The sequence below is a fragment of the Bifidobacterium sp. SKU genome, from assembly GCF_026016405.1.
Taxonomy (GTDB): domain Bacteria; phylum Actinomycetota; class Actinomycetes; order Actinomycetales; family Bifidobacteriaceae; genus Bifidobacterium; species Bifidobacterium bifidum.
In genome coordinates this window covers 459,086-574,428 of record NZ_CP092890.1, presented here as the reverse complement: position 1 = coordinate 574,428, position 115,343 = coordinate 459,086, and the positions used below count along the sequence as shown (strand labels likewise).

80 protein-coding genes, 1 tRNA gene and 3 pseudogenes (2 of these 84 running past the window's edge) are annotated in these 115,343 nt (G+C 63.6%); 24 read left to right on the top strand and 60 right to left on the bottom strand.

Features of this window, described 5'->3' with window-relative positions; translation table 11 throughout:
• Window positions 1-14, bottom strand: the 5' portion of a protein-coding gene (locus tag MMB49_RS02450; protein ID WP_047271628.1) for an endonuclease/exonuclease/phosphatase family protein. Its footprint begins 1,102 nt before the window's first position; 14 of the gene's 1,116 nt are visible here — the first part of the coding sequence; it begins with the start codon at window positions 12-14; the stop codon falls past the left edge of the window.
• Window positions 15-228: 214 nt separating this feature from the next.
• Here MMB49_RS02450 and MMB49_RS02445 point away from each other — a divergent pair.
• Window positions 229-301 (top strand) — tRNA-Arg (locus tag MMB49_RS02445).
• 642 nt (window positions 302-943) lie between these two features.
• Here MMB49_RS02445 and MMB49_RS02440 read toward each other — a convergent pair.
• The 3 genes from MMB49_RS02440 to thiF form a co-directional block, all read right to left on the bottom strand.
• Window positions 944-1,921 (bottom strand): nucleoside hydrolase, encoded by a 978-nt coding sequence (locus MMB49_RS02440; protein WP_003821146.1) that lies wholly within the window; start codon window positions 1,919-1,921, stop codon window positions 944-946.
• A gap of 73 nt (window positions 1,922-1,994) precedes the next feature.
• Window positions 1,995-3,362 carry a DsrE/DsrF/DrsH-like family protein gene (locus tag MMB49_RS02435; RefSeq protein WP_047271626.1) on the bottom strand — a complete coding sequence of 456 codons (1,368 nt, stop codon included), beginning with the start codon at window positions 3,360-3,362 and terminating at the stop codon, window positions 1,995-1,997.
• A gap of 179 nt (window positions 3,363-3,541) precedes the next feature.
• The gene (thiF, locus tag MMB49_RS02430; RefSeq protein ID WP_003821634.1) at window positions 3,542-4,351 is read right to left on the bottom strand and encodes a thiazole biosynthesis adenylyltransferase ThiF; all 810 of its coding nucleotides are present in this window, start codon (window positions 4,349-4,351) and stop codon (window positions 3,542-3,544) included.
• A gap of 215 nt (window positions 4,352-4,566) precedes the next feature.
• Between thiF and MMB49_RS02425 the strand changes: the two genes are divergently transcribed.
• Entirely contained in the window at window positions 4,567-5,316 is a 750-nt protein-coding gene (locus MMB49_RS02425; protein WP_047272020.1) for a DUF4391 domain-containing protein, read from the top strand.
• 52 nt (window positions 5,317-5,368) lie between these two features.
• Here the strand turns inward: MMB49_RS02425 and MMB49_RS02420 are convergent.
• From MMB49_RS02420 to MMB49_RS02410, 3 genes and pseudogenes are all read right to left on the bottom strand, one after another.
• A pseudogene (locus MMB49_RS02420) lies at window positions 5,369-6,116 on the bottom strand (Ppx/GppA phosphatase family protein).
• A 78-nt stretch (window positions 6,117-6,194) separates the two neighbouring features.
• Window positions 6,195-7,391: an aminotransferase class I/II-fold pyridoxal phosphate-dependent enzyme gene (locus MMB49_RS02415; RefSeq protein WP_003812081.1), complete on the bottom strand. Its 1,197-nt coding sequence runs from the start codon at window positions 7,389-7,391 to the stop codon at window positions 6,195-6,197.
• 126 nt (window positions 7,392-7,517) lie between these two features.
• Entirely contained in the window at window positions 7,518-7,973 is a 456-nt protein-coding gene (locus MMB49_RS02410) for a very short patch repair endonuclease (protein WP_229028962.1), read from the bottom strand.
• A gap of 276 nt (window positions 7,974-8,249) precedes the next feature.
• Here MMB49_RS02410 and MMB49_RS02405 point away from each other — a divergent pair, with 276 nt between their 5' ends.
• A complete protein-coding gene (locus MMB49_RS02405) occupies window positions 8,250-9,671 on the top strand; it encodes a hypothetical protein (protein ID WP_022173594.1) in 1,422 nt (473 codons plus the stop codon).
• A gap of 336 nt (window positions 9,672-10,007) precedes the next feature.
• Here the strand turns inward: MMB49_RS02405 and MMB49_RS02400 are convergent, their stop codons facing one another.
• From MMB49_RS02400 to dapB, 7 genes are all read right to left on the bottom strand, one after another.
• Window positions 10,008-10,661, bottom strand: a complete 654-nt coding sequence (locus MMB49_RS02400) for a peptide deformylase (protein ID WP_003821640.1) — start codon at window positions 10,659-10,661, stop codon at window positions 10,008-10,010.
• A gap of 41 nt (window positions 10,662-10,702) precedes the next feature.
• The gene (gene glmM, locus MMB49_RS02395; RefSeq protein ID WP_047272017.1) at window positions 10,703-12,088 is read right to left on the bottom strand and encodes a phosphoglucosamine mutase; all 1,386 of its coding nucleotides are present in this window, start codon (window positions 12,086-12,088) and stop codon (window positions 10,703-10,705) included.
• A 221-nt stretch (window positions 12,089-12,309) separates the two neighbouring features.
• Window positions 12,310-14,076 (bottom strand): S8 family serine peptidase, encoded by a 1,767-nt coding sequence (locus MMB49_RS02390; protein ID WP_229940926.1) that lies wholly within the window; start codon window positions 14,074-14,076, stop codon window positions 12,310-12,312.
• Window positions 14,077-14,669: 593 nt separating this feature from the next.
• Complete coding sequence (pepN, locus tag MMB49_RS02385; protein WP_047271622.1) at window positions 14,670-17,282, bottom strand: aminopeptidase N; 2,613 nt, start codon at window positions 17,280-17,282, stop codon at window positions 14,670-14,672.
• A 165-nt stretch (window positions 17,283-17,447) separates the two neighbouring features.
• Window positions 17,448-19,289 carry a ribonuclease J gene (locus MMB49_RS02380; protein ID WP_003812067.1) on the bottom strand — a complete coding sequence of 614 codons (1,842 nt, stop codon included), beginning with the start codon at window positions 19,287-19,289 and terminating at the stop codon, window positions 17,448-17,450.
• A 173-nt stretch (window positions 19,290-19,462) separates the two neighbouring features.
• Window positions 19,463-20,368 carry a 4-hydroxy-tetrahydrodipicolinate synthase gene (dapA, locus tag MMB49_RS02375; protein ID WP_003816187.1) on the bottom strand — a complete coding sequence of 302 codons (906 nt, stop codon included), beginning with the start codon at window positions 20,366-20,368 and terminating at the stop codon, window positions 19,463-19,465.
• A gap of 148 nt (window positions 20,369-20,516) precedes the next feature.
• Entirely contained in the window at window positions 20,517-21,269 is a 753-nt protein-coding gene (dapB, locus tag MMB49_RS02370; protein WP_003816186.1) for a 4-hydroxy-tetrahydrodipicolinate reductase, read from the bottom strand.
• 239 nt (window positions 21,270-21,508) lie between these two features.
• Here dapB and MMB49_RS02365 point away from each other — a divergent pair, with 239 nt between their 5' ends.
• The 3 genes from MMB49_RS02365 (at window position 21,509) to MMB49_RS02355 (ending at window position 22,657) form a co-directional block, all read left to right on the top strand.
• On the top strand, window positions 21,509-21,844 hold the full coding sequence (locus MMB49_RS02365) for a transposase (protein WP_229940925.1): 336 nt from the start codon (window positions 21,509-21,511) through the stop codon (window positions 21,842-21,844).
• 52 nt (window positions 21,845-21,896) lie between these two features.
• On the top strand, window positions 21,897-22,076 hold the full coding sequence (locus tag MMB49_RS02360; protein WP_003812061.1) for a type II toxin-antitoxin system RelB/DinJ family antitoxin: 180 nt from the start codon (window positions 21,897-21,899) through the stop codon (window positions 22,074-22,076).
• 68 nt (window positions 22,077-22,144) lie between these two features.
• The gene (locus MMB49_RS02355) at window positions 22,145-22,657 is read left to right on the top strand and encodes a hypothetical protein (RefSeq protein ID WP_003820067.1); all 513 of its coding nucleotides are present in this window, start codon (window positions 22,145-22,147) and stop codon (window positions 22,655-22,657) included.
• Here the strand turns inward: MMB49_RS02355 and MMB49_RS02350 are convergent.
• The 4 genes from MMB49_RS02350 to MMB49_RS02335 all read right to left on the bottom strand — a co-directional run bounded on the left by MMB49_RS02350 (window position 22,596) and on the right by MMB49_RS02335 (window position 33,460).
• The gene (locus tag MMB49_RS02350) at window positions 22,596-23,978 is read right to left on the bottom strand and encodes an MFS transporter (RefSeq protein WP_047271620.1); all 1,383 of its coding nucleotides are present in this window, start codon (window positions 23,976-23,978) and stop codon (window positions 22,596-22,598) included. The genes MMB49_RS02355 and MMB49_RS02350 overlap by 62 nt on opposite strands.
• Entirely contained in the window at window positions 23,975-24,841 is an 867-nt protein-coding gene (locus MMB49_RS02345; protein ID WP_047271617.1) for a GNAT family N-acetyltransferase, read from the bottom strand. Before MMB49_RS02345 ends, MMB49_RS02350 begins: the two co-directional genes overlap by 4 nt.
• 136 nt (window positions 24,842-24,977) lie before the next feature.
• Window positions 24,978-29,180 (bottom strand): ATP-dependent DNA helicase, encoded by a 4,203-nt coding sequence (locus tag MMB49_RS02340; protein ID WP_047271616.1) that lies wholly within the window; start codon window positions 29,178-29,180, stop codon window positions 24,978-24,980.
• Entirely contained in the window at window positions 29,177-33,460 is a 4,284-nt protein-coding gene (locus MMB49_RS02335; RefSeq protein WP_047271614.1) for a PD-(D/E)XK nuclease family protein, read from the bottom strand. Before MMB49_RS02335 ends, MMB49_RS02340 begins: the two co-directional genes overlap by 4 nt.
• Before the next feature lie 241 nt (window positions 33,461-33,701).
• Here MMB49_RS02335 and MMB49_RS02330 point away from each other — a divergent pair, with 241 nt between their 5' ends.
• The 8 genes from MMB49_RS02330 (at window position 33,702) to MMB49_RS02295 (ending at window position 49,060) form a co-directional block, all read left to right on the top strand.
• Window positions 33,702-35,120 carry a serine/threonine-protein kinase gene (locus MMB49_RS02330; RefSeq protein ID WP_047271613.1) on the top strand — a complete coding sequence of 473 codons (1,419 nt, stop codon included), beginning with the start codon at window positions 33,702-33,704 and terminating at the stop codon, window positions 35,118-35,120.
• Between the two features lie 78 nt (window positions 35,121-35,198).
• Window positions 35,199-41,177, top strand: coding sequence for an Ig-like domain-containing protein (locus tag MMB49_RS02325; protein ID WP_047271611.1), 5,979 nt, complete (start codon window positions 35,199-35,201; stop codon window positions 41,175-41,177).
• 64 nt (window positions 41,178-41,241) lie between these two features.
• Entirely contained in the window at window positions 41,242-42,948 is a 1,707-nt protein-coding gene (locus MMB49_RS02320; protein ID WP_047271609.1) for an AAA family ATPase, read from the top strand.
• 10 nt (window positions 42,949-42,958) lie between these two features.
• Window positions 42,959-44,287 (top strand): DUF58 domain-containing protein, encoded by a 1,329-nt coding sequence (locus MMB49_RS02315; RefSeq protein WP_047271607.1) that lies wholly within the window; start codon window positions 42,959-42,961, stop codon window positions 44,285-44,287.
• On the top strand, window positions 44,284-46,980 hold the full coding sequence (locus MMB49_RS02310; RefSeq protein ID WP_047271605.1) for a DUF3488 and transglutaminase-like domain-containing protein: 2,697 nt from the start codon (window positions 44,284-44,286) through the stop codon (window positions 46,978-46,980). Before MMB49_RS02315 ends, MMB49_RS02310 begins: the two co-directional genes overlap by 4 nt.
• Complete coding sequence (locus MMB49_RS02305; protein WP_047271603.1) at window positions 46,977-47,870, top strand: PP2C family protein-serine/threonine phosphatase; 894 nt, start codon at window positions 46,977-46,979, stop codon at window positions 47,868-47,870. Before MMB49_RS02310 ends, MMB49_RS02305 begins: the two co-directional genes overlap by 4 nt.
• 21 nt (window positions 47,871-47,891) lie before the next feature.
• Window positions 47,892-48,500 (top strand): hypothetical protein, encoded by a 609-nt coding sequence (locus MMB49_RS02300; RefSeq protein WP_047271600.1) that lies wholly within the window; start codon window positions 47,892-47,894, stop codon window positions 48,498-48,500.
• A 14-nt stretch (window positions 48,501-48,514) separates the two neighbouring features.
• Complete coding sequence (locus MMB49_RS02295; RefSeq protein ID WP_047271597.1) at window positions 48,515-49,060, top strand: FHA domain-containing protein; 546 nt, start codon at window positions 48,515-48,517, stop codon at window positions 49,058-49,060.
• Between the two features lie 254 nt (window positions 49,061-49,314).
• On the opposite strand, the gene MMB49_RS02290 is transcribed toward MMB49_RS02295, so the two are convergent.
• The 6 genes from MMB49_RS02290 to MMB49_RS02265 all read right to left on the bottom strand — a co-directional run bounded on the left by MMB49_RS02290 (window position 49,315) and on the right by MMB49_RS02265 (window position 60,429).
• Entirely contained in the window at window positions 49,315-53,346 is a 4,032-nt protein-coding gene (locus tag MMB49_RS02290) for a DNA-directed RNA polymerase subunit beta' (protein WP_013363162.1), read from the bottom strand.
• 112 nt (window positions 53,347-53,458) lie between these two features.
• Window positions 53,459-57,022, bottom strand: a complete 3,564-nt coding sequence (locus tag MMB49_RS02285) for a DNA-directed RNA polymerase subunit beta (RefSeq protein WP_033509970.1) — start codon at window positions 57,020-57,022, stop codon at window positions 53,459-53,461.
• Window positions 57,023-57,290: 268 nt separating this feature from the next.
• A complete protein-coding gene (locus MMB49_RS02280) occupies window positions 57,291-57,947 on the bottom strand; it encodes a hypothetical protein (RefSeq protein ID WP_047271594.1) in 657 nt (218 codons plus the stop codon).
• Between the two features lie 94 nt (window positions 57,948-58,041).
• Entirely contained in the window at window positions 58,042-59,058 is a 1,017-nt protein-coding gene (locus MMB49_RS02275) for an A/G-specific adenine glycosylase (protein ID WP_003815292.1), read from the bottom strand.
• Window positions 59,059-59,089: 31 nt separating this feature from the next.
• Window positions 59,090-59,554 (bottom strand): hypothetical protein, encoded by a 465-nt coding sequence (locus tag MMB49_RS02270; protein ID WP_013363158.1) that lies wholly within the window; start codon window positions 59,552-59,554, stop codon window positions 59,090-59,092.
• A gap of 44 nt (window positions 59,555-59,598) precedes the next feature.
• A complete protein-coding gene (locus MMB49_RS02265; protein WP_047271592.1) occupies window positions 59,599-60,429 on the bottom strand; it encodes a discoidin domain-containing protein in 831 nt (276 codons plus the stop codon).
• An 84-nt stretch (window positions 60,430-60,513) separates the two neighbouring features.
• On the opposite strand from MMB49_RS02265, the gene MMB49_RS02260 reads away from it, so the two are divergent.
• Window positions 60,514-61,161 carry a tRNA (cytidine(34)-2'-O)-methyltransferase gene (locus MMB49_RS02260; RefSeq protein WP_013389580.1) on the top strand — a complete coding sequence of 216 codons (648 nt, stop codon included), beginning with the start codon at window positions 60,514-60,516 and terminating at the stop codon, window positions 61,159-61,161.
• Window positions 61,162-62,083: 922 nt separating this feature from the next.
• Here the strand turns inward: MMB49_RS02260 and MMB49_RS02255 are convergent.
• From MMB49_RS02255 to MMB49_RS02245, 3 genes are all read right to left on the bottom strand, one after another.
• Window positions 62,084-63,697 carry a glycosyltransferase family 39 protein gene (locus tag MMB49_RS02255; RefSeq protein WP_003815303.1) on the bottom strand — a complete coding sequence of 538 codons (1,614 nt, stop codon included), beginning with the start codon at window positions 63,695-63,697 and terminating at the stop codon, window positions 62,084-62,086.
• Window positions 63,698-64,069: 372 nt separating this feature from the next.
• Window positions 64,070-65,434: a PFL family protein gene (locus MMB49_RS02250; RefSeq protein WP_003815306.1), complete on the bottom strand. Its 1,365-nt coding sequence runs from the start codon at window positions 65,432-65,434 to the stop codon at window positions 64,070-64,072.
• A 19-nt stretch (window positions 65,435-65,453) separates the two neighbouring features.
• On the bottom strand, window positions 65,454-65,726 hold the full coding sequence (locus MMB49_RS02245) for an ACT domain-containing protein (protein ID WP_003812009.1): 273 nt from the start codon (window positions 65,724-65,726) through the stop codon (window positions 65,454-65,456).
• A 377-nt stretch (window positions 65,727-66,103) separates the two neighbouring features.
• On the opposite strand from MMB49_RS02245, the gene MMB49_RS02240 reads away from it, so the two are divergent.
• A complete protein-coding gene (locus tag MMB49_RS02240; RefSeq protein ID WP_003815310.1) occupies window positions 66,104-67,429 on the top strand; it encodes an MFS transporter in 1,326 nt (441 codons plus the stop codon).
• A gap of 217 nt (window positions 67,430-67,646) precedes the next feature.
• Here MMB49_RS02240 and galK read toward each other — a convergent pair whose 3' ends face one another.
• The 3 genes from galK to MMB49_RS02225 form a co-directional block, all read right to left on the bottom strand.
• Window positions 67,647-68,897, bottom strand: coding sequence for a galactokinase (gene galK, locus MMB49_RS02235; RefSeq protein WP_003812003.1), 1,251 nt, complete (start codon window positions 68,895-68,897; stop codon window positions 67,647-67,649).
• Between the two features lie 89 nt (window positions 68,898-68,986).
• Entirely contained in the window at window positions 68,987-70,237 is a 1,251-nt protein-coding gene (galT, locus tag MMB49_RS02230) for a galactose-1-phosphate uridylyltransferase (protein ID WP_013363154.1), read from the bottom strand.
• Between the two features lie 4 nt (window positions 70,238-70,241).
• Window positions 70,242-71,045 (bottom strand): DeoR/GlpR family DNA-binding transcription regulator, encoded by an 804-nt coding sequence (locus MMB49_RS02225; protein WP_003815312.1) that lies wholly within the window; start codon window positions 71,043-71,045, stop codon window positions 70,242-70,244.
• Window positions 71,046-71,247: 202 nt separating this feature from the next.
• On the opposite strand from MMB49_RS02225, the gene MMB49_RS02220 reads away from it, so the two are divergent.
• The gene (locus MMB49_RS02220; RefSeq protein ID WP_047271589.1) at window positions 71,248-72,396 is read left to right on the top strand and encodes a quinone-dependent dihydroorotate dehydrogenase; all 1,149 of its coding nucleotides are present in this window, start codon (window positions 71,248-71,250) and stop codon (window positions 72,394-72,396) included.
• Window positions 72,397-72,465: 69 nt separating this feature from the next.
• Here MMB49_RS02220 and MMB49_RS02215 read toward each other — a convergent pair whose 3' ends face one another.
• From MMB49_RS02215 to MMB49_RS02160, 12 genes are all read right to left on the bottom strand, one after another.
• Window positions 72,466-73,599 (bottom strand): NADH:flavin oxidoreductase/NADH oxidase, encoded by a 1,134-nt coding sequence (locus MMB49_RS02215; RefSeq protein WP_013363152.1) that lies wholly within the window; start codon window positions 73,597-73,599, stop codon window positions 72,466-72,468.
• Between the two features lie 287 nt (window positions 73,600-73,886).
• Window positions 73,887-76,196 carry a transglycosylase domain-containing protein gene (locus tag MMB49_RS02210; protein ID WP_052773308.1) on the bottom strand — a complete coding sequence of 770 codons (2,310 nt, stop codon included), beginning with the start codon at window positions 76,194-76,196 and terminating at the stop codon, window positions 73,887-73,889.
• Window positions 76,197-76,370: 174 nt separating this feature from the next.
• Window positions 76,371-77,090 (bottom strand): Crp/Fnr family transcriptional regulator, encoded by a 720-nt coding sequence (locus MMB49_RS02205; protein WP_003811992.1) that lies wholly within the window; start codon window positions 77,088-77,090, stop codon window positions 76,371-76,373.
• 169 nt (window positions 77,091-77,259) lie between these two features.
• Window positions 77,260-78,504 (bottom strand): biotin/lipoate A/B protein ligase family protein, encoded by a 1,245-nt coding sequence (locus tag MMB49_RS02200; protein ID WP_047271587.1) that lies wholly within the window; start codon window positions 78,502-78,504, stop codon window positions 77,260-77,262.
• Window positions 78,505-78,664: 160 nt separating this feature from the next.
• On the bottom strand, window positions 78,665-79,696 hold the full coding sequence (locus MMB49_RS02195; protein WP_047271585.1) for a 3-isopropylmalate dehydrogenase: 1,032 nt from the start codon (window positions 79,694-79,696) through the stop codon (window positions 78,665-78,667).
• A 563-nt stretch (window positions 79,697-80,259) separates the two neighbouring features.
• Window positions 80,260-82,722 carry a S9 family peptidase gene (locus MMB49_RS02190; RefSeq protein WP_047271583.1) on the bottom strand — a complete coding sequence of 821 codons (2,463 nt, stop codon included), beginning with the start codon at window positions 82,720-82,722 and terminating at the stop codon, window positions 80,260-80,262.
• A 55-nt stretch (window positions 82,723-82,777) separates the two neighbouring features.
• Window positions 82,778-84,127 (bottom strand): App1 family protein, encoded by a 1,350-nt coding sequence (locus tag MMB49_RS02185; RefSeq protein ID WP_042995855.1) that lies wholly within the window; start codon window positions 84,125-84,127, stop codon window positions 82,778-82,780.
• Between the two features lie 127 nt (window positions 84,128-84,254).
• Window positions 84,255-84,662, bottom strand: coding sequence for a glycine cleavage system protein GcvH (gcvH, locus tag MMB49_RS02180; protein ID WP_003811987.1), 408 nt, complete (start codon window positions 84,660-84,662; stop codon window positions 84,255-84,257).
• A 146-nt stretch (window positions 84,663-84,808) separates the two neighbouring features.
• Window positions 84,809-86,659 carry a L,D-transpeptidase gene (locus MMB49_RS02175; protein ID WP_047271581.1) on the bottom strand — a complete coding sequence of 617 codons (1,851 nt, stop codon included), beginning with the start codon at window positions 86,657-86,659 and terminating at the stop codon, window positions 84,809-84,811.
• Between the two features lie 77 nt (window positions 86,660-86,736).
• Window positions 86,737-87,828, bottom strand: a complete 1,092-nt coding sequence (gene nudC / locus MMB49_RS02170) for an NAD(+) diphosphatase (RefSeq protein ID WP_013363145.1) — start codon at window positions 87,826-87,828, stop codon at window positions 86,737-86,739.
• 113 nt (window positions 87,829-87,941) lie between these two features.
• Window positions 87,942-88,796: an alpha/beta fold hydrolase gene (locus tag MMB49_RS02165; RefSeq protein ID WP_047271579.1), complete on the bottom strand. Its 855-nt coding sequence runs from the start codon at window positions 88,794-88,796 to the stop codon at window positions 87,942-87,944.
• A 145-nt stretch (window positions 88,797-88,941) separates the two neighbouring features.
• Window positions 88,942-89,568, bottom strand: coding sequence for an NUDIX hydrolase family protein (locus MMB49_RS02160; protein ID WP_042995968.1), 627 nt, complete (start codon window positions 89,566-89,568; stop codon window positions 88,942-88,944).
• Window positions 89,569-89,765: 197 nt separating this feature from the next.
• On the opposite strand from MMB49_RS02160, the gene trxA reads away from it, so the two are divergent.
• Window positions 89,766-90,128 (top strand): thioredoxin, encoded by a 363-nt coding sequence (gene trxA / locus MMB49_RS02155; protein WP_003821172.1) that lies wholly within the window; start codon window positions 89,766-89,768, stop codon window positions 90,126-90,128.
• A 233-nt stretch (window positions 90,129-90,361) separates the two neighbouring features.
• Entirely contained in the window at window positions 90,362-91,357 is a 996-nt protein-coding gene (locus MMB49_RS02150; protein WP_047271576.1) for a G5 domain-containing protein, read from the top strand.
• Window positions 91,358-91,710: 353 nt separating this feature from the next.
• Here MMB49_RS02150 and MMB49_RS02145 read toward each other — a convergent pair whose 3' ends face one another.
• The gene (locus MMB49_RS02145; protein ID WP_229940924.1) at window positions 91,711-93,285 is read right to left on the bottom strand and encodes a hypothetical protein; all 1,575 of its coding nucleotides are present in this window, start codon (window positions 93,283-93,285) and stop codon (window positions 91,711-91,713) included.
• Window positions 93,286-93,613: 328 nt separating this feature from the next.
• On the opposite strand from MMB49_RS02145, the gene MMB49_RS02140 reads away from it, so the two are divergent.
• From MMB49_RS02140 to MMB49_RS02125, 4 genes and pseudogenes are all read left to right on the top strand, one after another.
• Window positions 93,614-93,901, top strand: coding sequence for a transposase (locus MMB49_RS02140; protein WP_047271572.1), 288 nt, complete (start codon window positions 93,614-93,616; stop codon window positions 93,899-93,901).
• Between the two features lie 2 nt (window positions 93,902-93,903).
• Complete coding sequence (locus tag MMB49_RS02135; protein WP_198647530.1) at window positions 93,904-94,737, top strand: IS3 family transposase; 834 nt, start codon at window positions 93,904-93,906, stop codon at window positions 94,735-94,737.
• A gap of 29 nt (window positions 94,738-94,766) precedes the next feature.
• Window positions 94,767-95,510, top strand: a pseudogene (locus MMB49_RS02130) (sugar transferase); the annotation flags it as partial.
• 329 nt (window positions 95,511-95,839) lie between these two features.
• Window positions 95,840-97,507: an MDR family MFS transporter gene (locus MMB49_RS02125; protein ID WP_013363119.1), complete on the top strand. Its 1,668-nt coding sequence runs from the start codon at window positions 95,840-95,842 to the stop codon at window positions 97,505-97,507.
• A gap of 328 nt (window positions 97,508-97,835) precedes the next feature.
• Here MMB49_RS02125 and MMB49_RS02120 read toward each other — a convergent pair whose 3' ends face one another.
• The 10 genes from MMB49_RS02120 to pdxS all read right to left on the bottom strand — a co-directional run bounded on the left by MMB49_RS02120 (window position 97,836) and on the right by pdxS (window position 107,440).
• Window positions 97,836-99,140, bottom strand: coding sequence for an Nramp family divalent metal transporter (locus MMB49_RS02120; protein ID WP_047271568.1), 1,305 nt, complete (start codon window positions 99,138-99,140; stop codon window positions 97,836-97,838).
• A 155-nt stretch (window positions 99,141-99,295) separates the two neighbouring features.
• Window positions 99,296-99,973, bottom strand: a complete 678-nt coding sequence (locus MMB49_RS02115) for an HNH endonuclease family protein (RefSeq protein ID WP_017143242.1) — start codon at window positions 99,971-99,973, stop codon at window positions 99,296-99,298.
• 177 nt (window positions 99,974-100,150) lie between these two features.
• On the bottom strand, window positions 100,151-101,035 hold the full coding sequence (locus MMB49_RS02110; RefSeq protein ID WP_003815359.1) for an aldo/keto reductase: 885 nt from the start codon (window positions 101,033-101,035) through the stop codon (window positions 100,151-100,153).
• 178 nt (window positions 101,036-101,213) lie between these two features.
• Window positions 101,214-101,474 carry a hypothetical protein gene (locus tag MMB49_RS02105; protein ID WP_047271566.1) on the bottom strand — a complete coding sequence of 87 codons (261 nt, stop codon included), beginning with the start codon at window positions 101,472-101,474 and terminating at the stop codon, window positions 101,214-101,216.
• A gap of 41 nt (window positions 101,475-101,515) precedes the next feature.
• A complete protein-coding gene (locus tag MMB49_RS02100; RefSeq protein WP_003811963.1) occupies window positions 101,516-101,722 on the bottom strand; it encodes an immunoglobulin-like domain-containing protein in 207 nt (68 codons plus the stop codon).
• A gap of 564 nt (window positions 101,723-102,286) precedes the next feature.
• Window positions 102,287-103,399, bottom strand: a complete 1,113-nt coding sequence (locus tag MMB49_RS02095) for a LacI family DNA-binding transcriptional regulator (protein ID WP_082247859.1) — start codon at window positions 103,397-103,399, stop codon at window positions 102,287-102,289.
• 59 nt (window positions 103,400-103,458) lie between these two features.
• Window positions 103,459-104,982: a family 43 glycosylhydrolase gene (locus MMB49_RS02090; protein WP_229940923.1), complete on the bottom strand. Its 1,524-nt coding sequence runs from the start codon at window positions 104,980-104,982 to the stop codon at window positions 103,459-103,461.
• Window positions 104,983-105,001: 19 nt separating this feature from the next.
• Window positions 105,002-105,178, bottom strand: a complete 177-nt coding sequence (locus MMB49_RS02085) for a hypothetical protein (RefSeq protein ID WP_165755172.1) — start codon at window positions 105,176-105,178, stop codon at window positions 105,002-105,004.
• A 558-nt stretch (window positions 105,179-105,736) separates the two neighbouring features.
• Window positions 105,737-106,357 carry a pyridoxal 5'-phosphate synthase glutaminase subunit PdxT gene (pdxT, locus tag MMB49_RS02080; RefSeq protein ID WP_047271564.1) on the bottom strand — a complete coding sequence of 207 codons (621 nt, stop codon included), beginning with the start codon at window positions 106,355-106,357 and terminating at the stop codon, window positions 105,737-105,739.
• A 207-nt stretch (window positions 106,358-106,564) separates the two neighbouring features.
• Window positions 106,565-107,440, bottom strand: coding sequence for a pyridoxal 5'-phosphate synthase lyase subunit PdxS (gene pdxS / locus MMB49_RS02075; RefSeq protein WP_021647622.1), 876 nt, complete (start codon window positions 107,438-107,440; stop codon window positions 106,565-106,567).
• A 561-nt stretch (window positions 107,441-108,001) separates the two neighbouring features.
• On the opposite strand from pdxS, the gene MMB49_RS02070 reads away from it, so the two are divergent.
• Entirely contained in the window at window positions 108,002-109,822 is a 1,821-nt protein-coding gene (locus MMB49_RS02070; RefSeq protein ID WP_047272010.1) for an AMP-dependent synthetase/ligase, read from the top strand.
• 160 nt (window positions 109,823-109,982) lie between these two features.
• Here the strand turns inward: MMB49_RS02070 and MMB49_RS02065 are convergent.
• From MMB49_RS02065 to MMB49_RS02035, 7 genes and pseudogenes are all read right to left on the bottom strand, one after another.
• A pseudogene (locus MMB49_RS02065) lies at window positions 109,983-110,263 on the bottom strand (IS3 family transposase); the annotation flags it as partial.
• A 172-nt stretch (window positions 110,264-110,435) separates the two neighbouring features.
• The gene (locus MMB49_RS02060; RefSeq protein WP_022173851.1) at window positions 110,436-111,515 is read right to left on the bottom strand and encodes a LacI family DNA-binding transcriptional regulator; all 1,080 of its coding nucleotides are present in this window, start codon (window positions 111,513-111,515) and stop codon (window positions 110,436-110,438) included.
• A 313-nt stretch (window positions 111,516-111,828) separates the two neighbouring features.
• Window positions 111,829-112,530 carry a ribonuclease HII gene (locus MMB49_RS02055; RefSeq protein ID WP_003815347.1) on the bottom strand — a complete coding sequence of 234 codons (702 nt, stop codon included), beginning with the start codon at window positions 112,528-112,530 and terminating at the stop codon, window positions 111,829-111,831.
• Window positions 112,531-112,548: 18 nt separating this feature from the next.
• On the bottom strand, window positions 112,549-113,364 hold the full coding sequence (gene lepB / locus MMB49_RS02050; RefSeq protein ID WP_047271562.1) for a signal peptidase I: 816 nt from the start codon (window positions 113,362-113,364) through the stop codon (window positions 112,549-112,551).
• A gap of 120 nt (window positions 113,365-113,484) precedes the next feature.
• The gene (gene rplS, locus MMB49_RS02045; RefSeq protein ID WP_003811942.1) at window positions 113,485-113,862 is read right to left on the bottom strand and encodes a 50S ribosomal protein L19; all 378 of its coding nucleotides are present in this window, start codon (window positions 113,860-113,862) and stop codon (window positions 113,485-113,487) included.
• Window positions 113,863-114,336: 474 nt separating this feature from the next.
• A complete protein-coding gene (locus MMB49_RS02040) occupies window positions 114,337-115,029 on the bottom strand; it encodes an L-ribulose-5-phosphate 4-epimerase (protein ID WP_003811940.1) in 693 nt (230 codons plus the stop codon).
• A gap of 91 nt (window positions 115,030-115,120) precedes the next feature.
• On the bottom strand, window positions 115,121-115,343 hold the 3' portion of the coding sequence (locus tag MMB49_RS02035) for an L-ribulose-5-phosphate 3-epimerase (protein ID WP_047271560.1). Its footprint extends 668 nt past the window's final position; only the last 223 of its 891 coding nucleotides appear in the window; its start codon lies beyond the right edge, outside the window; it ends in the stop codon at window positions 115,121-115,123.

The following is a 115,343-nucleotide window of genomic DNA, read 5'->3' as shown; positions in this document are numbered from 1 at the left end:
CGCGCGTTTGCCATTCGCCACTCCCCTGTCGTCCGTCAACCGGTACGCAACGACATGTATTCTTCCAGCCGTCGCGCATACAAGCTCATACGATAACGCCCCGGAACCGCGGACGCCATCGTTCCCGAGAATCATTCCCCATTCCGGCACGTATGCGCGGCGGCCTGCGGGCTTCACACTGCGCACGATACGCGCATATCCGCCCGACATGTATAATGGTCATTCGTTGCCCCGGTAGCTCAGGGGATAGAGCACCGCTCTCCTAAAGCGGGTGTCGTGCGTTCGAATCGCATCCGGGGCACCCATTCGACTGGAAGACCCGAGCAGAACGAGCGGAACCGTGCCCGCTGATATCAACGGGCACGGTTTACCGAATCATTCGGTCATCCTTGAATAACTATCGAGTCTATCGCCCGGATCCCAATCCCCGCGCATCCATACCATACGAGATATTTCGGGAATATACCGTCACTGTGCGAGGGTACCGTCACTGTGTGAGGGTACCGTCACTCTGTGTGTGCACGCGCACAGTGTCGGTTGTTGAAATCCCTTATTTTCCAATGGTTTTAAAGGGTGCCGTCACTCTGCGAGTTTTGAGAGCGCCATTTTTCGACATCGTCGTCACAGACCTTCCAGCGACGCCCGATAGCATGCGTGCAGAACAGTGACCGACCGGCATCATGCATGACATCCCCGTGCGCGTCACCTCCAGCACCGCCGCCGACAGGACGGGCCAAGGCGGCATGAGGAGGGCGGATTCTAGTGGTGGTTGCAACACCTGGTGTTTTTGGTGTTGCAACCACCACTAGAATCCGCCCGGCTCGGCTCCGCCGCCATCCCGCGAAAGTCCCATCACGACCAATGTACATGGGACTTTCGCGGGAAGAGGGCAGGGAATGGTCAAGCGCCGCGCGGCGATCAGCAGCCGCCCGTCTCGCGGTGATCAGTGGGAGGCCAGCGCCGTGATCCGGTCAAGGAACTGGCTCTTGAATCGCGCGATGTCGACGCGCACGGCCACCTGCGTGGTCTTGTGCGAGTCGGTGAGCCGGTCGTGAGCGCGGTCGCCGATGGTCCTGCCGCGATACGCGCCCTCCAAGTCGACCTGCAGGTTCATGCCCAGCGTGGTGACCAGCGTCGGGTCGAGCGCCGCGGCCACGGCAAGCGGATCGTGCATGCCGCACCCCTCCAGCTCGGGCTGCGTCGCCGAATACGCGTCGATGTAGAAATCCGTCATGCCCGCCAGGAAATCACCCGCCGCGGTGCCCAGCCGCCGCCATCGCTCGATGTCGCGCCGCGTGAGCACCGCCTGATGCGTGACGTCAAGGCCGATCATCGTGGTTTCCACGCCGCTGCGCAGGATGGCGTCGGCGGCCTCCGGGTCCTGCATGATGTTCGCTTCAGCGCCGGGTGTCACATTGCCCGGCACGGTCAGCGCACCGCCCATGAACGTGATGGAACCGACGAGCTCGCCGATGCGCGGCTCACGACGGCAGACTTCGGCGATCGTGGTCATCGCGCCGGTGGGCACGATGACCAAGTCCTTGCCGTACGTGTGCGCCGCGTCGATGATGAAATCCGCCGCGGCCGTCGTTTCCGGCGAGCGCCGCGAATCGGGGATCGTCATGTCGCCGATGCCGTTGTCGCCGTGGATGCGCCGCGTTCCTGCCGACGGCGAATAGCGGAAGTTTTCCGGTGCGGTCGACGGGCGGTCGAGACCGGGATACACCGACACTTCGGGATGCCCAAGCAGGTCGGTGACGGCGAGCGCGTTGCGCATGCCGGTCTCGACGGTGACGTTGCCATAGGTGCCGGTGATGCCGATCAGCCGGACGTCATCGGCCTGTTCGCTTGCGAGCGCATACGCGATTGCCAGTGTGTCGTCGATGCCGGTATCCAAATCGAGAATGAGTTTGCGTGTCATGCGGGTCTCCTTTGCCTTCCGTATTCTACGCCGCACACCTATGGCGACTGTCAACCGGACTCGCCGCGTCCCGTCAGACGAACAGGCTCATGTCGCTGGTCTCGCCGGAGCCGAGGAACGTTGAGACACCGCCGAGCTCCACCCCGTCGATGAGCTCCTCCTGATGGATGCCCATGATGTCCATCGACATCTGGCATGCGACCAGTCGCACGCCGTGATCGGTCGCCTGCTTCATCAGCGATTCGAGTGATTCCACGTTCTTGGATTTCATGATCCAGCGGATCATCTTCGCGCCGATGCCGCCCATGTTCATGCGCGAGAGGCCGAGCTTGCGCGTGCCGCGCGGCATCATCATGCCGAACATGCGCTCGATGAGCGTCTTCCTGACACGCACGCGCTTGGGCTTGCGCAGAATGTTGAGCCCCCAGAACGTGAAGAAGATCGTGACCTTGCGGCCCATCGCGGCGGCGCCGTTCGCCATGATGAACACGGCGATGGTCTTGTCGAGGTCACCGCTGAACACGACGAAGGTCTTGTCATGGCGGACGTCGCCGCCATCCGGGTTGAAGCCGGTCTGCTGCGGTGCGGCGGCGGGAGTCTCGGCCGATACCGCCCGACCGGCCGGCGACGACGGGCATGCGGCGGCCGGAGCGCCGGGGGCCGGCATGTGCGCGGTCTTGTCGATGACGACATGAATCACGCCGTTTTCGTCGCGTTCGAGCGAGACGAGACGGTTGCCGGTGCGTTCGCACCACACCGCGATGTCTGACAGGAAGGCGTCTTCGGTCGCCTCGGCGGTCAGTCGGGTTCCGATCGGCAGCGGGCGCAGCGTGTCGGCGATCTTCACGATCGGACCGGGGCACTTGAGCCCTTTGGCGTCGACGAATACCGCGTGAGGCTGCGCGCCGTCCGTATCTCCATTGCTGCCGTGCGAGACGGCCGAGTCGGCAGCCCCCGTCGACTTGCTTTCATGCTCAGGGCCGCGCAGGGATATCTGCTGCGCCGCGGCCGGGATGGAGAGCGTCGCGGCGCTTCCCTTCGTCTGCTTTTCGGGCCGGGCATCACCATCGTCGACGTCGTTCTCCCGCTGTTGCGGCAGAGAGGCGAGATACTCCCGATACGCCTGGAATCCGCCGTCAAGGTTGATGGCGTCATAGCCGCGATCGGCAAGGATCTCGGTGACCTGCTCGCTCCAATCCCCCACCCGGCAGAACACGACGACCGGCTTGTCGTTCGGCACCTGGCTCAGCCTCGTGCCGATCTGGTTGAACGGGATATTGATCGCGCCATCAAGGCCATGGACCAACACCTCGTCGGGCTCGCGCAGGTCCAGCAGCGTCACCGTGGATTTGTCGAGCTCAGCGAATCGTGCCGGCGTGATGCGCTTGATGGCATCGCCGTCGTCGTCCGCCAGCGGTGAATCGATGTGCTTGTCCGTCATGTCAGATGCTCCCCTCATATGTTCGTGGCTTATGCCAGCGCCTGCGCGCGCCTTGCGCCTTTGGCCGCCGCAGGCGCACGGTATCCGTTCATGAGCCTATGCCAGATGTCTGGCTCCCGTTGCAGCGTGGTGATAGACGCCGGTGATGGCGCGTTATTAAACGGCGGAATCGCCGTCATTCACACGCCGCACGCCGGCTGGATGTATCGCGCCGGATCCAGCGTGGTTATGGTCGGATGCTCGCCGCACACCGGGCAATCGGGTTCGCGCTCCGGCAACGGCACGGCGCGGCACGTCATCGCCAGCGCGTCGAACGTCATCAGCCGGGCGGTCAGCGGCTTGCCGACGCCGAGTATCAGCTTCACCGCCTCCACCGCTTGCATGCTGCCGATCACTCCGACCACTGCGCCGAGCACGCCGGCCTCCTTGCAGCTGGGCACCTCGCCGGCCGCGGGCATATCGCGGAAAATGCAGCGGTAGCAGGGGCCTCGCCCGGGCACATACGTCATGAGCTGGCCCTCGAACCGCAGCGCGCCACCATATATATACGGCTTCCCGGCAAGAACGCAGGCGTCGTTGATGAGGAATTTCGTCGAGAAATTGTCCGCGGCGTCGACGATGACATCGTAGCCGGCAATCAGCTCGGCGATATTGCCGGCAGATACGCGTATGTGATACGGCTTCACCGTCACGTCTGGGTTGATGGAGGTGACGGTTTCGGCCGCCGATTCGACCTTCGGCATGCCGACGTTGCCGGTGCCGTGAATGATCTGACGTTGCAGGTTCGACAGGTCCACCACATCATCATCGACGATGCCGATCGTGCCGACGCCGGCGGCCGCCAGATACATCGCGGCCGGCGATCCCAGACCGCCCGCGCCGATGACCAGCACTCGCGCGGCGAGCAGCTTCTTCTGTCCGCGTACGCCGATCTCCTTCAGAATCAGATGCCGCGAATATCTCTCCAGCTGGTCATCCGTGAAAGCCATGTCCTTCTCCCCTGTCAGCGTCACCCGTCCGCGACGTCGCCCGACTCGTCGATGTATGCACAGCATAGCGTAACGGAGGAACGGTATTTCGCGCAGGGAGCACACGGCCGGCCGTTTTGTGACGATCATCCCCGGCGGGCGCCCGGATGGGGTTAGGATTGGAGCAATGCGCACAGGCGGGCCTGCCGCCGGAGGCGAACACAAGGAGGCCGATGATGACTGCTGCACACCTGACCGTCGCACACTGCGGCGAGGTATCCGCCCTGACGCTGGGACTGCCGGCCTCGGCGGCGATTCCCGAGCAGAAGGGCACGCTGCCGAAGGGATTGTTCGTGGCGAAGGCGCCGGTATCGTCCAAACTCAAGCAGCGACTGGTCAACGACATCGCCTCGATCACGATGCTCGCGCTGCTGCGGCCCGCGAACACGGCGATGGGCGCCGGCAGCGGCAAGATGCCCGAGGTGCTGGTGATTGGCCTGCGCGTGAACACGCCCGGCATCCCCGTCGAGGTGATCGATCTGATCGCCGGACAGCGTAAATCCGGCATCGTGTTCGTCTGCGTGCACGAAGGCGAGTTCGAAGGCGCGGTACGCGAGGAGTGTGCGCTGGCCGTGCGCCGCAACGTGCCGGTCCGTGCCGGTCATGTGCCGATCACGAAAGTGTTCTCCGGCGAATGGAGGCCGGCCGGCGAGGTCACGCTGGAACTACCGGAGGGGAACGCCGACGGCGGCGCGAAGACGATGGACGACCTGTGGGATTCGCTGTGCGCGCAGGCGATTCTCGATTCCGCGGACGGAGCCAATCTGGACGCGCGAATCGCCCGCCGGGACCAGATCGTCACGCTGAAAGCCACCGAAGAGAAGCTGTCGCGTGATCATCAGCGTGCCAAGAACCCCGCCCAGCGCAACGAGATTTACGCCAAACTGCATAAGATTCGCACGCAGCTGGCACAATTGGAGCAGTAGATGCCCCGTCACCGGCGCGGCATCTAGACGCTGCGCGCAGAAACCGCAACGATCAGAAACCCAGCCGCGTGCGGCCGAACTGATCGAGCCAGCGCAGAATCGCGCCCTCGCGTAACGCCCACGGGCAGATCTCGACCTCATGCACGTTCAGGGACCTCATGATCTCGTCGGCCACGATGCCGCCGCCGACGATCTGCATCGTGCGCTCCGGCGTGATGCCCGGCAACGCCACGCGCTGCTCCGGCTCAATGGCCGCAAGCCGGGGAATCCAGTCCTCCAGCTGCTCGCGCGTCATGATCCACGTGTCCTCGCGCCCGGACTGGCGCAGCACCGCGCCCGCCAGACGTGCCAATGAGCGGAACGTCTTTGACGTGCCCACGGCATGCGCCGGATGCTTGGATTTGGGGAACGCGTCGGGCGGCGAGGAACGTCAAGCGGGCCTCGTCCGTTCCCGACAGCACGGTCACGCTCTGGCCGATGCGCTCTTCAATCTTGCGCAGGATCTTGTTGCTGTTGGGAGCCTCCTTGATGGCCGACGTGGCCATCGCGAGCAATTGCGTGATGTCGTATTCCTCGGCAAGTTCCATGCACTGATCCACGGCGGTCAGAATCGCCTCGATGCCGGACTTCTTGATCGACCCGTCATCCTTGACATACTGCATCAGCCGCACCGTGGATTTGGTGCTGGCCTCGGGATCGGGTCGCGCGCCGGGCGCAGCGTCGACGATCAGCATATGAATCGTGTTGGAGCCGATGTCAAACACGCCCAATCGAGTGACGCGCGAACGCAAATTCACCATAGCATCTCACTGTATCACCGGCGCGGCCGCAGCATGAGCGCGGTGTTCCACCCAAGGCCGGCCGCGGTTATCGGAGAATCATCGCAGCGAGGCGACGAACTTTCCGAGCCGGGACAGCCCCTCCGTCAACGCCTCGCGCGACGCCGCGTAGGACAGCCGCACATGCGTGTCCGCGGTCGCCGGGCCGAAATCCCGTCCCGGAGTCAGCGCCACATGCGCCTCTTCCAGCGCACGCTCGCAGAACGTCCACGCGTCCAAACCGGTTCCCGCGACGCTGAAATACGCGTAGAACGCGCCGTTCGGAACCACTTCGAGCGGCAGGCCGATGCGCTCCAGACCACTTACGACGATGCGGCGGCGGGCGAGCAGCTCCTGTCTGCGTTCCTCGCACACCGCCAACGATTCGGGCGTGAAGCAGGCGAGCGCAGCATGCTGGGTGGGCGTGTGCGCGCATAGATAATAGTTGGTCGCCAGATCGTCGACCGCCTCGATCGTGTATTCGGGCACCACCGCCCAGCCGAGACGCCAGCCGGTCATGCCGAAGAACTTGGAGAAGCTGTTGCAGATGATCGCGTCCGGGTCGGCGAGCAGCGCGGACCTGACCTCGCTGCCGTCGGGCTCCCGGTCGGCGAGGTCGAGGTATGTCTCGTCGATGATGCGCCACGCGCCGCGGAATCGCGCCAGATCGCACACGCCTTTGAGCACGTCGAAGTCGATGGTCGTGCCGGTGGGGTTGGACGGCGACGTGACCATCACCGCCTTGGTGCGCTCGCTCCACGCGCGGTCGACCAGTTCGGCGTTGAGATGGAAGCGGGTGGCCGCGCTGGTCGGCACGTCCACCACCACGCCTTCGAAGGAGCGGATCAGTTCGCGGTTGCACGGGTAGGACGGGTCGGCGACGATCACCTCGTCGCCGGGGTCGACGGTGAGCGCGGTGGCCAGCAACAGTGCGGCAGACCCGCCTGCGGTGATGACGATGCGTCGGGGGTCGATGTCGACATGATGGCGTTCATGGTAGAAGTCGGCGATGGCGCGTCGCAGCTCGGGCAGGCCCAGCGCAGCGGTGTACGGCAGCGCGCGGCCATCATATTGCTCTCGCATCGCGTCGCGCACGGCGGGCGGCGCTCCGAAATCCGGCTCCCCCAGACTCAGCTTGATGACGCTGATGCTGCGGGCGATCATCTCGTCGGCCCTCTCGCCGAACACCATTGCCCGGAACGGCTGCGCCTCGCGTGCGCGTCGTGACATCGTCGGCTGTTTCGTCTCGCTCATCATGCATCACCCTTTGCCGTCCATTCGGTACTGCCACCGATTGTAATTGCCTACCACCCTCCCGGCAAAGTCCCGTTTCACCGGGCGTTCACGGGACTATGGCCGGATGTGGAGCCGGTAATCGGGGAATTATACGATGGAACCGCCTGCATTGACGGGACCGGCCGCATTGGCGAGGCCAGCAAGCTCATTGGACGCCATGGAACAAGACGCGGTGATCTCGGTGTAGAGCCGTTCCAGACGCGCCTCGCGCACGGGCTTGGCGAGCTCGCACTCCCAGACGACGATGACATGCCATCCGGCGGATTCGAGCGCGGCGTGCTGCGCGATGTCGCGGTCATGGTTGCGGGTCAGTTTCGCGGTCCAGAATTCCACGTTGGATTTGGGAATGGAATACTTGGAACATCCCTGATGCGCATGCCAGAAGCATCCGTTGATGAACACGATCGTATGCCATTTGGGCAGAACCACGTCGGGATGGCCGGGATAGCGCCTGTCGTTTTTGCGGAACCGAAGCCCCCGCGAGAACAGGTACCGGCGCACGAGTACTTCGATGCGGGTGTCCTTCCCGCGGATATGCGACATCGTGTAGCTGCGCGTGCCCCGCTCATACCGTTCGCCGGGCTTGGCCGTCGCGCCCGATTTGCCGGATCCACCGGTCTTCCTCGTGGCTTTTCCCTCGGCCTTGTCCGCAGCCGTCATCTCATCGCCGGCGCCTTTCGCCGCCTGCCGTCGCTCGTCATGGTTTACGCTTTGTTCGCTCACGGTCTCCATTATCCGCCATTGCCGACGTCGGAGCGTCAATCGCGATAGACTACACGTACGCTTGCAACCACGGAGCGGAACCAGGGAGGCAGAATCATGGATGGCTCAACCACCTCGATCAGCGTGGATCCGCGGCAACAGCTCGACGACGTCGTGGATTTCGTCAATGACAGCTGGCTGGCATCAACGGATTTCGACGGCCCTACGTTCCTGTGGAACCATATGATCTCCGACGCGTCCGCCCAGGACGACGACAACCGCAACAATGTGCCCGTCGCCGCTCCCAACGAGGTCGCCGACGTGATCGGGTTGACGATGCAATGGTACTTCGACTCCATCTCATCCACCGTGCCGACCGCCGAACGCACCGAGGACGGCGTGTCCATGCCGCGCAACGACATGCCCACGTTCCGCATCGATTCGCAGGCGTTGTCGGGAGTGGATGCCGTGGTCGGCAACGCGCTGATGAGCACGCGCTGGGTCGATGCCACCACGAATCTGGCGAAGTCGGTCGAGATGACCGCGCGATTCGTGGGCAACGCGGCGGACCGGGACGGCGAGGGCTTCGACTATCTCAAGGAGCTCATCCAGAACGTGCGCGTGTACATGGATTCCGTGGCGCGCAACGCCGACCCGCAGGACGGGGAGAAGGCGCTGCGACTGATCACGCGGGTGGCCTGCAACGAGGATTTCCAGCTGAACGCGACGCAGATGGTGGAGCTGCTGTCGTGCGGCCTGTCGTTCGCGCAATGGGACGATACGCGCATGTTCGCCTATGATGCGCTGAACAGCGCCCTTGACACGATGGATCGTTTCGCCAAGGAGGCGAAAATCGACGAGGACGGGCGATGCGACGGCGAAACGGCACACGACGATGGCGTCATCGCCGCCGAGGCCGCGACCGGCTCGACGGCCGACGCTTCGGAACTCATCAAGCGCACGGTGGCGCTGTCGGCGCACCAGCAGTTCGAGGAATCGATCATGTTCCTGCGCCATGATCTGATGCGCGTGAGCGGTGATGCGGCCGACGCCGACCGCTTCTTGGTGAGCCACCACGAATCGGAAGCCATGGCGGATGCCTACGCGGCGCGCCTTATCGCGGCGGAGCGCTGGGATGAGCTCATCGGCTTCATCGACATGGTGGAGCGCGACCGGCCGAACCAGTACACGGTGATGTTCCCGGAGGATCTGGTTGCGTATGAGTGGGAATCCCTGCGCGAGGCCGCATTCGAGGCGCTGGGACGTTGGGACGAGCTCAGGGCGATGTACCGCGAGCGCATCGTCGAGGCGTACGACCCCTCCGACCTGCACACCATCGCCCAGCTGCGCGCGATCAGCGGCCGGGATTGGGCCGGGCAGGTGCGGAGCATCGTCACGGCGTACGATGACGGATCCGGACGCTACGCCCGCAATCCGATTTACGAGCGGCTGCTCGTCAACGAGCGGCTGAGTGCCGAGGCAGAACGCTACTGCCGCACGTTCCCCGACGCCCGCGCCGATCTCGCGGCGGTATTGTGACGCGCTCGTCCGCCGCGATGGATCGCCGAGCCTAAAGCACGTATACGGTTCGTGTGCAATCGGCTCGTGGGGGGGTCTTCGCGTTCGCCGGCTGGACAACTCCCGCATTATCGACTTTTGCGGCAGTTGTCCAGCCGGCAGCGATGACCCACACCGACACGATTCAGCAAAAACGGCTTAACTGCAACGTTTTTCCGCAATTATTCTGCGAAATAATAGCGTTTTGCGCGTGTGGCGTCCTGATTTCGCGGGACAACACGCGCAAATATCGATAATGCGGAAGTTGTACAGCAGTTAGCCGTAACCAGCCGCGACCAGAGTCGGCCCAGCCCCGGCCTACAGCTCGAAGCCGAGTTCCTCGGCGGCGTCGGTCGGCACGGGGTCGTCGCACCAGAAATCCTCAAGGTTCTCGTAGGTGGTCAGACTGCGAATCTCGGCCTTGTCGATGTACAGTTCGCCGCTCAGATGGTCGGTCTCATGCTGGAAAATGCGCGCCGGCCAACCGTGCAGACGCTCCTCATGCTGCTTGCCGTTCTCGTCGGTCCAGCGTGCGGTGATGTCGAGCCAGCGCCTACGCACGGCCTGATATCCGTCGAAGCTCAGGCAGCCTTCGTAGAAGCTGCGGGTCGCGTCGCCGATCGGCTCATAACTGGGGTTGATGATGACGTGGAACGGGAATTCGGCGATTTCGCGCGGATCGTCCTCGTCGTCGCGCACGTGGTCCTCGACCACCGCGAGCGCGAGCCCCAGGCCGATCTGTGTGGCGGCCAGGCCGACTCCCGGCGCTTCCAGCATCGTCGTGTGCATCGTGTCGATGAGCTTGTTCAGCGTACCCTTGCTCAGCTGGCCGGAGTATTGCACAGTCTGCTGGCGCAGCACCGGTTCGCCGGCCTGCACAATCGGCAGGATTCGCTCCTTGCCGCCGGTTTTGAGGAGCTGCTCGACCTCACGGTTGAGTTCGAGGTCGACTTTCGTGTTTTTTCCGAACATACGAGTGATTCCTTGGTATTGCGGTATTGCCGTTATTCGTTCTACAGCGCGAGCTCGTCGGCCACGACTTTGGCGAGCCGGTCGCACACCTCGTCGGCCTGCTGCTGCGTGGCGGCTTCGGCCATCACGCGTACGAGCGGTTCGGTGCCGGACGGACGCAGCAGCACGCGACCAGTGTCGCCGAGCAGCTTCGACTCCTTGTCGACGGCGGCCTGCACCGCCGCGTTGGTGGTGGCGGCCATCTTGTCGACGTTCGGCACGTTGACGAGCTGCTGCGGCAGCTGCGGGAAGTCCGCGGCGAGCTGCTTGAGGCTCTTGCCGGACTTGACGACCTCGTTGCACAGGGTGAGCGCGGTCAGGGTGCCGTCGCCGGTGGTGGCGAACTCGCGGTTGATGACGTGGCCGGACTGCTCGCCGCCGAGCGTGTAGCCGCCGCGGAGCATCTCCTCCAGCACGTAGCGGTCGCCGACCGCGGTCTGCACGGTCTTGATACCCATGTCCTTGAGGGCGAGCTTGAGTCCGAGGTTGCTCATCACGGTGACGACGAGCGTGTTGTCGGCGAGCTTGCCGGCCTCCTTCTTGGCGCGGGCCAGGATGCCCATGATCTGATCGCCGTTGACCATGTTGCCGTCCTCATCCACGGCGAGGCATCGGTCGGCGTCGCCGTCGAACGCGACGCCCATCACCGCGTCGGTGGCCTTGACCATGGCCTGCAGCTGCTCGGGGTGCGTGGAACCGGCGTTCTTGTTGATGTTGTATCCATCCGGGGAGGCGTTGATGACCAGCACTTCCGCGCCGGCGCGGCGCAGCGCCTCCGGAGCGACCACCGATGTGGCGCCGTTCGCGCAGTCCGCCACGATCTTCAGGCCGCGCAACGGCTTGGGCTGGGTCTTGTCCGGGTTGAGCGGGGCGATGGTCGACACCAGATGGTCGATGTACAGGTTCGTGGCGGTCACCGTCTCATGCGAGACGCGGCCGATGCCCGCGCCGGTCGGACGGTCCCAGTCCTGACCGAGCACGGCCTCGATGTCGTCTTCCTTGCTGTCGGGCAGCTTGAAACCGCCGCGCGCGAAGAACTTGATGCCGTTGTCGGGCATGGGGTTGTGCGACGCGGAGATCACCGCGCCCATCTCGACGTTGAGCACGGAGGTCAGGAACGCGACGCCCGGCGTGGGGATGATGCCCGCGTCGATCACGTCGAAGCCGCCAGCAGACATGCCGGCGCACAGCGCGGACGCCAGAAAATCACCGGACACGCGCGTATCACGGCCGATCAGCGCACGACGGCGGCCCTCCGGCAGGCCTTCCCTGACGGCACTGTTGCCCAGCACGCGCACGGCGGCATCCCCCAGATCAAGCGCCAGACGCGCGGTCAAATCCCTGTTCGCCAATCCACGAACGCCATCGGTTCCAAACAATCTCGGCATAATCTGCGATTCCTTTGCTTCGACGGCTTCCGCCGTCTCTTCGACATACCGAGCACCATCGTAACCGGCCGGCGGAGCGATTGCACCCATATCCATGAATACTGCCCAAATCACGCGCAATTGCCAGTTTCGGAGAAAGGCATGTGAGAGAATACAAGCAGATTCGCGAGTCATTTGCCAATGAGAGAAGGGGCCGATTGGGGCTTTCTCTGCTGTGGTCATTACCCTGAATGCCGTCCATGTCCGCCGGAGTTTCCATTGCCACCATGGTTGTCAGGGGCTGGGACTCCGGAAGCCGGTTCAGTCGGCGGGTATGGTTGCGGCGGAGCGAATCCTTGCCGGGGGACCTGCTGAGGATATGGCTGCTGCGGCTGGCTAGGTGGCTGTTCCGGCACCCGGTTCGGGGCAGGCGGAGCCTGACCCCCACTCCCCTGTGATCCACCAGGATATGGGCGGGATGGCACGGGTCCGTTGGGGTATGATCGAACACTGCCATATGCCACACCGGATACGGGAATCCGCGCGCGCGTCCTACGCCGCCGAGACACCACCAGGGCGATTATCACGCCCGCGGCTATAGCGGCCACGCCTGCGCCGATCACGCCCCACAGCCACACCGGCATGCCGGACGAAGCGCTCTGCGACGGGTCTCCTTCGGGCTTGGCCTGCCCGTTCGGTGTCGTGGTGTTATTGTTCGAACCATCGGCGGTGTTCGTCGCGGAGTATTGCATGCAGTCGGAGCCGCCATCGGAACGGCACTGCTCCACCTTCTTCCACGCCGCCTGCTGACGCTCGTACTCCCGCCCGATGAGCCCGGCCTCACACGGGACATTATCCGCTGCGGTGCCAACGCCGTCCGGGTTCGTCTTGCAATCCTGCGTGTACCAGTCCTTCAGATCCGGGTATTGGGCGGCCGCCTTCATCTGGTACTCCAGAATCGGGTTCACATCCTTGTACTGGGTCGGGTCGACCGTCAGCAGCGCATTCAGGTCCACCTCGCCGAACCCCCGCTTGCGTTCCGGGTCAATGACCGGCTTGCCCTTGCCGCTCTTCGTGTTGCGTATCAAAGACTGGATGATCTGGTTGCCCGTCGCGTCGGGCCACTTCTGCATGGCCAGCGCCAGGTACGACGACAACACCGCGGCCGCGGTCGACGTGCCGCCATTGCCCGCGATATTGTAGACATTCGAAAGAGGATTGACCGGGTCTAATACGTTCATGCCATAGGACAGCACCGCCACATTGCCGTCCATGACATCCGAGGTGGAAGCCAGGTTCCCGGACTCGTCCACGCTGTTCACCATCACCACACCGGGGAAGGTCTCCATGCTGCGCGGGTCGCCGGTCAGATCATCCAAGCCGGGATTCATGTCATTCGCACGTCCTCCGACCATGACGACCCCATGACGCAGGGCATCCACATACCCGGCATAATCCGCGCTGACGAGATCACCTCCCTGGGAACGGTTGAGGATGCGAGCGTCCCAGTCCACCGCCGTCTTGACATCTGCACCACTGTCGCTTGTCGCATCACCCGCGAGTTTCTGATCGCAAGGTGTCACAACAGGCCCCGCATTAACCGCCCCATCCGTAATATGCAACACGTCCGCTTTGGGCGCCGCCCCCATGATTCCGGGCCACTTCGAAGTGTAGTTGATTCCATCACCCACGATCCATGCCAGCATGTCGGTGCCGCGCGAGGAGTAGTAGTCGCCTTCACCGGACTTGATCGTCGCGGTCAACGGCTTGCCGTCCACCTTGCACTCGACCGTCTTGTCATCCACGTTATGGAATCGTCCCAGCTTGTATGTGATCGAGGCATGCTTCAACGCGGGATAATCCTCCACCGCCTGCGAATCCAGCACCGCCACCTTCACACCGGAACCATCAATGCCCTGCTTCCACGCGGCAGCCACCACATCGTTCGCCACCGGCCAACGCCCGTCATCCGCCGCGAACGCGCCGGGCGTCCACGCGCAAGGCAACACACACGCCAGCGCGAACGCGCACCCGGCCTTCACCCTCGACTAACGAGAAACCATGAACCTGCCCTTCCCGGCTCACGCCGTCTTTGGATGATATCGCCGAGGAGTTTCATGATGAACCCCCTACAATCCGAAAGTGTACTCTCATGAAGCTTTCAGCAATACCCCTTTCCCGTAACATTTCGGTATACGGGCAGTGAACGGCGCAGTCGCAGGGGCGCGGCATGTGACGGCACGGTACATCACGCTGGACAACGTCCGCGATTACGCATTATGCAGGAGTTGTACGACGGCAGATATTTAGGCGCGATAAGAGAATGGCTTGAAATCAACGATTTCGCGGCTCAAGTCACTGTACAACACGTATATTTTGCCCGTTTGCGGGAGTTGTACAGCGCCGTAGGTGCACAACATCTGCGTTTCGCTGATATGCGGGAGTTGTACAACGAATCACGGCAACACGGCGATACGGCAACACGACGACTCTGCCGCACCGCCGGTACATACTCATGCACGCGAAACGCCCTTCGCGCGAACGGCGGCCTTGCAGGCGCACGTTACGCGAAGGGCGTTTCGTATGGGTCGGTCGCGCCGTCTTACAGCGCGGCGTTGAAGTCGCGCACCTTGAGCGTGCGCTGCGAGGATTCCACATTGCCGCGCACGATGCGCTTCAGGGCGTTGTCGGCATCCTCATGGTCGGTGAGCCACCGATGGCCGAGTTCGACCAGCGTGGCCGGGTCGGCGTAGTACGGGTACAGGCCCTCAAGCAGCGCCTCGGCCATGTGGAAGCTCTTGTTCTTCCACACCCAGTCGACCACGTCGTAGTACTTGGCGGCGTACGGCTCGGCCAGGTCGGGGCGCGGCGTGGCGCCGAACCCGCGGGCCACGGCCTCCAGCTGCATGTTGGTCAGGTCGGCGTTGTTGAGCGCCTCGTTCCAGGCCCATTCCTTCGCGGCGGCGTCGCCACGCACCGCGTGGGCGCCGAGCGCGAACTCGCGGTTCTCGGTGGTGTCGCGCTTGGCGAGCTGCGCGTCGATGCCGGCCTGGTCGATCAGCTTCACCGAGGAGAGCGCGTTGATGATCGTCCACGTGAAGTTGTTGTCGATCTCCAGTCCGGCCACGATCAGCGAGCCGTCGAAGAGGCCCTGCGCGTGCTCGGCGAACTCGGCGTCGCCCTCCTCGCCGTAGCCGAGGTACGCCGTGACGAGCTGGAACTGCTGGTCGGATCCGCCGGGAGCGGCGATGACGAGCTTCCACAGCTCCTTGGCGATGTGCTTGACCACGTCCGCGCGGCGATCCGGCGCGGTGTAGTGCCACGCGGTGGTGCTCATGCAGCTCAGCGCGTAACGGAACGTGGTGGACTCGGTCTCGGTGGCGAGCAGCGCCAGCGTCGTGTCGATGAACTTCTCGGCGGCGAGATCGCCGTCACGGGTCATGTCCCACAGCGACAGCCACACGACCGCGCGGGCGAGCGCATCATCGAAACGCTGCAGGTTCGCCAGGGCGAACGAGAGCGAATCGGCGTCGAAACGCAGCTTCGTGTATGTCAGATCATCGTCGTTCACCAGGATGAACGCGGGGCGCTTCTTGCCGGCCGCGGCGGCGACCACGGTGGATTCGCCGTCCACGTCAAGCTCGAAGCGGTCGGTGCGCACGATCTTGCCGGTGGCCGGATCCTCGTCGTAGAAGCCGACCGCGAGGCGATGCGGGCGCAACACCGGGTGCTCGGCGGGGGCGGTCTGGTTGAGCGTGAGCGAGGCGATGGTGCCGTCCGCGTTCTCCTCGACCTCGGTGGCGATCGTGTTGATGCCGGACTCCTCCAGCCACTTGGCGCTCCACGCCTTGAGATCGCGGCCGGACGCCTTCTCCAGCTCGTGCAGCAGGTCGGCGAGCGTGGCGTTGGAGTATGCGTACTTGTTGAGGTACTGGTTGATGCCCTGGAAGAACTTCTCGCGGCCGACGTAGTACACGAGCTGCTTGAGCACGGAGGCGCCCTTCGCATAGGTGATGCCGTCGAAGTTGACGTACGTGTCGTTGAGGTCGTTGATCGGGGCGACGATCGGGTGCGTGGTGCTCAGCTGGTCCTGGTTCAGCGCCCAGCTCTTCTCGCCGGAGCAGAACGTGGCCCAGGCGTCATGCCATTCGGTGGCCTCGGCGGTGGCGAGCGTGGAGGTGAACTCGGCGAAGGACTCGTTGAGCCACAGGTCGTTCCACCATTTCATCGTCACGTAGTCGCCGAACCACATGTGGGCGAGCTCGTGCAGCACGGTCACCACGCGGCGCTCGGCGAGCGCGTCGGTGACCTTCGACTCGAACACGTACTGGTCGCGGATCGTGACCATGCCGATGTTCTCCATCGCGCCCGCGTTGTACTCGGGCACGTAGATCTGGTCGAACTTGGCGTACGGGTAGGGCACGCCCCACGTCTTGGCGTAGAACGCGAAGCCCTTCTTAGTGATGTCGAACAGGTAGTCGACGTCCTTGGCGAACGCGGGGGCGAGCGCCTGGCGGCAGTACTGGGCCATAGGCACGGTGCGGCCGTCCTCGTTGAGGTAGGTGGTGTGCCATTCGGCGTACGGACCGGCGCAGATGGCGGTCAGGTACGAGCTCATGATAGGCGTGGTCTCGAACGTCCAGCTGCGGGCGGATTCGGGCTCGTGGTCGCCGAGCACCCCGTCTGCGGTGATGACGTCGTCGACGTCCTCCTTGGACTTGACCGGCATGTTCGACGTGACGATCCACGACTTCGGCGCGAGCACGGTGAAGTCGAACGTGGCCTTCAGGTCGGGCTGGTCGAACACCGCGTACACGCGGCGCGCGTCCGGCACCTCGAACTGGGAGTACAGGTAGATGTTGCCGTCGGACGGGTCCACGCTGCGGTGCAGGCCCTCGCCGGTGTTGGAGTACACGCAGTCGGCCTTGACGGTGACCTCGTTGCGGCGGCGCAGGCCGGTGAGCGCGATGCGGTTGTCCTCGAACACCTGCGCGGGGTCGAGCGCCTCGTCGTTCAGGATGATCTCGGTCACGTTGTCGGCGATCAGGTCGAGGAACGTCTCGCTGCCCGGCTCGGCGCCGAAGCAGATCGTCGTGGTCGAGCCGAACGTGCGCGCGTCCCGGGTCAGATCAAGCTGGACATGGTAGCTGATGGGGGCGGAGACGATGGACTTGCGTTCCTCGGCTTCCACGCGGGTAAGGTTTGCACCTGGCATATTTTCTAACTCCTTCTGATATGTCTTCCCGAAAGAAGCCGGAACCGTCGCGACAGAAAAAGGAACAAGGAACCGTTCACGCGATTCCCTACTTCTCGCTGAGACGTTGACGTTCAGGCTTGCTTCTGGACGTATGCCGGCGTCACTTGCGTGAGCCGAAGCGGTTTACTTGCTGGGTTCTTCGATGATGTCCTGGGCGATGTCGGCGACGACCGGAACGATCATCGGCTTGCGGTGCAGCTGTCGGGCGATCCATCCGCCGAGCGTGCGGCGCATGATCTGCTGCAGTCTGTGCGTGTCCTTCGTCCCCTGCATCATCGCGTCCTGCAGCTGCTCGACGATCTGATGGCGGATCTTGTCGAACTCGCTTTCGTCTTCGGCAACCGCGTTGAGGAAGATCTTCGGGCCGGTGACGACTTCGGAGGCCTCGGTATCGACCACGACGAAGCTGGACACGAAGCCTTCGGTGCCGAGGATGCGGCGCTTCTCAAGCTCCTCGTCGGTGATCTCGCCGACCGAATCGCCGTCCACGTACACGTAGCCGCACGGCACGGAGCCGACGACCGCGGCCTGACCGTGGTACAGGTCGACGACGTCGCCATCCTCCGCCAGCACCACGTTCTTCGGATCGACGCCGGTCTTGACGGCGATCAGGCCGTTGGCGACCAAGTGGCGGTTCTCGCCGTGGATGGGCATCGCGCACTTGGGCTTGACGATGTTGTACATGTACAGCAGCTCGCCCTCGTTGCAGTGACCGGACACGTGCACGGCCGCGTTGTCGCGGTTGACGACGCGCGCGCCGAGCTGCACGAGCTTGTTGATGACCTTGTACACGCCGTGCTCGTTGCCTGGAATCAGGGAGCTGGCGAGTATCACCGTGTCGAACTCGTTGATGGTGATGTCGCGGTGGTTGCCGTCGGCGATGCGTCCGAGGGCGGCCATCGGCTCACCCTGCGAACCGGTGCACATGAAGACGAGCTTGTCGTCCTGCACGTCGTGCGCCTTCTTGAGGTCGATGACGGTGCCTTCGGGGATGTGCAGGTAGCCGAGGTCGGCGGCGATGGACATGTTGCGCACCATCGAGCGGCCGACGAAGACGACCTTGCGCCCGTACTTGTGGGCGACGTCGACGACCTGCTGGACGCGGTGCACGTGCGAGGAGAAGCTGGCGACGATGATCTTGCGGCTCGCCTGCGCGAACGCCTGGTCGAGCGCGGGTCCGATGGAGGTCTCCGGCTTGACGAAGCCTGGCACCTCGGCGTTGGTGGAGTCCATCATCAGCAGATCCACGCCCTGCTCGCCGATCTTGCCGAATTCCACCAGATCGGTGATCTTGTGGTCGAGCGGCAGCTGGTCGAGCTTGATGTCGCCGGTGTCAATCAGGGAGCCGGCGGGCGTCTTGACGTACACGGCGAGCGCGTCGGGGATCGAGTGGGTGACGGTGACGAATTCGAGATTGAACGGGCCGACCTTGAGCTTGTCGCGTCCCTTGACCTCCACCATGGTGGGATGCTGGTTGTGCTCCTGGCATTTCGCCTCAACGAAGGCGAGGGTCAGCTTGGAGCCGATCAGCGGGATGTCCGGGCGCAGCTTGAGCAGGTAGGGCACGCCGCCGATATGGTCCTCATGGCCATGAGTGAGCACGAGCGCGTCGACCTTGTCGAGACGGTTCTTGATGTAGCTGAAATCAGGAAGAATCAGGTCGACGCCCGGCTGCTCCTCTTCGGGGAAGAGCACGCCGCAGTCGATGAGCAGCAGGTGACCGTTGTATTCGATTACGTTCATGTTGCGGCCGATTTCGCCCAGACCGCCGAGCGGCGTGATGCGCATCGAACCTTTGCGGTACTTCGGCGGGGCGATCAGGACATCGTCCTGCTGGGGAGCGGTGGCCTGGCCCTTGAACGAGCCGGCGTTGCTGGTGTTGCGATTCGCGGATCCGCGGCGGCGCGACGCGCCACCAGAACGGGACCTGCGTGAATTGTTCTTCTTTTGTTGTTCTTGTGCCATTCTCTATTGGTTTTCTGTTTCTTTGTTTCCGTCTGTGTCACGGAAACGACGTTATCTGCAACCGCTCGCCCGTGTCCGCCGAGGCCGTTCGTATCCGCGACCGGGACGGCCGTTCCCGGAGTCGGACGATGCCGTAATCCGGGTGCATCCCGAGCGAGGCCGGTGTGGCCCGGTCAGAGCAGTCCCGCTGCTTTCATGCCCTCTTCGGCCTTGGCCAGTTGATCGGCGTCCGGGCCGATGTTCGGCAGGCGCATGGCCGTGGAGGAAAGATAGCCCTTGATTCTCAGCGAGGCCTTGGCCATGACGGCCTGGTAGCCGTCGCCGTTGAGCGCGTGGACGAGCGGGGCGAGCTGGTTGGCGAGGCGCTGCGCCTGATGGATGTCGCCGCGGTCGAACGCCTCGACCAGCTGGCGCATCGGCGAGGAGGCGACGTGCGCGATCACCGAGATGATGCCCACGGCGCCGATCGACAGGAACGGCAGGAACAGGCCATCATCACCCGAATACCAGGCGAGGCCGGTGCGCTGCTGCTTTTCGACGGCGGCGGCGAGGTCGCCGGTCGCGTCCTTGACGGCTTTGACATGCTCAAGCTCGGCAAGACGGTCATATGTTTCGACGCGGACTTTCAGTCCGGTACGGCCGGGCACGTCATATACGATGATCGGCCTCTCGGCCACGGAATCGACGGCCTTGTAATGGCCGACCACGCCGTCCTGGCTGGGGCGCGAGTAGTACGGCATAACCACGAGCACCGCGTCGGCTCCCGCCTCCTGCGTCTGCTCGACCATGCGCACGGTGTGCGCGGTATCGTTCGATCCGGCACCGGAGATCACCGGGACATCCACGACCTCCTTGACGGCCCTCACCAGCTCGACCTTCTCCTCCATGTGGGTCACGGGGGATTCGCCGGTCGTGCCGTTCACCACCAATCCGTCGGCGCCGTCGGCGACCAATTGCTTCGCCAGAGACTGCGCGGCCTCGAAATCAACCGTCCCATCTGCTTTCATGGGGGTGACCATTGCGGGGAGGATGCGTCCGAACGGAGCCGGGTTGAGAAGATGCATAGTACCGTCACTCATATCTCTTTACCGTACTTGGCAGCAAGGACGCATCGCCGTCACCCGTACATAATATGAACGCGTCCCGGACCTCCTTCATCCCACCAAAGTCCCATCCAGACCCCACCAAACGGGATTATCGCCGGATGGGGGATGCCAGGCCAACGCTTTACAGGTCGAGGAACTTGTCGAGGCCGACGGTCAGGCCGGCATGACCGCCGTCGGCGACCTTGCGCACGGCGAGCAGCACGCCAGGCATGAAGCTGATGCGGTCGAAGCTGTCGGCGCGGATGGTCAGCTGCTCGCCCGCATTGCCGAGCAATACCTCCTCATGCGCGTTGAGCCCGCGCAGACGCACGGCATGCACGTGCACGCCGTCGACGACCTGCCCGCGAGAGCCGCCATCCGTCTCGGTGGCGTCCGGCATGGCGCCGAGGCCGGCCGCCTTGCGCGCATCCGCGATGGCGCGGGCAGTGTGGATAGCGGTTCCGGAGGGCGCATCCACCTTGGTGGGATGATGCAGCTCGATGACCTCTGCGGACTCGAAGTACGGCGCGGCGACCTTGGCGAAATAATCGGCCAGCACGGCGGAAATCGCGAAGTTGGGCGCGATGAACACGGCCTGATCGCCACGGGGAGCCTCGGCGAGCGCCGCCGTGACCTTGGCGAGTCTCTCATCGGTCCAGCCGGTGGTGCCGACCACCACGTCGACCCCCCGCTTCACAAGCGCGAGCACATTGTCGAGCGAAACGGACGGCACGGTGAACTCCACCACGACATCGGTGTTCTCCGGCGTGATCCGCATCAGGTCATCACCCGCGTCGAGTGCGAAGGCGAGCTGCATGTCCTGCGCACCGTTCACCGCATCCACCACATGAGATCCCATGCGCCCTTTGGCGCCGACCACTGAAACCCTGACCATCACACGACCTTTCCGAGCGAAACCGTCCGTAACTTTTCCAAAATTCCCTACCAATATATAGGCATGCCGGCCCATGGTCCGGCCACCTGTCCGTAAGCTGGGTCACATCCCGGCTCCGACCGGTTCGGCGCACCGTTCCACAACGCACTGATACGGCTTCATAAATTTTGGCTCTGTTAGACCAAGGTTGACTTTTTGCCTTGCAGTGTGGTTACTGGGTAGCTACAATGATGGTAGGTATGAGAACGGGCAAGGTGGCGCGTATAGCCGATAGGGTCAGGAAGGAACTTGGCGAACTGACGCCACAGGAGCGCGATCTCGCCATCAACCGCGTGAACACGCTGCATGCGCGATTGGAGGCTTTCATGTTCGGCTTCCACGGCGTGTCAACGAAATACCTGCAAGCCTACCTGGACTGGTTCCAATGGCTCGTCGCGTTCACCGACGGATTCGGCGAAACCGACGATGATGGGCTGCTCGCCCGCCAGCTCGGCAAAGGCCTGTATCGCATCCGCCGCCGTGACTGCCAGCGCATGACGCTACCGTACATGGATTATTGGCGGAAAGCCGCATGACACCGTGCATACGATGTACAGTCGGAACAACCGACAAGCATAGGAGGCGCATATGGCGAGCATACCCACCACGACCATGAGGATAGACCCGCAGCTCAAGGAGGAATCCAGCCGCGTGCTCGAAGACCTCGGGCTCACCCTCTCCGGCGCGGTCACGATCTTCCTGAAGGCCGTCGTCAGGGAACAGGGACTCCCGTTCGAGGTCAAGAAGGAAACGTCGAATGGCAGATAAGGTCATCCGCATCAAAGACCTCCGTCCTCAAGACGTGCGCGGATTCCGAGGTGACACCGTGAGTGCAGATGGGCTCGTGGTCGGAGGACAACTGGGACCGTATCATGGCCGACTACCAGTCGCGCCACGAACAGGCCATCGAGCAGCGCGACGAGGTGCTGTTCAAGGGACATGACCTGTTCAAGCTCCCCCAGCGCGAACTGCGCACGATACGTCCGCAGATGCAGTACATCTTCCAAGACCCGTACAGTGCGCTGAACCCGCAAATGACCATCGGGCGGTCCATCGGCGAGCCGTTGCTCGAACACCGGCTTGCCACGAAGGCGGACGTGAACGACAGGGTCGCGCAGATACTGGAGATCTGCGCAGGAGCGCGGGCGAGGGTGACGGCGTCGGCTCAGGTGCTCAGACCGGCGCGAGCCTGTACGAGCGCAGGCCGTATGCCAAGGCGATTGTTGACGGCACGGCGACGCGCTTCTGCGTCATCGCGTTCCACGGCGGGTACATGGCTGACGGACGTCAGCGCCGTTTTCGGGCGAGGAACCAGCCGAGCAGGGCGAGCGGCACCGCGCACAGGGTGACGATCCACGGAATCATCATGCTCATGTGCGGACTGGATGCGTCCAGCACGGCACCGGCGATGGTCGACCCGAACGAGGTGCCGACCGAGCCTGCGGTGGTCACCCACGACAGTCCTTCGGTGAGCGAGCGCGCGGGCACGATGTCCTTGACGATCAGGTTGCCGGTAGCGAACAGCGGGGAGACGCACAGGCCGGTCAGGATCTCCATGGCGCCGAGGATCAGGAAATTGCCCATCACCATGCGGAACACCACATAGCCGACGGTGAGCAGCGTCAGGAACATGACCATATGCCGCCAGTGCGAGCCTTTCATCTCCCGGGAACCGAAGATGACCGCCCCGATGCAGGAGCCGACCGCGAACATGGCGAGCTGCAGGCCGAGGAACCGCTCCGCGCCGGCGGCCTTCATCGTGGCCGTCATGGACACGTCGAATGCGGTGAAGCTCATGTTGAACACCACGAACACGACCAGCAGTGGCAGAATGCCCCGATACGTCAGTACATTGCGCGGCTTGGCGGAATAGGGCCGGTGCAGACGACGCAGCCGGAAACCGTTGTCTTCGGGGGAGGGCGTCGGTGCGGCATGGTCTCCGGCCGTCTGGAGTGCGGGAGCCGGCTGACCGGTGACGGCGTTCGACTGCGCGTCCGGTATTTCGGCGGCGACGACGTCAATCGGCTCCAACACGGGCGGGACGGTGTTCTTCAGCGAGAAGAACACCGCTCCCCCGATGCCGCAGGCCAGCGTGGGCACGAACAACTGCGACACCGGGTGCACCGAGGTGGCGAGGAACGCCGCCAGAATCGGGCCGAAGATGAATACGATCTCATCGATGGCCGCTTCCAGCGCGTACGCGGTGTTGAGCAGCGACTCGTGTTGCGAACCGCGCAGCGCATACGCCCAGCGGGTGCGCACGAGGGCGCCGAACGAGAACTGGGTCAGCCCCATGCATATGGCCAGCGCGAACAGCACCGGGATGGGCACTCGGGCGAGCGCCGCCAGTGCGAACGCAAGCATCGCCACTATCTGCACGCCAAGCGCCACCGGTCCGACGCGCCGCTGCCCGAACCGGTCGAACAGGCGCGCGTAGAACGGCGTGACCGCGGCGACGGCGAGGATGTACATGGCGCTCATCGACCCGGCGACCGTCCAGTTGTCGTACATGTGGTTGAGCGCGAGCACGATGCCCAGCGACATCATCGAGATCGGCAATCGGGCCACCGCTCCGGAGATGCAGAACGCCTTGGCGCCGGGAATGCGGAACAGTTGCGCGTACGGCGACTGCGATGCGGCGGATCGGCTCTGCTGTTGAGCCCCGCTCATCGAGTGTTCTCCGGGGTTCCGGCGTAGATGAAGATGTCGTCCATGTCTGTGCCATCCTCGGGATGGTCCGCCGCGTATCGGGCGGCGATGCAGTTCAGCCCCTTGTGGTCGTAGAAGCTCACGTCGCAACTGGAGTCGGTGTGCAGGTAGAACCGGGCGACCTGGCAATTCGCGAAATAGTCCATCGCCTGCCGCCAGAGCGAACCGCCGACGCCGTGTCCGCGAGCGCTTTTCGCGACGAGGAACAGCTCGATCTCGCCGCGCGCGACGTCGTTGATGTCGATTTCGCGTTCCATGCGCAGTTCCATCTCATGCCATTGCTCGGTCTCGGACAGGGTTTTCGCGCCGAGCGTCGACCGGTTCAGTTCGCCGTTGATCGCGGCGAGTTCCTGCTTGGCTTGCGGGAAGGCCAATGGCTCGCCGGCGACGCGCGACAGTGTGACGCCCATGAAGCGGCCGTCGAGTTCGGCGATGATGGCGCGGGTGGTCGGTTCGAGGTAGTGCAGCACGAAGTGCCGGGATATCTGCATGGACACCGGCGTGCCGGCGGCCGCGCTGCACTGACCCCATGTGCGGTCGAACTCCCGGACGATGTCGTCCAGATCATTCCAACGCATGGGCCGGTAGGTCACCGATTGCGATGGTTTCATCTCCTCGGCGGGCACTGTTGCCGTTGCCGGCGTAGATGCGATTGTGACGCCCGGCACCTCCTCCGGCGTGACGTCAGGCACGACGTCAGACATGACGCCACGCTGTGGGTCCGTCCCGATCGGCGTGCTCTCCGGGAGGGCGCTCTCGTCATCGGCGGATGGCGTGGCATTGGTGATGGTGGCATTCATGACGGTGTTGTCGTGCGCAACCATGGTTCTGCTCCTTTGTGGTTGTTGCGTCCGGCACGTGTGCCCGCCCACACGGTGCGCCAAGGGTCGCGGCATCCCTCCCGGCATGACGGCTGCGGCGCGTTCCATCCGCAGCGTGTGCCGCCCCCTTGGCGGTCACCTAGTCATTGTCGGATCCTTCGGGAATGCCGGAGCTCAACTCGGCTAGGATCTCTTGTTCGGTTTTCGCGCGGGCGTGCAGCTCGCGCGCGCCTTCATCAGGCTCACTCAGATAGTAGAGGGTGGCGTCGATTCTGTCCAGCGGCACGTGCTCGATGTACGACAGCAGCAGCCGATACCAGTCGAGCTGCACGAGCTTGTGTTCGATGTCCTGCGGCTTGCGTGGCTTGCGCCCGGTCTTCCAGTCGACGATGGTGTATTGCTTCGTCGGATCGTTCGCGTCCAGTCCGCCGTGGAACACCGCATCGAGTTTGCCGTTGACGATGACGTCACCGAGCTGGGGAATCGACACGACGATCTGGCGTTCCGCCCACGCCGGGCGACGCTCCGACCACGTCGATTCGGCGAGTCGACGCTGCCATACGGTGAGCTGTCGTTCCTTCGCCGTCAGTGTGTCGGATTTCATTTCCAGTTCGGACAGATCGTGCAGCAGGGATTCGCGGGTCACCGGCTCGCGGCAGGTGCCGGCCGTACCGGTTTCGATGCTGCTGGAATCGTATGCGCCGATGCCGTCTGCATCTATTGATTGGCCGTCGCCGTAGGCGTTGATGAATTGTTCCGCCCATGCGTGGAACAGGGTGCCCGCCTCAGCGGCGGGGGATGCGACGCGCGGGATAGGCCGGATCAGGCCACGCCAATAGCCGCGTTCCTCGCGCTGGGTCATATGCCCCGCTCTCGCCTGCAACGCGGTGACGTTCTGCCGTCCGTGCTCCAGCAGGTGCTCCGCCTGACGGCGGACATAGCGGTCGATCTCGCGCTCGCCTCGGCCGAAGGACCATGGCATCAGATCGGGGTCTTCAACGAGCATTCGGGCGCGTGCCAGCAGGGAGTCCGGATCGTCGGTCACAAGCCCGGAATCGCCGGACATCCCGCCGGTGAGTTTCGACAGGGTTTCCTCGGACAACTTGGCCGGCCATGTCGGGCCGCCGCCCTGTTCGCGTTCCTCCAATGGGGCGTTCCATGCCTCTTCGACGACATCCCGCTCATATTCGGTGGCGTGGTCGCCGACGAAGAACCCCTGCGGCCTGTCCACACCCAGCTGGTCCAGCGATGGGTGCGCAGACGCACCTGATGCCGCACCGGCCACCGCCAAGTCAGGGCTACTGTCGGCAATGGCATCCGCATTTTCGGAGTATCCCGCGCTCCCGCTCTTGCACGCGGATACCAGACCGCTCTCATGGCATAGCGAGTCCTGCATCTCCGTCCAGAATACCGACGGCTTCGAGGCGCTCGGTCTTTTGCCGGGACGGTTCAGGTACTGGCTCGGGTCTCGATCCAGAATCGAATACTGGCTGTAGGTGAGCAGCGCGTCTTTCTTGGCCCGTGTCAGCGCCACATATGCGAGTCGCCGTTCGTCAGCCAGCAGACGTCGGCCATATTCCTCTTCCTGGGTGAGATACCAGCTGGACGGGTCGGCGACATCCATATCGTCTCCGATGTCCTTGCTGCGCAGGTCTCCGTAGAACTCGTCGTCGATGACTTCGACATCGTCCAGGGCACGCAGCGTTTCGACCGGGGCGTCATCTGGATTCGCGTCGTGCGGGAAACGTGGCAGGATACCGGCGTCGACGCGCACGGGCGCAGGTACCGCGGCCGGGTCGTCCGCCCATGAACGAACCGTCGCCTTGTATTCCGGGGGAGTCCACGATTCGCCGGCACCGCCGCCGGGATGCTCCGCGTCCAGCTCGACATGCAAACCGCCCTGATTGCTGGGGAACACTCCTGATTGCATGGACACCACGGCGACGGCGTCCCATTCCAATCCCTTGGCCTGATGGATGGTCATCAGCACCACGTCCGCAGGAGTGTCGGGCACCGCCGCGGTATCCTCCTCTATCTGGCCAAGCGAGTCAACCCATGACATGAATCCACGCAAAGTCGGATTCACGCCTTCGACGATTTCCTGCGTATAGGTGTCGACCAGTGCGGCGACCGACTGCAGAGGCGAACGCGCCTGCGTGGGGTTCACCGGCTGGGAGGGGTTTTTGACCGCCTGGGCGACGATTGTGTCGATGTCGAGGCTCAAGGCCCGCACCGCGGCGTCAATCACTTCCTTCAGCGGGTGATTAGTCACGGCATGCACGCGCTGCAGTACTTCGCCCGCCTGTATGATACGGTGTGATGTCGTCTCGTCGAATCCGCCGCGACGCGACAGCAGCGACGGCAGGTCATCCCGCATCATCATGTCGATGAGGAACACTGCATGCGGCACTCGATCCCGGTATTGCTTAACGATGGCCTTCACCTGCGGGTCGGCGAACGTCGCGATGTCGGAGCCGCCATCCGCTTCCGAAACGAGACCGGAATCAATGGACGTGGAGACTGTTGCCTCATCATGACCATCATCGGCACGAGCGCCATCGGAACCTGAACCTATGATGCCGGATTCGACCAGTGCACGGTAGCGGCATTGGCTGTCGAGATCTTCGGCCATGCCGGCGAGGCGGGTGAGCGATTCGGATCCCAAACCGAATCGCGGCGTAGCCAGCAGCCTCATCAACGACGCTGAATCGGTGTGGTCGGCGGCCGCATGCAGCAATGCGATCAGATCCTGGACCTCCGGCCTCTCCAGCAGCGCGGAGTAGCCGACGACCAACGTCGTCAGGCCCGCCCGTTCGAGTTCTTGGGCGAATTGCGCCATGTGCGTCTTGCTTCGGAACAGCACCGCCACATGCGGGGTATCGGAGGCGGCCGTGGCGGCGGCGTCCTTCCGGTACCGTGCGATGGCCTGTTTGGCGAAGCGTGCCACGGCATCGGCTTCCTGGCCGAAGGTGGCAAATCCCAGCACGCCGATCGTACCTTCCGCGGCGTTGTCCATCGCGGACAGGTTCGCGACGTCCACTTCGCGCATCAGGGAGCTGCCGGCCCGCCGTGGCGGTATGCGCAGCGGCTCGGTGAGGTTGTTGGCGGCTCTGAGCACGACGCAGGTGTTGCGTCGCGTGACGCTGAGCGGGTATGGTTTCGCGTCGGCGGGCATGCCGAAGTCCTTTTGGAACATGCGGAACGCTCCGGGACTGGCACCACGCCACGCATAGATCGACTGGAACGGGTCTCCCACCGCGTTCACCGCGGATCGCGACAGCCCGACGCCATCCTTGGACCACCCTCCGGCGCTGCGCGCCGCCTCCCGCCAGCGGGAGGAAGACCTATCAGCATCGGCATCAGACTGGGGGTGGAACAGGGTGGCGAGGAGCATCGCCTGCGTGGTGGAGGTGTCCTGGTATTCGTCAAGCAGCACGTGCGTGTAACGGCGACGGTACCGCTCCCCGATGGAGGGGAATCGCGCGACGAGCTGGTAGGCGGCAATGGTGAAATCGCTGAATTCCGCCATGTTCTGAACCCGCTTTTCCCGCTCGTATTCCTCGACGAGCGTCAGCAGCGTCTCCCGACGCCGGGTCACGTCGCGCAGCTGTGCACACTTGTACACGCATATGTCACGAAGTTGCGCCCGGTATTCCTCCTGTTTGGCCGCGAAGGTCTCCTCCGTGTCCTTCTTGTTTTTTGTCGGAACCTTGGCCTTCGGCGCTTCGTCAGGAACCGGCGTATCGCCAATGGCGATATCGAGTTGCGCGAGGAATGCCTGGTCCCAAGCCCGCACACGGCCGATGGCCTCGTCCATCGTTGTTGTGCTGCCACCGATCATGGCGTTGCCTATGGCATGCGACAACCCCAGTACCCCATTCACCACGGTCTTGAACGCCCCGAGATCCTGCTCGAAGAGGATGTCCATGTGACGGCCGACCACGGTGGTCGCCAGCTGTATGGCACCGGCCTGGCTGAGCGGCTGCGTGTTCTGGTCGAAGCCGACAAGCAGGCCGTATTGCCGCACGATGGTCTGGAAGAACGCATCGTACGTCGACACCTCCGGCTTGAGGAACGCCCGGTTCGCAAAGCGCTCGTCTCCCCCGTCCGCCAGCACGGCGGCGGACACGCGCGACAGCAGTTCCGACGCGGCCTTGCGCGTGAATGTGAGGCCGAGGATGCGCTCGGCCGGCACGCCCTGTGCGATGAGGTTGATGATGCGGCGGGTCATCGTATAGGTCTTGCCGCTGCCCGCTCCGGCCACGACGAGCACGTCATCGCCGGTGGGCGCGTTGACGACTTTTGCCTGCTCGGGGCTGTCGGTAAATCGTGGTGCGTTCATGACTGCCTCGTTTCGAAGACGGTGTTGATTTCGCCGGCGCATGCCGGGCATGCCGCTTTCATGCGGCAATACTGGAGATGATCCGGTTTCGGCCTTGCCTGTATATGGGTCGACCGACTCGCCGCGGCGGCGTAGAACACTCTCGCGATCATGGAGAGCGACCATACGGCCTGCGTGCCGCGCATGCCGAGGAACTGTCGCCATGCCGCTGCGCTTACACCGGTCGGAGGCTCTTCAATCAAATCGGGAGCATCCGAAAGCTTATCGAGGGTCTTGTAGCGGTTCCGCGGCATGAACGATGACGTGTTCAGACTGCCATCGGCGAACAGCGCCGGCTGGTACATTCCCTCCTGCGCGTTGCTGGTTCCGGACGTCGCTGGTGCATCCTTCTGTGCGACATGGAACAGACCACTTTGCGCGATGTCCGGCATGACTTGCAGCGCTTCGGCTCCGCGCGGCCCGTTTTCCGGGAATGCGAGTCCCAGTTGGTAGCAGACCAGCTGAAGATCGTTGAATATGGCCTTGGTCGAAGGCACCTTCCCGGTCTTGTAGTCGATCAGGCGAACGTGACGCTTCCCGTCGGGCATGATTCTGGTCTCCATACGGTCGATGCGCCCGGACAGACGCACGGTCAGCCGGTCGTTCATGGCTTCGGGCCACCCGCCAACCAGCGATCCCATGATGGCGGCGAGTTCATCGCGGCCGATCGGGTCGACGCCGTCCATCGCGTTATAGGCGGCAAGAATGTCGTCCAAGCCGAATACCGCAATGAACGAACGCTCGCATTGTGCGCTTTCCAATGTACCGATCTGGAAGTTCTTGACGTTGTTTACCGGGTATTCGTCGGTGTTGGACATGACGAAGTAGCTGGCGATGTGGCCCAGTACGTCATGCGCGGTATTGTCCTTGCGCGTCGCGTTGTATTGATCGGCCGGGTTGGTGTTGGCCGTCGGATCGTCGCGCAGCTCCTCATAGATGGCGATCATACGGTCCCGTACCGTGCTGACGCGTTCCGGAATCGGCAGGTCATCGCGCCAGTCCGCCGCGTCCAGGCCCTCGTTGCTGGCGGTTTCGGCGACGGCGTGGATCAGCGAGCCGAACGAGGTCGCCACACTGCCGGCGCGCGGACCAGTGAACCGGTTTTCCATCATCCAACAGACGGGACATCCCCAGATGCTGTCCACGGCGGATGGCGACAATGTTGCGATCCGCGGCACCGATGATTGGCCGGTTCCCTCCGCGGCCTTGTCCGGTTCCGGAGCCGCCGCCCGCGATCCCACCGTGCGGGAGCCGGAAGACGCATCCTCGACCTCGTCGAGGAACGGCCAACGCGTGATGTCAGCGGCTTCGACGCCATTGCTTGCCAGCAGTCGCAGCGCATCCACGGCATCTTGAGATTCCTTGGAACCTCGTGGGTGTACGGCGAGCGCCACGCGGGCGGCGGCGACCAGGCCGCGAGGATCGGCGTCCAGACCTTGGAGCCGTCCGGCTTCACCGACCTGGGTATATTCCCGTCCTTCGGCCGACGCATGCCGTTCGCGGTTGAATCGTTCCGGCATGTATCCGTACAGGAAGTCAGACGGGGTCAGATCGTCGTTGTACACCGCACTTGCCGTGACCTGCTCCGATGCGCGGGTCAGCGCGACCAGCAGGCTTTTCTGCTCCGCATACAGCACGGATTCCAGTTTGTTGTCGCCATGCTCTCCGGAATCATCGGACAGCCCTCCATACAGCATGACATCAGCCAGATCCTCACCACCGAACATCGTGTTTCGGGCTGCCAGGTTCGGCCATATGCCTTGCTGGATGGCCGGAATCCACACCAACGGCCAGTGTCTCCCCGAGGAGCCCGCCGGCGTGGTCAGCGTCACGGCCTCGTCGATGGGGGCCACTTTGGCCAGGGAATCCGCTTCGATGCGCATCGCCCTCACCTGCGCGAAGAATTCGGGCAGATCCCGGCTTGCGGCCGAGCCGGATGCATAGTCGAACAGCCGCATGGCCGTATCCAGACGGTCGTTGGCGGCACGTCCGGCATCCGTGTTGTTCAGGGCCTCGCGCTGCCAACGGGAGGCGACGTCGCACGCGTTCCAAGCCACGGACAACGCATACTGTGGTTCCTTCGCCGGCAGTTGTCTCAGGCCTTGGGCCACCGTCCCCACCAGATTCCACAGGTGGGCAAACACGCGGGAATGCGGGTCTCCCCGCCCGCACACCTCCTGAACGGCGGCGAGCACGTCATCGGCGGTTATACCGGACGCGCCCTTCGTGCCCGCCCCGACAGCGGAACCGGCATCGTCGACAACGTCACCTGTACCGCCTAGACCGGCGACACCGCCATGCATCGCATGCGCGTCATCCGCGAATTCCAGCAACAGGTACATGGCATCGACGCCGAACTGGAGTTCGTCGCCTTGCGGTGCTTTGACATCGATGATCGTGTCGTCGGTGATGGTCTTCCGATCGCGCCCGGAGACGGCCCATTCGCGCCATTGCTCCCATCCGTGCATGAGCCTGCCCAAGGCATGCATTCGAGCGGTGTCACCAGCAATTCCAGCGTCCCCGGTCTTCCCCGCATCGTCGGCGGCACCGCCAGGCACATCGTCGGACGCATCCCCCTTGCATATGTCCTCGCACGTGACGATCTTGCCGAGTGATGCCAACGCGTTCATGGCGGCGTCCACCGGCTCCAGCCTGGCCGGGTATCCCTCATGATCCCGTCCGCCGCCGACGCTGACCAGCGGGCATCCCATCACCGTGGCAACCCGAGAGCGCACATACAGTGCGGTCTGCTGCAGATTCATGCCCAGCGCGGGCACCGTCTGGTTCCTGAGCATCGCCAATTCGAGCAGCGCGAACAATCCCTGCACGAACGGCTCGTCCTTCAACGGTCGTGTGACCGATGAATACCGTACAGGCACGCCGTCATGACGCAGCCGTTCGCCGATCGTGCGCACGGTGGCGTTGTCGTGCGCGATGACAGCCATGTCGTTCCAGTTGCGTCCTTCAAGGATGTGGGCTTGCTTGATGCGCCATACGACGTCTTCCGTCTCTTCGTCGGCCGAGCGGTACAGCGCGGTTTTCAGACTGCCATCGCCCGGCAGCGGATCGGCCTGGGGCAATGCGACAATCGGCAGGCTCGCCGGCAGCTGCGGCAATTTGCCCGGCCTCTGCGGCAGAGGAACCGTCTCGTCCTGCGTGGATCGGATGGACAGGGAGATACGGGATGCGACCAGATCGCGATACGTATAACCGTCGACGTGGTCCACCGCACGCTCCTCAACTCGGCCATTTCCGGCACCGCCAGCCGGCAGACGAACCATGCCGGCGCCAAGCTGACGACGAATCTGGTCGAACAGGTATTCCGGATATGACCCGCGGAAGGTCTGCACGGCCTCGTCCGGATTGCCGACCAGCAGCAGCCGCGTCCCCGCACCGCGCAGCGCCTTCAGGAACGTGAACCCGGCGAAGGTGAGGTCCTGACAGTCGTCGACGACCAGCAGACGCGGCAGATCGTCATCGCCGACCATCCCGACCGCCTTGGCCCCCTCGACCAGCAGACGCGACGAGTCCAACCGATACTCGCCCGGGTACATACGACTCACCGCGGTCTCGTATTCGCGGCGCAACGCGAACGCGAGACGCCACTGCACATGCAAACGCTCGACGCGCGGCGACCAATGCCTCAACGCCGACAGGGCCGTTCCTTCACGATCCTCGGAGACGCCCAGCTCATCCATGCGGGCCAACATGTCGCGCAGCTGCATGACGAAGGCGGCATTGACGCCTACGCCGGAATCCGCATCACCACCCTCGCCGTCGTTCCCGGCCACGGCATCGGCCAGCACGCCGTCCCAATCATCCCTGGCGAAGTATTCGCGCAGCAACGAGCACGTGCCGCATGGATCCCCCGCCCGCACATGAGCCACATGGACGGAGCACACCGAACGCAGCAGCGCATCCTGCTCGGCGCCGTTCAGCAACCTCGGCAGCGGCTCGCCCGACCTCGAACGCATGACGGTGATCAGCCGGAACGCGATGGCCGACAGCGTCGTGACCGGTCGCGCCTGGGAGGTCGCCCCCAGCTCGCGAATCACCTGATCGCCTATCACATCGGCGATCTGACGCCCGGATACCGTCATCATCGCTCCGGATTCGCCGAACCGTCGCAGCCCGGCCATCAAGGCATCACGGGCCAGCGTGCTCTTGCCCACGCAAGGAGCACCAACCACCAGCAGCGCCTTGCCGGATTCCCCCTCAAGCAGTGCTTCAACCGCCTTCATGGCACCTCCATTCCCGTCGCCGGCCCCGTCGTCCGTCAGACAGTTCCTCCATCATATGCCAACAATCGAAAACCGAACCATATGTTCCGTTTTTATATCAGTTTTATTCTGGACTAACTGCGTCATCGCACGGCAGCTCCTGCCTGCGGCGAGCACTCCTCAGCGCTCCCCATCAAGGGTTGTGCGTGGGAACACCTCGGAATAGAGTAAGAAGAAGAGATGTCGTAAGGGGGATAGCCAAATGCCGGCACAGCCAACACCGCCGCGGATATCCGGCTATGATTTCATCCAGCCACTCGGCACCGGCGCCACAGCCAGCGTATACCGGTACCATCAGCGCGTCCCCAGCCGCGACGTCGCCATCAAGGTCAGCAGCGCCACCCTCGACCCCCGCGCAGCCGCCCGATTCCGCAATGAGGCGAACTACATGGCGGAGCTTTCCGCGCACCCCTACATCCTTTCCATCCACGACGCCGGCGTGACCAGCACCGGACTTGGCTACATCGTGCTGGAATACGCGCCCGGCGGCTCCTATAAGGAGCTGATCCGCAAGCGACCACTCACCGCCGACCAGATGCTCGACCTGGGCATCAAACTTTGCAGCGCCCTGTTCACCGCGCACTGCAAAGGCATCCTGCACCGCGACATCAAGCCCGCGAACATTCTCATCACCCCGCAGGGACTGCCGGTGCTCGCCGATTTCGGCATCTCCACGAACGTGTATCAGGCGGGAACCCAGACCGGTTTCTCCGTGCCATGGGCCGCGCCGGAAGTGCTGACCGGACGCAGCGGCGGCACCGAAGCCGCCGACATCTACTCCTTGGCGGCGACCCTGTACGCCACACTGACCGGCCGTTCGCCGTATGAGCACGGTTATCAGGCGCATACGCAGCAGGAACTCGCGCAGGTCATCGTCAGTCGCCGCCTGCCGCCAATCGGCCGCCCTGATGTGCCCGCGGACGTCGAACGTGTACTCGCCAAGGGGCTCGACAAGAACCCGGACAACCGTTACGGCACGGCGCTGGAATTCGCCCGCGCGATGCAGCAGGTGCAACAGGCCTACTACGGCCATGCCACGCCCGTCACCGTGGAAGGCGTCCCCGAATATCCCAGCAGCATGACCGGCAAGCGCCGCGTCGCGCCCGGCCCCGCGAACGTGACGCGAATGGACGCTCCCACCGGTGCGTGGAAGAAGCCGCTGGCCATCACGGCCGTGGTCGTGGCTGCGCTGACGGCGGTCGTCCTGACGTTCGTCTTCGTCGTAATGCCGCACATGGATGACACCGCGACGCGCAACCGCACATCGGTCTCCACGCCGGGCGCCACCGGCGACTCCAACGGAACGGACGGCAATCCCGACGACATCACGGGAGCCGAAGTGGTGCCGACGCCCGAAAACCTGAACGGAACCTACGACGGCACCACCGTCACGTTCACCTGGACGAACCCGCAGCCCAAGGACGGCGACATGTACGCATGGTCGCCGGTACAGGGCAATTCTGCCACTTCCGGACCCAGTACCAGCACCAACATCGTGGCCGACCGCAAAGTCGAGCTGCATGACGTGACCGACAAACAGACCTGCATCGAAGTGAAGATCGTGCGCAGTGACAAGCAGATGTCCCAGAATCCGGCCATCGCATGCGCGGTGAGGCAATAGGAACGCACTATATGAAGGACTGCACCATGCGGCACGGCATTGCACGAGAAGCGAGCGAACGAGAGAGAAGAGGATGCCATGAGCAAGCAGCCTAACCAGCGCCAACGCGAGCGGGCGTTCCGCTCCTCCATGCGCCGCCTGGTCTCGCCTGACGCGCACCGTTGGGCGATGCCCGTCATCGCGCTCGTCATGCTGATCGGCATCATCGCCGGCGCCATCTGGGTGAGCTCCATCACCCGCCAACACGTGCATCTCGACGATGGCACCGTTTGGGTCACCTCGCTCAAGAACCGCAAGGCGGCCCGCTTCAACGTCAAGCTCAAGGAACCGGATTCGGCGGTGGCCTCGTCTGCAGCCCGTTTCGACATCGTCCAGCACGACAGCGACACGGTGCTCACCGAAGGCGCGAAGGCCACCGGCATCTCCTCCGCCACGCTGGGTACCACCGGCAGGACGGAGACCAAGGGAGACACGACCGCGGTGACCGGCGGCGGCACCATCGCCTTCCTGAACACGAAAAACGGCAACGTGTGGGTCGGCCGCAGCTCCGACCTCAACTCCGTCAACCCCGCCACCAGCGACCCGTCCATGCGGCTGGGCACCGGAGGCAAGATCGCGGTCACCCATGACGGCACCGTGTACGGATACCGGCCCTCCGACGGTACCGTGCTCACGATGCAGGATCCGACAGGCAAGGCCGTGCAGGGTAGCTCCCTCACCGAAGGGAAGACCGTATCCGCCGACGATTTCACCGTGGTGGACGGCACCGCGGTCGTCACATCCGAGGGCAGACTGTACTGGCACAAGGGCAGCGCCGACACCGGCGCCAACAGCCCGTTGACGCTGCAATACCCCGACACGGACGGCCGTCAGGAGTCCTGGGTCGCGGCCGCCGGCAAGAACGGCCTGTACCTGGTCGAACTGGGCAAGGGAGAGAAGAAAGTCAACACGCTCACCTCCGGCGGTGCCGGAGACGCAGCCAAACCGGTCTCCACCGACGGCTGCGTGTCGGCCGCGTGGGCGCAAAGCGCGAACAATTACGTGCGTGTATGCTCGCCGAACGTCAGCAACCCGGAATTTGGCTCGCTGCAATCGGTCAGCGCCACGTCGGATTTGGTGTTCCGCACCAACCACCGCCTGACCGTACTCAACGACGTGGTCGACGGCAACGTGTGGAACCCTTCGGACTCCACCAAGGTCATCAAGATACAGTGGAACACCATCCAGACCGAGCAGACCGCCCAGCAGAAGCAGAACGACCAGTCCGCCAACAACCAGCGCAACTTCAACAAGACCTGTTCCGCGCAATCCGGGCAGATCAAGGCGCAGGACGACGAGATCGGCGCCCGCGCGGGCGGACAACAGATCCTCGACGTGCTGCGCAACGACGAGCAGACAGACTGCTCCGTGCTGCAGATCACCAAAGTCGGGGCCCCGGCGGGCGGCGATATGACCGTATCGCCGGTGTACGACGGCCGGTACCTGCAGCTGGACGCCTCGGCGGCCTCGGCCGGCACGGTGACGTTCACCTATGACATCAGCGACGGGCGCGGCCAGACCTCGACGGCCAAGGTGACGGTCACGCTGACCGGCTCGTCCGCCAATCACGCTCCCAAGCAGGCCGACACGCCGCCCGAATACGACGTGGAGCAGGGTGCCACGTACACGACGAACGCACTCGGCAGTTTCCAGGATCCCGACGGCGATCCGATGACATTGGTGTCGGCGGTCCCGCAGAACAGCGACCAGGTCGTCGTCTCCACCCGCGCAGACGGGCAGCTCGTGTTCAACACCGGTTCCGCCACCTCGGGGCGAGTGGGCGTGCAGGTCACCGTCTCCGACGGGCAGAACACCGGCACCGGACTCGTGTACTTCTCCATCCGCCCGGCAAACACGCTGCCGGCGACCATCGACGCCGTGGTCAAGCAGACCACACCGAACACCGAGACCACGGTCAACCTCAAGCCGTACGTGCATGGCACATCGGCGCAGCCCGCGCAGCTGTCCACCGTGGAACCGCCCGCGAAAACCAGCGCGACCATGAACGCGGCGGACCTGTCCTTCACATTCAAGGCCACCGCCACGGGCACGTATTACGTGCCTTACACCGTCACCCAAGGCTCCATCCCGTCCACCGGCCTCGCACGTCTTGAGGTGCAGCCGGCCGCGGGCAAATCCGCCAAGCCAGTCGCGGCCAACGATGTGGCGCTGCTCGGTTCGAACAACACCGCCATCGTCGAACCGCTCGCCAACGACGTGGATCCGATGGGCGGCGTGCTGTCGGTCACGTCGGTCGACGCCGACCCGTCGCTGGGCATCAAGACCGGCCTGGTGAGCCACAAGCGCGTGTATCTGACCGCACGGCAGGTGCCGACCAAGCCCGTGGAGATCACGTACACCGTCGCCAACGCGGCCGGCTCATCCACCGGCACGATAGTGCTGCAGCCGCCGGCACTGACCGCCGGCAACTCCGCGCCCAAGGCGTCGAACGTCAACACGCAGGTGCGCACCGACGGCATCGTGTCGGTGAACGTGCTCGACCATGTCTCGCATTCCGACGGCACCACGGTGACGCTGCAGCAGAAGCTGCAGTACGACAAGGACACGTTCAAGGGACTGGTGTTCGTTTCCGGCGACACCGTGCGTTATCAGGCTTCCAAACAGACGGGCGTGTTCCCGGTGACCTACACCGTCAAGGACAATCTCGGCAACTCGGCCTCCGGCACAATCACCATCACCGTGCATCAGAAGGACGCCAAGAACAAGGCCGCCCCCACTCCGCAGGACGTCGAGGCGCAGGTGGCCTCGGGTCAGAAAGTGCGCATACCGATCACACTGACCGGCATCGACGTGGACGGCGACGACGACCAGCTGCTCGGCCTGGGCAACAAGGCCCCGCAACTGGGACGCATCACCGAAGTCGGCGCGAACTACATGATCTACGAGGCGTACGAGGACTCATCGGGCACCGACACGTTCTCCTACGCGGTGGAGGATTGGACCGGCCAGCGCGCACAGGCACAGGTCAGGGTGGGCGTGTTCCAGGGCGCGTCCGACTCCGGCGTGTACGCGCGGGACGACGAGATCACGCTGCGCCCGCACACGGCGGCCACGGTGCCGGTGACGCTCAACGACATTTCCGGGGACAACACCGATCTGACCGTTTCGAAGAAACTGGAGTCACAGGGTATCTCCGGGGCGAGCGTGAAGGACAACATGATCTCGTTCACCACGCCCGACCAGGCGGGAACGTTCTACATCATGCACACGGTCGCCGATAAGGCCGGCCTGAGCGACACCGCGACGTTGACGGTCAACGTCGACCCGAATGCGACCATCGAGCCGCCCACCGCCTATGACTACCGCGTACCATCCGCCGCGACCATCGACAAGCGGACCGTCGAGGTCGATGTCTCGCAGTGGATCGCCAACCCGTCCGGCACCGCGAACGAACTGAAGGTCGGCGTCGACCCGTCCGCCACCGACCACGCGAAGGTCAAGGGCGACGAGAAGTCGACCGTCATCTCCGTGGATCTGACCGACGAGGCCCGTTCGGTGCCGTACACGGTAACGAACACGACGTACGGCATCACCTCCACCGCGTTCATCCAAGTGCCCGCATACGGCGTGTTCCCGCCGACGCTGCGTCCGAAGGCGCCGCCGCTGAAGGTGAACTCGCGCGAGACCATCACCATCAACATCGCCGACTATGTGCGTGTGGGCGCCGGCAAGACCGCTTACGTGCAGTCCCCCGAATCGGTCAGCGCCACCAAATCGGATGGCGGCGACCTCTACGCGAACGACACGACGCTGAAATTCACCGCGCCGAAGGATTACAGCGGTCCCGCCTCGATCACGTTCACCGCGGCGGACGGCAAGGGCAACGACAAGACGCAGATCATCAACTCCGCAGTGCTGACCCTGCCGATCACGGTCATCGGCCGCGAAGTGCCACCGCCGACCTTCTCGTCGTCCACGATCGACGTGGTGGCAGGTGAGGATGCGAAGATCATCGACCTGACCGCGCTGACCCACTCCCCCGCCGGCACATACGACGATGAGAAGCAGTACACATATTCCGGCGGCAGCGAATCGGGCGGCATCACCGCGCGCGTCAGCGCCTCCGGCCAGTTGACCGTCAGCGCCCCCAAGGACGCTACCGTGGGATCGCTGGCCAGCATCCCCGTGACCATCATCTATTCGGGCGGCACGGTCAAGGCCGGCATGACCGCCCGCGTGGTGCAGTCGAACCGCCCGCTTGCCCGTATCGGCGCGAAGACGGTGAAGCTCAAGGCCGGTTCGACCGAACGGGTGGACCTGTTCTCCGACGCCTACAATCCGTTCCCGGATTCGTCGCTGACCGCCGTCAGCTGCAAGTCCGACGATTCGGCGAAGCTGACCGTGAACTGCTCTTCGAACGGCAACATCAGCATCACCGCCGGAACCGATATCGGCGCATCCTCGAACACCGTGCTCGTCACCGTGCAGGACGGCACCCGTTCGCGCGACCGACAGGTGACCGTCACCATCACCGTCTCCGTGGTGGACAAGCCCGGCGCGCCGCTGCTCTCCCCCGTCTCCGGGCAGCCGGCTGACGGTTCGGTGAACCTCTCGTGGACCGCAGGCGCGGCCAACGGCAGCCCGATCACCGACTACGAGGTCGATTGGGACGGCGGCAGCAAGTCGTGCGGCGCGGTCACCACCTGCCAGATCACCGGGCTGACCAACGGCAAGGAATACTCGTTCACCGTCAAGGCGAAGAACGAGGTCGGCTGGTCGAAGCCGTCTACCTCGGTCAAAGCCATGCCCGACAAGGTGCCCGATCCACCGAAGAAGGTCACCACCGAGGCCGGCTACCAGCGTGTGACGGTCAAGTGGGATGTTCCGGATTATGTCGGTACGAAGCCGGACAGCTACACGGTGACGCTGACCGGTTCGGGCGGCGGTTCCGTCACCAAGGAGACCTCCGGCAATTCCCTAGTGTTCCCAATCGACAACAGCGCCACCGGCGATGGCACCTCATACACCGCCACCGTCAAAGGAAAGAACCGTGCCGGCGAAGGCCAGCCCAGTGCCGCCAGCAACGCGGCGACGCCCTGGGGCGACCCGGACGCGCCGACGGTCAGCCTATCGGTAATAAAGGGCAATACATTGAAGGCCACGCTGACGCTCGGCAACATGCACAACGCGGGATGTTCCAGCGTGGAACTGAGCGGCGCAATCTCCGTGTCGGCCCCCTGCGGCACCCACACCTTCACCGATACGATCAGCCGCGATCAGTGGTATGAGGAGCTCAGTGTCAAGGCGACCGTGAACCCGCAGCAAAGCGGCGCCAAACCAGCTTCGGCTGACTCGAACAAGGTGACGCCGCAGTACAAGATACAGCCTCCGAAAAACCTGCAGGTGACGCTCAAAGGTAACGAGTGCTCCGTGTCAGTTGGCGGTAATGGCGAGCATGACGGACTCTCCATTTTCGCCAACGGTCAGGAGTACAGAGGCAACGGCGATTCAGCCGCCGCAACTTACCGCATCAACCCGTGGGAAACCTGCGGCACTGTATCAGCTACGCAGTCGTTCAAGGGGCACTCCAGCGAAGCCATCATATTTGACGGTAAGGGCCTTGTATACAAGACCCCAGCGAAGATCGAACCGCCTACGCTGGCGTGGAGCACGACAGACCGTAACCGCATCACGGTGTCCGGCGGCAGTGTGAACCTCTACGGTCAGCCGGCAACGGTCCTTGTCGCGTTCTCCACTACCAGCGGCAAGCCGACCGGTGAAAGTGATTGGAACGTCACATGGAGCACAGCTTCGAAGCAAGGGTACATCGATATCTCATCGTTCAGGATCGACACGGAAAAGCTGTATTGGTACATCAGCGTGACCGGTGCCGACTCCGCGCTGAACACCGCCGACGACATCAGGGAAGTCCAAGGAATGCGCAAACCGGCCGAGGGATCCGGAACGGTCACGGAAGGCGTAGACCCGAGCCGCATCCGACGCCGGTCGTTCGGTTCCATGCCATCCATCAGCACACTGGCCTCAAACCGACCATGATTTATCAACCATCCATCAACCGATACGACAACACCGTCCACCACACACATCAAGGAGTATCACGATGAGCGAGAGCAACGAACTCGACGACGCCACGCAACTGTCCGACAGGACGGTGTTGTCGGACAAGACCGTCCTGTCGTCCGGCAACACGGCTCAGTCCGCCGAGGCTACGACGAATGCAGCCGCACCGAGCACAGTGAAAAACAGTGTCGGGGAAAACGCAGCCGAGAAAAACGACACCGCGGAAGGCAACGCGGAAAAGAGCACAGTAGCGCAGTCCGTCTCATCAGCGAGCGGCGATGGGACTGAGGCCTCCGATGAAACGGTGTTGTCCGACGGCACCGTGATTTCCGAGACACCGCATGCCAAGGGCGGTGCCGCGGTTGGTGAGGCCGACAAGTCGAAGGGGGCACCGACCGTGGCCATTCCTACGTTGCCGAAGCGCCGCGGAGGTGCTGCTGCCGGCAAGGCAATCCGAGGCAAAAAGTCGGCACAAGCCAAGCCGTCACAAGCCAAGAGTGTACAGAACAAGTCGGCGCAGTCCCCGGTGCAGAACAAGACGAACGGCGAGGCCGTCTCGCCCGTCAGTGACACCGGCGACAACACCACGAACAACGGCCCGACCAAGACCGGCGTCGATCTCGATGCGACGCAGCTGAGCTCCATACAGCACCCGACCACCGCACCCGCGGCCAAGATTCCGAACGTCGCCTTTCCCAAAGCCAGAACCGCGAATACTCCCGTGGCGGCAGCCGCGCGCCCAGTGACCGCGAACCCGGCCGTCGCGAACACCAACCCGCAGACCCCGGCCAGCGCCGACGACATCGCCTACTTCAAGCAGGCGTTCGACGCGCTGCTCGCGAACGTCTCCACCGTCGTGGTCGGCAAGGCACATCCGATCCGTCTATGCCTGACCGCCCTGCTCGTCGGTGGCCATGTCCTGCTCGAAGACAACCCAGGCACCGGCAAGACTCAGCTGGCACGAGGCATCGCGAGCTCGATCAGCGCGTCGTTCAAGCGCATCCAGTTCACGCCCGACCTGCTGCCGTCCGACGTGGTCGGCATCACCTTCTACGACCAGAAGCACGGCGAGTTCGAGTTCCGCGAGGGCCCGGTGTTCGCGTCCATCGTGCTCGCCGACGAGATCAACCGAGCCTCGCCGAAGACCCAGTCCGCACTGCTGGAGGTCATGGAGGAACAGAAGGTCACCGTGGACGGCGTCACGCACGACGTGCCGCAGCCGTTCATCGTGATCGCCACGCAGAACCCGATCGAACAGCTCGGCACATACAAGCTGCCCGAAGCCCAGATGGACCGTTTCCTCATCAAGACGTCGGTCGGGTACCCCGGCCATCAGGTAAGCGTCGATCTCCTGCGGCAGGTCAACATCCGCGACCGCGCGCAGACCGTCTCCCCCGTGCTCGCCGGCGATGACATCCTCGCGCTGCGCGGCATCGGAGAGCGCATCCACATCGACGACAACATCCTCGAATACATCGTGCGCATCGTCGAGGCGACCCGTCATGACGAGAACATCGCCATCGGCTCGTCCATGCGAGGCGCGTTGGCGCTGACCCGCTGCGCGCGCATCTGGGCGGCCTCCGACGGGCGCGGATACGTGGTGCCGGACGATGTCAAGGATCTGGCGGTCGCCGTGCTGTCGCACCGCATCAAGCTCACCGCCGAAGCCACCTTCGCCGGTCTGACGACGGACGAGACCATCAGCCGGATGCTGGAGACCGTGCCGGTACCGTCGCTCGGCGCGTGAAAGGCGTTCCATGCGCAGGCACAACGACAGTTCATCATCCGAAGCAAGGCCGCAGAAGCCGCAGAAGCCGCGGAAACCGCGCAAGCCGAAACCACGGAACGAGCGAGGCCAACAGGCATCGGGCAAGTCGGCGCGTCACAGGCGACGGCTTAGCTCGGCACGCCTGTGGCGCCGCTGCAAGCGCGCGGTCAGGCGATTCTTCACCTCGTTCATATCCCCACTGGGCTGGACCGTGGTCGTCATCGGCATCGTATGCGCGGCCGGATTCCCGTTGGTTCGCTGGCATGAGCTGCTCGCCATCGCCGCGGTGGCGCTGATGATGATCCTCTGCGCCATCGTGCTCTCGCTTGGCAATACCGGGTTCAAGGCGTCCATCGCCGTGTCGCGCCGCCGCGTCACCGTCGGCGACGACGTCCATGTGACCGTGGACATCGACAATCCCGGGCGCACCCCCACCACGACCGCACGCGGCGACCTGCCGTTGGGCGAGGCTCACGAGCGGTTCGGCATCCCCATGCTGGCGCCGGGCCAGTCCAAGCAGACCGATATCGAGTTCACCACCGTCTCCCGCGCCGTCTTGACCGTCGGACCGTTGAACATCCGCAAGGGAGACCCGTTCGGGCTGGTGCGCCACGAGAAGGCGCTGGCCGAACGCATCACCGTCTATATCCATCCGAACATCGTGCGGCTCAACACGCTCAACGCCGGCGTCGCACGGGATCTGGAAGGCCAGCCCAGCGGTCAGATCGTCGACGACGACCTCGACTTCTACGGGCTGCGCGAATACGAGCCGGGCGACGACGTGCGCAACGTGCACTGGCTCAGCTCGGCGAAGACCGGCACGCTGATGATCCGCCAGTACGAGGCGACGCGGCGGACCGACACGAGTATGACGCTCGACGTGACCCCGCAGGATTACGTCAGTCAAGAGGAGTTCGAGATGGCCGTGAGCGTGCACGCCTCGCTGGGCGTGCAGTGCCTCAAACAGGACCGTCCGCTGCAGACGCATGCCGGCAGCGCGCATGACACGCCGAAATTCCCGATGGGGTTCCTGGACGATTGCAGCGCCATCACCCCGCGGACCGACGACAACCCGAATCTGGTGGAGAGCACGCTGCGACACTCGCCCGACAGCTCGTTCTACTTCTTCACCGTCGGCTCGCTCAAGCAGCTCGACCATATCAAGCGCATGGTGCTCGCGCTGCCGAAATCCGCCACGTGCCTCGTGCTGCAGACCTCGCCGGGCGACGTGCGCGCAATCAAGCATTTCACGGACTTCACGCTGGCCACCGTCGGCTCGCTTGACGACCTGCCGCTCATCATGGAGGTGCTCGCATGAACGATGTGATCGACAGCTCACTCGGCTCGGACTCCGCCACGTCGGCCGTGGACGCCCTGCCCGGCCAGGTCGGGCAGACCAGGCGTCCGTTCTCCGGTCTCGGCTCGACCGTGACCGGCACGGGCACCACCACCGGCTCATGGGCGGAATCCACCCATTCAGTGATCTGGCTGACACGCGGCGGCAACCGTCTGCCGCTCGCCCGCGTCGGACGCCGCTCCTGGGGCACGAACCTCATCAGCGTGGCCGTCATCGCGCTGACGTCGCTGATTGCCGCATCCAATCTTCTCGACGTGTACGGATCAGCCGCCATGTGGGCCGTCGCCGCTGTACCGGCCACCCTGCTCGGCGCCCTCATCGCCTATGCAGGGACCGCACCCGCGCTGCGCCTGTGGTGGCAGATCGTGTTCCTGATCGTTGCGCAGGGCGTCATCGGCCCGGTCATCGCGCTGAACGACACCGCCATCAGCCATGTGATTCCCTCTGTGGAAACGCTGTCACAGGGGTTCGTCAGCACCTTCGGCGCGTTCAAATACCTTATCGCCGTACCGCCGCCGACCGGTTCCGGCGATGGCAGCCTGATGGCGGCATGGACGATATGCCTATGGCTGTCATTCCTCGCCGGCGTGTTCGCCATCGGCGACAAACGGCAGCTCAGCGTGCTGAGCCTGCTGCCGATCGCCATCGAACTGGTGGTCTGCGCCCTGTTGGGCACGCAGACCGGTTTCCAGCCCATAGCCTCCGGCGTTCTCATCGGCCTCATCATGATCGTCTGGCTGTCGTGGCGATGGCAACTTCTGGAACTGGGACGCTGGATCAGCGCCACGATCATCCTGTTGCTGGCGGCCGGCCTGGGCGTGGGCGCATGCATGGGCATCGGGCAGTCACGTCTGATCCTGCGCGACTACTACGATCCGCCGCTCAGCCCGTACGATTACGCAAGCCCGCTCAGCGGCCTGCGCTCCTACGTCAAGGACCACAAGGATGACACGCTGCTCACGGTCACGAATCTGCCCGAGGGCACGCCGGTCAGGCTCGCGGTGATGGACCAGTTCGACGGCAACGTGTGGAACCTGTCCGACTCCACCGAAGCCTCGGACTCATCCGACTACCGACGCGTCGGCACCCGCATCCCCAATACGGTAGACGGCAAGAAGTTCACCGCCACGTTCACCATCGACAAGGGTCTGAGCGACAAATGGCTGCCGCTGGCAGGAGCGGCGAGCAGCGTCGACGTCACGTCAGCGGGAAAGACCGGAGGCGCCAACGGAAACGGCGGCGGCGAATCCCGATCCTCCGCCGACCACACGCTCTTCTACTACAACGAGAGCACGCAGTCGGCCATCATCCCGGCCGGGCTGTCCACCGGCATGACCTATACGGAAAGCGGCATCATCGCCCCCACACCCACCGACAAGGAGATCGCCAAGGCCAACGCGGCGGTCACCAACCAGCCGGGCACCAAGGACGTGCCTGACTCGGTGGGCAAGTTCGCCTCGTCGGTGGCGGGCGGCGAGGACACGGCCGGCGCGCAGGCGCAGGCGCTGGTCGCGCAGCTCAAGGATTCTGGTTGGTTCTCGCACGGCCTGACCGGCGACTATCCGTCGCTGCCCGGACATGGCAGCTATCGCATCAACGCGCTGCTCGCTGGATCCGCGATGGTCGGCGACAGCGAGCAGTATGCCTCCGCCATGGCGCTGATGGCCCGCGAACTCGGCCTGCCATCCCGCGTGGTCATGGGCTTCCTGCCCAAGAACGACGACGGCGACATCAGCAACGACCGCACCGAAACGGTCAACGGCACCTCGACCGTCAAATTCACCGGCAACGACATCGAAGCATGGGTGGAGATCAATCTCGAAGGCTACGGCTGGGTCGCGTTCTATCCGACGCCTAAAGAGACGAAGATACCCGACGACAACCAGAACCTCACCCCACCCAACCCGCAGACGCTGGTCCGACAGCCTCCCGTGCCGCTCACCGACCCGCTGCGCGACGAGGAGCAGGCACACGGCAAATCGGCGCTGGCCGGCGAGGATGCCACCGATGAGCCGGCGGCATCCATCTGGAGCACCATCGGACGCATCGCGGCGAAAGTCGCCATCTACGGCAGCCCGGTATGGATACCGCTGCTGATCTGTCTGCTGATCCTCGCACTCAAGACCGTCGCCCTGGCCCGCCTGCGCCGGCACGGCGACGCGCGGCAGCGCATCACCTCCGGTTGGCAGGCCGTGCACGCGCTCGCCGGGCAGAGCGGCATACCCGTCACCGGCACGCGCCGCGACCAGGCGCAGGCCATCGCACGGCAGCTCAACATCGACGGTGCCCCACTGATTGCGCTGGGACGACAAGCCGATTACGCGGCGTTCTCCGGCCAGCCGGTCACGCCCGAACAGGCAGGCGCCTACTGGCGTTCCGTACTGACGACCCGCAAGCTCATGCTCGCCTCGCAGTCCTTCATGCGCAGGCTGCGAACCCGCCTGTCATTGCGCGGAGTTTTCCATAACGTTCGTATACTGTCAAGTATTCGTACATGGCGGCACGGAGACAAGAGGAAGCCAGACGGGCGGCAACCCGCCAAACAGCGGCCCGTCAAGCGGAAATCCTCCACGCAACAGCCCGCTGGCCAGAAGCCCGCCACGCAACAACCATCCGCACAGCAACCCTCCTCACAGAAAGGCCGACAGTCATGAACGACATGCAAATTCACGTGGCAGCGGACAGCAACATCGGCCTGAGGCGACGCGCCAATCAGGATTCGTTCATCATCGACGACGGCGTGTTCCTCGTCTGTGACGGCATGGGCGGCGGCGTCGGCGGGCAACGGGCCAGCAGCGCCGCGGTGGATCGTTTCGAGACACTGGCGTCACGTTTCAGCCGGAGCCGCACGACCATCGGGCGTACGATCGACCTCGCCCAAGCCGACGTGCTCGCCATCGGCCAGGAGCTCGGTGGCGTGTCCGGCACCACGGTGACCGGACTGATCGCGCCAGGGCGAATCGAACGGGACGCGCCCGGCGATGTGGCGCTCGACATCAACCCCGACATGGACTGGTACGTCATCAATATCGGCGACTCGCGCACATATCATATGGATGCCGACAGCGACGGCCAGTGGGACGCCTCCACGCTGTGTCGCATCACGCGCGACCACTCCCGCCGTCAGGAGGCCATCGACTCCGGTGAGATGCTGCCGGAAGATGCCGTCATCATCCCGCGCAACATCATCACCCAGTGCATCGGCGACCCGGACGGCATCAACCCGGACTTCTTCGCGGTCCGACCGACCGGCAGGTTCATCATCTGCTCGGACGGCCTGCACGGCGAAGTCGATGACGCCGCCATCGCCGCCACTGCTGCGGCATGCGCGGACCCGCAGACCGCCGTCGACGAACTGATCCGCATCGCTCTGGAAGCGGGCGGTACGGATAATGTCACCGTAATTGTTCTGGACATAACGGGCGAGTATGCTGGGCAGAAGGTGTGGCATGCCAGTAGGCTCGCGCAGCAGGAGGATCTCGAAACGGTCAGTGACGAGACGCTTGACACCATACGCATCCAGAAACCGGCCAACCAAATCTGAACATCAAGGAAAGAGGTCACGATGGTTGATTATGACAAGGCCGTCGCAACAGTGCAGGATCCCAATGCCGATCCGGTCTTGCTGGCGAAAATCGCCTATGAAAACCCGGAATTCGGCGCCAATGTGGCAGTGAACCCGCGCTGCTATCCGGGATTGAAGCGTTGGCTGGCAACGTTCGGCGATGAGCGCGCGCGGCAGACGCTTGCGCAGATGGGCGTCACCGCCGAGGACGGCCCCGTGGCCGACGCGCAGCCGGCGCAGGATGTCGCCACCGACTCCGCCGCTACTTCCGCCGCTGCAGACCAGTATTCCGCAGATTCGTACAGCGCGGACCAATATTCCGCAGATTCGTATGCGGCATCGGCCGCGCAGCAGCAGCCGGCACAGGACCAGTACGCTGCGGCGCAGTACGCGGCGCAGCAGGAGCCCCAAGCCACCAATCCATACGGGTACACGGCTCAGATGGCGCTGGAGACCACAGATCAGGAGCTCATCGCCAAGATCGCGCAGTACGCGCCGGAATTGCGCCCCTGCATCGCGCGCAACCCCAGCACCTACCCGGCACTGGTCGACTGGCTCGCCCAGCTGAACGACCCCGCGGTCAACGCCGCCCTCGCCACACGTCAGTGAAAGGAGCCGCTGACATGGCAACGATTCCCTATCCCCCGGCACCCGAGCTGGGCTGGTACGCAGACGATCCGGTAGACAAGCCTGCCGCAGTCTCTTCCGCAGCGACGGAACCATCCCCCGTCTCATCCTCCACCGCCAGCCATGCGGCCAAGGGCTCGTCCGACGGCGATATCGAGGACTGGGACAGCACGGTGCTGTCGTCGTCCTTCACCGCCAAGGCGCCGCGGAAGATATACATCCTGCACAACGACGCCACCGGCCAGACCATCGTCATCGACAAGAGCACGCTGCTCGGACGCAAGCCGTCCATGGACGTGCCCGAAGGCGCCAAGGCCGAGAAGGTCGAGGATCCGACGCGTACCACATCGCGCAATCATGCCGCGATCAGCATCGATCAGAACGGCACGCTGTGGATCGAGGACTACGGTTCCCTCAACGGCACCTACATCATCCGCGACGGGCAGGAAGCGCAGGTGCTCAAGGGCAAGCCGCGCGAACTCGACGCCCCCGCCACGCTGCGTATCGGAGACCAGTTCTTCCAACTCACCGAGCGCCAGTAGCGGCATTGCACTATCCATCATGTGAAATACCATCCGGCGAGAGTCCCATCCAACGACGGAAAACGGGACTCTGACCGGATGCAATCGATTCGACGATGCGCACCCAGAATGTTTCACGGGATGTTTCACGGAGTATTTCGCGTCTATGCATTCTCCCGTAGACATTCCCGCGCTTCGCATATGACAAAGCGGGGCCCGGAACCACCGCAATGGTTCCGGGCCCCGCTTTCACAGAGCTAGGACAGAGCTAGGACTCAGACGAGATCGTTGCCGGAGTCGGCGCCGAAGTCGTTCCCACCCTGATCATCGATGAAATCGTCAGGATTGAAGTCGTCGCCGAGCTTCAGGTCACCGAAGTCGATGTTGGAGAAGTCCACATCAGACAGGTCGGCATCGGAGAAGTCGGTCTGCGAGCCGTCCATGTCCGCGCCCAGCCCGAAGTTCGGGTAGATCGTGTCGCGGATGGCCTTGTCGGGCTCCACCACGGCGTTCTGGTAGCGGGCGAGGCCAGTACCGGCCGGGATGAGCTTACCGATGATGACGTTCTCCTTGAGGCCCTTGAGGTCATCGACCTTCTGGCTCAGGGCGGCTTCGGTGAGCACGCGCGTCGTCTCCTGGAAGGAGGCAGCGGACAGCCACGAGTCGGTTGCCAGCGAGGCCTTGGTGATGCCCATGAGCTCCGGACGAGCGGCGGCCGGCTTGCCACCGTTCTTGATGGTCTCCTTGTTGGCAGCCTTGAAGCGCGCCTGGTCGACGAGCTCGCCAGGCAGCAGCGGGGTGTCACCGGAATCGATCACGGTGACGCGGCGCAGCATCTGGTGCACGATGACCTCGATGTGCTTGTCGTGGATATCCACACCCTGGGAACGGTACACGGTGTGCACTTCGTTCACGATGTTGACCTGGGCGGCACGCGGGCCGAGGATGCGCAGGATCTTCTTCGGATCGACGGAACCTTCGACCAGCTGGTCGCCGGCGGCCACGTGATCGCCGTTCTTGACCAGCATCGGCGCGCGACGGGTGTCGGTGTAGACGATCGGTTCGACGCTCGTGTCGTCCGGCGTCAGCGTGATCTGACGGCCGTGATCGGTGTTCTCCACCTTGACCACGCCGGCGAACTCGGCGATCGGCGCCTCACCCTTCGGGGTACGGGCTTCGAAAAGCTCGGTGACACGGGGAAGACCCTGGGTGATATCGGACGCGGCGGCCACACCACCGGAGTGGAAGGAACGCAGCGTCAGCTGAGTACCAGGCTCGCCGATGGACTGGGCAGCGACGATGCCAACGGCCTCGCCGACGTCCACCAGCGTGTTGGTGGCCAGCGACCAGCCGTAGCACTTGGCGCACACGCCGCGCTTGGACTCGCAGGTCAGGACGGAACGCGCCTGCACCTCTTCGACGCCGTGCGCGACCAGGTCGTTGAGCACGTCCATCGACAGGGCGTCGTCGCGCTTGTACAGCACGGTCGTGCCGTCGGCCGGGTCGATGACGTCGGCCGCAAGCAGACGGGAGTAGGGGCCACCGTCGGCGGCCTTGACGAGCGTCAGGTTGCCGTTCTCGTCGCGGTCGGCGACGCGCATGGTCAGACCGCGCTTGGTGCCGCAGTCCTCCTCGCGCACAATCACGTCCTGCGAGACGTCCACCAGACGACGGGTCAGGTAGCCAGACTCTGCGGTACGCAGTGCGGTATCGGCCAGACCCTTACGAGCGCCGTGCTCGGAGATGAAGTACTCCAGCACGGACAGTCCGCGGCGGTAGTTCGACTCGACCGGTCGCGGAATGATCTCGCCCTTCGGGTTGTTCACCAGACCACGCACGCCGGAAATCTGGTTGATCTGGGTCATGTTGCCTCGTGCACCGGACTCGACGATGATCGAGAGGTTGTTCTTCGGGTCGAAGTTCTTCTCGATGGCCTTGGAGACTTCCTCACCGCACTTGGTCCACACGTCGATGATCGCCTGGCGGCGGTCCTCTTCGGTGTAGAAACCGAGGTCGTACTGCTCGTTGATCTTGGCGACTTCCTCCTCGGACTGGGCGACCAGCTCGTTACGCTCCGGCGGCTCGACGACGTCGGAGAACGCGAAGGTCACGCCGGACCAAGGTGCGCGGGTGAAGCCGAGATCCTTGAGCGCATCCAGCGAGGCGGCCACCTGGGCGGTGGAGTACCGGGTGGAGATGTCGTCGACGATCTTGGCCAGCTTCTTCTTCTTGGCCTGCTCGTTGACGAACGGGTAGTCGACGGGCAGCGTCTCGTTGAAGAGGATGCGGCCCATGGAGGTAGCGAACAGCACGCTGCCGTCGTGGAAGCGCTCTTCCTTGACGACGTCGGGGCTGCCCGGTTCCGGATCCACGACGGTGATCTCGCGGGGCTCCCAGCCGGTCGGCAGCACGAAGTCCTTCGGCAGGCGGATCAGCACTTCGGCCTGCATGTCGATCTCGTGCAGGTCGAGCGCCATCTGCGCCTCAGCGTATGAGGAGAACACGCGGCCCTGACCCTTGGCGCCGTCCATGACGGTCGTCAGGTAGTACAGGCCGAGGATCATGTCCTGGCTAGGCATGGAAACGACGTGGCCGTCGGCGGGCTTGAGGATGTTGTCGGAAGCGAGCATCAGCGAGCGGGCCTCGGCCTGTGCCTCGGCGCTCAGCGGGAGGTGGACAGCCATCTGGTCGCCGTCGAAGTCGGCGTTGAACGCGGCGCAGGCGAGCGGCGGCAGGTGGATGGCCTTGCCTTCGACCAGGATCGGCTCGAACGCCTGGATGCCCAGACGGTGCAGCGTAGGCGCACGGTTGAGCAGCACGGGATGCTCGGATATGACCTCTTCGAGTACGCCCCACACCTCGGAGTCGCCGCGGTCGACGAGACGCTTGGCGCTCTTCATGTTCTGCGCGAAGTTCATGTCGACCAGACGCTTGATGACGAACGGCTTGAACAGCTCCAGCGCCATCGGCTTCGGCAGACCGCACTGGTGCATGCGCAGCGACGGGCCGACGACGATCACGGAACGGCCGGAGTAGTCGACTCGCTTACCCAGCAGGTTCTGACGGAAGCGGCCCTGCTTGCCCTTGAGCATGTCCGAAAGGGACTTGAGCGGGCGGTTCGAGGCGCCGGTGACGGGACGGCCGCGGCGGCCGTTGTCGAACAGGGAGTCAACGGCTTCCTGCAGCATGCGCTTCTCGTTGTTCAGCATGATCTCGGGCGCGTTGAGCTCGATCAGGCGCTTCAGACGGTTGTTGCGGTTGATCACGCGACGGTAGAGGTCGTTGAGATCGGAGGTCGCGAAGCGGCCACCGTCGAGCTGCACCATCGGGCGCAGGTCCGGCGGGATGACCGGGATGACGGTCAGCACCATGGCCTCCGGCTTGTTGCCGGTGGTCAGGAAGGCGTTGACGACCTTCAGGCGCTTGAGGGCGCGGGCCTTGCGCTGGCCGGAGCCGGAGTCGATCTCCTCGCGCAGCTGCTTGGAGGCGGCCTCCAGGTCGAAGTCCTGCAGGCGCTTCTGGATGGCTTCTGCACCCATACAACCCTCGAAGTAGTCGCCGTAGCGGTCCTGCATCTCGCGCCACAGGTCCACGTCGCCTTCCAAGTCGCCCGGCTTCAGGCTCTTGAAACGGTCGAACACGGCGTTCAGACGCTGGATCTGATCGTCGTAACGCTGGCGGATGGCGGCCATGTCGCGCTCGGCGCCGTTGCGCAGCTTGGTGCGTGCGGGGCCCCTGCCCTCGCCTTCGGCCTCAAGCTGGGCGAGATCCTCCTCGACCTTGCGGGCGCGGTTCTCGATCTCGTTGTCACGGCGCTTGGCCATGTTGCCGATCTCGGTATCGAACTCGTCCTGCAGGTCGGGCAGGTCGTTGTGGCGCTGCTCCTCATCCACGCTCGTGACCATGTAGGCCGCGAAGTAGATGACCTTCTCCAGGTCCTTCGGAGCGATGTCCAGCAGGTAGCCGAGACGGCTCGGCACGCCCTTGAAGAACCAGATGTGGGTGACGGGGGCGGCCAGCTCGATGTGGCCCATGCGCTCGCGGCGCACGCGGGACTTGGTGACCTCCACGCCGCACCGTTCGCAGATGATGCCCTTGAAGCGCACGCGCTTGTACTTGCCGCAGGCGCACTCCCAATCGCGGGTGGGTCCGAAGATCTGCTCGCCGAACAGACCGTCCTTCTCGGGCTTCAGGGTACGGTAGTTAATGGTTTCCGGCTTCTTGACCTCGCCGTGGCTCCAATTGCGGATGTCGTCGGCGGTGGCCAGGCCGATCCTCAGTTTGTCAAATGCGTTGACGTCCAGCACTCTGTATTGTCCTGTCTTTGAAATTGATGTTCAATCACGTTTCGTCCGGGTCGTCCGGCCCGCCGCGCCGCGCGTTCGCTGCGCGGCCGCGGGCCGGACGACCCGTGGGGAATCACTGGTATTCGGGTTCCGGGGCCTTCTGGTCTTCCTTGGCGGCGGCGTCGGGGCGTGCGCCGATGTTGAAGCCCAGGTCAGCGCTGGAGGAGGGATCGTCGTCCTCGTCCTTCATGTCGATGGCGACGCCTTCGGCGTTGAGCACTTCGACGTTCAGGGACAGGGACTGCATTTCCTTCAGGAGCACCTTGAACGATTCGGGGATGCCTGCCGGCGGGAGGTTCTCGCCCTTGACGATGGCACCGTAGACGCGCACGCGGCCGTCCACGTCGTCGGACTTGGTGGTCATCATCTCGTGCAGCGTGTAGGCGGCGCCGTAGGCCTCAAGGGCCCACACCTCCATCTCGCCGAAGCGCTGGCCACCGAACTGAGCCTTACCGCCCAGCGGCTGCTGGGTGATCATCGAGTACGGGCCGGTGGAACGGGCGTGGATCTTGTCGTCGACCAAGTGGTGCAGCTTCAGCATGTACATGTAGCCCACGGAAATCGGCTTCGGGAACGGTTCGCCGGTGCGGCCGTCGAACAGGCGCGCCTTGCCGTCCTCGCCGACCATCTGGTCGCCGTCGCGGTTCGGCAGGGTGGACTTGAGCAGGCCCTTGATGACGTCGGGGCGCACGCCGTCGAAGACGGGCGTGGCGACCGGCGTGTTCGGAGCGCCCTTTTCGGCGCCCTTGGGCACGTACTTCTTCCACTCGGCCTCCAGATCGGGGTCGAGGCTGATGTCCCAGCCGGAGTGCGCGATCCAGCCGAGGTGCAGTTCCAGCACCTGGCCGAGGTTCATTCGCGAAGGCACGCCCAGCGGGTTGAGCATGATGTCGACCGGGGTGCCGTCCGCCAGGAACGGCATGTCCTCCTCGGGCAGGATGCGCGAGATGCAGCCCTTGTTGCCGTGGCGGCCGGACAGCTTGTCGCCCACGGTGATCTTGCGGTGTTGCGCGATGTACACGCGGATCATCTGGTTGACGCCGTTGGGCAGCTCGTCGCCGTCCTCCTCGGCGTCCTCGCGGGTGATCTCCTTGACCGCGATGACAGTACCGGTCTCGCCGTGGGGCACGCGCAGCGACGTGTCGCGCACCTCGCGGGACTTCTCTCCGAAGATGGCGCGCAGCAGGCGCTCCTCCGGGGTCAGCTCGGTCTCGCCCTTCGGAGTGACCTTGCCGACGAGGATGTCGCCGGCCTCAACCTCGGCGCCGATGCGGATGATGCCTCGCTCGTCGAGGTTGGCCACCGCGTCCTCGCCGACGTTCGGCAGATCGCGGGTGATCTCCTCGGCGCCCAGCTTGGTCTCGCGGGCATCGATCTCGTACTCCTCGATGTGGATGGAGCTCAGGGTGTCGTCCTGCACGAGGCGCTGCGAGATGATCACGGCGTCCTCGTAGTTGTAGCCGTTCCACGGCATGAACGCGATGAGCAGGTTCTTGCCGAGGGCCAGGTCACCCTTCTGGATGGCAGGGCCGTCAGCCAGCACGGTGCCGGCCTCGACGCGCTCGCCGTCCTTGATGATCGGGCGCTGGTTGTAGCAGGTGGTCTGGTTGGAACGCTGGAACTTGGACAGCTTGTAGGAGCTGATGGTGCCGTCGTCGTTCATCACGCGGATGATGTCGGCGGACACGTAGGTGACCACGCCCGGCTTGTCGGCGATGATGACGTCACCGGAATCGTAGGCGACGCGCCATTCGGAGCCGGTGCCCACCAGCGGGCGCTCGGACTCGATCAGCGGCACGGCCTGACGCTGCATGTTGGTACCCATCAGCGCTCGGTGGCCCTCGTCGTGCTCCAGGAACGGGATCAGGGAGGAGCCGATCGAGACCATCTGACGCGGCGACACGTCCATCAGGTCGACTTCGCTGACCGGGACATCGACCGCCTCTTCCTCGTCCTTACGGGCAAGGGCCTGGCTGTTGACGAACCGACCGTTCTCGTCGATCTCCTGGTTCACCTGGGCGATGACGTGGCCGACTTCCTGATCAGCGGTCATGTGCACCACTTCATCGGTGATCTGGCCGTCGACGACCTTGCGGTACGGCGTTTCGATGAAACCGAACGGGTTCACGCGGCCGAACGTCGCCAGCGAGCCGATCAGACCGATGTTCGGGCCTTCAGGGGACTCGATCGGGCACATACGGCCGAAGTGGGAGGCGTGCACGTCTCGCACTTCCATCGATGCGCGGTCGCGCGACAGGCCGCCGGGGCCCAGGGCGGACAGACGGCGCTTGTTGGTCACGCCGGCCAGCGGGTTGTTCTGGTCCATGAACTGGGACAGCTGGGAGGTTCCGAAGAACTCCTTGATGGTCGCGTTCACGGGGCGGATGTTGATCAGGGACTGCGGGGTGATGGCCTCGGCGTCCTGCGTGGTCATGCGCTCGCGCACGACGCGCTCCATACGGCTCAGGCCGGTGCGCAGCTGGTTCTGGATCAGCTCGCCGACCTGGCGGATACGACGGTTTCCGAAGTGATCGATATCGTCCACGTCCACGTGCAGGTCGACATCCTCGCCGTTGCGCTTGCCCGGGAAGGTCTTGCCGCCGTCGTGCAGGGTGACCAGGTACTTCAGGGTGGCGATGATGTCGTCGCGGCTCAGGGAGCGGTCGTTGATCTCGTGCTCCAGGCCAAGCTTGCGGTCGATCTTGTAGCGGCCGACGCGGGCCAGGTCGTAGCGCTTGGTGTTGAAGTAGAAGGAGTCGAGCAGGTTGCGTCCGGCCTCCGGGGTGGCGGTGTCGGACGGGCGGATCTTGCGGTACAGGTCGGTCAGGGCCTCGTCCTGTGTCTCGATGGTCTCCTTCTCCAGCGCGTCGAGCACGAGCGAGTAGCCTTCGAACGCATCACGGATCTCGGGCTTGGTCATGCCGATGGCCATCAGGAAGACGATCGCGGACTGCTTGCGCTTGCGGTCGACACGCACGCCGAGCACGTCACGCTTGTCGATCTCGAACTCCAGCCATGCGCCGCGGCTCGGGATGATCTTCGCGCCGAAGATCTCCTTGCCGGTGGCGCGGTCCCGGCTGCGGTCGAAGTAGACGCCCGGGGAGCGCACGAGCTGGGAGACGATCACTCGCTCGGTGCCGCCGATGATGAAGGTGCCGTGCGGGGTCTGCAGCGGGAAGTCGCCCATGAACACGGTCTGGGACTTGATCTCGCCGGTGTCGCCGTTCTCGAATTCGGCGTTGACGTACAGCGGCGCCGAGTAGGTGTAATCCTTCTCCTTGCATTCCTGCACGGTGTGGCGGGGCTCCTCGAAGTACGGCTCGGAGAACGTCAGGCTCATGGTCTGCGCGAAGTTCTCGATCGGGGAGATCTCGTTGAAGACCTCGTCAAGGCCGGACATGTGGGGAACGGTGTCGGTGCCGTTCGCCTCGTCCTCCTCGACGCGCTTCTTCCAACGCTCGTTGCCGATCAGCCAGTCGAAGCTGTCGGTCTGCACGCCCAGCAGGTAGGGCACGGGGATGGGCTCGCGGATGGAGCCGAAATTCACACGGTCCGACGCCTTGTGCAGATCAATGTCATGCTGGTCGGCGCGTGCGATGATGGTGGTGGTATTCGTCGTAGCTTGAGTGTCAGCCAATGGACGTTCCTTATCGCTCGCTAATGTCGTTATCGATATGTTCCCGGAAACGCCGCAGATGGCCACCATATGCCGAATCGCGGGCGTTTCATCTTTGTCGACATGCCCGCTATATGACATGCACTTACGCAAATTCCAAATTTTAGCACAAATCAGCCGTCGGCGCAACATACATCACATGCGCGACACGCCGCACGCTGCGGCCGGACGCGGCAACCGCCGAGCCCGCGGCGAGCGGCCCGCTCAAGGCCGTCACCGCACCTGACCGTCACTGCACCTGGATGGTGACCGGATCGCTGACCGCCTTGTGCGCGTTCTTCAGACTCAACTGCGCGGTATATGTGCCACGGTCCACCTTCGGCAGTTTGTTCTGATCCTCCACGCACTGGTCCCCCGTGCGGGAGGCGCCCCATGTCATCTTCTGCGACGTCCTGTTCATGTCGCTGGTCTTCGCCAGCAGCTGACGGTTCGGGTCAGCGGGGCAGGAGTCCGAACTGTATATCGTCTGGTCGCCGGACGACACCGTCAGCACCACATCCGACAGATCCAGCAGGCAGCTCGACGTGCCTTCATAGCTGATGCTCGCCGTGAAGTCCAGGGAACCTCCCACCGGAACGCCTTGGGAAGCCGCCGTCAGCGACAGCTTCACATCGGACGCGCCACAATCATTGACGCCGCTGGTCTTCTTCGGCGCCGGCACCGATTCACGCGCGATCGGTGTGGGACGCAGCAGGCTCACGCCATCCGCCACGCCGCGGCCGAGACTGTACACGCAGAACACCACCAGCGAGACCGCGGCCAGCACAACGACCAGCGCGACCGCACGGCGGCGACGGTACATCGCCCGTCGTTGCGGGCTGACGACGCGCTTGCGCGGCTTTTGCCGCGAACCGGGTCGCGGCTGACGGGTGGGCTGAGTGGGCATGCCGTCCAGTCTACCTCAGGCACGCTCTCAAAACTCGCAGATAGAGGGGTTTTCGGGGATTAACCCCCTCTATCTGCGAGTTTTGAGAGCGCACTTATTGGGGTAACCGCAATGAACCATCCGGGAGCATGTCGACCAGGCCATCGTCGTCGAGGGAGGCGATGCATTTGTCGAGCTGGACGTGATCCGGCCACAGGGATTCCAGGCGTTCGCGGGCGAGGATTGGCTCAGCGCGCAGCGCGTCGAGGATGATGCCGCGCACCTGACGGTCGGTGCCTTGGAAACGCTGGCGCGGGCGGGTGCGTCGCTCTCCTAGCCCGGGGCGGCCCGCCGCGAGGAACGCGCAATGCTCACCGATCGGGCACTGGTCACACAGCGGGTTCTTGGCCGTGCACACCAGCGCGCCGAGCTCCATCACGGACTGGTTCCATATGACCGACGGGCGGGTGCTGCGCTGCGGCACCTCGCGGATTGCGGATTCGGGGGCGTTCACCGTCTCGCGGGCATTCGCGGCTTCGATGGCATCACGAACGTCCGTCTCATCATCCTGCGGAAGGACCCTGCCGGCGAGCGCCCGCTCGGCCGGACTGGCCGCTCCCCCGCGCGATTCGACTCCGAGGAATACGCGCGACAGCACCCGGCGGATGTTGGTGTCCACCACCGCGATGCGCACGCCGAAGGCGAAGCTCAGCACCGCCGAGGCGGTGTAGTCGCCGATGCCCGGCAACGCGGTCAGCTCGTCGTAGGTTTGCGGAAGCCGGCCGTGGTATTGCTCGAACACCACGCGGGCGCACTCCTGCAGCCGCAACGCCCGGCGCGGGTAGCCGAGCCGCCCCCACGCGGTGATGACCTCCGCCGTGGAGGCTCCCGCGAGCGCGGTGACGTCCGGCCACACGCGCATCCAGTCAGTCCAGTACGGCACCACCCGACTCATCTGGGTCTGCTGGCTCATCACCTCGCTCACCAGCACGCCCCAAGGCGTCGCGCGCCCGAATCGCCACGGCAGGTCGCGGGCGTTGGCCTCCCACCATGCGGACAGCAGCGCCCGCACGCGAGGCACAGCGCACTCGCCCACAGGTTCGGCCGGCGTATCGTTCCGTATCTCTGGCATCGCTCCATTGTGCACGGCGACCGCTACATCATCACGGCGCCGCGCGATTTCGCCGATTCGGTGGCACAACCTTACCTGCAACGGGTCGCTCGCTGCGGGTAAAAGCATTCGTCCGGATTCGGCAGAGTGTTTGTGGGCCCCGCAAGCGCAGGGCGAATCGGCCCTGCATCAGGGGCACGGCATGGGAACGGCTGGTCTCATACCGCGGCTGTCCGCCGTAGTAGAAGTTGTTCTTGTTCTGCCAGGCGGCGTCGCCGTTGCTCACTGCGGTCAGCCCCTCGGTCCGTGAGGCGGGGGCGATCCGGTACACGCCGCTCTCGGCGCCGTCCAGGTCGTCGAAACGCGTCACCGGCTGCCCCTCGGATTGGTACACGCGCACCCAGTCGACGAGGAAATTGCTGTCCTGCTTCGTGTCCTGCTTCGTGTAGTCGATGTCGCCGACCCAGCCGTCGCCGACCTGCGTCTCCAGAATCGGGAACATCGGTCGCGAATGCATGCCGTCGACGTCCTTGCCGGCCGACGTGGGCGTCGACGACACGCCTATGCGGGCCAGCGGATAGGTGCCCGGCTTGAGCCCTCGTGGATGCGGTAGCGGTTCTTGTATTCGAACTGCAGCCGCCGCTCGCCGGTGCTGTTGTGCACGGCGTAGTTGTCGTCCTGCTTGCCGTCGCTGATCGCCGCGATGTTGGTCGGGGCGAGGCCGTACACATACGGCAACTTGCCGAGCGCGATGTTGCGCGTCTCCTGCGCGTCCGGCAGGGTCTCGCCGTCCTTGAGCTTGGCGATGACCTCGATTTCGCGCAAGCCCACGCCGTTGCTGTATCCCTTCCATGAGGAGTTCGTGTTCTGGATGCAATGGCCCTTCTGCCAGATGCGCACGTACCGCGCGGTGACGGGCGTGGTCAGGTTGATGGTCTGCGCGGCGAGCTTGGTCGCGGCGGTTTCCTCGACGTCGGCGGTGCCGAACAGCACGTTCGCGTCGGAGAAGTCCTCGTTGGAGGACACTTCGACCTTGATGCGCTTGAACGTGTTCAGCGCGTTCTCATACCCATTGCGGTACAGGTTGATGGAGTGTATATCTCTCGGCTCGCCGAAATCATATTGCAGGTATACGTCGTCCCAGCTGGCGTATCCGTTGTTTTCCGCGCTGCCGTTCTCTTCTCCGGCGATGATTTTGGTGATGTTGCTGTCGGTCGGGCCGAATCCGGTGTCGCCGTCGCCGATCAGATGCGTGCTGTTGGTCGTGGGCAGTTTGCCGGTAAGTATGTTGCCTGTGGTGGGTTCGGCGGCCACCGCGACTGCGGCTGCAACCGAAACGGCCAACGCGCATGTGGCGGATATGGTCGTGATACGGCGGAATAATTGTCTCATGGTCTCTCCTTCGAGCAGCTGTTACGGGTATGGGCTGTTTTAAGCTCGAAGGTCGAAGACAACCGGCAGAGACAAGGCGGGATGATGAGCGAAACCAAGGGTGCGGAAGAGGCCGAGGCGAAGGTCGAGAAGATGTTCGAGTACGGCTACCGCAAGTCGAATTATGGTCCCGACGAGCTGGTGACCGACGCGCACGGCAATCCGATCAGCGTTGTGGACGCGATGCTGTCGGCCGAGAAGGCTGCCGCGACGGAGACGGTCACGCCGCATCTGTGCTATTACAGTCCGCGCATCCCCGGCAATACCGGGTCGGCGATTCGCCTGTGTGCGGTGACCGGCACCATCCTGCATCTGGTGGAGCCGCTGGGGTTCAATCTTCGCGATACCAAGCTGCGTCGTGCCGGACTTGACTATCATGACATGGCTCACGTGGTGTTGCATCCGAACTTCGACAATCTGGTCGAGTCGATGCCGAATTCGCGCATCATCGCGTTCACCGCGCATGCGACGAAACTGTATACCGAGGTCGAGTACAAGCCGACCGACATTCTGCTGTTCGGGCCGGAGCCGGGCGACATTCCCGACCCGATGGACATCATGGCCGGCCCGCACGTGGCCGAGCAGGTGCGACTGCCGATGCGCCCGAGCCTGCGCAGCCTGAACCTCACCAACTGCGCCTCCATCGCCATCTACGAAGCCTGGCGCCAACTAGGGTTCAAGGGCGGAGCGTAGGGAGGAAGCCCAGTGGGCTTCCGAGTAGCGACGCCGAGCGAACGCCGACAGGCGCGAGCGAGGAAACCATGAGCCTCGCGAGGCAAAATCACAATTGCCGGCAGTGCGCGAGCACGAAGTGCGTCACTGTGCGTGGAAGTCGTCACTGTGCGTGGACGCACACTCAGTGACGATTCCTGAAAAACATTGCAATATCAAGGGTTTGCCGGTACGTCACTGTGCGTGGGCACACGCACAGTGACGCTACCCACGCACAGTGACGCGTTGTTAGCGTATGTGTAGCCCCTTATACCTCGCAATCCATGACGATTTCCACGTCACGATGCATTTCCCGGTCGGCATGAAGCCCTCGGAGGCGTGGTTTAAACAGCGCAACCATTCCACTCACCGCTTGAATCAATATCCGATATATCTTGTCTCGATCCATGAGACAAGTCGCGGATTGCGTGCCATACCAGGGCAAAAACACCCATTTTTGCCTTGGTATGGCACAGGCGATTTCGGCATCAATTATCTACGGCATACGGTTTCGGCCATTTTCCAACAATATCGCGAAACAGCCAACTGCCACGACATGGATTCTAAGCGCTTACATCTCATTCTGTGGCACAAATTGTGCCACACTAGGCTCAAAACACCCATTTTCGCCCTGGTGTGGCACACAATCGAGGACGAGACCGCTCCATAAATCACGCCCGGCCATCTGCGAACCCCAGCCGAGCCCACGACCATGTCAGAGCCGCGCCTGGTACAGGGCAAAGTCAGCAAGGCGGCGTGACGACAACATCTACCGATGCACGTCGAAGACCCACAAGGCCCACGTCTCATGGTCATACGGCCGCACGAACACACGATAGCTATGCTCTCAAGCCCCGTACAAGCTTTAAATCACATGTTTCCAGCCCTGGGATTTCCGGTCTGATTAGTGTCGAAGATGATATTTAACAGCCACATTGTCATGTTCCATGATGATCGAATCCCTGATGAATTGATCAGAGGATATGCCACCATACATGGTTTTTCTGTTCGTCAGCAAAGTGAAACCCTCAGCACCAGTAAGATCATTGACATTACGCAGCTGTGCCCCTGAACCTCTCAAAGGCGCATAACCGCCTCGTTCGGATACATTCCCGGAATCGTAGAAACGATAATACCGGCAATCACGGTAGTAGTAGGCGGCCTCTATGTACGCGTATTCATTGACTGCCACTACAGGGTGTTCCCGCGAACACGTTACCTGAGAGCTCAGCTGTCGGGAAGCCGGGACGGATGAGGAATCATAATTGAAATTGCCGAGCGACCACAATGACGCTACTCCGGCTGTCAAAACCGCTAAGGTAATCGCATATGTTACAGCGGAGATTATCCGAACATGCAATTCGGTCATCGTTCCTTCTGCCGATGTCGTCTCGCTACGAATGGGGACGCTTTTCCTGTTCCCACGATATGCAATGCCTAGTGCGAATGTGGCGGCAAGTGCCGCATAAAAAAACATGCACAATGGAAGACTGCAGTACCGTATCGAGAAAAAGCCGGAGCCATGCATGATTAGCTCCTTGACCGACGAGTACAAGGCCATCGACATCACAGGAAAGCCAAACAGAGCATACAGCAGTGAGAGCATGCTCAACGAACGTCCCGTAAGTGAACTACGGAAATGAAACTTAGCGAGCAACACTGCAATGCCAGCCACAATGCACATCAGAATCAGCGAAACCAAAGCCGGTATGTTCTTTTCAGGCAGCCCCACCATCATGGCACTGTAAATAGACGCCATCTGTGCCATATTCAGCTGCCGGGTAACAGGAGGCAATGCCGGATGCGACATTTGGTTAATCAAAAACGGCATCCACGGAACGTACAGAATTACCGAGAACACATACACGAATACCCATCGCCATGCCCGGTAACGCTTGGGGACGTCCTCTCGTCTATCCTGACCGCCCACAGAAACCAGACTGGCTCGAGACCTGTGAACCACACGGCAGGCGAGGCATGTAAGCCAAATCACATGCGTCATCCAAATCAATGCGGTCAGATATAACGTATACATGCCCAGCGCCACGATCACGCCGTAAATTACCCACCAGCGCAAACGACTTTTCCCCGTATGTTCCTCAGGAACTGCGAATCCGTCATTTCCCGTCGTATTCGCGGCCAGCCTTGCATCCTCGTCGACTCGGATGTTCTTACCCGCGCCGGCGCTGGCTGTAGCAAACATCGGGGAATCGTCAACAGCCCGCAGCAGTGCGTATGTGCCGAACACGGAGAGCAAAGACGCAAGCGAATACATGCGCAGCTCATAACCGAAACGCAACGCGAAAACACCAACGGTTAGAACAGGCAGGCACAGCATCGTCACGCGTGTTCCGAACATGCGCCTCAGCAACAACGCCATGGCGGCAATGCATGCTCCCAAGAACAGACATCCCAACAGCCGCATGAGAGGCACATCGCCGCCGACCAAGTTCATCCACAGTTTCAGAGCCACATAATATAGAGGCGGATGCACATCCACTGCCGTAAGTGCGAGCATGTCCCTCCATGACCGACCGCATATCAGCAATGAATATCCCTCATCGAACCATATCGACTGATTCCTTCCCATGAAGAAACTGAGTACCGTGGCAAGTATTGCGGCAACAGCTACGCACACAGGAAACATCCAACGGACGCGTTCGCTCCTCGTCAGCAAACGACCTGAAGCGGCATGGATCGCACGAAAGAGCCTGACATACCGAGATGTGCTGGAATCATTTGTATCGTTCACATGTTCATTATGCCATGGTCAAAGTGACTATTCGAGATGATCACAAAAACTGTATGGCCGTCCATCATGAGTAACGAACGGCCATACAGGTGGGGCAAGGCAAAGGACCGCTGGCGCACCGAACCGCCGCGCAGCCCGTCAGTTCTTGAAGCTGTGGATTGGGGCCGGGATACGGCCGCCGCGGGTCACGAACGCCTCGCAGCTCGTCTGGTTCACCGGCATGATCGGAGCGTAGCCCATCAGACCGCCGAAGTTGGCCATCTCGCCAACGCCCTTGCCCGCCACGGGGATCACGCGCACGGCGGTGGTCTTCTGGTTTACCATGCCGATGGCGGCCTCGTCGGCGATCATGCCGGAGATCGTGGCGGCGCTGGTGTCGCCGGGGATGGCGATCATGTCAAGGCCGACCGAGCACACGCAGGTCATGGCCTCCAGCTTCTCCAGCGTCAGGCAGCCGGATGCCGCCGCGTCGATCATGTTCTTGTCCTCGGAGACGGGGATGAACGCGCCGGACAGACCGCCGACGTAGCTCGACGCCATGATGCCGCCCTTCTTGACCTGGTCGTTGAGCATTGCCAACGCCGCCGTGGTGCCGGGAGCGCCGACCTGCTCCAGGCCGATCTTCTCCAGCACTTCGCCGACCGAATCGCCGACCGCGGGCGTCGGAGCCAACGACAGGTCGATGATGCCGAACGGGATGCCGAGGCGGCGCGAGGCCTCCTGCGCCACGAGCTGGCCGACGCGCGTGATCTTGAACGCGGTGCGCTTGATTGTCTCGCACAGGAACTCGAAATCGCGGCCGACCGCCGCGTCGAGCGCGCGAGACACCACGCCGGGGCCAGACACGCCGACGTTGATGACCGCATCGCCTTCGGTCACGCCGTGGAAACCGCCCGCCATGAACGGGTTGTCGTCGGGCACGTTGCAGAAGGCGACGAACTTGACGCATCCGTAGGAGTCGTTGTCGGCGGTGCGCGCGGCGATGTCCTTGATGATGTGGCCGAGCAGTTCGACGGCGTTCATGTCGATGCCGGTCTTGGTGGAGCCGACATTGACGGACGAGCAGACGATGTCGGTCTCGCTCAGCGCCTTGGGCAGCGAGCGGATCAGCAGCTCCTCGGCGGGGGTCATGGACTTCGACACCAGTGCGGAATAGCCGCCGATCAGGTCGACGCCGACTTTCTTGGCGGCACGATCGAGCGCGTGCGCGATCTTGACGAAATCGTCCTCGCTCTTGCACGAGCTCGCGCCGACCAGCGAGATCGGGGTGACGGTGATGCGCTTGTTGACGATCGGGATGCCGTAGTCCCGCTCGATCGCCTCGCCGGTGGCGACCAGGTCCTTGGCGTAGGTAGTGATCTTGTCGTAGATGTTGTCGCACACCTTGTCGACGCTGTCCGCCGCGCAGTCAAGCAGCGAGATGCCCATCGTGATGGTGCGCACGTCAAGCTTCTCCTGCTCGATCATCTGGTTGGTCTCACGGACCTCCATGATATTCAGCATGATTCGTTCCTTTCGAGACTCAGACGCGGTGCATCTTCGTGAAGATCTCCTCGCGCTGGCAGCGGATGCGCACGCCGATCTGCTCGCCGAGCTTGTCCAGGTCCTCGACGATCACGCCGAACTCGTTGTCCGCGCCGGAGTAGTCGACGATCATCATCATGTTGAAGAAGCCGTCGATGATGGTCTGTGAGATATCCAGCACGTTGACCTTGTGATCGGACAGGTACGTGCACACGCGCGCGATGATGCCGACCGTGTCCTGGCCGACGACGGTGATGATTGCCTTGTTCATGGGACTCCCCCGCTCGAAACCGATTACTGCAAGTAGTGTCAAGTATATGGAGCGGGCGTGAAATACTGCCGAACCGTCCATTTGGGCGTGTCCGCAGGCCATCGGCCGAATCCGACGTCGGCATTGTTCACGCGGGGATCATCCAGGCGCAAACGGACAATCGTCCACAATGTGAGCAGTATTACCATCGCTTTCATAAGTCGACTACACCTTTTACATCAAGCACAGCGGTGTGTGAGCGCATCGCTGGGGCCACAAGCTCGGGCGACGACGCCCACGCACCCCGCTACCCGCGAGCATATCGACCACGCACCGCACAATCGGTCGCGGCGCCGGCTCGTATCAGAGATTGAATGAATTAGAGGGGTTAGACTTTCATGTCTGCTACTGCTACCGCGGCCGTGTCCAAGGCCGGCGCGGTGAAGAAGGACTCGGTTCCCGAGATCATCGCCGCCTCCATGGTCGGCACCGCCATCGAGTTCTACGACAACTACTGCTATTCCATCGCAGCCGCCAGCTATTTCGGCACTATTTTCTTCCCGGCCGCGTCGAAGGCCAATCCGGCGCTGGGCACGATGTACGCGTTCCTGACGTTCGCCGTCTCGTTCCTCGCCCGCCCGTTCGGCTCCATGCTGTTCGGCCACTTCGGCGACAAGATCGGCCGCAAGACCACGCTGGTCGTCGCCCTGATGACGATGGGTATCTCCACGTTCGTCGTCGGCCTGCTGCCCGGCTATGAGCAGCTGGGCGCCTTGTCCATCGTCATCCTGTGCATCTGCCGCGCCTGCCAGGGCGTGGGCCTCGCCGGCGAATGGTCCGGTGCCGCGCTGGTCGCTACCGAGAACGCCCCGGCCAACAAGCGCGCCCTGTACGGCTCCTTCCCGAACCTCGGCGCCCCGATCGGCTTCTTCTGCGCCTACGGCCTGAACCTGCTGCTCGACTCCACGCTCGGATCCACGGCCATGCAGGCCTGGGGCTGGCGTATCCCATTCCTGTGCTCCGCAGTGCTCGTCATCATCGGCCTGTACGTGCGTCTGCGCATGACCGAGACCCCGATCTTCCGCAAGGCAGTCGAGCAGGACCGCGTGGTGAAGCACCCGCTGCGCTCGCTGCTGCCGTACTGGAAGGAAGTGCTTCTCGGCACCTTCGCCATGGGCATCACATACTCGCTGTTCTACGTGCTGGGCACGTGGTCGCTGAGCTACGCCGTCAAGGTCATGAAGCCACCCTTCAGCCAGAACGAATACCTGGCCATGCAGATGGTTTCCGTGGTGTTCTTCGCGATCTTCATCTTCGTGACCTGCATCTACTCCGACAAGCTCGGCCGCAAGACCGTGCTGATCTCCACCACGCTCGCGACGCTGGTGTTCAGTCTGTTCGCCATGCAGTCCCTGCAGCACAACGTCCTGACCGTGATGCTGTTCCTATGCGTCGGCTTCGCGCTGATGGGCGGCCTGTTCGGCCCCTGCGGCGCCTACCTGCCCGAGCTGTTCCCGACTCACGTGCGTTACTCCGGCGCCGGCCTGAGCTACAACCTCGCCGCCATCCTCGGCGGTGCGTTCGCCCCGGCCATCTCCACCGCACTGGTCAAGTCGACCGGCGCCGTCGAGTCCGTCGGCTGGTACCTCGCCGTGATGTCCTTGCTCGCCCTGATCGCCCTGTTCCTGATCAAGGAAAGCAAGGACGAGGATTACGAGAAGTGATCTGAGATAGATAAAAAAGGGAGCGGCGAAATCCGCTCTCTTTTTTGGTTGTCGCAGCGAACGGTTCTCAATAAGAAAGGTGCGAGCCTCATCGCGCGCGAAACGAACAAAACAATCGGCGGAAGTCCGGAATTCCGGGCTTCCGCCGATTGTTCATATGTGCGCTTTTGTGAGGAATCCTCGCACGTTTCTTATTGAGAACCGTTCGCTGCGATAATCAGGCCTCGCGACTGGCGCTGGGCGCGGCAACCGCCGGCAGGGCGCGCGGCGCATGGAAGCCACGAGCCTCGAACTCGTCGGCGATCTTCTGCGCGACTTCCTGGCTGCGACCCTTGTCGACGAGCGCGATGATGGAGCCGCCGAAGCCGCCGCCGGTCATGCGCGCACCATAGGCGCCATTCTTGCGGGCCACATCCACCGCGACATCCAGCTCGGGCACGGTGACCTCGTAATCCGCGGCGAGCGAATCATGAGAGGCGTTGAACAGACGGCCGGCGGCCTCGATGTCACCCTGGGCGAACGCACGCACGAAGGAGCGCACGCGCTCGATCTCGGTGACGACGTGGCGCACGCGCTTCTTCATCGTCACGTCGGGCAGGGCATCCAGCGTCTCCTTGAGCGCCTGGAACTGGTCGTCGGCCTTGGAGATGCCATCGGCGGCGACGCGCAGATTGGCGACGCCGAGAATGCGGGCGGCCTCCTCGCAGGTGGCGCGACGCTGGGCGTACTGGCCGTCGTTGAGCTGGTGCGGCGCCTGGGTGTCGACCACCAGCAGCTCCAGACCGTACTTGTCGAGGTCGAAGGCCTGCTGGGAGACGTTCTCCAGCGGGGTGAGCTCCGGGCGGCAGTCGAGCAGCAGCGCGTGGCCTTCGGTGCAGCGCATCGAGGCGTTCTGGTCGAGGCCGCCGGTGGAGGCGCCGGCCATGTCGTTCTCGGACTTGATCGCGGCGTTGATCAGCGTCACGCGGCCCGCGTCGGAGGAGCCGTAGCCGAGACCATACACGTCGTCCAGGGCCAGCGCGGTCGAGCAGGTCATGGCGGCGGACGAGCTCAGGCCCGATCCCAGCGGCACGCAGGACACGAACGCGGCGTCGAAGCCCTTGACCTGCGAGAAACCGGCCTCGCGAAGGGCCCAGGCCACGCCGGTCGGGTAGGCGGACCAGCCGTCCACGCCACGGGCTTTGAGGCCGTCGAGGTCGGCCTCGGCGACCTTGTCGGGCGCCACGTCGGAGACGACGCGGACCTTGGTGTCCTCGCGCGGCTTGAGCGCGATGAACGTGCGGTGCGGCAGCGCGATCGGCAGGCACAGGCCCGCGTTGTAATCGGTGTGCTCGCCGATCAGGTTCACGCGGCCGGGAGCGGCCCACACGCCCTCGGGCGCGGTGGCATACATATCGACGAACAGCTTCGTCGCCCGTGAGACACCATCCTCGCGGGACAACGGCTCAATGAATTCAACAGCAGTCATTGGTGTTCTTTCTTCTGTGTGATGGCTATATATGCAGTGGATATTGCTAGGGGGAGCCCGGTTCGGCCAGACTCCCCCATAGAACGTCGTCAGTCGGAGATGTCGATCTGTCCAAGCTCATGGAAGCGCTTGGCGATGAGCTCCGGGGTGGTGTCGGAGATCCAGGCGGCCATGCCGGACTCGGAGCCGGCGAGGTACTTGATCTTGTTGGCGGCGCGGCGGAACGAGAAGAACTGCAGGTTCAGGCGGTAGTTCTCGCGACGCGCGTCGTGGATCGGGGCCTGATGCCAGGCGGCGATGTACGGCAGGTCCATGCCCTTGCCGTCGCCCTTGTCGAAGAACGCGTTGCCGCGCTTCAGAAGGTGCGAGTACATCGAGGCGAGGTCCCAGCGCTCCTGGTCGTTGAGCTGGTCGAGGGTGAGCACGTCGCGCACCGGAGCCACATGAACCTCAAGGGGCCAGCGGGCGGCGGCCGGCACGTAGGCGACCCAGCTGTGGTTGCGCATCACGACGCGCTCCTCGGCTTCGAGCTCGGCGTTCATGATGTCCTTGAGCAGGTTGCCGCCGGTCTTCTCGTGGTAGGCCTCGGTGTGCTGGAGTTCCTTCTCCATCTTCGGGGCGATGAACGGGTAGCAGTAGACCTGGCCGTGCGGGTGGGCGAGGGAGACGCCGATCTCGGCACCGTGGTTCTCGAACGGGAAGATCTGCTCGATGCCTTCCATCTTGGAGATCTCGGCGGTACGGAAGGCCCATGCCTCAACAACCGTGCGCAGGCGGGACACCGGCAGGTCGGCCGGCAGGCCGTCCTCGTTCGGGTCGAAGCAGATGACCTCGCAGCGGCCGGCTGCGAGCTTCTTCTCCCACAGCGGGTTGCCGTCGACGTAGGTGACGTCTTCGGAGACACCGGGCACACGCACCATCGACGGGAAACGGTTCTCGAACACGACGACGTTGTAGTCGGTGTCCGGCACCTCGCCGTCCTGGTACGGGTCGCCGGGCTTGCGCGCGGCCAGCGGGTTGCCCTTGGCGGTGGCGCCGGGGCCGGCGGTGATCGGGCGGTTCATGCGGGCGGTAGCCATCGGGATCCAGTCGCCGGTCAGCGGGTCGCGGCGCATCTGCGGGGCGGCGTACGGCACTTCGTTGCCGTCGGCGTCCAGGTGCGGGGCGAAGCGGTAGTCCAGCGGGCGCGGGTCCTTGAGCTCGCGGGTCTTGGCGCCGGAGACGTATTCCGGATCGTCGTCGAGATAGAAGAAGTCGCGTCCGTCGGCCAGCGTGGTCGGCGTGATGCGGATATGCTCCTTCGCATACTCTCCCGGGGTGTAGTTGGTGATTTCTGCCATGGTGTCACTCACTTTCTTCGGTGTGTTCGCTCTGGTGCGCCAGAACGAGTTCCTTTACCAAATCCCTTGTCTTGGCGATGGACTCGTGGTCGAGGCCATCGTCGGTGATGACCGTGTCCACCTGGTCGAACCGGGCGAACAACGATAGTGATGTACAGCTCCACTTGGTGTGGTCGGTCAGGATGACCGTACGGTCGGCGATGCCCATCATCGCCATGTCGGTGGCCGCCTCCAGCGAGTTCGGCATGAGGAAGCCACGGGGAATCGACACGGAATGGGTGCCGAGAAACACGGTGTTGACGCGCAGCGACGCGATGACCTTGTCGGCGATCGGCCCGACCAGCGAGTTCGACCGCGTGGTGACGCCGCCCGTTACGATCACCTCCACATCCTTGGATTCCAACGCCTGCACGAGCTCGGCGACCGGAATCGAGTTGGTGAGGATGGTGATGCCCGACGCCTGCTGGCTTTCCAGCAGATGCTGCGCGAACACGTAGGCCGTGGTGCCGCCTCCTATGGCGATCACATCGCCGGGGGCCACATATTGCACCGCTTCACGTGCGATGGCGTCCTTGAGACCAATGTCCATCTGCGACTTTACAGAGAACAGCGGCTCGCTGAGCAATGCGCTGGTGCTGACGGCACCGCCATGCACGCGTTTCAGCAGACCTTTGTCAGAGAGATCGGCGATGTCACGTCGAATGGTCATCGCGGAAACGCCGAGCTCCTTAGACAACGCCGTGATGCGCACTGCGCCGCGCGTACGCAGACGGCTCAGTATCAGATGTTGACGTTGTGAGGATATCATGTGAACATTATCGCACATGTTCGCGCATAAACCAAACCAATATGTGCGTTTCGTAATGTTTGACATGCGTGTTGCGCACATTACTTCCATAAAAACGAACAAAACATCACTTTTACCGCACGCTCCCCCACCCGCCGGATCCGACCGCACCCGCGCAACCGCATCGTTGCCGTTTTTTCGCGTGCGTGACACAATGGAGGGCATGGCTTATGTTTCGGAAAACTTCTGGCACGACGCGGTGAACAAAGCAACCACCGACCTGTTCACTTTCGGTTACAAGAACATCATCAAACCCAATTTCGTCTTCAACCACACCCCCGATGTGGCGCACGACCAGATGATCGAGTTCTGCAACGTCACCAAACGCATCCCGCCGCTCATGTGGCTGCTTCGCGAGATGCTCGACTACACCGACCCCGTGCTGGAGACCACAGTGATGGGCGTCGACTTCGCCAACCCGTTCGGCCTGTCCGCCGGCCTCGACAAGAACTGCGACATGCCTGTGCTCATGGACAACGTCGGCTTCGGCTTCGAGACGGTCGGCTCCACGACCTCCCGCGCCAGCGCCGGCAACCCGAAGCCGTGGTTCCACCGTCTTCCGGAATACGATTCGATGATGGTGCACGTGGGCCTTGCCAACGACGGGTCCGACAAGGTGATCGACCGCGCGGAGCAGGCGTGGACGAACGCGAAGACGATGCAGGTGTCCGTCTCCATCGCACGCACCAACGACGACAAGTGCGGCGACCTGGACGAAGGCATCGAGGACTACTGCATCTCCATGCGCCGCGCGGCCGGACGCAGCGCCATGGTCGAGGTCAACGTGTCATGCCCGAACACCCATGCCGGCGAGCCGTTCACCGCCGACCCGGACGCGCTCGACCGCCTGTTCACCGAGCTCGACAAGATCGAACGCCCGCAGCCGACGCTGGTCAAGATGCCGCTCAACAAGACGTGGCCCGAGTTCAAGGACCTGCTCGACGTGCTTGCCGGGCACAACGTGCAGGGGCTGAGCATCGCCAACCTCCAGAAGGACCGCACCGGCCTGGAGATTCCGCAGCAGTGGGAAGGCGGCCTGTCCGGCGGCCCGTGCACGGTGGCCAGCGAGGAGCGCATCGCGCAGGTCTACCGTGAATACGGCGAGCGTTTCGCCATCGCCGGCATCGGCGGCGTGTTCACCCCGCAGCAGGCATATCGCAAGATTCGCAACGGCGCCAGCCTGGTCATGTTCATCAGCGCACTGATGTACCGCGGACCGCAGCAGATCACCGTACTCAAGCGCGGCCTCGCGGCGCTCCTCAAGCGCGACGGCTTCGAACACATCAGCGATGCCGTCGGCATCGACGCCTGATCGACGCAGCCGTAGACCACCTCCAGTCATGCTACGCATGACTGGAGGTGGTCTACGTTTATCTGCCGCTCAGTCCTCAGGGAAGGCGCCGCGGATGTACTGCGGCTGGTAGGGTGCCTTGGAGACGGGCACGCCGAGCTTGGCGGCGGCGCGCAGCGGCCAGTACGGGTCACGCAGCGCGGCACGGCCGATCTCGACCGCATCGGCCTGCCCCGCACGCAGAATCTTCTCCGCCTGCTTCGGCTTGGTGATCAGGCCGACGGTGGTGGTCGGTATTGCGGCGCGTTCGCGCACCTGATCGGAGAACGGCACCTGGTAGTTGGCCTTGACCGGAATGCTCACGTCGGCGATGATGCCGCCGGTGGACACATCCATCAGGTCCACGCCGTGCTGCTTCAGCACGCACGCGGTATCGACCGTCTGATCGAGATCCCAGCCGCCCGCGGCCCAGTCCGTGGCCGAAATGCGCACCAGCAGCGGCACCGTGTCGGGAATCACCTCGCGAATCGCATCGGCGACCTCCAGCAGGAACCGCATGCGGCCGTGGATATCGCCGCCGTACTCGTCCGCGCGCTCGTTGCACAGCGGGTCAAGGAACTGCGAGATCAGATACCCATGCGCCGCATGAATCTCAATCGCCTCGAAACCGGCCCGCACCGCACGCTGCGCGGCATCCCGGAACGCCGAAACCAGACCGTGAATCTCTTCGACGCTCAACGCGCGCGGATCGGTGAGCCCACGGTACGCGATCGGGCTCGGCGCGACCGTACGCCATCCGCCGGCATCCTCGGGCACACTCTTCCCCTCGAAACCGACGCCGAAGCAGCCGGTCGACCCCTTGCGTCCGGCATGGTTGAGCTGCACGGCCGCCACCGCGCCGGCCTGCTTGATGCCGTCGACGATCCAATGCCAGGCGGCGACCTGATCGTCGTTCCACAGTCCCACATCGCGCGGCGAGATACGCCCGTCGGCCGTCACCGCGGTGGCCTCGGCGATGATCATGCCGAATCCGCCCATCGCGCGGGACACATAATGCTGGTAATGGAACGGCGTGGGCTTGCCGTCCCGCGCCACCGCCGAATACGTGTCCATCGGCGGCAGCCAGATGCGGTTGCGCATGGTAACGCCGCGCAACGTCATCGGCTGGAACAGCTGCACTCCCCCTTTGCCGCCCTTGGCCTTCTTCTTCCCCTCAGCGTTCATGGTCGTCCTTTCCTCGACAATTCGCATGGCTCCCAATCCGCGAGCCGGGAAGTCGGGATGCTTCCAAACCACGGCGAGGCAACCACCGGTCTAATCATCTCACCGCGCACAGACTCAAGCACGACTCGTGCACCGATGTTCTCCGCCTGCACAATGCGTCGGAAATCGGGCAGGGGCCGTATGAGCGTTCATGCTCATACGGCCCCTGCCTCACGCGGCGAACCGCCGCTTTCGGTGCATCGGCCCGCCGGCTCAGCTCACCGGCTCAGCTGCCGAACCACCGCCCGTCACTGCCCGCCGGTGGTCTGGCCGCCCTCGGTCTGATTGCCGCCGGTGGTCGTGTCGTTCTGCGTCTGCGTGTACTGGCCGCTGGTATCGCCCGTTCCGCCGGTTCCGCTGGTCGTCCCGTCTGTCGTGTTGGTACTCGACCTTGACGATTTCGAGGTCGAATTCGAGGTCGCCGCGTACTTGCTTGACGGCGTGCCGTAATCGACGTTGGGCGCATTGATCGCGGTGAGATACGTGTCCATGAAGTTCTTCCACGTCGGGGTCGCGATATAGGAACCGAACCATGTGCGGTGGTATACGCCGTTAATGGTCTTGTTGTCGAAGTCGCTGTTGCCGTCGGCGTTGCCCACGGCGACGAACGCGGCGATCTGCGGCACGAATCCGCCTGTCAGCATGTACGTGTTCTCGTTGGTACCGGTCTTGGCGAACGTCTTGCGGTTGTTGGCGAGCTGGGCGGTCCTCGCCTGGCCGTTGGGGCGCACGACGCCCTGGTTCATCGCGTAGGCGACGGTTTCGGCGATATCCGGGTCGACGGCCTGATGGCAGTTCGCCTTGGGCACGTCAAGCTCGGCACCGGTGGCGTCGGTGACCTTCTTGATGGCGATGGGCGTGCATTCGACTCCCTTCGCGGCGATGGTCGCGTACACGTTCGCCATGGTCAGCGGCGCGGCGGACACCGTACCACCGATGATCAGCGGGGCCTGATAGGCGCCGCCGTTCGCGGTGTCGTCCTTCAGATGCATGTTCATCTTCTGCTTGGACGCCTGATGGAAGCCCATGTCCTCGGCGGCCTGCGCGATGGGTTCGAGGCCGATGACCTTCGCCATGGCGGCCTGCGTGGTGTTGTGCGAGTTGACCAGACCGTCGAGCGGGGATTCCGCGTATCCGGGCGTGCCGCCGGAGTTCTTCACGTCCCAGGTATTGACGCCGCGGAAGCCGGGAATGTCACGGTATAGGTTCACGACGCCCGGAGCCGGCAGCACCTCGTTGATCGAGTGCCCCTTGCGCATCCAGGCCACCAGGTTGATCGGCTTCCATGTGGAGCCGACCGGGAAGCCGCTACCGCCGCCGTCTATCTGGTCCACGGCGAAGTTCATGGCGGTTCTGGCCGGATCGTTGTTCGCTTCCGGCGACGTGTCGTATATCTTGTTGATGCCGAAGCCAAGCACCTCGCCGGTGCCGGGCTTGATGGCTGCCATCATCACTTCCATCTTGCTCGCGTCGTCCGCCGGGATGGCCGCACGCGCGGCCTTCATCGCCGCAGAGTTCGCATTGACGTCCATCGTCGTGTAGATGTCGAGGCCGCCCTCATACAGCAGCTTCTTGCGCTCTTCGATGGTCTTGCCGAACTCCTTCGAGTTGAGGATCTTCTTGGTGACGTAGTCGCAGAAGAACGCCGCGTCGCCGGACGCGCTGCACCCCGCCTGCGCATCCTGCAGTTTCAGCGTGTCCTTCAGCGGCTTCGCCTTGGCCTCGTCACGCTGCTTTTGGCTGATGTACTTTTCCTGATACATCAGGTCAAGCACGATGTTGCGCTCCCTCTGGGAGGCCTTCTGGTTGCTCTCCACCGAGGGGTCGAAGGCCGCCGGGTTCTTCGTGATTGCGGCGATGGTGGCCGCCTGCACGATGTCAAGCTTGTCGGCCGTGGTGCTGAAGTATCGTCGCGCGGCCATTTCCACGCCGTAAATGCCACGGCCGAACTGCGCGATGTTGAGGTAGCCCTGCAGAATCTCCAGTTTCGAATACGTCTTCTCCATCTGCACGGCGATGAGCATTTCGCGCAGCTTACGCGCCACGGTCTCCTCGGATGCATGGTATTCGGCGATCGGATCGTTGTCCTCCTGCGCCTGCAGCAGCAGCACGTTCTTGACGTACTGCTGGGTCAGCGAGGAACCGCCCTGAGTGGCGCCCTTCTTCACGTAGGTCGCCACGAACGCACGCATCACGCCCTGGATATCCACGCCGGCATGCCGGAAGAAACGACGGTCCTCACGCGAGACCACCGCCTGGCGCATCGGCTTGGAAATCTTCTTCAATGGCACGACGATACGGTTCTGCGCATAGAACGTACCGATCTGCGTCGTACCGTCCGACGCATACAGACGCGACTGCTGCGGCAGGTCGGTCACGTTGAAATCGATGCCCTCCACCTGCAGCGACGGCACGATGGCACGCACCACGTTGTTCGATGCGAACACGGCGGGAAGGAAGAACGCGCTGGTGACGACGCCTCCGGCGAGACAGAGCAGCACATACGCGAGGAACAGCGACAACACACGTTTTGCGGTCAGGGATTTCTTCTTGGGCATGGTTGCCATTCTAGAGGGGCGTCTCTACCGGGCACGTCATCCGAACGACTGATTCCCAATCCCTCACAGGGTACTCACAAACCGGTCAGAAGACTGTAAAACGACCGGAAACAAGCCGAATCATTCTCCAACGGCCGCTGGAACGCCGGGCGTTCACCGCGCTCGGCGCAGCCGTCACCGTTGCGAGCGCCGAATCAGCATGCCCGGCTGGTAGATGATGATCGACCGGCCCTCGCGCGCGATCCACCGACGGTTCGCGAAATCCATCAGCGCCTTGTTCACCGTCTCGCGCGAAGAACCGACCAACTGGGCGAGCTCCTCCTGCGTCAGGTCATGCGGCACCTTCAGCCCGGCTTCCACCGGCTCGCCGAACCGCGCGCCGAGGTTGAGCAGTGTCTTCGCCAGGCGGGCGGGCACATCCATGAACACAAGGTCGGATATGCGCTCGTTGTTGCCGCGCATGCGATTCGCCAGCACCTGCAGCATGTCGATGGCGACGCGCGGGTGCTCGTTGAGCCACGCGAACAACGCGTCATGCTCCAGCCATGCCACGTGCGTGCCGTGGGTCATCGCCACGGCCGTGGCGGTACGGGGGCCGCCGGACGGGTCGAATACGGGAATCTCACCGAGCAGTTCGCCGTGCGCGTGGATCGACAGCAGCTGCACGCGCCTGTCCTTGGATTCGCGGATCAGCTTGACGCGGCCGCGCTCCAGCAGATACATGCGGTGGTCCCTGTCGCCCTCGCGGAAGATATAGTCGCCCTTGTCGAATACGGCCTCGTGCAGGTAAGGAATCAGCTCATTGGCCTGCTCCGGCGACACCTGTTTGAACAACGGCGTATGCAACAGCTCGTTGTCCTCTTCGGGGAACGAATTCGGCCCGATTGCCCTCATGACGCCTCCTGGTCACGTTTCCGACATGCCGGCACCTCGACACGGAGCCCCTGCGATATCGCGACGACGGCGCACCATCCACCACCGCCACCGCATCCGCATCGGCGTCCTCGCGACGGAATCCAACCCGTCGCGTCTCTGTCTTCGGTCGGTTCTGTCATATTGTAGCCTAGTTTGCACCGGGACCGTCCGGTTGCGTCAGACAGTCCGCCAGACGCGCAATCAGCCCGTCGCGGCTCAGACCGGTCTGGGCCCGCATCGGGTCCACTCGCTTCACGGCCGATTTCACGGCCTTGTCGGACATCTTCTCTCCGGAGATGTTCAGCACGCGGGTCATCTTCACGGCATCGATATCGTAGGCGAGCGTCACGTGGTGGAGTATCGAACCGGGGCCGGAGCCGATGGGCGGGAACCTGCGCTGGGCCGCGCCGCCGATCTTGCCATGGCTGGAGGCGATGTCGTTGAGACCGGAGAAGCCGACGTCGAGGCCGAGGCCACGCAGCGCGGCGATCAGCCACATGTCGCACAGACGGTACGATTCCTCGATGTCCAGGTCCGCGGCGAACCAGCGCGGCGCGTACAGCGAGTACGTGATCGTGTTGCCGGGCTCGATGAACATCGCGCCGCCGCCCGTGCAGCGCCGTACGACCGTGAAACCCTCCTTCGCGGCGACGTCTTCGTGCACTTCGTCCGGAATCGACTGGAACCGGCCGACCACCACGGCCGGGGACGCCCACTGCCAGAACCGGATAGTGGCAGGGCGCTCCCCCGCGGCCACCTCACGGGACCATTGCACGTCGACATCCATCTGTTCCTGCGGCCTGCGGGGCTTGTCCACGACGATTTTCGGCGCGAGCCGATGCCAGCGTTCGTGCCACTCGCCGGGGAATGCCGGCGGTGTGAGACCGCGGGACGCTTGAGGCGACGAGGCCGCCGGCGTAATTGTGATAGACGAGGTCGGAACAGCCGATGCGGCGGACGGCGTTGCACGCCTGCGCGCGTCATGCGCCGTCGCGGAGGCGGGCGAAGCGAGGCGCGAGGATGCCGGTCGCGCGGCGTCCCGGCCGCAAGCCGACAGCGCGCGGCGCAACGCGGTCAGTATCGTTTCCGCATTCGCGCCGGTAACGGATACATGCTCATCGCGTGCGATGCGTTCAAGATAGGAGACGGTATCCGGATCATCGGGCGGCGTATCGCACTGTGTTATATCACGCTGCGCTATATCGAGAAGCGCCGCATTCAGACGGCGCAGATACCTGTCGACCGCGGCATCGTCACCTTCAACGAAAAAATCACCGTCCACGCGACAGCCGACGACGTGGCCGTTATCCGGCGCGCACGCCACTGTCACCCCGACCAGCTTGCCGCCCGGGCGCTTGCATTCCCCACGACTTTCGATATTCACCCGATACACGTTACACGCCGAATCTGTCCGCGTGGTCGTCTCAAACCCCGTACGCGAAACCACCCCAGTCTCGCTTTGCTCGACAGCCCGCCAGCGGTGGCCTATATCTCGGTCCCGCTGGCGGGCTGTCGAGCAAAGCGAGACTGGGGTGGTTCACGCCACCGCCGCGTTACAGGCGAGCGAGAATATCCTCGCCGACCTGATCGGTGGAGCGAACGGTGGAGCCCAGCTCCTCGATATCAGCCTCGACCGCCGTGTCGATGCGGGCCGCGGCATCGTCGAAGCCAAGATGGCGCAGCAGCATCGCGGCCGACAGGATGGCCGCGATCGGATTCGCCTTGCCCTGACCGGCGATGTCGGGCGCGGAACCGTGAATCGGCTCGAACATCGACGGATACTCGTTGCTCGCGTTGATGCAGCCGGACGCGGAATAGCCGACGCCGCCAACAACGGCACCTGCCTCGTCGGTGAGGATGTCACCGAAGAGGTTGTCGGTCAGGATCACGTCGAAGCGCGACGGATCGGACACGAGGAAAATCGTGGCCGCATCGATGTGCTGGTAGTCGTGCGTGACCTCCGGGTACTCTTCGCCGACACGGTCGACGATGCGCTGCCACATGTCGCCGGCGTTGACGAGCACGTTCTTCTTGTGCACCAGCGTGATGTGCTTGCGACGCTTCATCGCCAGCTCATAGGCGTACCGCACCACGCGCTCCACGCCGTACGCGGTGTTGATGGAGACCTCGGTGGCGACCTCGGCAGGAGTGTCGCGACGAACCGCTCCGCCGGCACCGCAGTACAGGCCCTCGGTGCCCTCACGCACCACGACGAAATCGATGTCGCCGGGGTTCGCGAGCGGCGAGGTGACGCCCTTGTACAGCTTGGACGAACGCAGGTTCACGTACTGGTCGAGCGCGAAACGCAGCTTCAGCAGCAGACCACGCTCCAGGATGCCGGCCTTGATGCGCGGGTCACCGACAGCACCGAGCAGGATCGCATCGGTCTTCTTGATGCGCTCCAGCTCCTCGTCCGGCAGGATCGCGCCATCACGCAGATAACGCTCCGCACCCAGGTCGAAATTCTCGTATTCGAAATCAGCCACTCCCTCAGCGGCCTTTTCCAGCGCCTTCTGAGCCCAGGGGGTGACTTCCTTGCCAATGCCATCGCCGGGGATAACGGCGATTGTATACTTCTTTGCCATAGCCAACAGGGTATGTGGCCGTGCTCGAAAACAATGCGCCCAGTCCGTCTAGTGGACAGACGGTGGAGGCGACGTGATCTTCGCGCATGGTCTGTGCCACAGAATGCCGAAAAACGCTATTTTGACCGTGGTGTGGTACATGCCCGATATGGCCGATTCCGGGCTTCACAGCGAAATCGGCCATTTTGCAAGGATCTTTGATATTCTTCTTGTACCCCAACAGCGCATGTAACCGATTAAAACCGATTCTGTGGCAAGGTCCTGTGCCACACCACGCGAAAAAACGGTGTTTTTGACGTGGTATGGCACAGGAACCACCATTCATTCCACTATCCGGCACAGCAAAGTCCGAATGCCGGAACAACCATATGATCCCCACCCGCGGGCCCCAAAATCATATCCCCTTGCAGGCGGGGGGGGCGCGAAGCGACGGAGGGTGGTCAAGAGAACCATCCGACACAGAACCACCGAAACGCAGGACCATCCCCACCGCTACGCGGGAGCCCCCGCCAGCGGGGGCGCGATATGGAAGCCCCGCAATCAGGGACGGACGTCGGCCGCGGCTAGCGGGTCAGGCCCATGACGGAGAGGCACCAGGCGTTTTCGTAGCTGACTTCGCGCCACTGCTTGTAGCGGCCCGAGGTCCCGCCATGACCGGCCTCGACTTCGATCTTGATGATCGCATCGATGCCGGCGGCTTGCAGTCGGGACACCCACTTGAGCGGCTCGACGTACAGCACGCGCGTATCGTTCATCGACGTGGTGGCGAAGATACGCGGGAACGGCCGCAACGATTGCCTCTGCAAAGACCGCGTGGACGCCGCGCCCGCACCGGCCTCGCCGTCCGCGCCCTCCGGCGCGTTTTCGTATGGCGAATACGATTTCATGCACCGGTAGACGTCCGCGTCGTGCAGCGGATCGCCCCACTCGTCCCACTCGGTGACGGTCAGCGGCAGCGACGGATCGAGGATCGACGTCAGCGCATCCACGAACGGCACATCCGCCTCGATGCCCGCATACAGTTGCGGCGCCATGTTCGCAATCGCACCCATCAGCAGGCCGCCGGCGGAGCCGCCGTACGCCACCGTCCGACGCGCATCGGCCAACCCTGCGTCCTGCAGCGCGGCGGTCACGTCGATGAAGTCCTCGAACGTGTGCCGCTTGTTCAGGCGCCGCCCCTGCTCATACCAGGCGCGTCCCATCTCGCCGCCGCCGCGCACGTGCGGCACGGCGTACAGCACGCCGCGGTCGAGCAGGCTCAGGCGAGCGACTGAGAAGCCGGGGTCCGAACTGATCTCATAAGCACCGTACCCGGTGATGAACATCGCGCCGTCAGCGGCCGGCTCATGGCCGCGCCGCCACACCAGTGACACGGGTATGCGCTCACCGTCACGAGCGGTGACCCACACCCGACGCTCCATGTACTCGCGCGGATCGAAGTCGCCCAGCACCCGCGCCCGCTTGAGCAGCTCGTCATGCCCGGTCGCCGGATCATACTCATGCAGTTCACCCGGCCGCGTGTAGCTGGAGAACGTGTACCGCATGCGCGGCGCATCATACGAGGGGTTTCCGCCCGTTCCGATGGAGTACAGACGATGGGTGGCTCCCGGCAGCGTTCCGCCCGCGGCCTCGGCTGCACCGTCATCGGCCCGCCCGGGCACGTCCCAGTCGCCGTCCAGCGCCGGCGGCATCAGCTCGCGGAACGACCATGGACGCCCGGCGAGGAAGTCTTCGGCCGCCTGCGTCTTGGTCATCGCCGCCACGTGCGGCAACCCGTCCGTGCGGTATGCGAGCGTCACGAAATGCCGGTGGATGGCGATGCCCTCGATGGCCAGCCCGTGCGCCCCCTGCAATATCCGGGGGTTGGCGGGATTCGAGTAGGCCGTCCCGGCCGGCTTCGCGCCCGCGCCCGCCTCCATGTCGTCGCCGCGCGCGCACCCGTATGGCGAGCCGACCGCCACGCGCACGCCTTCTCCCAGCGTATACGGCGGCTGATGGGTTCGCATGTCGATCACGTCGATCTCGAAGTTCGGATCCTGAGCATTGTGGTACACCACGGCAACCGGAATATCGGCCCCGTCAGCCCCGGCACCTTCGAAGCATGCGAAGCTCACGTCATATTCCACGTCGTCCTTGCGCGCGATGAACACCGAGAACTCGCCTTCCGGCGTCGCGGTCGGCAGCATCCACACTTCGGACGAAGTTTTGGACGCGGAGCAGATCACGATGCTGTGCTCGTCGAAACTCATGCCGACCCCGACCCAGAACCGCTCGTCGTCCTCATGGAAGACGACTTCGTCCTGCTCGACCGGCGAGCCGACGCGGTGCCGGCGCACCTCGCACGGCCGCCAGGCATCATCAAGCGTCACGTAGAACACCCACCGCGCGTCCGGCGTGAAGCATGCCGCGCCGATGCCCTCAAGGCGCTCTGGCAGCTCATCGCCCGTGTCAAGATCACGAATGCGGAAGTCGTACCGCTCGTCACCTCGCGTATCGACGCCGTACAGCATCCATCGGCCGTCCTTGCTGACGGACAGGCCGCCCAGCGCGAAGAAATCATGCCCCTCGGCCTCGCGGTTCGTATCAAACACCACCTGCTCGCCCGGCAGCGAACCGGCTCCGACGGCGCTCCCGCCCTCCTCGCCGGCTCCCCCGACTTCCGGAGGCGTCCAATCGTCCTCGCCGCGCACCGGCAACCGGCACTGCACGGCGTACTGGCTGCCTTCGCGGGTACGCGCGAAATACCAGTATCCGTCCATGCGCACCGGCACCGACATGTCGGTCTCCTGCACATGCGCCTTCAACTCGTCGAACAGCGTGCCGCGCAGCCCCGCCAGCCCCGCCATGCGGGCGTCACAGTACGCGTTCTGCGCGGCCACATAGTCGCGCACCTCGGGTGACTGCTTGTCTCGCATCCATTCATACGGGTCAATCACGGCGTCCCCGTGGAACACGCGCTTCACCGGTTCACGCCGGGCGATGGGAGGTCGGCAAGCGGCGACGCCGCCGTTCGTTTCGTCTGTCATGCTCGTGATTATACGGCCCGACTTGAGACAGCGGCGAACTTCGCTCTTCGGGAAGTCACTCCGCCAGGTCCGTTCGTCCGAGTTTCTGCTTGAGGTACGGCAGCATGGTCTTCATGATGTTCGAACCAGTGGTGCCGGTGAACACCGGCACGTCGGTGACGGGCATCGGCTGCGTCGAGGTCATGCCCATCATCGACGACAGACCCGTGGCCTCACGGGGCGACAGCTGCCGTATGCCGATCGCCAGCACACGGCCGGGGTATCGCCGAGCGATGGTCGCATACGTGGTCGGGTCCTTCTGCCCGTCATCGCCGATCAGGATGAACCGCATGTCGGGGAAGTCCGCCATGAGCTGTTCGGCGAACTCCAGCTTGTGCTGCGGACCGGACGGCACGAACGTCTTCGGGCGCGGGTCGAGGTCGCGCAACAGCAGCGGTCCTTCGGGGAAGCCGTGATACGAGATGAAATGCCGGATCGATCCTTCCACGTTCCAGGGGGACGTCGACAGGTAGAAGAACGGCGCGTCGGGGAACATGTCCTGCAGTTTGGTGAACAGCACGCTCATGCCCGGCACGGAGTTGCGCTTCTTGGGGTTCAGGAACAGCAGGTTGTATGCGGCCTTCCACAATATCGGCGCCTGCGTGACCATAACGGTGTCGTCCACGTCGGAGATGATGCCGACCTTCGCGCTGGAGGGGATGGTGAACAGGCTCGCCGAGACCTCCGGCCGCCCCTTCACGCGATAGGTGACGCGGTGAACGCCGGTCTCCAGCTGATGCTCGGCCACCAGGTCGAGGTATCCGCTTTCGTCGGACACCGCGTATTCGCTGCCGAGATCTCGCACAGGATTGAATTCGTCATATCGCTCGGATTCGCCGATCTGCACGGTTTCCAGCGGCGTCCCGTCTATGCTGATACGCACCTGCACGCGGGACGCGGGAATCGCCAGCATGCCTTTGATGCCGCGCGTCAGTGTGCCGGCGTTGCTGTGCTTGGGCGCGTACACGGTGCGGCAGATCAGCCTAGAGTAGACCTCGGTGCCATAGCCGACGTACGGGTCCACGCGCGGGAACCAGTCGAGCTTGCGCGCGACGGCGGTGGACAGTCGCACCCACAATCCGAACGTGCCGGTGACGGCCCGGCGCATGCGGCGCACCAGTACCGGCTGCACCTCGATGCGCTCGTGCCGCGACGCGGCGTCGAACGTGGTGACGACCGGGCGTGCGGGAATCGGCACGGTGAGCATGTCGTCCTGCGGGGAGCCGGTCTGCCCGGACGGGTCGTGAGCCGCGTTGTCCGGATCCGATCCGTCATGTATCGGGCCGTCATGCCGCAGCCCGTCATCCCGCCCGCCGAGAGGGCGCGCTCCGCCCCGGCGTGGTGTGTTGTCGTGTGCGATGCTCATGGGTTCCGCCATCCGTTATCACGTTAGCTGTATGTCAAATATATCCGTCGGATATGTCGTCGTCATGTACCTTCGTCACCGTCGGCCATCGCCGGCTTGCGTTGTCGGTCGCCGACGGCGGTGCCGGTCACTGGGCGATCTTCGCGTAGGATTCGGCGTCGAGCAGTTCCGGCTCGTCATCGTCCAGCTCGATCTTCAGCAGCCATCCTTCGCCGTACGGGTCGTTGTTGACGACGGAGGGGTCGTCCGCGGCGTCATGGTTGACATAGCGGATGGTACCGGCGACCGGGCAGACCAGCGGTTCGACGGCCTTGGCCGATTCGAGCTCAAGGACCTCGTCGCCGGCCTCCACGCGCGTGCCCTCGTCCGGCAGGTCGATGAAGACCAGCTCGCCAAGCTGCTGCTCGGCGTACGCGGTGATGCCGACGATGGCCGGGGACACCGAATCGTCCACCCACACGTGCTCTTCCGAATACTGCAGGTGATCGGGGATGTCAAGGTTCAACGGGTTGTCGATTGCGTTCTCGTCACTCATGCCCCCAGTGTACCGCACAGCGCTTATCGATGGGGCTGACACTGAGCCGGCCGGCGAGGCCCCGAAAACGCAGCCGGCCCCGCCGATCGGGAACAATGATCGGCGGGGCCGGCATCAGCGGTATAGTCAGCGCAATCGCCTGAAAATCAGCGCACGGCGGAGGTCGGCGTGGTCCCCACGATCTGCACCATGGCGCCGATCGGCAGGAAGTCATACACCCACTTGGCGTCCTCGACGCGCATGTTGGTGCATCCGTGCGACTTCGGAGTGCCGCTGGCGATGCCCGCGGTGTTCCACGGTGCGCCGTGGAAGCCTTCGCCCTGGTTGTAGTATGTGACCCATGGCACGTTCGGCGTGACGTAGCCTTCGCCGCGCATGGTCTGCGACTGGTACTTGGTGTGCACGAAGAACGTGCCGTTGTCGGTCGGCGTGGATGGCTTGCCGGTGGAGACGATGAAGGTCTTCACCAGGGTCGAGCCCTTGTAGGCGTACACTTTCTGCTCGCTGAGATTGATGACCATGTGAGGGTCGCCGTTGGGCGACGTGTAGTCCACCTTGCGGCTTTCGGTCTTGTGGCCGGTCACCTTCACCGTGGCTGTGAGCTCCGCGCCCCTGCCGGCGTTCAGCGCGTCGAGCACCTGCGCGGCGGTCTCGTCGGTGCTTTGGACGGCCACGCCGTCGACGCCCTTCTGCGTCACGGTCAGCACGGTACCGTCGGTGTTGGTGATGTTCTTCTCGACGACCATGTCCTGGTCGAGTTTCTTGGCGAGGTTCTGCGACAGGTATGTCTTGATGGCGTCCTGATCGTATGCCAGCGTGATGGTGCCCTTCTGGATGTCGGGCTTGACCTGGATCCACTTGGCTATCTCATCGGCGGGAAGCGTGAACGTCTTGCCCTTGGAGTTGCCGATGACCAGCGACGACGTCAGTCGCTTGTTGGCGTCGTTCGCCGCGCTCGTGGCGGTTTCGACGGTGATGGGCATGGCGACGTCGGAGTACATGACGGTCAGTTTTTGTGCTTCGCCGGGCTGGGAGACCGCCTTCTTGACGGCCGCGATCACGTCCGACGGGTCGGCTTCCTTGCCCTCGTTGCCTTCCGTGACGATGAACTTCTTGGAGTTGGCGTCGTAGCTGATGTTCGAGGCGACCGCGCGATCCTGCTCCTTGACGAGCTGCTCGGTCAGGTAGGTGCTCAGCTTGTAGTTGTCGGTCGTGGCGGACAGCCGGACGTCCTGCTTGGCGAACGGGTTGATGCGGGTGAACATGTTGCCGGATTTCGCGTCCAGCAGGTTGCGCACGGTCTGCTTGACGTTGACGGTCACGCCGAGTTTGTCGAGGCCCGCCTTGACGTTGTTGCCCTCGGAATCGGTGACGGTGATGGCCGAATCGGACACGGCCTGGTTGACGATGCCGGTGAGCTCGCCTTCGGTCTTGCCCATGACGCTGACGTTGCCGAATCGGACGCCCGGGGCGACGCGGTCCTGGAAATACCAGTTCGTGCCGAAGAATGCGGCCACCAGCAGCACCAGCAGTGCGCCGATGATGCTGAACGCGATGATCATGCCGCGCTTCGGGTTCTTCGTCTTGGCCGCGGACACGCCCTTGCCCAGTGCGGCGTCATCGGCCGGGTTCATGGCGACCGCGGCGAAGGCGACGGTCGCGACGTCGTCCGCGGCGGGACGCTGCGGGGCAAAGGATGAAGTCGCAGGTGCGGCGGGCTGCGGCTCAGGAGCGGCCTCATCGTCCAGCTCGGCCAACGGGTCGAAAGCCTGAGTCTCCTGCGACTCCTGCGTCTGTGCGGAGGCCGCATCCGCCTGCCGCTTCGCCTGAGTCTCCTGGACCAGACCCGCCAGACCGGAAGGCTCAGCGTCAAACGTCGACCCGTCATGAAGGGCGGGCATGTTCAGAGGCGGGATGTTCATCTGATCATCCAGCGGGAAGACTGCCTGCGTGCGCTCATCTTCCTGATTATCGTCTCCCGTGTATTCGTTAGCCATTCCTGTTCCTCTACTTCGACTCTCTGGCTTCACTATAACACCCGGCAGACATACGAATCATTGTCGTGCGGCGCATGTCACAGTTCGCGGCCGTACCACTCCTCAATCATGTACCGGGCGATTGTGGATTTGCCGGGAGCTTCCATACGGCCCTCCGACAATTCGATGGTGTATTCGTCACGGGTCACCCAGCGCGCGGTCTCCGTCTCCTCGCCGTCCACCAGGATGTCGGTGCTCAACGCCTGCGCCTTGAACGCCATCATCAGGGACGCGGGGAACGGCCACGGCTGGGAGCCAAGGTAGCGCACCTCGCCCAGGTCGATGCCGGTCTCCTCCTTGGCCTCGCGTCGTGCCGCGTGCTCAAGGTTCTCCCCCGCCTCGACGAATCCCGCCGAAACGGAGTACAGCAGCGGATTGCGCCAGGCGCTGTTGTGCTGCAAGAGCAGCCGGTCCTGACTGTCCACGATCGCGGTGATGACAGCGGGCTCGATGCGGGGGAACAGCAGACGGTTCCCGTCGCCCGCGTTCGTGCACCGCTGCGACCATCCACCCATCGCCGCCTTGACCGGAGCCCCGCAGGAGGGGCAGAACCGCTGCCCGGCGTACCATATGCTCAGGGTCACCGCGGTCGTGGCCTGTCCGGCCTCGCGGGCGTTGGCGTGCGCGGCGAACCCGCGCAGATCCACCCAGTCGAACCGTTCCACGGCCTGTTCCAGCATGTCCAGTCTGTCAGGCGCGACCGCACCGGGAGCATTGCCGTCGGCATCAAACGCCGCGTCGGCGCCGAGCGACGGCGAAGGAATCGCCGAGGCCGCGCCGGGGGTCGACATCCGAGTGATGTCGAGCGCCACCACATGCTCGTTGCGCAGCGCGCCATACGATCCCAGGAATATCGGCACCACTTCGGGATGGACGGCCAGGGCGGAGCCCGCGTACGCGCCCGGCAGCGTGCTCAGCCTCATGTTCGCGGAGGCATAGTTGACGGCATTGCCCTGACCGCGCGGCACGGCCAGCAGGCCGCCCCGCACCAGGATGACCTTGGTGACGGGGTCGGCGAACAGCGTGTCGAACAGGTCCGGATCTCCGCGCCGGGCGACCTGATAATCGATGTCGCCCTGCGCCAGCGGCAGGAACGGCAACGTCTGGGTCAATGCCAATGGTGAAAACATCACTTCACACTCCTCATGTATCCATCGTCAATCATCGTCGCGGCAGGTCACACCGCCGGCGCCACCGGCCCCACCGCACCGCGGATGCCGTGTCCGGCCGACTGCGCCCGCGATCATTCGCGCAGATGCACGCGTCGCACCAGATCGAGCAACGCGCTCGCCACCTGATCGGGATGCTCGACCGCGCTGAAATGCCCGCAATCCTCGATGACCGTGAAACTCGGCGACGTGCCGGTCATCGCATCGGCGAGCGCCCGCATCGCCGGCCTGGGGCTGAACAGGTCCTTGTCGCCGCACAGCACCGCCGCGGGAGCAGTGACGAGCGGCAGCTGATCGCTGAGGTCAGGCCTGCCGGCGGCCATGCGCTGACGCCAACCCACGCCCTGTGGCGTCTGCTCGCCAATCCAGCGGGCGAACAGCGCCCTGCCCTCATCGGACTGCTTGAAGCTTGAATCGGACGGCGTCGCATCGGCGAAATGCATGACTGGCTTCACGGTTTGCGTCGCCTCGCATTCGCTCGCGCACGCCAGCCGGTTCGCGCGGGCCTCGGGGCCATCGGCGCCCGCTTTCGTGTCGCACAGCGCGAGTCCCGCGACCATGTCCGGATGGCGGCGCTGGATGTCCAGCACCACGTATCCGCCCATCGACAGTCCGGCCCATACGGCCTTGTCGTAGCCGGCGGCACGCACCAGATCGACATAGGCGTCGGCCATCAGGTCGAGCGCGTCCGTGAGCGCCCCGTCGACCGCCACCCGCCCGCTGTCGGCCGGCTCGGGAATCGGCCCGGCCCCGGCGCCCGGCATGTCCGGCGCCCACACCGTCACCGCCGGGTCGCCCGTCTCCCGCGCCTGCCGGGCAATCTGCTCCGCGCAGTCGTCCCACATGCGGTGGTCGACGGGGAATGCGTGCACCAGCACCAGCGGTGTCCCTTCCCCCGTCGCGTATACCGTATTGTTCAGCGTCATCATCGTTGCGCTCCTATATCGTCATCGTTTCATCGACCGGTGTCGGCCACTGTCGTCGGCCGCCGTCCACGGCCCATTCCCGCCGATCATGCCGCCGTCCGGCCGACCCGCGTCCTCTCGCGGACCGGCCGGACGGAGAGACGGCACGTCACAAATCCAGCCAGGCCAACGCCTGACGGACTATACGGTCATGTCCGTTCGTCATCTGCCGGATGAACGTCTCCATCATCTCGCCGCGCGGATCGACCCACTCGACGTCCAGTGTCTCGTCCTGCGGCTTGCAGTCACCGGCGATCGGCACCACATAGCACAGCGTTATCGCATGCTGCCGCGGATCGTAATACTCGCTTAGTCCCGGCGTCGGGAAGAACTCGGCTACGGTGAACGGCTGCAGGCTCTGCGGCAGCATCGGCAGCGCTATGTCGCCCAGATCCTTGGCGACGTTGCGCGCGATGGCCTCGCGGATGCTCTCATGGAACAGCACGCGGCCGGCGATCAGCGTGCGCTCTATGGACCCGTCGTCCGAAACGTGCAGCAAGGAGCCGATCCGGGAGACCCTGCCCAGGTCGTCAGTGCGAATCGGGACGATCTCCACATAGGCGATCGGCAGCTGCCGACGGGCACGACTGATGTCGGCCGGACCGAGCCAGCCGGGCGGATTGCCGTGACCGGACCCGCGGATGAAATCCTCGGGCGTGATGTCATCGAATTCGCCGCGCCGGCGGCCGGCATCGAAATCGCCCTCGTCAGGTACTTCGTCATTCAAAACTGGCATGGTCTTATTATCGCCCAACTCGCGTGACGACAACGTGTCGATTTCGACAAGGATTCCTGAATGCGATGTGAATCACGGAAAACGCGCGATGCGGGCGTCCGCATTCGTCCGTCGGCGTAGTTTGTTGAGTGGTGCTGGGATGCTGGGGGACGACAACGGATGGGAACATCACCATGACAACGAGGGAGGAAACGATCATGGCAACCGTTCAGCTCAATGCGCAGGACTTCGAGAAGACCATCACCGACAACAACCTGGTGTTCGTGGATTTCTGGGCCACCTGGTGCGGCCCGTGCCGCGCGTTCGGCCCCACGTTCGAGGCCGCGAGTGAGGAGAACCCCGATATCGTCTTCGGCAAGGTCGACATCGACGCGAACCAGGATCTGGCCAGCGCGGCCGGCATCCAGGCAGTGCCCACGCTGATGATCGCGAAGCAGGGCCAGATCATCTTCAAGCAGGCCGGCGCGCTGCGCGCCGAAGACCTTGACGACCTGATCGCGCAGGCGAAGGCGCTAGACGTTTCCGCCGCAGCGCAGGATTCGGCCGCTTCCGCCGAATAACCGACGATTCCCGGCGGATTCCGCGTTCGTGCGCCGGCGGCCAGGCGAAGGTGCCACGGGCGCGGGCGGAACGCGGAATCCGCCGGCTCCAAGATTTCACAAGATCGTCATAGTGGTCTAAACTTGGATTTGGTGTGTACTCCGGTGCGGCGCCCACCAGCGTCGACGCATCACCCGCCCGTCGTGATTGACGGCCGGATTCGCCGAGGATTGTCCGTCAATCAAGGAGCATAATGGCCAGCCATCGCAAAACCAATGCACCAACGCTGCTGTCGCTGAGCAAACGCCAGTGGATCCGCATCGTAGCGATCGCCGCGGCGATCGTCATGGTGGTTGCGGCCGGCATCGCCTCCCGAAACTTCTACATCGGTCGTGGCCGCGGAACCACGGTCAACGAATACTCGGCCACCGACCTCGCCGGAAGCAGCGTCTCGCGAAGCAACAACCGTGCGGATCTGCGTGGCGCCGACGCCAACACCAGCTATGTGACGGTGAAGATCAACGGCAAGTCCCGCTTCGTGCTGGGCGACAATTTCACCGACGTAAAATCCGTACTGGACGCGGGCAACATCACGTTGGAGCCGGAAGACAGCGTCACGCCGGCCCTGACCACGAAGGTGGACGAGTCCACGGTCATCTCCATCTCGCGTGCCGACACGCAGGCCGAGACCTCGGAGACCGCCATCGCGTTCAACACGGTCAAGAAGGAGACCACCAGCCTGCCGCAGGGTCAGCAGAAGGTGCAGACCGAAGGTCAGGAAGGCGTGCTGCAGACCACCAGCATGGTCACTCGCTCCGCGGGCAAGGTCGTCTCGTCCACCGTCTTCGCCAAGTACGTCAAGAAAGCCCCTGTCGACAAGGTGATCTTGGTCGGCACCGGTTCCGCCGAAGAGGCGGCCGCGAACACGCTCGGTGACACCGTCCCCTCCGGCGAGAAGCAGAAGTGGGCGCATGACTGGCTGCTGGCGAACGGTTACACCGAGGCCGACTTCACCGCCGCCAACTTCATCATCAATCATGAGTCCGGCTGGCAGACGAACGCCACGAACCCGAGCTCAGGCGCATACGGCCTGCCGCAGGCGCTCCCCGGCAACAAGATGGCATCCGCGGGTGCGGATTGGCGCACCAACTACCAGACGCAGTTCAAGTGGTTCGTGAACTACTGCAACCAGCGCTACGGCTCCATCACCGGCGCCTACGCCTACTGGAAGGCCAACAGCAACTACTGACGGCGGCGCGCTATCGTTTCTTCAACCGGCTCCTGCGGGGGCCGGTTTTTGTTGTCGCAAGACTCACCTATAAAGCCGATCGCAATGCGAGAAGGCCTGACAACTACGAATTGGCCGCAATTGCGTCGTTATGTGCACGCCGAAACGACGAGTACGCGCACATAACGACGCAAAATAACCTGCCGTTCACGGCAGAGCCGACAAGAGTGGGCAGTCTATATGAACCACCCCCAGTCGCTTCGCGACAGCCCCCGCCAGCGGGGGCATTACTCTCGCCCCCGCCATCGGGGGGGGGCTGTCGCGAAGCGACTGGGGGTGGTCAAACAGGATGGCCGACCGCCAATCACCATCTATCAGTCGTCGCTACCTTGCGGGTGGGTCGGCTGGGTCTCGTGACCCCGCGAATCACCGATCTGCGAATCCGTGCTGCCGTTCAGGTCGTCGCCATTGTCGTTCTGGTCGTCCTGTTGTTGTTGCTGTTGTTGTTGCTGGCGCTGCTGCTCCTGCTGGCGCTGCTGCTCCAGATACTTCTGCTGGGCGGTGTACTCGTTCATCGACACGGTCACCGCGTCTCCGGCGTCCTTCACATCGGCGATAGACTGCTGCATCTCGTTCAGATCGGCGTCATCCTGCTGCAGCAACGCGTTCGCCTGATCGATGGCGGACTGCAGCGTGGTCCTGGTCGAGTCATCCAGCACAACGCCCTTGCTGTCATCGTAAATCTTCTGCGCGCCGGTGACGGCCGTCTGCAGTTCATGCTTGATAAACTCGACCTTCTCCGCCTTTCCGTCGTTCACAGCCTTGGTGGCCTTGGCGACGTTCGTCTTCGCCTTGGTGCTGGCGCGCGCGATCTGCTTGTTCTTGCTGGCATTGGCGTTCAGCGTCTCGGTGCCCAACGCCACGTCGCACGAGACCGGCTCGCTGGCCGAGGACGCCTTTGTGACCGCGCTGTTCAGCGTCTCCAGGACGGTCGGATCGGACACATCGCCTTGCGGAATCTGCTGCGCAGGCTTGGCTTCGCTGAGCGCGGACTGCAATTCGGAAAACGCCTTGTCGGCCTTGGTCTTCGAGGTCTTGCACAGGCTAGCCGCCTGATCGAGCTCGTTCTGGTTCTGCATGTGGCGCCACCACAGGAATCCGCCCGTAGCGGCGAGCGCCACGACGACGACCGCGACGACGGCGATGATGATAGCGCGGCGGTGGCCATGTTGCTTTCGAGAACTGCCGTCCGCCTTGCCGCCCGGCTCTCCGCTCCCATGAGGAGGCACCGCCGCGCCCGCCTCAGGCGGCAGTGGCACGGTCTGCGGCGTCATTCCGGCTGTAGGTGGCACGCTCTGCGTGGGCGTAGGGAAAGCACTCAACGGCTGTATCACCATAGTGACGTCGTTGTTGCCTTGCGGCTCTTCCTCCTCCGGCACGGCGGGGATATCGGACACGCCCTCCAGCCCCAGCGGATCGGAGGCAGAGCCATGCACCGGCCGCACGGTGTCCTCCGGTTCAGGCAGGGGAACGTGGGGACTGGGAGCACCATACGATGGGCCGCTCCCCGATGAAGCGTCCTTGACGCCGCCCATCGAGGGGAACATCACGTCGGGGATGTCCCACGCGGGATTGTCGAGGAACTGCATGCCCTCATCATCTGCGGCCTGCTGTCCGGCAGCACCGGCCCCCTCCTGTGCCGCGGGTTCCGTCTTGCCTTCTGCCGCAGTCGGAACCGGGACGTTCCCGATGACACTCGTGGCGGCGCCGGCGGCATCAGCAGCCACGGCATCGCCCAGCGCTACGGCCTTATATTCGGCCGCATGCCGCTCGGCGCCCGGTTCAATGCCCTGCACAGCGTCACGCTCCCCTGTTTCGGGCAGTCCCGCGCCGTCGCCGGCATCGTCCCATTGCATATCACGCTCATGCGCTTCATGCTCGTTCATCATCCGCCCCCGATTCATGTCCGCTTTCCGGGATTCGCCCGGCCTTCTGTTCCCTATTATGGCCGTTTCACCGGCATATTCAACGTTCACGCCATTATATACGGTACCGTCCTGACCATGTCATGCGCCGATACGCCCAAGGTAGCATGTCATCGCCTCCACAGGCCATGAGCATCGTCACCGCGTCACCATCACAACCGCGTTGTCGCCATAGAAGGACCACAAAACGCACGGTCACTGGCGAGAGCCGCGCGACCTGCATAAACTGGATTGGCTACAATGTATTAGACAGTCCGATGAGGGACGAATGACATGAGATTGGAGGCCGACGATGGCCGGCCCGAGGCATCCCCGCCACTACGAGGAGTCGTTCAAGCGGCAGATCGTGCAGCTTTACGAGAACGGCAAGCCGGCGCGCGAGATCAAGGACGAGTACGACATCTCGCATTCCACGCTGCACCGTTGGGTCCAGGGCATCCGCAACAGCGGCTCCACGAAAGCCGCCGACAACCGCACCCCTGAGCAGAACGAGCCGGTCGAGCTGCGCAAGCGCAACGGACAGTTGGAGATGGAGGTGGACGTTTCAGAACAGGCGGCGCCGGTATTCGCACGAAGGTAGCAGTGATACGGGCCAACGCCTCCCGCTGTCCGATATCGGCGCAGTGCAGGATACCGGGCGTTCCCCGCTCCGCCTGCTACCGGATGACCGTGCATCCCGAAGCCGGGCGGGTGGACCCGATCGCCGGCGACGTGCACGCGGTCCGGCGCGACGGCCATGAGCGCTGCGGCGCCGGGAAGATCAAGGCCGCGCTGGAGCGGAGGGGCGTCACCGCCTCCGGAAGGCGCATCGTCAACATCATGAAACGGCGGGGCATGGCGGGCGCGTACGCGCGCAGAACGTCCGAACCGCACAAGACGCGGGCCGACGGGGCCGGGCTCGCGAACATCCTCGGCCGCGAGTTCGACGGCTACGGGCCGCGCGCCCACCTGGCCAGTGACCTGACGTACGTGCGCGTCGGCGGCAAGTGGGCGTACGCGTGCCCGCTCATCGACCTGGCGAACAGGGGCATCGCCGGCCACAGCGCCGACACGGGCCGCGCCGCCGACCTGGTCATGGCCGCGTTCGCCACGCTCGACTTCCCTCTGACCGGGGTGGAGGTGTTCCACACGGACCGGGGCGGCGGGTTCGACAACGCGAGGATCGACGAGCTGCTCGACGTGTTCGACATCAGAGGATCGCCGTCAGGGAAGGGCGACCCGTACGACAACGCCGTGGTCGAATCCACCGACAGGCTCCTGAAGAAGGAGCTCATATACCGGAACCACTACACCAGCCTGGAACAACTACGCTCCGACCCCGACGACTATGTGTGGTGGTCCGACAACCAAAGACTCCACTCCACCCTCGCATACCGGAGCCCGAAGGAATTCACCGAACAAGGACTCGTCCTCTAAGAAACCGTCCAACACACCGTTGCCAATCCACCCTATCGCTCGCCATGGAATCCATGGGCATCGAGCTCGCGCAGACCGCGTCGCTGGCCGACCTGAGCGCCGCGCAGCTCCACTTCCGCAGCAATCCCCTGATGTCGGTACTCACCGCGCAGCTCACGCAGTACTCCACCATCACGAGAATATTCAAGCGCCTGAGCGACATCTTCTTCTCGCTCATCGCGATCATCATCAGTTCGCCGATCATGCTGGTCGTCGCGCTGCTGATCAAGCACGAGGATGGCGGCCCCGTCTTCTTCCGGCAGCAGCGCATCGGCATCTACGGCAAGCCGTTTACGATGTACAAGTTCCGTTCCATGAACGTCAACGCCGAAGCCATCAAGAAGCAGCTCGCCGAGGAATACGGCATGGAGGACCGGTTCGTCTTCAAGCTCAAGAACGACCCGCGAGTCACGCGAATCGGACATTTCATCCGCAAGACCTCGATAGATGAGATTCCGCAGTTCTTCAATGTGCTCAAAGGCGACATGAGCCTCGTCGGCCCGCGGCCGCCGCTGCCGGAGGAAGTGGCGCGCTACGGCACGCTGTATTCGGCCAGATTGCTGGTGAAGCCCGGCATCACCGGTCCGTGGCAGGTGTCCGGACGCAGCAACCTGACGCAGGAGCAGTCCGAATTCGTCGACGTGTCGTACATCCAGAACTGGTCGCTGACCGGCGACATCGCGATCCTGCTCAAGACCGTGGTGGCCGTCGTGCGCGGCACCGGCTCGTACTGACGGAGATGCGGCGGCGCGACTTCCGCACCATCGCATCTCCGCGCCGCCAATATCTGAGTGCTCATATTTTCGTCTCCCCCTACTCAACTTCCGCTTCCTTGCGCCCTCCTCTCTGTGTTCTTCCATTCCACCCCTCCGTGGCCTTCCCTACATTTTTCCTCCGCGCCCTTCTCCCCCAACCTTCTCCCCACGCTTCCACCCGGGTTGCCCACCTGTAGGAGTAGTGTATTGGTCGACAGAAATGATGCATATACAACAATCCCTACGCAGCGAAACAGGGATGACGCATACACAGGCGCATGAGGCGGAACGGAGGAGAATACGGCACAATGACCAATCGCAGCGACAATAACGACAGCAGCACGGAAACCAGCACGAACGGCAAGAACCCGAAGAAAACCCTCGCAAAGCGCGGCGGCACAGCCGGCGGTAAACGCGTATCCACGCTGTCCACGCCGCTCTCCAGCAACGAAAGCTATGTGAACGGCCATCTTTCGCGCGTGGCCCTCGCTTCGCTTGCCATCTTGACGTTCATCACGTTCGTCGGCAACTTCACGCAGCTGCAGCTGTCCGCCGCGCTGCCGACCATCGTATCGGAATTCGGCATCTCCGTGACCACCGGGCAATGGCTCACGTCGATTTTCCAGCTGGTCATGGGCGTGATGGTGCCGCTCACCGCGTTCCTGACGCGCCGCTTCACCACCCGGCAAATCGTCATCGTCTCGATGACCGTGTTCGCTGTGGGATCGCTGCTGGCATGGGTCGGCCCGACGTTTCTGGTGGTGCTGGCCGGCCGACTGCTTGAGGCCGTCGGCACGGGCGTGATGTGGCCGGTGCTGCAGATCACCGTCTTCTCGATCTACCCGCTATCCCGCCGTGGCATGGCCATGGGCGCGGTCGGTATGGCCATGAGCGTGGCCCCCGCGCTGGGGCCGACTTTCGGCGGCTTCCAGACCGACAGTTTTGGCTGGCGTTCGATTTTCTTCACGCTCACGATGATCGGCGTGTTCTGCCTGCTGCTGTCCATCTTCGGGCTGCGTAACTTCGGGACGACCGACGACCATGCCAAAGCCGATTTCTTCTCCGTGGCCATGTCGGTGCTCGGCTTCGGCGGCCTGATGTTCGGGTTCACAAACATCGAATCGTACGCACCGTCGAATCCGATGGTGTGGGGCGCGATGCTTGTCGGACTGTGCGGCATCGTGTGGTTCGTGGTGCGGCAGGTGCGCCGCGCGAAGGCGTATACGGTGGCCGTCCGGCAATCCGTGGACGAGTCGGACACCGCGCAACGCACCACTCCCGAACCGCCGCTGCTCGACCTCGGCGTGCTGCGCAACCGCAGTTTCACCGTCGGGACGATCTGCGCCGCACTCAGCTTCTTCGCATTCAGTTCGATCATGGTGATCATGCCGCTGTATATCCAGAACGACCGCGGCTATTCGGCGACCATCAGCGGACTGGTCATGATGCCCGGCGCATTCGGCATGTGCATCTCGCAGTTCTTCGGCGGCAAGCTGCTCGACCGGCTCGGGGCGAGGCCGGTGGCGCTCAGTGGCACGATGGTGCTGCTGTTCGGCACCATCATGATGAGTCTGATCGACAGCAACACGTGGATCTGGTGGGTATCGATATGGCAGTTCGTGCGCCAGATCGGCATGGGTTTCATCATCATGCCCATCACCACTTGGTCGCTCAACTGCCTCGACCCGACGGAGGTGTCAGCCGGGTCGGCGGTCACCAACACGGTCCGGCAGATCGCGGGTGCGATCGGAGCCCCCGTGCTGGTCATCCTGATGGAGACGCTGATTCAACTGCATGGAGGCGACGCAATCGCCGCGAGCATCTTCGGCACGCAGTGGACGCTGCGAGTCAGCGCGTTCATCGTGTTCATACAGGTGCTCATCGTGCTGTTCGGCGTCAAAGGAGCCGGTGCCGGATCCTCGCGGGACGTGGCGCAGCGGGCCATCGCGAGAATCCGCACGGTCTCGCACCGGTAATCGCAGCAAATTGGCGACTATTGTCACCGGACGATGACAATAGTCGCCAATTTGCGTAGGAACGTCACTGGTAACCGGAATCCAATTGCCAAACATCACGGCTCCGAACGATCCAGAGCCATCAGAGCGCGAAAGCGTCGCTAAGTGCGCGCCGAAATGACAAGTCCGCGCACTTAGGGACGCAAATGGCCCGGTTTGCGTTCCTAAGTGCGCACGGTCGTCGTTTCGGCGCGCACTTAGGAACGCTTTCGTCATATGCCATCCCTAATCCTGCATCTCGGAGCGGAATCCGCGGGAAATCGGCGAGTCTCGGCGTCAGTCGTCCACGTCACGCACGCCCGAAAATCGTAAGCGCGATCAGCAGCACGTTCAGCGCCACGATCAACGCCACCACGATCATGAAGATCACGTGTTTGACCGTCCCGTCGACCCATTCGCCCATAAGCTCCTTGGTGTGCGTATAACGCATCAGCGGAATCACGGCGAACGGAATGCCGATGGACAGCACCACCTGGCCGATGACCAGCGCCTGAGTGGGGTCTTTGGCGAACCACAGCACGATTAGCGCGGGCACCAGCGTGACCACGCGGCACGCCCACATCGGGACGTTGACATGCAGAAGACCACGCATGATCTCGGAACCGGCATACGTGCCGACCGACGTGGAACTCAACGACGAGGCCAGCAGGCCGATGGAGAATATCGTGCCGATCACCGGACCAAGCACCTGCGTGATCGCCCGTTGCGCGCCGTCTATGGAATCCGTGCCGGACATGCCGTGCAACGAGTTCGCGGCAAGCACCAGCATCGCCAGATTCACCGTGCCGGCCAGCAGCAGCGCCCACGTCACATCGATCTTCGAACCTTTGAGCTGCATGGCGATCGACGGCTTATCGCCGTGCGTGTAGTAATGGTCGTTGACCAACGTGGAATGCAGGTAGATGGCATGCGGCATCACGGTGGCGCCCAGAATCGAGGCAGCCATCAGCACCGAATCGGTGCCTTGGAAGCGTGGGATCAGGCCCCGCACCACCGCTGCGGGATCCGGCGGGGCCACGAACAGGCCCGCGATGAACCCGAAGGTGATGACCAGCAGCATCACGATGATGATCCGTTCGAACATGGTCTGCGTCCTGCCGCCCTGGAACCACAGCATCACCGTGGAGGCCGCGCCGATCACCAGGCCGCCAACGAACAGCGGCAAGCCAAACAGCAGATTAAGGGCGATAGCGCCGCCGATCACCTCGGCCAGATCGGTGGCGATGGCGATGACCTCCGCCTGCATGAAAAACATGAACCGTCCCGCGTTGCTCATGCGCTCCCCCAGCAGTTCCGGCAGGCTCTTGCCGGTGACGATGCCGAGCTTCGCCGACTGGTATTGAATCAGCACGCTCATCGCGTTCGCCAGCACCAGCACCCATACCAGCAGGTAGCCGTATCGTGCGCCGGACGTGATGTTCGCCGCTACATTGCCCGGATCGACATAGGCGACCGCGGCCACGAACGCCGGCCCCAAGATGCTGGCGAGCGCATGCTCGTGATGCTGGCGCCCGGACGCTTCCTCGGCATGGCTGCGTTCGATGTCGATCTCTGCATCGGTTTTGTCATCGATCATCTGACGATGCTCTTTCATTCCCTCATTCCTCTCATGCGCCCGACCCCTGGGCGCTACTCGATCCGCCTAATGGTATACACCGCGTTTGTAACAGACCGTCGAATTTCCCGCCACACGACTCCCCCGTTGGGCGGACTGCGGCATTTGTCGAGCGATGGGCTCTATTCCGCCCCTCACTGACTGGGGATCTGTTGCGCGGGGCATGCGCGCAGCACGGCGAGCATCGAACGTTTCTCGCTGGTGGTGACGGTCAGACCGTAATGCCGTTTGACGCCGATCTGCCGCGCGACGTATTCGCAACGATACTCGCCGTTGGTGGGAAGCCAGTAAGCGGCGGAGGCGGATCCCTTGTCCTGGTTGGCGGGGCCATCCACGGCGAGCAGATTGTAAGGGTCATTGCCGAAGCGGTAGCGCTGGGCGGTGGTCCAGTCCCTGGCACCGGATTGCCAGGCGTTTGCGAGCGCCACGACGTGGTCGATCTGCACGGCGGCGCTGGTGTTTCGGCCGCGCACGAACAGGATGGTCTTCCCGGTGTAGGGGTCGGCGAGCGTACCCGAGGAGACTTGGCAGCGCTTGGCTGCGCTGAATATGACATCAGTCAGGTCGCGGGCGAGCACATCGTCGCGCACGTCGCAGCCGTCGCCATCATCGTCGGTGGCGCGGAATCCGAATGAGTCGCGGTCGTAGCCGGTGGAGTCGGGCCGGTCGTCGACCTGCAGCCCGTTCAGCGCGTCCGCCGCCGGGCCGGAGGCAATGTATTCGCCGGTGATCTCGCCGATGGAGGGGCTGATTTTGGGCAACGCCAGACCGATGACGACGCCGAGCAGGGCGGCGATCACCACCAGTATCATAAGACGTTCCAGCGGGGATGATCCGCGGAATCGGCGTTTGCGAAAATGCGTGCGCACGGTCAATTGGCCTGTCGTTGGTTCTGCGGTCAGTCTCGTGGGCTGCGCGGCGGTATCGTCGTCGGCTCAGGCGCGCGGCATAAACCCGGACTCACGCCGCGTACCTTTCTCCCCGCCGGATCAGGCGTAGGAGAACGTGCGAGGGTCGTGCCCCGCGCGTTCCGGACCGTCGAGCGCGTCGATGGCGGCATGTTCATCGAGCGTGAGCGCGAAGCCGAACAGGTCGAGGTTCTGCCGCTGACGTTCGGAGTGCACCGACTTGGGGATGATGATCGTGCCGTTTTCGATGTGCCAGCGCAGGATCACCTGGGCAGGCGACACCTCATGCGCCTCGGCGATTCGCGCGATCGTGCCGTTGCCGGCCTTCAGATCGGCGCCGCGAGCCATCGGGGAGTATGCTTCGACCGCGATGCCATGCTCCTTGCAGAATGCGACGACTTCGCGCTGCTGCCAGGTCGGGTGCAGCTCGATCTGGTTGACCGCCGGCCATTCGCCGGTCTCCTCGTACAGACGGGTCAGATGCTCCGGCAGGAAGTTGCACACGCCCAGCGTCTTCACACGGCCTTCGTCGCGCAGCTTGGTGAACGCCTTCCAGGTCGCTCCGGAACGCCAATTGAACGGAGTCGGCCAATGAATCATGTACATGTCGACGTATTCCAGCTGCAGCAGTCCCAGCTGTCGGTCGAAGGCTGCAAGTGCCATGTCGTACCCCTGCTCGGAGTCGCGCAGCTTGGTCGTGACCCACAGATGACTGCGCTTGCGCCCCTTGTTGAAGCCGGTTTCGGCGAGGGCGCGGCCGACGCCGCCCTCGTTGTTGTAGCCCGCGGCTCCGTCGATATGCCGGTACCCCGCCGCCAACGCCGATTTGACCACGGGAGCGACATCATCGTTCTCGATTCGCAGCAGCCCCAACCCGATTTGCGGAATCACGTTGCCGTCATTGAGTTTGATTCCCGGCACGCTCGCAGCAGCCGCCGCAACGGCGAGATCGCTGGTTCCCAGCATGGTCGTCTCCTTGTCTTCACACTACATCCGGTTCGGAGCATATGCCATGGCGATATGCCGAGCCTCCCTACACCAGTATGCCATCATATCGGATGATCGACATACGATTCGCGATTGGCGGCATCGGTGCAGGGGCCGGCAGACAACGCCGCCGGCCCCTGCACCGATCGATCAGCCGTCATAGCGGCCATCCGGTCACCAGCCCGTCAACGACGCCGCCGGCCGATGAGTACCATGCCACCAGCGATGGCCAGCAGCACGACCAGCCCGCTGACCGCGACGCGCCCGTGGCGGACAGGCCATGCTGGTTCTGCCGGCCACCATGCTGGCCGTGCGGCGCTTCCGTCTTGTCGTCATCCGACTCGCTGGGCTCAGTCGACTCGGCATCACTTGGCTCGGTTGGCTTACCCGGCTCCGTCGGCCCTTCCTTGGCCTTCACGGTGACCGTGCGCTCGGCGGTGGCCGTGTTGCCGGCCTTGTCTACGTCAGCACGTACTCTCCCGGTTTCGCCGCGTCCACCGAACCGGACACCTTGACGGCATCGGTCACGTCACCATCCACATCGTCCGTGGCCGACACGCCGGCCAACGGCTCGAATTCGGAATCCTGTTCCACCGTCACGTCATCCACGCCGGAGAGCACCAGCGCGATCGTGTCGGCGGGCGGAACCGGCTTCTTTTGATACAACGGAGTATCAAGACGAGCAATGATACACCGCTATATCAGAACATGTCAACACGCAAGACAGAGGAACACCACCTACCAGGGAACGCCGCCGCCAGGGAACGCCGCCGCCATCAGCTGCAACACGCCCGGAGTGCGCAGCACAACCGTCATATGCAGTCGTGACAAACCGCGCAATTCCTCCGATCCGCAATAACCAGCCTCGCAGTTGTGCCACCACTCCGGGCGTGTCGCGACAAATCAGACCCGACGCACACCACGGTTCTACGCAAGACCCATGGCCGAAGCATCCCTCGACCACCCCAGCCGGCCTCCGACCGACAGCCCCCGCCAGCGCCCACCAGGCCGCCGTCATGTCGATTGTCAGTGCCCCCATCCGGCAAAAGTCCCATCCAAGGCCAGTGAAACGGGACTTTCGCGGGACGGAGCACATGCCGCCACCGACCTCAAATAGGGAAACGCGGCGTTATATCTACAATCGCGCTCTCAAAACTCACAGGGTCAAATTCACTAAAAATGGCCTGTATCTGCGAGTTTTGAGAGCGTGGTTCCCGTAATCCCCGAGATTCACCGCGTGCTGTCGCGCACAATCACGTTGCAATCGGTCATCAACAACTCGGGCTTAGCGATCTCACCGCGGATGCGCCCGAGAATCCGCTCGACGGCGGTAGGCGCGGTCCACTCCAGACGCGAATCCATGGTGGTGAGCGGAATCTGCAGGTATTGCGACTCCTCGATGTTGTCGAACCCGATCACCTGAACCTGCCGGGGAATCTCGATGCCGTTCGCGCGCATCACGGTCAACGCGCCGATGGCCAGCTGGTCGTTCAGGCCGATGACGCCGTCGAACGGCACGCCCTTGTCGATGAGCTCCTGCGTGGCATGGGCGCCCGCGCCAATCGTCCATTCCTGCTCGACATTGCCGACCAGCCGCGCGTCCAGCGTCATGCCGCGTCGCCGGCATTCTTCGATGATGCCGCGCAAACGCAGCTGCGCGTTGCCTTCCACCGCGCCGAGCAGCTTCGCCTCGTCATATGCGCCACGTCCGCCGACCACCGCCAGTGACTTCACGCCGCAGTCGAACATGTATCCGGCGGCCGATGCCGCCGCCTGCACGTCGTTGGGCGTCACATGATCGGCCTTGCCCCATGTGGTTCGCGCGCCGACCACCACCAGCGGGAAATCGACCTCCAGGTCCTCCGGGCTGATGTCCTCGACCTCGCTCATCGACAGAATCATGCCGTCCGACACCGTGGTGTTGAAGTTGCGCAACAGCTCGCGGGCGCCCGTCGCCGACCCTTCCGCGTATGTGGTGACGTACACGAGGTACCCGCGCTGCCGGGCGGCGTCGATCACGCGGTTCGCGAGCTCGGACAGGTACGGCGCGGTCAGCGTCGGCACAGCGAGCGTGATGAAGCCGGTGCGGTCCCGGTTGAGGTTGCGCGCGGCGACGTTGACCCGGTATCCGGTCTGCTCGATGACGGCTTCGACTTTGGCGCGGGTGGCGTCGGTCATGCGTCCGGTGCCGTTGATGACATTGGATGCCGTTTTCAGCGACACGCCGGCCGCGGTGGCGACGTCGCGCAACGTGACGCGCCGACGTGCGGCCGTCGTCGGCGAGCCTGGCAGGTTCCGCGCGATCTCGCTCTTGCCGGTCTTGCCGTTTTCGGTCTTGCCCATCGCGTCAACCTTACTCGTAGAGGAAACTCCCCCTATGGTAATCGTCTTCGCCGAAGTTGTCATACGGGCCACCGCATGTCTGCTACGGTTTTGTCGTCTTCGCGACATCGTTGCCATCCGATGACGTGTTCGCCACCACGCATGTCGCCGCTGTTCATGACCACGCCAGGCTGCTCATCGATACCGTCACCGGTCTGATGAGCGGCACGCCATCCGTCCCGTTCGTCGAATTCGAGTCTGGCGAGCCGGATTTCGCGCTTGTTGCCGGTGCGGATGCGCTCGCCCGCATACCGGTCCGCGCCGCGCGGGCGCATGGCGTCCGGCAGAAAGCAGTGGTAGGCGATGACCCATTCGTCGGTGCCGGGGACCCGAAGTATGCAGTGATGCCCGGTGCCGAGTATGCCGAGGCGTTCGTTGGCGACCAGATTTCGCCGCGATAGGTCCACTGCGAACCGTCGCCTTCCATGGTCGACGCGGTCGCATAGGCGACTCGATAGTCGGGATCGTCGGTGTCGCCGATCGAGTACGTGAGATAGTACGTCCACGTTCCGGCATGCTCTCTCACGTTCAGATATGCGGCCTCCCGGATGTCGGGCGTGCTTCGGGGATGATGTGCAGCATGTCGTCGGACAGGCGGGAGTAGCGCGCCCGGTTCTGCCCCAGGCTAGGTACCATCGGCCGGCCTGCGGGTCGCGGAACGCCGCGGGATCGATGCCGGGCGCGACGATGCCGGTTCCGAAGCCGTGCCGCGCGGCGCGCGAGCCGGTTCGTGCCAAGTCGCCCTGCAGAGCGTATCCTCCATCGATATGGTCGGATACCGCCACACTGGTCTGCCCGTCGCCGCAAAAATACAGGTAATAGCGGCCATCGCGAACGGCGAGCGCCGGCACCCAGGCGTGGGCGGTCCGGCCGGGCAGGATGTTGGTTCGGCCGCTGCCGTCGAGATGCTGGTCATGCAGGTCGATGACGACACCGCGGTCCTGCCAATGTGTCAGGTCTTCGGAGGCGAGGCAGCGGATCTGCCAGCCGCTCCACTCGCCGTGTCCGTCGGTGGTGGCGAACAGGTAGAACGTCCCGCGTTCGTATGCGAGTTCAGGATCGGCAAAGAAACGCATGCCCCGCCTGCCGGTCGCGTCAGGCGTGTCGGGGATGCGCACGGGGGTGTCGAGTCGTTCCGCGACGACGGAGATGACCACGCGCGAGGTACCGGCAGTCGAGCCGTCAATGCCCGACCCGTCATCGCGGTGCACCGCGAGCAGGAGCGGACGGAACAGATCCTGGGTCTGCGGTACGGCGGATCCGTCGAGGACCGTCACGGTTCCGTAATCGCTGCGGAACCGCAGTCGCAGCCGAGTGATGTCAGTGATTTCGCCGCTGACCGCACCGTCCGGCGTCCATTGGTCCAGCGTCAGCCGTAGCCGGTAATCGGCCCGCGGCCCTGCGGCCGGCGTTGCTTCCGCGCCGGAAGCCCGGTCACCGTCATGAACCCGCGCCTCCCCGCGCAGCAGCATTGCGATGTCGTCCACGTCGACGTCGTCGCGGACTTCGCCGCGGCCCGACTCTCCTCGGATCGCCGGCCCCATGTCTGGAGCCGGCGATCCGTCAACGTTGCGACACCGTGATGAGCACACCGTTGCGTTTCAGCGTGACGGCCCTGCCATCATCGGCATTGCCGCATCCGCGGTAGACGAGCAGGGTCTCGCCTGCCGGCTCGCGCACGACAGCCTCGTTCTTCGCACGGTTGAAGTAGAAGTCGAACCGCCGATCCACCGTCCGCATCTTTCACCCCTCGAAAGTCCCATTCGGAAGCGCCGAACGATATGGCATGACAACGTTGACATAAGCTTATCGTGTCGACAGATGGCACCATCCGGCGATTTGTGGGTCATACGACGCACACGACATCGCAAAGCCTGTACCACACCAGGGCTTTTTGCCTCTTTTCGGCCTTCTGTGGTACACGCGCCCGATACCGGTTTGGAGTCGAATCCCGTTTTCCTTGATATTTCAAGGAAAACGAATGACATCATGTACCACACCAAGTCATGTAAACGTTTGCACGAGCTGGTGTGGCCATCGGCGTGGCCACACCACGGCCAAATCGGGCAAAATCACGCTGGTGTGGCACAACTACGAAACGAAGGGACGTGGCGACCTGCTGTCTCGGCCAAAAATCGAGACGCCGAGCTGCGGATGATACCCCGAAAGTCCTCGGCCACCCCAGTCACCTTCGCGAACAGCCCTCGACCCTGCAGTTACGGACATGCCATGCATGACCAGCCCGCTGGTCTCACTGCCGTTCCCCGCCGACAAGCAGCCCGATCCGCTAGCGGGAGCCTACAGGCTCAAAAATAACTCGTGAATGCGGGTGTCGTCGGTGAGTTCGGGGTGGAAGGCCGTGGCGAGAATGTTGCCCTGTCGCAGACCGACCACACGCCCATCAACCTCGGTCTCGATCGTGGCGTCCGCCCCGACATCGGAGACGAACGGCCCACGGATGAACACGAGCGGAAAGTCCTTGATGTCACCGAAATCGGCTGTGGAGGCGAACGAACCGAGCTGCCGACCGTAAGCGTTGCGGCGAACCGTGGCGTCGAGGGCGCCGAAGTACACGTTGTCGTCGTTTTCCAGTCGCTTCGCGAGCAGAATCATTCCGGCGCACGTGCCGAACACCGGCTTGCCGGCGGCGATGTGCGCGGCGATCGGCTCGAACAGACCGGTGGAGCGCAGCAGCTTGCCCTGTGTGGTCGACTCGCCGCCGGGCAGAATCACGCGGTCGATGGAATCGTCGAAATCCTCGGCGGCACGCAGCAGCTTCCACTGGGCGCCGAGCTTGTCGAGCATCGCAGCGTGCTCTGCGAACGCGCCCTGTACGGCCAGGATGCCGGTCACGCCGTGCTTTGCCGTCTCGGCACCGGCCGACTCTTCCTTCGAAATATATTCAACAGCTACAACCATGATTACTCCTTGGCTCCCGATGAGGGGAGCCGTCGAATGCGGCGGGGAGGGGTGGGGTGACTGAGGATGCGCCTCTACCACCCCAGTCGCCCCGCGACAGCCCTCGCCGCCAGCGGGGGCGAATTCATGCGGAATCACCCCCGCCAAGTTGACCGCCTTCGCCAGCGGGAGGGACGGCTCGATCGTCCCGCCGCTAGCGGGCTATGATCACTCGCCGCGGGCGGCCATGATGGTCTGGATTTCGTCCTCGTTGATGCCGACCATGGCCTCGCCGAGGTTCTCGGAGAGTCGTGCCAGCAGATCGGCGTCCTGCCAGTTGGCGGTGGCCTTGACGATGGCGGCGGCACGCTTGGCCGGGTCGCCGGACTTGAAGATGCCGGAACCGACGAACACGCCTTCGGCACCGAGCTCCATCATCAGCGCCGCGTCGGCCGGGGTGGCCACGCCACCGGCGGCGAAGTTCACGACCGGCAGTCGACCGTTGTCGTGCACGTAACGCGCCAGCTCGACCGGCACGGCCAGCTGCTTGGCGGCCTCGAACACCTCGTCGTCACGCAGGCCGACGAGCTCGCGAATCTGCTTGTTCATCGTGCGCATGTGACGCACGGCCTGGATCACGTCACCGGTGCCGGGCTCGCCCTTGGTGCGAATCATCGCGGCCCCCTCGGCGATGCGGCGCAGCGCCTCACCCAGGTTCTTCGCACCGCACACGAACGGCACGTCGAACTGTGTCTTGTCGATGTGATAGACGTCATCGGCCGGCGAAAGCACTTCGGACTCGTCGATGTAGTCGATGTCGATGGCCTGCAGGATGCGGGCTTCAGCGATGTGCCCGATGCGCACCTTCGCCATGACCGGAATGGAGACGGCCTCCTGAATGCCCTTGATCATGGCCGGGTCGCTCATACGCGAGACGCCGCCGGCGGCACGGATATCAGCGGGGATGCGCTCCAACGCCATGACCGCGCACGCGCCGGCGTCCTCGGCGACCCGAGCCTGCTCGGGAGTCGTCACGTCCATGATCACGCCGCCCTTGAGCATCTGCGCCAGGTTCTTGTTCAGTTCCGATCGGTTTTCAGCCATTGAGGGTTCTCCTTCCATATGCTGCGGCGATGGCCGCCGCGACGACTGCCGCCATCGCCGTCATTGTTGCCGCTACTGTATTGTCTATATTGCCATTGTTGTCGTTGCCTCGACCGCCCGCACATCCCCGGGATGCGTCGGCGGCGCACAAGGCACCATGCTAGAGGCGTTCCCGCCGCGAACACGCGCAGCGGCTCATTTCCGGCGATAAGGAAAACCTATAATCCGTTATCAGCCGGCCATGCTGCACCGCCGCGCGGGAACACCGTCCGCCCGACGTCCGCCACCGCGCGCCGCCGCCGGCCTGCGCCGCGCGGTTGTGCGCGACGACAAAACCCGACACCGCTTTTCGTGTCCATGCACAACACCGCAGGAACCTACGGCAACGTACCCTTGACGATGGAATACGTATCAGGACATCTGCAAAGGAAATCCACGATGCCACAGGATCAGGCACAGGATCAGTCGAACACGGCCCAAGCCGCCAAGCCGGCGGATGAACCGGCACCCAGCATGACGGCACCGGCCGCACGGTCGGTCGGCACCGCTGCCATTCCGACCATCATCAGCGAATACACCTCCCCCGGCGACGTCGCCGTGAACGACGACGAGACACTGTACTCGCTGCTCACCGAACGCATCGCCCGCACCGGCAATGCGACCACCATCGCGGCGCGCAAGACCGGCCCGGGCGCGTGGTCGAGCATCACCACCGGCGAGTTCCACCGTCTGGTGCTCGCCGCAGCGAAGGGCCTCATCGCGTTCGGTATCGGCAAGGGAGACGCGGTGACGCTGTTCTCCGCCACCCGCTTCGAGTGGGGCGTGCTGGATTTCGCGCTCGCCGCGATCGGCGCGGTGAACGTGCCGGTCTACGACACCGATTCCGCGGCACAGGCGGAGCGCATCATCAACGACTCCGGCGTGAAGCTCGCCGTCACCGATAACCGCGAACGCTATGACCGTCTCGATTCGATCAACGACCGATGCCCCGGCCTGCAGCGCATCCTCATGATGGACGGCAACGCGCTGGGCGCTTTGGAGGGATTGGGCGTGTCGGTCTCCGACGAGGAGCTGGAGGCGCGCATCGCCGACACCCATGCCGACGACCTCGCCACTATCGTGTATACGTCCGGCTCGACCGGCGCCCCGAAAGGCGTGGAGCTTACGCACCGCAATTTTCTGTCGGTGGTTCGAGCCGGATATGAGTGCCTCGGCGAGGTGCTGTGCGACAACCATCCACGGCTGCTGCTGTTCCTGCCCCTCGCCCACTGCTTCGCACGGTTCATCCAGTACTGCTCGATTGGCTCCGACGATGGCGTGGTCGGCTATCTGCCGGATACGAAGTCTCTGCTTCCCGACCTGCGCTCGTTCAAGCCGACCTATCTGCTCGGCGTGCCGCGCGTGTTCGAGAAGGTGTACAACGCCGCGTCACGCAAGGCCGGCACCGGTTTCAAGGGGCGCATATTCGCGCAGGCCGCCCAGTGCGCCCGCGAATGGTCGCGCACCGAGCAGGACGGAGGCAAGCATTCCGCCAGCCAGCGCGCCCGGCACGCGATGTTCGAGACATCGGTGTACCGCGCGGTTCGCGGCGCACTCGGCCCGAACATCCGGTATGTGGCGTGCGGCGGGGCTCCGCTGAGCGCCGATCTGGCGCACTTCTTCGCCGGCATCGGCCTGCCGATGATCCAGGGATACGGTATGACGGAGACCGCGGCGCCGTTTACGGTGACACGCGTGAACGACAACAAGATCGGCACGGTCGGCCAGCCCGCCCCCGGCTCGTCGGTGCGCATCGCGGACGACGGCGAGGTGCAGGTGCGCGGCGCGAACGTGTTCCGCGGCTATCACAATCTCCCCGAGAAGACCGCCGAAACGTTCACCGCCGACGGCTGGCTCAAGACCGGCGACCTCGGCTCGCTCGACGAGGACGGCCGGCTTATGATAACCGGCCGCAAGAAGGACATCATCATCACCGCCGGCGGCAAGAACGTCTCCCCCATCCCGATGGAGGAGGAGATCGCCAAGTGCCCGATCGTCGAGCACGCCGTGGTCGTGGGTGACGGGCGTCCGTTCATCGGCGCCTTGGTGACGCTTGACCCGGAAGGTCTGGCGTCGTGGCTGCCGACCATCGGTCAACCGGCCGACTCGTCGCTGGCCGACGCGGCCGCGCTCCCGCAGGTGCGCGAGGAGATCCAGCCGTTCGTCGACCGCGCGAACGCGACGGTCTCGCGCGCCGAATCGGTGCGCAAGTTCGTGGTGCTGGATGCGCAGTTCACCCAGAAGAACTCCTGCCTGACGCCGTCGCTGAAGGTCGTGCGTCCGGCTGTGAACCACGTGTTCTCCGGCGCGATCGACCAGGAGCTGTACGCCGGCAAGCGCTGACCACCGGGCCGCATAACCGAACGAGGGGTGGTGCGAACGTGCCGTCTGGCACATTGATATGGCCTGTTTTTGTTCCGCTCTTATAGTGGGGCAGCTTGCGCCGTTTGGTTCGCGTAATACCCGGTTCGGTCCGTTCCGGTGTCCTACAGCCCGAGGACCGGTGCGGACGGTTCGGCGACCCCGCCTCGAACCCGCGTTCCACGAGGCCGGGCCCGCCGCCCGCGCCCCTCGCCGGTCTGGCGGTGACGGGCGTCCCGCCGCGGCGCACGCCGCGGATTCCCGGTTCCCACATGACGCTCGTCACCCGGCCGCGGCCGATCCCGGCCCTGAAACGGTCCCTGAACTCGTCGACGTACGCGACCATCAACGCCGTGCCGGGCCGAGCCGTGCCGCGAAAAAAGCCGATGCCGTCGTCAATATATCGTTCGCCCGCCTCAATCGCCCAGCGACACTCGTCATCATCCAGCAGCGCGAATCCGTCCCGGACTCCGCCGACCAGTTTCACTGCCTTGCTATGCCTACCCATAGCTTCATTGTATGTACTATGTAGCTACTTGTAAATTAAAACCAACACGTTGGTCTAACAGACCCAAGAAAAACGCGCGATCCTCGGTCAGCGGTTGGCGGCGGGGCCGAGCGACGAACGCTTCACGACTTCTGCGGGGAGCAGACCGACACCATGTGCGGACGCGGGCAACGCCACTTCGTCACCTTCCCCCAGCAGATGCAGCACCTGCCGCATCGCAGCGACGCCCAACGCCTCAAAATCAGGCCGAACCGTGGTCAGAGGCGGAATCATGTTGTCCATCGCCGGCATGTCATCGAACCCGACCAGACTGACGTCACGTGGAATGCGAACACCGTGCTCATACAGGGCACGCGCGACGCCCACCGCCTGATTGTCGTTCGCCGTGACCACGACCGTCGGCAACTTGCCGCCCTGATTGCCGATGGAATCGAGAATATGGTTCATCCTGGCGTACGCCTCGGTCGACTCCCAGGTCTTGCAACGCACCGTGACGGAACTGATGGAGCGGGCGCGGGTCAGTTTCACCCAGGCATCCAGTCGCGTCATCGCACCGCGCCACCCCAACGGACCGGCGAAGTACAACGCCCGCTTGTGACCGTATTCGGTCAGCATGCGCACCACATCGTCCATCGCACGCCACTGGTCGATACCGACGATCGACACGCGGTCGCGCTCGCGCGGATGAATCAGGCGCAGCCCTTCGTTCACGCTGAGTTCGCCGTGCGTGGAGGTGATCATCACGCGAGGCTGCGTCAGCTGCGTGCAGCAGGCCTCTTCGAACATGACATCGGTGGGCGCGAGCATGATGAACGCGTCGACGTTCTGCTCGTTGAACGTGCCGCACAGGTCCTCGAACTCCGCCTGCGTGCACAGCGCCTCATGCACCATCATCACCGACATGAACAGGCCGTGCTTGCGCGCCATCATCTCGATCGCGGAAATCGCCGAAATAGGGCCGTAGAACTTCATGCCGCCTGCGATCAGGCCGATCGTGCGGGAACGGTGCGATGCGAGCGCTCGCGCCGAGTTGCTGGGACGATAATCGAGCGCCTTGATGGCATCCTGCACTTTGGTGCGGGTGGCGTCGGAGACATCGGGAGAATCGTTGATGACCCGGGACACCGTCTGATGACTGACTCCGGCGAGCTTCGCGACTTCGAACATGGATGGGCGTTTCCGCCCGCTTCGCTTGGCCGTCACGCTGTCAAACCTCCCGCTGCATAACAACACAATATGGGCAAGTCTACCCGGTAACGCTTAAATAACACACGTGAGCGCTCACAAATCATGCGCAGGTAACAGATTCACCACTGCGCTGTTCGGATTCACGCCCCGGACTTCTTCTCACAAAGAACTGTGGCACTACAGCGCCCGCACCTGAGACAAAGCACCGAGTCAAGTAACCGGGCCGAGCCAAATTAAGCCGCGCCATGCCGAGCTGCGCGGCGCAGGCCCGGAATCAGCCGCAACGCCGCAATCAGGTCAGATGCCACGTGACCCGATGCAGCGGCGTGACTCCCAGACGGGCGATGGCGTCGCGGTGAGCCGCCGAGCCGTATCCCTTGTTGTGCGCCCAGCCGTACGGTGCGTACCGCGGATTGCCCTGCGCGATGTCAACCATCAGGTGGTCCCTCGTCACCTTCGCGATGACCGCCGCGCAGGAGACGGTCGCACAATGACGGTCGCCCTTGACCTTGCACGACACCTGTACCGGAATCGGCAACGCCGGCGCGTCAAACGTGTTCATCGTCTTGGTAATGTAATCGTTCGGACCGTCCAGGATGACGTCCACGCGACGACCCGAACCGGCCGGCCCGTCCATGCCGAGCTGCCGCTCCACATCGTTGAGCGCCCGCAAGGCGGCGATGCCCAACGCATGCGATATGCCCCACTCGTCGATTTCGGCGTTACTCGCCTGACCTACCGCGTAAGCGGCGCACCACGAACGCAACTCGTCGACGATTCCTTCGCGCCTGTGCTCGGTCAGCAATTTGGAATCGGCGACACCGGCCGGCACTTGCGCGGCGGCGAGGTCACGTGACCACATGGCGGCCGCCCCGACCATGACCGGACCGGCCAGCGCCCCGCGCCCGACCTCATCGCAGCCGATCACCACATCGCAGCCTTGGGCGGCAAGCTGCCGCTCCATATCAAGCGTCGGATGTTCGATCATCGCCATATCACCATCCGTCTGATGTCACTGCGCCTTGCCGGCGGGAACGTCCTTGAACACATCATGATGGGAGCTCAGGAAACTCATCCGGTTCAGCGGCCAATACCGCATCAGTCCCACTCCGACCACATTGTCGATGGGCACCAAGCCATGATCACCGTCGTCCTGATGGTATCGGGAGTCGGCTGAGCTGGCGCGGTTATCCCCCATGACGAAAATATGCCCGGCGGTCACCTCGACACGGAACGAGAAACTGCTCGGGTCGACGCCGGATTTGATGTATGACGTCTCGTCAATCGCGACGCCGTTGATCTTGACCGGCTGCCCGGCACCGCCGCACTCGACCACGTCGCCCGGCAAGCCGATCAGGCGTTTGATGAGATAATCGCCTTTGCCTCTGGTGGTCTCCTGGTTCAGCCAGTTCGCGGGGTCGTGGAACACGACGATATCGCCGCGTTTGAGATCGAAATACTTCGGCGTGAGCTTCGACGTGATGACCCGGTCGCCGATCTCGATGGTATCGCGCATCGATCCGGACGGAATCACGTAAAAGCCGATCAGGAAGATGCGTACCAGCAGTACCGCCACGAAGGGGACGACGCACCAGATCAGCAGGTCGCGGAACGAGAACGAATCATTGTTGTGCTTAGGCGAGGTCTTGCGATGGGCGCCTTTCCTGCGGCGGGTCGACGAGTCTCGTCCGTCGGCGCCCACTACCCGCCCCGGCATATCGGTGGGGTCCACGCCATGATCGGCTATGGCGACGATCCATTCGTCCCGGCTGAATTCGGTGCCGGAACCGGGCATGGTCCGGTCCGTCCGATGGTCGTCTGGCCGCATAGTTCCTCCATCACGCATACATGAAACCCCAACTATACTAGCGGCGTTCCTATAAATTCAGCCCGGAACCAATCGGCTCCGGGCTGAATTTCACGGTACTGTCGCCTCACTTGGCAAAACTCAGGCCTGAGTCGCCTTGGCGGAGTTGTCGCGACGCTCGACGATGCGAGCCGCCTTGCCGCGCAGCTTGCGCAGGTAGTACAGCTTCGCGCGACGCACGCGGCCCTTGCGCACCAGCTTGATGGAGTCGATGGACGGGGAGTGCAGCGGGAAGCGACGCTCCACGCCGGTGCCGAAGCTGATCTTGCGGACCAGGAAGGTCTCGCGCAGGCCGGAGCCCTGACGAGCGATCACCACACCGGTGAAGGTCTGGATACGGGAGTTGTTGCCTTCCTTGATCTTGACGTTGACGTCGACGGTGTCGCCGGGACGGAACGCCGGGATCTCCTCGGCGGGCTTCATGTGCTTGGCGTCAAATGCCTCAACAGCGTTAACCATTGCTATTCCTTAGTCGCTGCCGCATATCAGCGCATTGGTTTGGGGTTCGGTGATGACTGGCATCACGAACACGTCTGTAACTCCCTCGGGTCTGCCCTCAGGAAGCCTGTCAATCCGCCGAAACAGCGGCTTTGTGCCCGTTCGGTCTGGACTCATGAAGAGGCGGCTTATGCGGCGGCCGACCCTCGACACAGCAAAACAGCATTTTATTGATTCATATGGACGAGACGGAATTGACCTCAACTTCGGCCGGGCTCCGTAACGGAAGCCTCCCGTTCAGCCGACGGAACGAACCGACACGCCCGGAGTGTGCAGCACAATTGTTGGGTATCGCCATGCGAATGGTGCGATAAAGCCAATCGCGATATTGAACCGCGACGATTGTGCTACGCACTCCGGGCATGTCACAAGCACAGACCCCCATACCTCGCTCGCAGCCGAAACCAAATCACAATCCCCTCATGTGCCCCGTCGTCAGTGCTGGCCGTACACGTTCTGGTAACGGTCGTTCAGCTTGTCGATGTCCGCCTGCGGAATCTCGATGATGTCACCCAGCTGACGGGCGGCCCACATCGTATGAGCCACCTCCTCCGTCATCGCCGCGGCCTTCACCGCGGCCTCCGCATCCTTGCCGATCGTGAACGGACCGTGGTTCTGCATCAGCACCGCCTGCGACTTCGGATACTTCTTCAGGGTCTCCACCACGCCCTTGCCGATCGCCTCCGAGCCGATCAGACGGAACGGGCCCACCGGCACCGGACCGCCGAACTCGTCACCCATCATCGTCAGGCCGCACGGGATGTTCTGACCCGTCGCCGCCCACGCCGTCGCGTACGTCGAATGCGTGTGCACCACGCCGTACACGTCCGGCATGTTGCGGTAGATGTACGCGTGCGACGCCGTATCCGACGAAGGCGCCTCCGCCCCATCCACCACGTTTCCGTCCAGATCGCACACCACCATGCTCGACGGCGTCAGGTACTCGTAGCGCAGACCCGACGGCTTGATCACCATCAGATCCGCCGAATGCAGACGCTGAGACACATTACCCGCCGTCCACACCACCAGGTTCCACTTGATCAGCTGCTGATGCAAGGCCGCCACGACCTCACGCACCTGCTTGACCTCAGCACGAACCTCAGGACCAAAATCAGCCAACGAAACCATAATCACCACTCACTTTTCTTATTCGCACTTATATATCGGGACGTTCATCAAAGGCGGTGCCGGCGCGCCGCGCCGGCACCCACGAGCGGGCTCAGTATTCTCCGATGCCGGCGATCGGCTCCTGTTCGATGCCCACCACGTCGAACAGCCCGTCGAACATCTTTTTGGCCCGAGTCACCTCGGCCACCGGATCCGGCGACTCATCGGTCCACATCTCGACCGTGTAGCTGCCCTGGTATCCCAGTCGTTTGAAGATACGCAGGCACGCCTCGAAGTCGACCGTCCCCTCACCGAAGGGCACCCGTTTGAACACG

Excerpts from the sequence above, each read along its gene's own strand:
- MMB49_RS02165 (WP_047271579.1), bottom strand. The coding sequence starts at position 88,796 with ATGATGACGCTGAACAATACGGTATACGCGACGGGGGAAGGGACACCG.
- MMB49_RS02415 (WP_003812081.1), bottom strand. The coding sequence starts at position 7,391 with ATGATGAGCGAGACGAAACAGCCGACGATGTCACGACGCGCACGCGAG.
- MMB49_RS02360 (WP_003812061.1), top strand. The coding sequence starts at position 21,897 with ATGGCGAGCATACCCACCACGACCATGAGGATAGACCCGCAGCTCAAG.
- MMB49_RS02040 (WP_003811940.1), bottom strand. The coding sequence starts at position 115,029 with ATGGTTTCGTTGGCTGATTTTGGTCCTGAGGTTCGTGCTGAGGTCAAG.
- MMB49_RS02085 (WP_165755172.1), bottom strand. The coding sequence starts at position 105,178 with ATGCGGACGGTGGATCGGCGGTTCGACTTCTACTTCAACCGTGCGAAG.
- glmM (WP_047272017.1), bottom strand. The coding sequence starts at position 12,088 with ATGCCGAGATTGTTTGGAACCGATGGCGTTCGTGGATTGGCGAACAGG.
- MMB49_RS02195 (WP_047271585.1), bottom strand. The coding sequence starts at position 79,696 with ATGGCAAAGAAGTATACAATCGCCGTTATCCCCGGCGATGGCATTGGC.
- MMB49_RS02265 (WP_047271592.1), bottom strand. The coding sequence starts at position 60,429 with ATGAGACAATTATTCCGCCGTATCACGACCATATCCGCCACATGCGCG.
- MMB49_RS02435 (WP_047271626.1), bottom strand. The coding sequence starts at position 3,362 with ATGACGGACAAGCACATCGATTCACCGCTGGCGGACGACGACGGCGAT.
- MMB49_RS02315 (WP_047271607.1), top strand. The coding sequence starts at position 42,959 with ATGCGCAGGCACAACGACAGTTCATCATCCGAAGCAAGGCCGCAGAAG.
- trxA (WP_003821172.1), top strand. The coding sequence starts at position 89,766 with ATGGCAACCGTTCAGCTCAATGCGCAGGACTTCGAGAAGACCATCACC.
- MMB49_RS02205 (WP_003811992.1), bottom strand. The coding sequence starts at position 77,090 with ATGAGGGCAATCGGGCCGAATTCGTTCCCCGAAGAGGACAACGAGCTG.
- MMB49_RS02365 (WP_229940925.1), top strand. The coding sequence starts at position 21,509 with ATGAGAACGGGCAAGGTGGCGCGTATAGCCGATAGGGTCAGGAAGGAA.
- MMB49_RS02140 (WP_047271572.1), top strand. The coding sequence starts at position 93,614 with ATGGCCGGCCCGAGGCATCCCCGCCACTACGAGGAGTCGTTCAAGCGG.
- MMB49_RS02120 (WP_047271568.1), bottom strand. The coding sequence starts at position 99,140 with ATGAAAGAGCATCGTCAGATGATCGATGACAAAACCGATGCAGAGATC.
- MMB49_RS02335 (WP_047271614.1), bottom strand. The coding sequence starts at position 33,460 with ATGAAGGCGGTTGAAGCACTGCTTGAGGGGGAATCCGGCAAGGCGCTG.
- MMB49_RS02215 (WP_013363152.1), bottom strand. The coding sequence starts at position 73,599 with ATGAACGCTGAGGGGAAGAAGAAGGCCAAGGGCGGCAAAGGGGGAGTG.
- MMB49_RS02175 (WP_047271581.1), bottom strand. The coding sequence starts at position 86,659 with ATGGCTAACGAATACACGGGAGACGATAATCAGGAAGATGAGCGCACG.
- lepB (WP_047271562.1), bottom strand. The coding sequence starts at position 113,364 with ATGCGGCCAGACGACCATCGGACGGACCGGACCATGCCCGGTTCCGGC.
- MMB49_RS02295 (WP_047271597.1), top strand. The coding sequence starts at position 48,515 with ATGGCAACGATTCCCTATCCCCCGGCACCCGAGCTGGGCTGGTACGCA.
- MMB49_RS02325 (WP_047271611.1), top strand. The coding sequence starts at position 35,199 with ATGAGCAAGCAGCCTAACCAGCGCCAACGCGAGCGGGCGTTCCGCTCC.
- MMB49_RS02320 (WP_047271609.1), top strand. The coding sequence starts at position 41,242 with ATGAGCGAGAGCAACGAACTCGACGACGCCACGCAACTGTCCGACAGG.
- MMB49_RS02425 (WP_047272020.1), top strand. The coding sequence starts at position 4,567 with ATGACTGCTGCACACCTGACCGTCGCACACTGCGGCGAGGTATCCGCC.
- MMB49_RS02280 (WP_047271594.1), bottom strand. The coding sequence starts at position 57,947 with ATGCCCACTCAGCCCACCCGTCAGCCGCGACCCGGTTCGCGGCAAAAG.
- MMB49_RS02220 (WP_047271589.1), top strand. The coding sequence starts at position 71,248 with ATGGCTTATGTTTCGGAAAACTTCTGGCACGACGCGGTGAACAAAGCA.
- MMB49_RS02260 (WP_013389580.1), top strand. The coding sequence starts at position 60,514 with ATGAGCGAAACCAAGGGTGCGGAAGAGGCCGAGGCGAAGGTCGAGAAG.
- MMB49_RS02185 (WP_042995855.1), bottom strand. The coding sequence starts at position 84,127 with ATGAGCATCGCACACGACAACACACCACGCCGGGGCGGAGCGCGCCCT.
- MMB49_RS02305 (WP_047271603.1), top strand. The coding sequence starts at position 46,977 with ATGAACGACATGCAAATTCACGTGGCAGCGGACAGCAACATCGGCCTG.
- MMB49_RS02060 (WP_022173851.1), bottom strand. The coding sequence starts at position 111,515 with ATGTTCGAAGTCGCGAAGCTCGCCGGAGTCAGTCATCAGACGGTGTCC.
- MMB49_RS02275 (WP_003815292.1), bottom strand. The coding sequence starts at position 59,058 with ATGCCAGAGATACGGAACGATACGCCGGCCGAACCTGTGGGCGAGTGC.
- MMB49_RS02090 (WP_229940923.1), bottom strand. The coding sequence starts at position 104,982 with ATGGGGCCGGCGATCCGAGGAGAGTCGGGCCGCGGCGAAGTCCGCGAC.
- MMB49_RS02340 (WP_047271616.1), bottom strand. The coding sequence starts at position 29,180 with ATGAACGCACCACGATTTACCGACAGCCCCGAGCAGGCAAAAGTCGTC.
- MMB49_RS02160 (WP_042995968.1), bottom strand. The coding sequence starts at position 89,568 with ATGCCAGTTTTGAATGACGAAGTACCTGACGAGGGCGATTTCGATGCC.
- MMB49_RS02380 (WP_003812067.1), bottom strand. The coding sequence starts at position 19,289 with ATGGCACAAGAACAACAAAAGAAGAACAATTCACGCAGGTCCCGTTCT.
- MMB49_RS02330 (WP_047271613.1), top strand. The coding sequence starts at position 33,702 with ATGCCGGCACAGCCAACACCGCCGCGGATATCCGGCTATGATTTCATC.
- nudC (WP_013363145.1), bottom strand. The coding sequence starts at position 87,828 with ATGTTTTCACCATTGGCATTGACCCAGACGTTGCCGTTCCTGCCGCTG.
- MMB49_RS02210 (WP_052773308.1), bottom strand. The coding sequence starts at position 76,196 with ATGCCCAAGAAGAAATCCCTGACCGCAAAACGTGTGTTGTCGCTGTTC.
- MMB49_RS02225 (WP_003815312.1), bottom strand. The coding sequence starts at position 71,045 with ATGATATCCTCACAACGTCAACATCTGATACTGAGCCGTCTGCGTACG.
- MMB49_RS02145 (WP_229940924.1), bottom strand. The coding sequence starts at position 93,285 with ATGATGAACGAGCATGAAGCGCATGAGCGTGATATGCAATGGGACGAT.
- MMB49_RS02355 (WP_003820067.1), top strand. The coding sequence starts at position 22,145 with ATGGGCTCGTGGTCGGAGGACAACTGGGACCGTATCATGGCCGACTAC.
- MMB49_RS02125 (WP_013363119.1), top strand. The coding sequence starts at position 95,840 with ATGACCAATCGCAGCGACAATAACGACAGCAGCACGGAAACCAGCACG.
- galT (WP_013363154.1), bottom strand. The coding sequence starts at position 70,237 with ATGGCAGAAATCACCAACTACACCCCGGGAGAGTATGCGAAGGAGCAT.
- pepN (WP_047271622.1), bottom strand. The coding sequence starts at position 17,282 with ATGCCAGGTGCAAACCTTACCCGCGTGGAAGCCGAGGAACGCAAGTCC.
- MMB49_RS02255 (WP_003815303.1), bottom strand. The coding sequence starts at position 63,697 with ATGCTCGCACTTACGGCAGTGGATGTGCATCCGCCTCTATATTATGTG.
- MMB49_RS02245 (WP_003812009.1), bottom strand. The coding sequence starts at position 65,726 with ATGAACAAGGCAATCATCACCGTCGTCGGCCAGGACACGGTCGGCATC.
- MMB49_RS02250 (WP_003815306.1), bottom strand. The coding sequence starts at position 65,434 with ATGCTGAATATCATGGAGGTCCGTGAGACCAACCAGATGATCGAGCAG.
- MMB49_RS02310 (WP_047271605.1), top strand. The coding sequence starts at position 44,284 with ATGAACGATGTGATCGACAGCTCACTCGGCTCGGACTCCGCCACGTCG.
- MMB49_RS02150 (WP_047271576.1), top strand. The coding sequence starts at position 90,362 with ATGGCCAGCCATCGCAAAACCAATGCACCAACGCTGCTGTCGCTGAGC.
- MMB49_RS02240 (WP_003815310.1), top strand. The coding sequence starts at position 66,104 with ATGTCTGCTACTGCTACCGCGGCCGTGTCCAAGGCCGGCGCGGTGAAG.
- pdxS (WP_021647622.1), bottom strand. The coding sequence starts at position 107,440 with ATGGCTGAAAACCGATCGGAACTGAACAAGAACCTGGCGCAGATGCTC.
- MMB49_RS02115 (WP_017143242.1), bottom strand. The coding sequence starts at position 99,973 with ATGATACTGGTGGTGATCGCCGCCCTGCTCGGCGTCGTCATCGGTCTG.
- pdxT (WP_047271564.1), bottom strand. The coding sequence starts at position 106,357 with ATGGTTGTAGCTGTTGAATATATTTCGAAGGAAGAGTCGGCCGGTGCC.
- MMB49_RS02095 (WP_082247859.1), bottom strand. The coding sequence starts at position 103,399 with ATGGGCAAGACCGAAAACGGCAAGACCGGCAAGAGCGAGATCGCGCGG.
- MMB49_RS02440 (WP_003821146.1), bottom strand. The coding sequence starts at position 1,921 with ATGACACGCAAACTCATTCTCGATTTGGATACCGGCATCGACGACACA.
- MMB49_RS02270 (WP_013363158.1), bottom strand. The coding sequence starts at position 59,554 with ATGCATTCGCGACCGATGTTCCCGATTCTGGAGACGCAGGTCGGCGAC.
- MMB49_RS02055 (WP_003815347.1), bottom strand. The coding sequence starts at position 112,530 with ATGGCGATGATCGAACATCCGACGCTTGATATGGAGCGGCAGCTTGCC.
- galK (WP_003812003.1), bottom strand. The coding sequence starts at position 68,897 with ATGACTGCTGTTGAATTCATTGAGCCGTTGTCCCGCGAGGATGGTGTC.
- MMB49_RS02410 (WP_229028962.1), bottom strand. The coding sequence starts at position 7,973 with ATGTCGCATATCCGCGGGAAGGACACCCGCATCGAAGTACTCGTGCGC.
- MMB49_RS02300 (WP_047271600.1), top strand. The coding sequence starts at position 47,892 with ATGGTTGATTATGACAAGGCCGTCGCAACAGTGCAGGATCCCAATGCC.
- gcvH (WP_003811987.1), bottom strand. The coding sequence starts at position 84,662 with ATGAGTGACGAGAACGCAATCGACAACCCGTTGAACCTTGACATCCCC.
- MMB49_RS02405 (WP_022173594.1), top strand. The coding sequence starts at position 8,250 with ATGGATGGCTCAACCACCTCGATCAGCGTGGATCCGCGGCAACAGCTC.
- MMB49_RS02110 (WP_003815359.1), bottom strand. The coding sequence starts at position 101,035 with ATGCTGGGAACCAGCGATCTCGCCGTTGCGGCGGCTGCTGCGAGCGTG.
- MMB49_RS02345 (WP_047271617.1), bottom strand. The coding sequence starts at position 24,841 with ATGGTTGCGCACGACAACACCGTCATGAATGCCACCATCACCAATGCC.
- MMB49_RS02350 (WP_047271620.1), bottom strand. The coding sequence starts at position 23,978 with ATGAGCGGGGCTCAACAGCAGAGCCGATCCGCCGCATCGCAGTCGCCG.
- MMB49_RS02400 (WP_003821640.1), bottom strand. The coding sequence starts at position 10,661 with ATGTTCGGAAAAAACACGAAAGTCGACCTCGAACTCAACCGTGAGGTC.
- rplS (WP_003811942.1), bottom strand. The coding sequence starts at position 113,862 with ATGGTTAACGCTGTTGAGGCATTTGACGCCAAGCACATGAAGCCCGCC.
- dapA (WP_003816187.1), bottom strand. The coding sequence starts at position 20,368 with ATGAGTGACGGTACTATGCATCTTCTCAACCCGGCTCCGTTCGGACGC.
- thiF (WP_003821634.1), bottom strand. The coding sequence starts at position 4,351 with ATGGCTTTCACGGATGACCAGCTGGAGAGATATTCGCGGCATCTGATT.
- MMB49_RS02190 (WP_047271583.1), bottom strand. The coding sequence starts at position 82,722 with ATGACAGACGAAACGAACGGCGGCGTCGCCGCTTGCCGACCTCCCATC.
- dapB (WP_003816186.1), bottom strand. The coding sequence starts at position 21,269 with ATGGTCAGGGTTTCAGTGGTCGGCGCCAAAGGGCGCATGGGATCTCAT.